Raw genomic sequence first — 113,375 nt, forward strand, 5'->3', positions numbered from 1 at the left:
GCGCATGCTCAAATCGGTCGATCCGATCTACGCGCTGCTCGTCATCATCGTGCTGGCGCTGCCCTACCTGATCTGGATGCTCCGCGCCGACGTCCTGGCGCTGCCGGCCTTGCCGGCACTCGCCGATCTCAAGGCGCACGCGCTGCGCTGGGGCGTGGTGCTCGGCGGGCTGATCGTGGCGACCGCCGCGATCGCGCTGCTGGCGATCCTCAATTCGCGCTGGTTCGCCGGCAAGACCGAGGATGCCCCGATCATCAACCGCCCGCCGGTCAGTCCGCTGGCGCGGCAATTCGTGTATTTCTTCGCGTTCGCGCCGGCGATCGCGAGCAGCTTCGTCTCCGGGCTGTTCAATCTCGATCGCGCCTTCGGCGGCGCCGGAGTGGCGCTGTTGATGTCCGGGCTTGCCGTCGTGGTCGCGACCGGCGACCTGATCCCGCTGAGGCGGCAGCGGCTGCTGCGTTCGGTCTGGGCCCTGGCGGTCGCGGCGCCTGCAGCGCTGGCGCTGGCGGCGGCGCTGTTCCTGCCCTGGACCAGCACCACCGAGGCGTCCACCTCGCTGCCGGCAGCCGCGATGGGCCGCTTCTTCGATGACAGCTATGAGCGCCGCACCAACCAGCGCCTGCGCGCGGTGGCCGGCGATCCCGAACTTGCCAGTCTGATTGCGATGAACCGCCGGCGCCCGCATCTCTTGCTCGACGCCACGCCGCAGCGGACGCCGTGGCTGTCGGTCGCAAAATTCAACGAGACCGGCGGCGTCGTGGTGTGGCGCGCACAGGACACCGCCGGCACGCCGCCGCCCGACATCGCGCAGCGCTTCCCCGGCCTCGTGCCGGAAGTGCCGCGTTCGTTCGACCGGCTGGTCAACGGACGGCAGCCGGTGCTGCGGATCGGCTGGGCGATCGTGCGGCCGAAAGGGACGTGATTTGACGTGACGTGGAGCCGTAGCCCGGATGAAGCGGAGCGAAATCCGGGGCCGCTCTTTTACGCCACCTGATCCACCCGGATTGCGCGGAGCCTGTCATCGGGCGCGCGTCCGCGCGACCCGTTGGCTCCATCCGGGCTACGAAGCTACGCGCTCGCCACCTGCAACACCTTCGCGATCGCGCGCAGATCCTGCCACGACAGCCGCTTGTACGACGGCGAGCGCAGCAGATAGGCGGGATGGAAGGTGGCGACGGCGCGGATCGTGCGGGTGCCGGTGTCGTAGTCGATCCATTTGCCGCGCGTGCGCATGATGCCCTCGCGCGTGCCGAGCAGCGCCTGCGTCGAGGGATTGCCGAGCGTCACCAGCACGTCGGGATTCACGAGTTCGATATGGCGCTGGATGAAGGGCAGGCACACCTGCGTCTCCTGCGGCGTCGGCGTGCGGTTGCCGGGCGGCCGCCACGGGATCACGTTGGCGATATAGGCTTTGCTGCGGTCGAGCCCGATCGCCGCGATCATGCGGTCGAGCAGCTTGCCGGAGCGGCCGACGAACGGCAGGCCCTCGATGTCCTCGTCGCGGCCCGGTGCCTCGCCGACGAACATCACGCGCGCCTGCGGGTTACCGTCGGCGAACACCAGCCTGGTCGCGGTGTGCTTCAACGCGCAGCCGTCGAAATTCTCCATCAGCGTGCGCAGGGCTGCAAGCGTCGGCGCAGTCCGCGCAGCCTCGCGCGCGGAAGCGATCGCGGCATCCGGCGCCACGGTGATTTCGCTGCGCGGAACTGACGGCATCGGCGGCGGACGCAGCGGATTGGGTGCAACTGATGGGCGCGGCGCGGCTGGGGCGGGAACTGGCTCCGGCTCCTCGAGCCGGTTGATCGGCGCATCGCCAAGCGCGCAATCGACCCCGGCCTCAAGGTAAAAGGCCAGCAATTGCTGCAGTGTAGGGGTGGGCTCGGGCGGCAGGGCCATCATGGGCGCAATCTAGAGCATCGACCAGAAAAGTGGAGGGCGGTTTTCGGAAAAGATTATTCTCTTGCGGTACCCGGGCCGTGCAAACCCATGGAAGCGCAATTCCATGGTTGTCCTTCCGCCAAAAATCGGAAACAACGACCCGTGAAAAGCTTAGAAGCGTTCTCAATGGGCTGAGATCAAAGATCATGAATGCTGAAGACCTTCCTCCGCGCGAGTCTATGGAATTCGACGTCGTCATCGTCGGCGCCGGCCCGTCGGGCCTGTCGGCCGCGATCCGGCTGAAGCAGCTCAATCCGGAGCTCTCGATCGTCGTGGTGGAGAAGGGCTCCGAGGTCGGCGCGCACATCCTCTCGGGTGCGGTGATCGATCCGGCCGGGCTCGACAAGCTCGTGCCCGATTGGCGCGACGACGCCGATTGTCCGCTGAAGACGCAGGTCAAGGACGACCGCTTCTACTGGACGACGTCGCAAGGCTGGTTCCGCCTGCCGAACTTCATCATGCCGCCGCTGATGAACAATCATCACTGCTACATCGGCTCGCTCGGCAATGTCTGCCGCTGGCTGGCACCGAAGGCGGAAGCGCTCGGCGTCGAGATCTATCCGGGCTTTGCCGCGGCCGAAGTGCTTTATGACGACAAGGGCGCGGTGCGCGGCATCGCCACCGGCGACATGGGCATTGCCAGGGACGGCAGCCACAAGGATTCCTACACCCGCGGCATGGAGCTGCTCGGCAAATATACGCTGTTCGCCGAAGGCGCACGCGGCTCGCTGTCCAAGCAGCTGATCGCGAAGTTCAATCTCGATGCCAACTCCGAGCCGCCGAAGTTCGGCATCGGCCTCAAGGAGGTCTGGCAGATCGACCCTGCGAAGCACAAGAAGGGTCGGGTGCAGCACACGCTCGGCTGGCCGCTGAACGACAGGACCGGCGGCGGCTCGTTCCTCTATCATTACGACGACAACCGCGTCGCGGTCGGCTTCGTCGTGCATCTGAACTACAACGATCCCTATCTGTCGCCGTTCGACGAATTCCAGCGCTTCAAGACCCATCCCGATGTCCGCGAGCTGTTCGAGGGCGGCAAGCGGCTCGCCTATGGCGCGCGCGCCATCACCGAGGGCGGCTACCAGTCGGTGCCCCGGCTCTCGTTCCCGGGCGGCGCGCTGATCGGCTGCGCGGCGGGCTTCGTCAACGTGCCGCGCATCAAGGGCGTCCACAATGCGATGGGCTCCGGCATGCTCGCCGCCGAGCATGTCGCGGCCGCGCTCGGCGCCGGCCGCGCCAATGACGAGCTCGTCGAATACGAGAACGCCTGGCGCTCGTCGGCGATCGGCAAGGACCTGTTCAAAGTCCGCAATGCCAAGCCCTTGCTGTCGAAGTTCGGCAACCTGCTCGGCATGGCGCTCTCCGGCTTCGACATGTGGTGCAACACGCTCGGCTTCTCGCTGTTCGGCACCCAGTCGCACGCCAAGCCGGACCGCAAGACGCTCGATCCGTCCAAGCAGCACCAGCCGATCGCCTATCCGAAGCCGGACGGCAAGATCTCGTTCGACAAGCTGTCGTCGGTGTTCCTGTCCAACACCAACCATGAGGAGGACCAGCCGGTCCATCTCAAGGTCGCCGACCTCAATCTGCAGAAGACCTCGGAACACGACGTGTTCGCCGGTCCGTCCAACCGCTATTGCCCGGCCGGCGTTTATGAATGGGTCGAGGAATCGACGGGTCCGCGCTTCCAGATCAACGCCCAGAACTGCGTCCACTGCAAAACCTGCGACGTGAAGGACCCCAACGGCAACATCACCTGGGTTCCGCCGGAGGGCGGCGGCGGTCCGAACTACGAGGCAATGTGAGGCCAGGGTGAGCTCGAGGCGGCCGACCACATTTGCGTGAGGCGGCTGCGCGAGTTGCCGCAACCTCCGCTTGGCCTCTCCGCGCGTGGAGCGGCCGGATTGCACCCCCGGTTACAACAGAAGGCGCGAAAAGGGGGGCCGTGGCACCCTTATCTCGCGCCTTTTTGCGTCCGCGCGCGAATATGCCCGGCCCGGTCACGATACCGCCATAGTGGAAGCGTCTTGCGGAGGCTAGCTGGATCGGCGGGCCTAAAGGCCTAATCTGCCAATTGATTCGTCATGGGTTGCCTTTGGGCGATCCTTGCGGATAAGCGCCAAAAGCGGCATTGTCCCCCGCCGTGATGCCGCCGCTTGGGTTCGCATTTTGAGACTGATCGCAAGATCTTGGCCGTAAAATCCATCTTGGCGTAAATCCCTGGAGCAAGGCGACCGTGATGCTGTCCACCCGATTCCACCGCCTGACGATTGCCGTTCTCGCTGCCGCAGCGCTTGCCGTGCCTGCGCAGCTTGCAGCGCAAACGCCGGACCATCCGACCGACAATGCCGCGCAATTCCCGTCCAAGAACGACCTGAAGTCGCTGACCACCGCCGGCAGCTATCTCGCCGCCCGCCACGCCAGCGTCGAGCGCGATGCGACCTCGGCCGCGACGTTCTACCGCTCGGCGCTGCGCACCGACCCGAAGAATTCCGAGCTGCTCGACCGCGCCTTCATCTCCTCGCTCGCCGACGGCGATATCGAGGAGGCGGTCAAGCTCGCCGACCGCATCCTCACCCAGGACAAGGCCAACCGCGTTGCGCGCCTCGTCGTCGGCGTGCGCGATCTCAAGCTGAAGAAATATGCCGCCGCGCAGTCCAACATCAACCAGTCGGTGCGCGGCCCGATCACCGATCTCGTCGCGACGCTGCTGTCGGCCTGGGCCGCCTATGGCGCCGGCGACAGCAAGGCCGCGGTCGCCTCGATCGACAAGCTGACCGGCCCCGAGTGGTATCCGATCTTCAAGGACCTGCATGCCGGCATGATCTACGAGCTGTCCGGCAAGGAGAAGGATGCCGGCGCCCGCTTCGAGCGCGTCTACAAGCTCGACGATTCGATGCTGCGCACGGTCGACGAATATGCGCGCTGGACCTCGCGCAACAAGGACGCGGCCGCCGCGACCGCGATGTACGAGGCCTTCGACAAGAAGCTGCCGCGTCACCCGCTGGTGCTGGAAGGCATCAAGGAGACCAAGGCCGGCAAGAAGCTGCCGCCGCTGGTCGAGTCACCGCAGGCCGGCGCGGCCGAGGCGCTGTACGGCATCGGCGCGACGCTGACCCGCCGCGGCGGCGAGGACCTCGCGCTGGTCTATCTGCAACTCGCGCTCTATCTGCAGCCCAACCATCCGCTGGCGCTGCTGTCGCTCGCCGATCTCTATGAATCGGTGAAGAAGCCGCAGATGGCGATCAAGGTCTATGAGCGGATGCCGGCGTCCTCGCCGCTGAAGCGCAACGCGCAGATCCAGCTCGCGACCAATCTCGATGCCGCCGACCGCAGCGACGAGGCGATCAAGATCCTCAAGGAAGTCACATCGGATCAGCCGAAGGACATCGAGGCGATCCTGGCGCTCGGCAATATCGAGCGCGGCCGCAAGAAGTTCGCCGACTGCGCCACCACCTATTCGCAGGCGATCGACGCACTGCCGGCCGGCGGCGACAAGAACGCCTGGGTCACCTATTACTATCGAGGCATCTGCGAGGAGCGCTCCAAGCAGTGGAACAAGGCCGAGGCCGACATGCGCAAGGCGCTCGAGCTGCAGCCCGAGCAGCCGCATGTGCTGAACTATCTCGGTTATTCCTGGATCGACCAGGGCATCAACCTCGACGAAGGCATGAAGATGATCAAGCGTGCCGTCGATCAGCGCCCCGACGACGGCTACATCGTGGACTCGCTCGGCTGGGCCTATTACCGGATCGGCAATTACGAGGAGGCGGTGAAGAACCTCGAGCGCGCGATCGATCTGAAGCCGGAAGATCCGACCATCAACGACCATCTCGGCGACGCTTACTGGCGCGTCGGCCGCACCCTGGAAGCCAAGTTCCAGTGGGCGCATGCCCGCGACCTCAAGCCCGAGCCGGAAGAGCTGCCGAAGATCCAGGCCAAGATCGACAACGGCCTGCCGGATGACACCTCCAACGCCGCCGCTGCCGAGAAGAAGAAGGACGACGACGGCAAGGGTGGCTGAGCGGCGGTCGTCGCGCTGCATCTTCATAAAATACCGTGATGCCCGGGCAAAAGCGCGAAGCGCATCTTCGCGCAAGATGTCCCGGGCATTGACGTTTGCCCGTCATGGCCGGGCTTGACCCGGCCATCCATCCCTTCGAGAAATTCGTTCTTGGTTGATAGATGCCCGGGTCATAGGCGAGCGGAAGCGACGCCGTCCTTCAGACGGCTATGCCCGGGCATGACGAGTCATGGCGGAATTTCCATCCAAACAAAGGGATAGGATCGTACGGCGATTTACGCTAATCGCATCACGATGTTTGTTTTTTAGGGGTTTATCGCCGTGCCGGCGCTGATTGAAGAAGGGCGTGCCAAGGTCAACCTGACGCTGAAGGTTGTCGGGCGGCGCGTCGACGGGTTTCACGACTTGGAGAGCGTCGTCGCGTTTGCCGATTGCGCCGATCGCCTGATGCTCGAGCCGGGACCCGAGCTGTCGCTTTCGATGGCGGGGCCGCTGGCCGATGCCTGCGGCGACACCTCTGACAATCTGGTGCTGAAGGCCGCGCGGCTGCTCGGCGAGCGCGTCGCGGACCTCGAGGTCGGCCACTTCACGCTGGAGAAGGTGCTGCCGGTTGCGGCCGGCATCGGCGGCGGCTCGGCGGACGCCGCGGCGGCGCTGCGGCTGTTGGCGCGGCTCAATGAGCTCTCGCTCGACGATAGCCGGATCATGGAGGTCGCGCTGCAGACCGGCGCCGACGTGCCGGTGTGCGTCGCCTCGCGGGCCTGCGACATGACCGGCGTCGGCGAAGGCCTGCTGCCGCTCGACCTGCCGAAAATGCCGTGCGTGCTGGTCAATCCGCGCGTGCCGGTTGCGACCAGGGACGTCTTCAATGCGCTCGGCCTGCGCAATGGCGAGCTCCTGATCGGCGCCACCGACGTCGTGATGCAGGCGCCGTCATGGCCGGAAGCCGGGCGCGCGATCGACGATTGGATCGCGGCGCTGGAGCGCGGCACCAACGATCTCGAAGCCCCCGCGGCGCGCATCCAGCCCGTCATCAGTGACGTGCTGTCCGCGCTGCGTGAGACCCGGGGCGTTCGTCTGGTGCGCATGTCGGGCTCGGGCGCGACCTGCTTTGCCGTGTTCGGAACCGACGCCGACGCCGAGGCGGCCGGCGAACAACTCCGCGCCGGTCACCCCGGCTGGTGGGTGCATGCGGGCACGCTGAGCTAGTGCGCGCCCATTCTCTCTCCGTCATTCCGAGGCTCGCGCCAGGAGGCGCGCCCTCAGGCGCGCAATTGCGCACTGGGGAATGACGACGGAGAGGGGTGCGACAAAACAACCCGACGGGCAACTCAGCAAAACCTGTCAATCCTCGCGCGCGAAAATATTTCGCTTTATCCGAATCGCGAAGCTCGGACAGTGTCGCGAGAACGCGGAAGTTTGACTCACTGACCGTGCCACCTATTCGGTGTCGTCCCTGCCTAGTGCGCAATTGCGCACTAGGCAGGGACGACAGGGGCATTTGCGGCGCGCCCATCCCGCCCCAACGCCGGGCAGCCTTGCGGGGCCATTGCTTGGCAAGCCAAACCCCGTTTGCCATAACAGGATGAAACAACAACGTTGCGCGTGCGGGACCGTTCGGAATCCGCCTGCAGCCAAAGAGCCGGGAGGATGCCATGGCCAATATCCGAGTTCTCGCCACCGATCTGGAGTTTCCCGAAGGTCCCGTCGTCATGCCCGACGGTTCGGTCGTGCTGGTCGAAATCCGCGGCCAGCGGCTGACGCGGGTCTATCCCGACGGGCGCAAGGAGATCGTCGCCAAGGTGCCGGGCGGCCCGAACGGCGCGGCGCTCGGTCCCGACGGCAAGATGTACATCTGCAACAATGGCGGCTTCTCCTGGATTCCGACCCGCAACATGATCATGCCGGGGCCGCAGCCCGAGGATTATCTCGGCGGCTCGATCCAGCGCGTCGATCTGCAATCCGGCAAGGTCGAGACCGTGGTGACGAAATGCGGCGAGCACGCGCTGCGCGGGCCGAATGACCTGGTGTTCGACAGGCAGGGTGGCCTGTGGTTCTCCGACCTCGGCAAGCGCCGCGCCCGCGACATGGATGTCGGCGCGTTCTATTATCTGAAGCCCGGCATGAACGAGATCGTCGAGGCCGTGCACGGCATCCTGCCAGCCAACGGCATCGGCCTGTCGCCGGACGAGAAGACCGTCTACATCGCGGAGACGCCGACCGCGCGGCTGTGGGCGTATGAAGTTTCCGAGCCCGGCACCGTCAAGCCGCGCGACGTGATCTATCGCGGCGAGCGCGGCAAGCCGATCGCCGGCCTCGGCGGCTACCAGATGTTCGACTCGCTCGCGGTCGAGGCATCGGGCAATGTCTGCGTCGCGACGCTGGTGTCGGGCTGCATCTCGGTGATCGCGCCCGACGGCACCGTGGTCGAGCAGGTGCCGACTGGCGACCGCGTCACCACCAACATCGCCTTCGGCGGCCCCGAGCTGAAGACCGCCTACATCACGCTGTCGGGCAAGGGCGAGCTGATCGCGATGGACTGGCCGCGGCCGGGATTGCCGCTGAATTTTCTGAATAGATGACGATTGCGGTTCGCGAAGCGCAATCGTCATTCCGGGATGGTGCGAAGCGCCAGACCCGGAATCTCGAGATTCCCCGATGCGCAATTGCGCATCTGAGGTTCGATGCTGCGCATCGAACCGGAATGACAAAGATGGAGAGATCTCGAATGCCCTGGCTTGAACCGGTCACCCTTCGCGGCGCGCATGCGCGGCTGGAGCCGTTGTCCCACGATCATCGCGACGGGCTGGTCGAGGCGGTGAAGGACGGCGAGCTGTCAAAGCTCTGGTACACCGCGATCCCGCAGCCGGAGAACATGGCCAAGGAGATCGACCGCCGGCTCGGCCTGCAAAAGGCCGGATCGATGCTGCCGTTCACGGTGTTCGACGCCGACGGCAAGATTTCCGGCATGACGACCTACATGAACGTCGACACGTCGAACCGTCGCGTTGAGATCGGCTCGACCTGGTACGCCAAGCGTGTGCAGCGCAGCGCGGTCAATACGCAGTGCAAACTGCTACTGCTGACCCATGCCTTCGAGAAGCTTGATTGCATCGCGGTCGAGTTCCGCACGCATTTCTTCAATCACCAGAGCCGGCGTGGCATCGAGCGGCTGGGTGCGAAGCAGGACGGCATTCTGCGCAGCCATCAGATCGCGCCCAACGGCACGTTGCGCGACACCGTGGTTTACAGCATCATCGCCAGCGAATGGCCGACGGTGAAGGCGCATCTGACCTATCAACTCAACGAAAAGCCGCGCTGACACGATAGTCGGCGCCAGAAACGAGACGATGGAAACGTTCGATTATGTGATCATCGGCGCAGGCTCCGCCGGGAGCGTGCTGACCAACCGCTTGAGTGAAGACGCAGGCACCAAGGTGTGCGTGCTCGAGGCGGGGCCGAGCGACTGGCATCCCTACATCCATCTGCCGGCCGGCTTCATCAAGACCTTCCATATGAAGAGCGTGAACTGGGCCTATCAGCAGGAGGTGGGTCCCTACACCGGCGGGCGCAGCATCTATGCGCCGCGCGGCAAGACGCTCGGCGGCTCGTCCTCGATCAACGGCCACATTTATAATCGCGGCCAGCGCCAGGATTTCGACACCTGGGCGCAGCTCGGCAATCGCGGCTGGGGCTATCCTGACGTGCTGCCCTATTTCCGGCGCATGGAGAGGCGGATCGGCGAGGGCGACGACACCTACCGCGGCCGCGACGGCAACCTCACCGTCACCACCATGGACTGGCAGGATCCACTCTGCGAGGCCTTCATGGCAGGCGCGGTCAGCCTCGGCATTCCGCGCAATCCTGATTACAACGGCCAGATACAGGAAGGCGTGTCGTACTGCCAGCGCACCATCCTAAACGGCCGCCGGGTCAGCGCCGCGACCGCGTTCCTGCATCCGGCGCGGCGGCGGCCCAATGTCGATGTGCGCACGCATGCGCATGTCACCGGCATCATCTTCGAGGGCAAGCGCGCGGTCGGCGTGCGCTACAACCGCGGCGGCAAGCACGGCGATCCCCTGGAGATCCGCGCCACCAAGGAGGTCATCCTCTCCGGCGGCGCCTACAACTCGCCGCAGCTGTTGCAGCTCTCCGGCGTCGGCGCGCCCGAGCTGTTGCAGGCGCACGGCATCGAGGTGCGCCACGCGCTGCCGGGCGTCGGCGAAGGTTTGCAGGATCATTACGCGCCGCGCTCGGTGGCGCGGGTCAAGAACATCAGGACCATCAACGAGCTTCGCCGCGGCTTCAGCCTGTGGGGCGAGGCGATCAAATGGGCGACGACGCGGCGCGGCCTGCTGTCGCTGTCGCCTACCATGGTCTACTGCTTCTGGCATTCCGGCGAGACCACCGAGAGCTCCGATCTGCAGCTCACCTTCACGCCGGCGAGCTACAAGGAAGGCGTGCAGGGCCAGCTCGAGGACGAGCCCGGCATGACGGTGGCGTCATGGCAGCAGCGGCCGGAGAGCCGCGGCTATGTCCGGATCCGCTCCGCCGATCCTTTCGCGCCGCCGATCATCCAGACCAACTACCTCGCCGAGGAGATCGACCGCCGCGTCGTCGTCGCCGGCATGAAGCTGGCGCGCCGGCTGCTCGCCTCCGAGCCGCTCAGTCCGTATTACGCCTATGAGGACTTTCCGGGCCCGAAGGTCACGAGCGACGACGAACTGCTCGCGGCCGCGACCGAGCGCGGCACCACCACCTTCCATCCCGGCTGCACCTGCCGGATGGGACCGGCGGACGCGCCGTGGGCGGTGGTCGACGACCAGCTTCGGGTCCATGGCATGGAGGGCCTGCGCGTGATCGACGCCTCGATCATGCCGCGGATGATCTCAGCCAATCTCAACGCCTCGACCTTGATGATCGCCGACAAGGCCTCCGACATGATCCGCGGCAAGGCACCCGAGGCGGCTGCGAAGCTGCCGGAGTATGCGTGACGGAATAGAGGCGTACGCGACGTTGCTTTTTGATCAGCGCGCTGTGTCTAACACCGTCATGCTGATGAGGCCGCGAAGCGGCCGTCTCGAAGCACGACGGCCCGAGTGGGGCCGTGCATCCTTCGAGACGCGCTACGCGCTCCTCAGGATGACGGGACTAATATCAGGAGCTCAGCCGTAGACGAACGCCTTGTCCTTGAGGTCGATCGCCGGGAATTCGTCCTTCTCGGCCCAGTAATCCTGGTTGTGCTGCCACTCCGGCTTGTCGCCGCGCTTCGGCAAGAGGTGCATGCCGCGCATCATGTAGCCGGGGTTGAAGTTCTCCGGATCGATCCACGGCAGCAGCGGCATGTTGTGGTCTTCGGGGCGCAGTTCCGGCGTCACCTTGTTCGCGCCGGTCGCCTTCATGTGCTGCAGCAGGCGGCAGACGAAGTCGCCGACCAGATCGACGCGCAAGGTCCAGCTGGCGCGGAAATAGCCGAACACCCAGACGAGGTTCGGCACGCCGGTGAACATCATGCCGCGATAGGTCACGGTATCGGCGAAGTCGAGCGGCTTGCCGTCGATCTCGAAGTCGATGCCGCCGTTGGCGGAGAGGTGGAAGCCGGTCGCGGTGATAATGATGTCGGCCTCGAGCTGCTTGCCGGACTTGAGCAGGATGCCCGTCTCGGTGAAGCGGTCGATCTCGTCGGTGACGACCGACGCCTTGCCGCCCTTGATGGCGTGGAACAGGTCGGCATCCGGCACGAAGGCGATGCGCTGCCGCCACGGCCGGTAGCTCGGCGTGAAGTGGGTGGCAATGTCGTAGTCCTTGCCGAGGACGGCTTCGACCGCCGCCAGCAGGTCCTTCTTGGCGCCCTCGGGCTCGGCGAAGGTCCGCCTGGTGAAGGCGTCCTGCTCGAACAGTATCTTGCGGCGGGTGATCTCGTGGATCCAGTGCTCGTCGACCTGCAGCCTGCGCAGCTCCTCGGCGATCTCGATGGCGTTGCGGCCGGTGCGGAAATAGGTCGGCGAACGCTGCAGCATGGTGACATGGCCGGCGTCCTTGGCCATCGCCGGGATCAGGGTCGCGGCGGTGGCGCCGGAGCCGATCACGACCACGCGCTTGCCCTTGTAGTCGAGGTCGTCGGGCCAGGTCTGCGGATGCACGACGGTGCCCTTGAACTTCGCCATGTCGGTCCATTCGGGCGTATAGCCCGCGTCGTGGCGATAATAGCCCTGGCACATCCAGAAGAAGTTGGTGGTGAAGCGCAGCCGCTCGCCGGTGTCGATGCGCGTCGCATCGATGGTCCAGAGATTGGTTTCGTTCGACCACTTCGCCGCGGTGATGGTGTGGCGATAGCGGATGTGACGGGCGATGTCGTTCTCCTCGATCACCTCGCCCATGTACTTCAGGATCTCGGCCGCGGTCGCGATCGGCGCGCTGGTCCACGGCTTGAAGCGATAGCCGAAGGTGTGCAGGTCGCTGTCGGAGCGGATGCCGGGATAGCGGTGGGTGGACCAGGTACCGCCAAAAGTCTTCTGCGTCTCCAGCACCACGAAGCTGGTGCCGGGGCATTGCGTGGTGAGGTGGTAGGCGGCGCCGACGCCGGAGATGCCGGCGCCTGCGATCAGGACGTCGAAGTGCTCTGTCGTGACGGGCTCGGCGGCCCGGATCTGGGTTTGGACGTTCATCTTCCCTGGTCTTCTTGCTTGTTGGCTTGTTTGTTGAGCTGCAGAAGCAAAACGCCGGAGCCATCGCCCCGGCGTTTGCCGATATCGGAACTAGACTTCGCGGCGGCTGAGGAAAGCGAGCCGCTCGAACAGATGCACATCCTGCTCGTTCTTGAGCAGCGCGCCATGCAGCGGCGGGATCAGCTTGCGCGGATCGCGCTCGCGCAGCATCTCGGGGGTGATGTCCTCGTTCAACAGCAGCTTGAGCCAGTCGAGCAGTTCCGAGGTCGAGGGCTTCTTCTTCAGGCCCGGCACCTCGCGGACTTCGAAGAAGATCCGCAGCGCCTCTTCCACCAGGCGCTTCTTGATACCGGGGAAATGCACGTCGACGATCTTGCCCATCGTCTCGTTGTCGGGGAACTTGATGTAGTGGAAGAAGCAGCGGCGCAGGAAGGCGTCCGGCAGTTCCTTCTCGTTGTTCGACGTGATCATCACGATCGGGCGCAGCTTCGCCTTGATGGTCTCGCCGGTCTCGTAGACGTGGAATTCCATGCGGTCGAGTTCGAGCAGCAGATCGTTGGGGAATTCGATGTCGGCCTTGTCGATCTCGTCGATCAGCAGCACCGGGCGCTTCTCGTTGGTGAAGGCCTCCCACAGCTTGCCGCGCTTGATGTAGTTCTTGATGTCGGACACGCGGGCGTCGCCGAGCTGGCTGTCGCGCAGTCGCGAGACGGCATCGTATTCGTAGAGGCCCTGCTGCGCCTTGGTGGTCGACTTGATGTGCCAGGTCAAAAGCGGCGCGTCGATCGCCTTGGCGACTTCCTCGGCCAGTACGGTCTTGCCGGTGCCGGGCTCGCCCTTCACCAGCAGCGGGCGCTCGAGCACGATGGCGGCATTGACGGCGACCTTGAGGTCATCGGTGGCGACGTAGTCCTTGGTACCCGTGAATTTCATCTATCTGTTTGCCTTGCTTCGTTCGTCGGCGGCCCGGGCCCCCACACGAAACGACCGCTCTCGCAGCGGTCGCATGTCCTCTCCGATATCTTGTCCGCTACAATTCTAATTGAAAAAGCCGGGCGGTCTAGCGCGGATTCCGCAGCGCAGCGGTACCGATGTGGGCTTCCGCATGGAATGTCATGCATCATCTTTCCGCTCTGCGGAATGATCGCCGGCGTGGCGCGACCTTGCCGCGATGGCGCGGGCGCCGCCACGGACCGACGGCGGCGGAGGTAACCCGGTGAAAGTGGATGGCTGATCTCGGGATGAAGCACGGCCGGGGGCCCTTGACGCCACCGGCCCAGCGGGCGATCTAGGTGGGTATGTTCCTGCAGTTTTTCACATCGCTGCGCGACGCCCAGGTCCCCGTGACGCTACGGGAATATCTGACCTTGATGGAAGCGCTTGACGCCGATCTCGCCGAGCAGACGGTCGAGAACTTCTACTATTTGTCGCGCGCCGCGCTGGTGAAGGACGAACGCAATCTCGACAAGTTCGACCGCGTGTTCGGCACCGTGTTCAAGGGGCTCGAGAGCCTGCTCGACGCCATGGGCAAGGCGGAGATCCCCGAGGAGTGGCTGAAGAAGCTCGCCGAGAAATATCTCACCGAGGAAGAGAAGAAGCAGATCGAGGCCATGGGCTGGGACAAGCTCATGGAGACCCTGAAGAAGCGGCTCGAGGAACAGAAGGGCCGCCACCAGGGCGGCAGCAAGTGGATCGGCACCGCCGGCACCTCGCCGTTCGGCGCCCATGGCTATAATCCCGAGGGCGTGCGGATCGGGCAGGAGAAGAACCGCAACAACCGCGCCGTGAAGGTGTGGGACAAGCGCGAGTTCAAGGATCTCGACGGCAATGTCGAGCTCGGCATCCGCAACATCAAGGTGGCGCTGCGGCGGCTGCGCAAGTTCGCGCGCACCGGCGCGCCAGACGAGCTCGACCTCGACACCACGATCAAGGAGACCGCCAACCACGGCTATCTCGACGTGCACATGCGCCCCGAGCGGCGCAACGCGGTCAAGGTGCTGGTGTTCTTCGATATCGGCGGCTCGATGGATTCGCATATCGAGCAGGTCGAGGAACTGTTCTCGGCCGCCAAGAGCGAATTCAAGCACATGGAGTATTTCTACTTCCACAACTGCCTCTATGAAGGCGTCTGGAAGCAGAACAAGCGGCGCTTCACCGATCGCACGCCGACCTGGGACGTGCTGCACAAATATCCGCACGACTACAAGGTGGTGTTCGTGGGCGACGCCTCGATGTCGCCTTACGAGATCATGGTTCCCGGCGGCTCGGTCGAGCATGTCAATGAAGAGGCCGGCTCGGTCTGGCTCGATCGAATCATCCGCACCTATCCGCACGCGGTGTGGCTCAATCCGGTGGCGCAGAAGCACTGGGACTATTCGGAATCGACCACCATCATCCGCCGCCTGTTCTCCGAACGCATGTATCCGATCACGATCGAAGGTCTGGAGAACGCGATGCGGGAGTTGGTGCGGTAACCAATCCCGTCATTCCGGACGGTCCATGGGATCGATCCGGAATCTCGAGTTGATGAAATTCGATCGTCATTCCGGGTTCGATGCTGCCGCATCGCCCCAGAATGACGATCAAGAAAAGCCAGGGAGAGCCCCATGCCCCAGAACATCCACCGCGGCATCAAGGTGATGATCGACGAGGCCAATGCCGAGATCGAGACCATCAGCGCGGCCGACGCGATCACGCTGATCGGCAAGAACGACGTCGTCATCGTCGACATCCGCGATCCCCGCGAGATCGAGCGCGACGGCAAGATCCCCGGCGCGTTCTCCTGCACCCGCGGCATGCTGGAGTTCTGGATCGATCCGAACAGCCCCTATGCCAAGCCGATCTTCCAAGAAGACAAGAAGTTCATCTTCCACTGCGCCGGCGGCCTGCGCTCGGCGCTCGCCGCCAAGACCGCAAAGGACATGGGCCTGAAGCCGGTCGCGCATATGGGCGGCGGCTTTGCCGCCTGGCGCGAGGCCGGCGGGCCGATCGAGGCGTGGGAGCCGAAGAAGAAGGGCTAGGCAGGATGTCACACGCGGGCTTGACCCGCGTGTCCATCGCTTCAAGGCAAGATGGATTGCCGGATCAAGTCCGGCAATGACGATGGAGAAACACGCAAGATGACGATGACCGACGATCCGCTCGTTTCGACCGAATGGCTGGCTGCGCATCTCGGCGATGCCAACGTCAAGGTGCTCGACGCGACCTTCAAGCTGCCCGGCGTGCTGCCATTGCCGAAGGACGATTATCTCGCCGCGCATCTGCCGGGTGCTGTGTTCTTCGATGTCGACGCGGTGTCCGACCATGCCAATCCGCTGCCGCACATGTTTCCGAGCGCCGAGCAGTTCGGCCGCGACATCGGTGCGCTTGGCATCGGCAATGCCGACACCGTGGTGATCTACGATTCCGGCGGCTGGGTCGCGGCACCGCGCGCCTGGTGGATGTTCCTGTCCTATGGCCATCGCAACGTGCGCATTCTCAACGGCGGTTTGAAGAAGTGGCGCGCCGAGGGCAGGGCGGTCGAGAGCGGCGAGGTGAAGCCGAAGCCTGCGACCTTCAAGGCGAGCTACGATCCGCAGCGCGTGCGCAGCATCGAGCAGATGATCGCCAATGTCGAAAGCCGTGCCGAGCAGGTGATCGATGCGCGCGCCGCCGACCGCTTCGAAGGCCGCGCGCCGGAGCCGCGTCCGGGCATCCGCGCCGGCCACATCCCAGGCGCCCGCAACGTGCCCTACAACCAATTGTTCGATGCCGCGACCGGCGAGATGAAGCCGCTCGATGACCTGCGCAAGTCGTTCGTGGGCGCCGGCGTGAAGCTCGATGCGCCCATCGTCACGAGCTGCGGGTCCGGCGTCTCGGCCGGCGTGCTGACGCTTGCGCTCTACCGGCTCGGCGTCACCGAGAGCGCGCTCTATGACGGCTCGTGGTCGGAATGGGGGCAGGCGAGCGGCCCGCCGATCGCAACGGGGCCGGCCTGACAGGTCGTTCCTGCTTGCTAGCGCCGGGTGAGCGGCACCAGGGTCGGCTGGCCGAACGGATCGAGCTGCTGCTGCTGAACGACCTGCCGAACCGGCGGCGCGCGGACAATCCGCCGCCGCTCCTTGCGATGTGCCGGCTTGCTGACCGCGCTGCGCTCCGGCTTCTTCGCCTCAGCGGCCTTCGGCGCTACCGGCACTTCGACAACAACTTCGGGCCCACCCAGCGTTGCGATCTTGGTCGCGGCCGCGATCGCCTCGGGTGATGGCGGCGGGGCGGGCTCCGGCGCTGCCATTGCGGGTGCCGGCGGCGGAAGCGCGGGCTCGCTGGGGGCAGGCGGATCGGCGACGGCGGCGACCTTGGCCTCCGTAGCTGCCGGTGCGGCTTCGGCGGCAGCGGGCGTCGGCTCCGATGCCGCCGAGGGATCTGCGGTCGGAGTCTGAGCCGCAGTGTCGGCGGATTGGGCCGGCGCCGGGGTCCCCGTGGCTTGGGCCTCCGGCTTCGGCGGAGCGGGTGGGACCGGATCATCCGCCGTCACGGCGGCGACCTTCTCCGGCTCGGCTGCAGGGGCGGCGATCTCAGCGGGAGCGGCCGGCTCGGACGGGGCTGCCGGCGTATCGGTCGTCACCTTGTCGGCGGCGGGCGGATCGACCCGCACCATGGCAAGCACCGGCGGGGTCTCGGGCTGCTGCGCGAATTGCGGCTCGGGCGGCGGCGCCCGGCGGGCCGGAATGCTGGCGAACTCTTCATGCGCCGCGCGGAACAGCGCGGCTGCCCCTAACCCGAACACCAGAAGCGAAGTCGCCAGCACGATCGCGGCGAACAGAAAACGAAGGCCGGGGAGCATGGGCGCGGGTTCCCCCTTCTGCGGGAGGGTCTTCGATGTCGAGGGAACGCGGTGACCACACAAGAAAGCCGGCGTCGCGAGCGCGAATCAGGCCGATTCGAAGATATCGCAACGTCCCGGGACTGTTTGTTACAAAATGCGGGTGATTGATGACTTTGGCCACGTGGACAAACATTCCCGACCCGTGAGACATCTTTGCCGCAGCGTTGACGCGAAATCACAAAAGGCCCGGAATAGCCCGGGTTTCGCGGATTTGTCTTGAATGCGCCGCTATCTTCCTGCATTGGGCCGTTAACAGTCCGGTGTGGCTTGGGGACTATAACAGAGCAATGATGATCAACCGCATTCTGACGATTTGCGCTGCCGCGGCTCTCGGCGTGGCAGGAACCTCGCTTGCGCATGCGCAGCAGGGTTATCCGGCGCCCCAAGGCACCGCCTATTCGACGGCGCCCCAGCCCTACCCCCAGGGCAGCATGCCGGATTTCGACGCACTCAATGACGATGACGGGCAGGATTCGGCTGCATTGCCGCCGCCCGGCCCGGTGCTGTCGCCGAACGACCCGCGCTATGGCCGTCCGGCGAATGCGCCCGCCTATTCCGATCGTGGCGCGCCGACCGGTCCGGTGATGTCGCCGGACGATCCGCGCTATGGCCGCCCGATGAATGCTCCTCCGGTCTATTCCGACCGTGGCGCGCCGACTGGGCCAGTGATGTCGCCCGATGATCCCCGCTATGGCCGTCCGATGGGGCCGCCGCCGGTGATCTACGGCGATCGTGTGGGTGCGCAACAAGCCAATCGCGACAATGGCGTTCCGGCCGCCGGTGTTTCCTACGGCGACGACCGCGGCGGCATGCGTCCGCCCGAGGGCGTTACCGGAGCCGTGCCGCAGCAGCAGGCGCCGGTTGATGCCAACGGCAAGCCGGTGCAGATCGCGGCGCTGCCGCCGGACGAGCAGCCAGAAGACGCCCCGGCGCAACTGCCGCCGAAACTGCGTCGCCAGGAAGTGTCGTTCGCGACCAAGGAGCCGGCAGGCACGATCGTTGTCGATACGTCGAACACCTACCTCTATTACATCCTGGGCAACGGCCGGGCGATCCGTTACGGCGTCCGTGTCGGCCGCGACGGCTTCACCTGGACCGGCGTGCAGAAGATCACCCGTAAGGCCGAGTGGCCGGATTGGCATCCGCCGACCGAGATGATCGAGCGTCAGCCCTATCTGCCGCGCTTCATGGCCGGCGGACCCGGCAACCCGCTCGGCGCCCGCGCGATGTATCTCGGCTCGACCGTGTACCGTATTCACGGCACCAACCAGCCGTCGACCATCGGCAAGTTCGTCTCGTCGGGCTGCATCGGCATGCTGAACGAGGACGTCTCCGACCTGTTCGAGCGTGCCAAGGTCGGCACCCGCGTGGTTGTGCTGCCCGGTGGTCCGCCGCCGGGAACGGCGACGGCTTCTGCCGCGCCCGCGAACCCGATGGCTCCCTCTGCGGCCCAGGCTCAGGCGGCCGCGCCGCTGCCCGGCACGCAGCCGACCACGGTGCAGCCGCTGCCCGCACCGGTGACGGTGCGCTAGGCCAACCGGCAAGTTCATCATTGAAAAAGGCGCGCGAACAGCGCGCCTTTTTTTGTTGCAACAAGCCGCGCATTTCGACGTTGCAGCTTGGGAAGCAATGCGATGCAGGACGTCTGCGAGACCTATCCGCCGCTGAATGCGCCAAAGCCTGTCGCCGATGACGTATGGATGATCGATGGTCCGATCATCCGGTTCGGTCCGCGCTGGTTCAAGATGCCGTTTCCAACGCGCGCGACGATCGTTCGTCTGCCGGGTGGGCGGCTGTTCATTCACTCGCCGACACCATTGCTGGCCGAGCTCAAGGCCGCAATCGTTGAGCTGGGCGTACCGCGCTGGATCATCGGTCCGAACCGTCTGCATTACTGGTGGATTCCGCAATGGAATGCTGCCTATCCCGACGCGCGCATCTTCCTTGCGCCCGGGATCAAGCAACAGGCGGACAATCGGCTGACCTTCGAAGGCGAGCCAATGGAACGATCATCCGGCTATCCCTGGGATGAGTGGATCGCGACGCTGTTGGTGGCAGGCAGCTACATGACGGAGGTCGTGTTCTTCCATCTGCCGTCGCGGACATTGCTGCTGACGGACCTGATCGAGAATTTTGAGGCCGGACGAGTCCGCTCGCCGTTGATGCGGTTCCTGATCTGGCTCGGCGGCGTGCGCGATCCCGACGGCAGCACGCCAACCGATCTGCGCTCGACCTTCCTGCAGGACAGGGACGCGATGAAGGCCGCCGTCGACCGCATGATCGAATGGGATCCGGAGCGGATCATTCTCGCCCACGGGCGCTGGTACGACCGGGACGGCCGCGCCGAGCTCGAACGCGCGTTCCGCTGGCTCGGCTAGCCGCAGTGAATGCCGCTGTCAGGCCAGGCGCCGTGGCGGCTCGTTGCCCTTGGTGAAAGCATCGATGCACTCGACCATCTGCTGATAATGCGCCTGCAGGCTCTCGCGCGTCGCGTAGCCGAGATGCGGCGTGATCACGACGTTGTCGAGCTTGCGCAGCGGGTGATCCGACGGCAGCGGCTCGACCGAGAACACGTCGATGCCGGCGCCGGCGATCGTCTTGTCACGCAGCGCCGCGAACAGGGCGTCCTCATCGACGATCGGCCCGCGCGCGGTGTTGACGAGATAGGCCGACGGCTTCATGCGGGCGAGATCGGCGGCGCCGACCAGTCCGCGCGAGCGCGGGCTCAGCACGACATGGATGGTGATGATGTCTGATGTCGCGAACAGCTCGTCCTTGCTGGCATAGGCGACGCCGGCCTCCTTGCACTTCTCCGGCGTCAGATTGGGACTCCAGGCGATGACGTTCATGCCGAACACCTTGGCCATGCCGGCGACCTTGCTGCCGAGCTTGCCGAGGCCGATGATGCCGAGCGTCTTGCCCTCGATCTCGGTACCGGCAAAGGTCTGCCAGGCCTCGCCGGCGTGCATGCGCGCATTCTCGCGGCCGATGCCGCGCGTCAGTTCCAGGATCAGGCCCATGGTCAGCGGCGCGGTGGGATCGCGGCTATATTGGGTGCCGCACAACACCACCTTGCGGTTCTTGGCGGCCTCCATGTCGATCGCCGCGTTGCGCATGCCTGACGTGATCAGGAGCTGCAGCCTGGGCAGCGCGTCGAGCAGGCTCTTCGGGAACGGGGTGCGCTCGCGCATCGCGCAGATGATCTCGAAATCCTTCAGCTTCGTCGCCGCTTCCGCCTCGCTCGCGAACGGCTTGTCGAACACGGTGACGTCGACCCGGTCCTTGACCTTCGGCCAGTCGGCCACCGAAAGCGCGATGTCAAAATAGTCGTCGAGGATTGCACAGCGGAGCCGCGTCATCGGGGAGGTCCATTCAGGGTGAGGACGACGGCGGGAGATCAACCGTCGGGATACCCGTCATGGTCGCGCGCAATCGGCAGGCGCGCAAGCGGCCGCGGCTTCAAAAAGCGGCGATTGTCACACGCGCGGCGACGGCTTCTTCGTGGCGCGGATATCGGCGAGCATCGAGCGGACCGCCGGCGACAGCGCCATCTGCTTGGCACGGCAGGCCGGACCCGGGCCGCGCATATAGTGCAGTTCCGGCCGGTAGGGATTGAAAGCCTTGGCGACGAAGGCGCGCCAAAAGGCGCGGAATTCGGCGAACAGCGTCGCCTCGCCTTTGGTCGTCGGGCGCGGAAGGGGTGCTGAAATGATGGTAGCCATGACGTGGCCTCAACTGTTTTGGCCGCGGTTCTGCCGCGAAAATCGCCGTTTTTCGACGTTGAGAACGAGTTTTGGCCTGATTTATTAAAAGATGGTTTCAATTGTCGTGATTCGGCGCACACATGACGTCGAGCCCGTAATCATCCGTGGTGAAGCCGCGAAACGTGGTGAACGGACGGAAAACAGAGGTCCCGCGGTTGCGCTTTCGGGGGCCGGCCGTTACATCGGCGGCAGCAAAATTTCCACAAATCGGATCAATTCCAGGGACAGCGGATGGCTCGCCAGTTCATCTATTTCATGCAGGGTCTGACCAAGGCGTACCCGACCCGCAAGGTGCTCGATAACATCCATCTGAGCTTCTACCCGGACGCCAAGATCGGCGTGCTCGGCGTCAACGGCTCGGGCAAGTCGACGCTGCTCAAGATCATGGCCGGCCTCGACAAGGAGTATAACGGCGAGGCCTGGGTCGCCGAGGGCGCCCGCGTCGGCTATCTCGAGCAGGAGCCGCACCTCGATCCGGCACTCAACGTTCGTGAGAACGTCATGCAGGGCGTCGCCAAGCAGAAGGCGATCCTCGACCGCTACAACGAGCTTGCGGTCAACTATTCGGACGAGACCGCCGACGAGATGACCAAGCTGCAGGACGAGATCGAGGCCCAGGGCCTGTGGGATCTCGACAGCAAGGTCGACCAGGCGATGGACGCGCTGCGCTGCCCGCCCGACGATGCCGATGTCACAAAACTGTCCGGCGGTGAACGCCGCCGCGTGGCGCTGTGCCGCCTGCTGCTCGACCAGCCGGAATTGCTGCTGCTGGACGAGCCGACCAACCATCTCGACGCCGAATCGGTGTCGTGGCTGGAAGGCCATCTGCGCAACTATCCCGGCGCGATCCTGATCGTGACCCACGACCGCTACTTCCTCGACAACGTCACGGGCTGGATCCTCGAACTCGACCGCGGCCGCGGCATCCCGTACGAGGGCAATTACTCGTCCTGGCTGGTGCAGAAGCAGAAGCGACTCGAGCAGGAAGGCCGCGAGGACGCCGCGCACCAGAAGACGCTGGCCCGCGAGCAGGAATGGGTGGCGTCCTCGCCGAAGGCGCGCCAGGCCAAGTCGAAGGCGCGCTACCAGCGCTATGAGGATCTGCTCAAGAAGGCGAGCGAGAAGCAGACCCAGACCGCGCAGATCATCATTCCGGTCGCCGAGCGGCTCGGCGCCAACGTCGTCGACTTCGAAGGTCTCAGCAAGGGATTTGGCGATCGCCTGCTGATCGACGATCTCACCTTCAAGCTGCCGCCCGGCGGCATCGTCGGCGTGATCGGTGCCAACGGCGCCGGCAAGACCACGCTGTTCAAGATGATCACCGAGCAGGAGACGCCGGACAAGGGCACCATCACGGTCGGCGAGACCGTGCATCTCGGCTATGTCGACCAGTCGCGCGACGCGCTCGAGGGCAACAAGACGGTGTGGGAGGAGATCTCCGGGGGCAACGAGCTGATCCTGCTCGGAAAGAAGGAAGTCAATTCGCGCGGCTACTGCTCGGCGTTCAACTTCAAGGGCGCTGACCAGCAGAAGAAGGTCGGCGCGTTGTCAGGCGGTGAGCGCAATCGCGTGCATCTCGCCAAGATGCTGAAGTCGGGCGCCAACGTGCTGCTGCTCGACGAACCGACCAACGACCTCGACGTCGACACGCTGCGCGCGCTGGAAGAGGCGCTCGAGGATTTCGCCGGTTGCGCCGTCATCATCAGCCATGACCGCTGGTTCCTCGACCGCATCGCGACCCACATCCTGGCCTTCGAGGGCGACAGCCATGTCGAATGGTTCGAGGGCAACTTCCAGGATTACGAAAAGGACAAAATGCGCCGGCTCGGCCAGGACAGCATCATTCCGCATCGCGTGAAGTACAAGAAGCTGACGCGCTGACCAGTATGAACGGTCGAACGCGGCATCTCGCCGCGCTCGACCGTTCTTCGTTGGCAGGATCGTGACGGCATCGCGGCGCAATGTGCGGCCAGTTGTCGCTTTTCAAGCGCGCGGGATTGCGTAGATAGAGCGCTCCGCAATTTTCAATCCTGCGAGCACTCCACCATGTCCGCACTTTCTGAGGCGCGCGCCCCCGCGAAGGGCCGGTCGCTGCGTCCCGTTCCCATGCTGATCTTCGGATCGCGCTGGCTGCAATTGCCACTCTATGTCGGCCTGATCATCGCCCAGGGCGTCTATGTCGTGCTGTTCCTCAAGGAACTATGGCACCTGTTCGCCCATGCCTTCGATTTCAGCGAGCAGCAGATCATGCTGGCCGTTCTCGGCCTGATCGACGTCGTCATGATCTCGAACCTGTTGGTGATGGTGATCGTTGGCGGCTACGAGACCTTCGTCTCGCGCCTCAATCTGCAGGGCCATCCGGACGAGCCGGAATGGCTGAGCCACGTCAATGCCAGCGTGCTGAAGATCAAGCTGGCGATGGCCATCATCGGCATATCCTCGATCCATTTGCTGCGCACCTTCATCGAGGCCGGCGCGCTGTCGTCAGGCAAGGGCAACTACACCGAGACCGGCGTGATGTGGCAGACCATCATCCACTGCGTCTTCATCCTGTCGGCGATCGGCATCGCCATCGTCGACAAGCTGTCGAACGACTCGATCGAAGGCGCCAAGCAGGCCGCGCATTGAGCGCGGCCGCCAAGGTTCACAGCAATCCGGTGTCGTGGTAAGGCTCACGACACTGATATCGCGGGCGTTGGCCTGATGCCGCGCCCATTGGACCGCTGCGTGAACAGGTTGTTGGATTTGACATTCCTCCGCGCGCTTGCCCTCGGGCTCCTGCTCGCATCCGTCGTCTCACCCGCGCGCGCCGCCGATGCTGCGTTCACCCAGTTCATCGCCTCGCTGTGGCCGGAGGCCAAGGCCGCCGGCGTGTCGCGCGAGACCTTCGATCGCGAGACGCGCTCGCTCGAGCCCGACTACAAGCTGCCCGACCTGATCCTGCCCGGACGTCCGAAGACCGGCGCACCGGCGCAGGCCGAGTTCGTGCAGGTGCCGGCCGATTACATCAGGGAAGCCTCGATCGCGCGGCTCGCCGCTGAGGGGCAGCGGCTGTTGCAGAAGTATCGCTCCTCGCTTGATGCGATCGAGAAGCGGTTCGGCGTCCCGGCCACCGTCGTGCTGGCGATCTGGGGCCGCGAGACCGATTACGGGCGCTATTCGCTGCCCTACGACACGCTGCGCGTGGTGGCGACGCAGGCCTATGTCGGCCGTCGCAAGGATCAGTACCGCACCGAGTTCATCCTGGCGCTGAAGATCCTCGGCGAGGGCGCGGTGACGCGCAAGGAGATGCGCTCATCGTGGGCGGGAGCGACCGGCTACACCCAGTTTCTGCCGTCGGAATATTACAAGCACGGCGTCGATCTCGACGGCGACGGCCGCGTCGACATCTGGCATTCGGTGCCGGACGCGCTCGCCTCCGCCGCGCAGCAGCTGGTCAACAAGGGTTGGCAGCCCGGCGTGCGCTGGGCCTATGAGGTGCAGGCGCCGGCCAATGCCGACTGCACGATGGGCGTGCCTGAAGTGACGAAGCCGATCAGCCAGTGGCTGCGCGCCGGCTTCGTGCCGGTGCGCGGGCAGAAGCTCAGCGCCGCCGAGCAGGCGCAATCGGCCTCGCTGCTGCAGCCGGAAGGCAGCTACGGTCCGGCCTTCCTGACCACGCCGAACTACTTCGTGATCAAGGAATACAATTTCTCCGATCTCTACGTGCTGTTCGTCGGCCACCTCGCCGACCGCATGACGAGCCCGCAGCCATTCGCGACGCCATGGTCGGCGTCGAAGCAGCTGCGCTCCGCCGATGTCGAGGCGATGCAGCAGCAGCTGACGAAGATCGGTCTCTACAAGGACAAGCTCGACGGCAAGGCCGGGATGCAGACCCGCGCGGCGCTCGGCGCCTATCAGAAGCAGGCCGGGCTGAAGGTCGATTGCTGGCCGAGCGAGGCGGTGCTGCGCGCGATGAACGGGCAGCGCTGATCGGGGCCGGCTCGCAGGGCCGCCTGTGGTGAAAAGCAAAAACCCGGCCGAGAGGCCGGGTTTTCGAATGTGATGCTGAAAACGTGTCGGTCGATCAGTCGCAAACCTGGATGCGACGGAAGCGCCAGCCGTAGCCGTCCCAGAAGCGCTCACGAACCATGCGGCACGGGGCCTCTTCGACGTAAACCGGCGCCGGTGCGACATAGACCGGGGCGGGGCGAGCGCCTGCGATAGCGCCGCCCAGCAGGGCGCCGCCGATCAGGCCGCCGGCAACGCCGGCCGCGACGGCGCCGCCGTCACCAGCCTTGGCAGCCGGAGCAACGGCCAGCGAACCGGCAATCGTGGTGACGGCGACAAGGGCAGCTAAAGTCTTCTTCATGTCTTTGGCTCTCCTGGAAGGTGGTGGCGTCGTGGTTCGGCGCCGGGTTGAGGTGACTCACACGCTGATCTCGAACTGCTGTCTTGCTAAACAGCGCAGAACAGTCAACCGAAAGTAAACGTCCGCAGGCTGATCGCGCAGAAAAGCGGTTTTTTCTGGCCATCTGCAGCAGATGTCCCGGAGAAACAGTCGGTTTTTCCGGGACATTTGGTTCGATTTAATCGAGATGAACGGCGATCAATCGCAAACGCGGACGCTGCGAACGCGCCAGGTGTAGCCGTCCCAGAACCGCTGGCGCTGCCAGAAGCAATCGGGACCATAGCCGGGCTCGGCGACATAGGCCGGACCGGGCGCATAGTAGCCGTATCCGGGACCGTAATAGCGGTTCTGCGATGCGATCGCGCCACCGACAATGGCGCCACCGATCAATCCCGCAGCGACGCCGGCGGCGACACCGCGTTGTGCCTGGGCGGGGGCGGGCACCGCCACAGTCGAAGCCGCCACAGCGGCAACGGCGCAAAGCGCCAGCAATGTCTTCTTCATGGCCTCACCTTTCTCGCGGCAGCAGGGACAGCGTGCATTGGCGATCTGTCTCGCCGGAGGGTTCCATATTCAGCTTGAATGATCAATGAACGACGCTGCCGCATTCGCGACCAAATGCTTGCAGTTTTTGCAATATCTTGCAACGCACAAGCCCGATAGCGCCGCGGCGAGGCGCCTACTCATGGGGGCCGGTGGCGAAGGCAGCGGTTATTGGCCCGTCAGTCACCCGGCGGGTGTCGGATTCCTGACCTCCGACCGATTTAAACTCATTCCAATATGAATCCCGCATCAGTTTGGAATTGCTACAAAAACCGCTTTTTCCTTTTGCATCCCGCGGGAGCCGACAATATCCATATTGCCAAGCATCACCGTTGGACCCCGCCTTTCTCCGATGATTGTCTGTTCCTGTAACGTCCTTAGCGACCACGATGTCCGCAATGCCGTCAATGGCGGTGGGTCCGTGACTCGAAATGCCAAGCAGGTGTACGGCTGCCTCGGCTGCAGTGCCGAATGCGGCCGCTGCGCGCGCACCATCAAGGCGATCATCGACGAGGCGCTCGGTCCCTGCGCCAAGGCCTGCTGCTCCGGCTGCCCCCACAGCGGCCACCCGCACGCCGCCAACGAGGACGCCGAGCCGGCCGAATTCGCGCTCGCGGCCTGCTAACGCTTCCCGTTTCGACGCGCTTCCTGACGGCGAACCGGCTTCCGTTTCGCTGGAAGACGCTGCGCTAATCCTTCGAATCCGGTTATCCACGCGCTGCTTCTGCGAAGAGTTGCTCTTGCCGATAATCTGATTTAGAAGCGTTCTAAGTTTAGCGCCGGCCAAGGTTGGCCGCGACAGGTGGAGTGGATCATGCAAGGCGACCCGAAGGTCATCGATTATCTGAACAAGGGGCTGCGCAGCGAACTGACCGCCATCAATCAGTACTGGCTGCACTACCGGATGCTCAACAATTGGGGCCTCCTGGAGATGGCCAAGGTCTGGCGCAAGGAGTCCATCGAGGAGATGGAGCACGCCGACAAATTCGTCGATCGCATCCTGTTCCTCGACGGCTTCCCGAACCTGCAGGTGCTCGATCCCCTGAAGATCGGCCAGGACGTCAAGGAGATCATCGAGTGTGACCTCGCCGCCGAGATCGGCGCGCGCACGCTCTACCAGGAGGCGGCGACCTACTGCCATGGCGTCAAGGACTATGTCAGCCGCGACCTGTTCGAGCAACTGATGAAGGACGAGGAAGAGCACATCGACTTCCTCGAGACCCAGCTCGACCTGATCAAGCGCATCGGCCTTGAGCTCTACACCCAGAAGCACGTCGGTCATCTGAAGGGCGAGGATTCCTGACCGGCTGTCAGCCGCGCGCCGAGCGTCTGCCAAAATACGAGAGGCCGGCCTTGCGGGCGGCCTCTTTTGCTATTGTGAACGAGCTATTCGTCAGTAGCACCGCGTGATGTTGATGGTGCGGTCGCCGCCGCGGCCGGGCACCGTGACGCTCTCGGTGGGGCAGCTCGACACATAGGGCCGATCCGACGGCACCACGGCCGGCGGATAGCGGTGCGCCCAATCCCACGGCACGTCCTGGGTGTAGGTGTAGCGGACGTCGCTCGAGACCGGCGCCGGGACCTCGGCGGCGAAAGGAACGCTCGCCGCGCCATCATAATATCCGCCCGCGTCCGGCAACACGATGCCGGGCACCCGCACATGATGGCGGAAAGCTGGATGATGCGAGGAGAACGTGCCGCGCGCTGCGGATCCGGATCTCGCATAGGTCTCGGTCGGGGAAGCAAGCAGCAGTGCTGCAATGCCAAGGGACGCCATCAGCGCCCCAGTTGTTCGATACGCCATTCTTCGAAGAGCCATGGCACGCACCAACTCGCGGTTACGGAGCATTTCTGCAGACGCTAGGCCGCGCCTCATGGCGCCCGCAAACTCATCCTTAATTATTGGTTAAAAAGTAAGGTTAACAGGGAGTAACTGTTTCAAATTGACGCGACCTCGCGCGCAGGCTTCCCGCGCAGGCGGCGGGCGCCGCTCAGACCGCATCCGCCGGAACGAAGCAGCTGATGATGATGCTGCCGCGGTGGTGCACGTACCACACCACGGCCTCGCCGACCGGGTTGCCGCGATCGCGGATCACGGCGCGCTCCGGCACCATCATCCACTCGCCCTCGATCGGCACCCAATAGGCGCCGCCCCGAACGTCGTAGCTGGTGCGATGGCCGTCGGAGATGTCGCAGCACGGCACGCCATTCGGCGCGATCACGCTCTTGAACCAGGCGCGGATATCGGGCGGCACGTTGTCGTATTGGCCGTTGTCGAACGCCAGTGCAGCGCCCACCATCATGGCGAGCCACGCAAGCACCGCGACATGCGTGAGCCTTCGCATTACCTTCCTCCGGCGAAAACTTCTACGTGACCCGCGCGTAGCGTCACGCGAATCCGGGGTTTGCGCGATTAGGCACGAACCGCGCGCGGGATGCATGCTCAAAGAATCGGCGAAACCGCGCAGTCGTGATGCAGTGCGGGATGGTTGCGCTCAGGTTGGTTGCTTCGTGCGCGCCTTCTTCGCGGCTTTCACCGCGATATTGTCCCGCGCCATTTCGAGCACGCTGCGCAGCGTGATCTGATCCGCTTTCGCGAGGCGGACATTGGTGCTGCCGCTCTTGCCCCAGCCGCCCGGCACCGGCCGGAAGATCTCGGGCTCGGCCTCGATCACCATCGCCTGCTGCTCAGGTGTCAGCTTCACCATGCCCCAATCCTGGTCGGGATAGCCGAGGGTTGCGAAGATGCGCTTGCCGACGCGGAAGTCGGCGGTGCCGTGATGCGCGCCTTCAACGACCTCGGGCAGGCTCAGCGCAATGCGGCGGAAGCGATCAGCGGACATCGTCCTGGCCTCGATCGCTACATCGTGCGTTGCGGCGCCGTCTGCAACAGTTCCTGCAATTGCCTGGCATAGAACCGCGCGTCGCCGGTGGTGAGATGGCCGCGTGTCTCGCTGCTTGCCGGGATCAGATCAATCCTGCCGTTCTTGATCCGCTTCACTGCAGCTTCGGTGACGCCGGTCTCCGGCGGATTGCGCTCATCGTCGGCCGCATTGATCGCAAGCAGGGTGGCCTCGATCTTCTCCAGTCCCGCCGACGGATCGTAATCGTGCGAGGCCTCCCATTGATAGATGTAGTCGTTGGCATCTGATGTGACCGGCAGGGCCAGCTGGTCGTCGACGAGCTTGTCGGCCTGCGTCGCGGTCGGCGCCAGCATCTGGTAGGCGAGCGTGCCGCCGGCGCTGGCGAAGCGATAGGCGGCGATGGCGTATTTCATCATCCGCGGCTGGCTGGTGTAGTTGCCGCCATTGTAGTCGGGATCGTTGCGGATCGTTTCCAGCATCGTCCGCCGCAGCATCCAGTTGCGTGCCGCCATAGCGGTCGGCTGCGAGGCCATCGGCACCAGCACGTCCATCATCCGCGGATAGCGCACGCCCCAGATCCAGGTGTGCATGCCGCCCATCGAGTTACCGATCACGAGCCGCAGATGCCTGATACCGAGCCCTTCGGTGACCAGCCTATACTGCGCGTCGACCATGTCGTTGTAGTCGTATTTCGGAAAGCTCGTCCGCATCGCGTCCGACGGCTTCGACGATTTGCCGTGCCCGATGCCGTCGGGGATGATGATGTAGTATTTCGCCGCATCGAGCGGCTGGCCGGGGCCGAACAGCTGGCCGGCAAAGCTCGGCGTCAGCATGCTGGCCGCCGAGCCGCCGGAGCCGTGCAGCACCAGCACCGGCTGTCCGGTGGGCGCGCCGACCGTGGTGTAGTGCAGCCGCAGTTCCGGCATCACCTCGCCGCTGTGAAACTTGAAGTCCTTTGCGATCCATTCGCCATCCTGCGGCGTGGGATAGTCTGCAGCCATGGCCGGTACCGACATCGAGACAACAACAGCGGCCACAAAGGCCGCGCACCAACGGATCATTATGCTTCTTCCCACGCGCGGCGCATTTGTCCAGCCGCTTGCGTGCAAGCCTAGCATGACGGAAGGCGTCGTCCGATAGCGGCGCCGCGCCCCTGACGCAGAAGTGTCCGGTTAACTCGCCTTCAGCACGTTCAGCGCATACCATCCCCAATAGACGCGGTGACGCTGGATCAGGCCGTCATCGATCTCCATGACCTCGACCAGATCCATCTGATCGCCGTCCGGAGACTGCCGTGGATACTCCCAGGTGAGAAGGCGGCCGTCGCTGAAGAAGCCCTGCTTGAAGCGCCGCCGTTGCGGCGGGTTGGTGCGGAACACGCGCGTGATGAACTCGCACAGCGCGTCGCGGCCGCGGACGATCCCGTCTTTGGTCTGCATCAAATGCTGGACCAGCGGGCTCTCGATCGAGGCGTCGGCTGCGTAGAGCGTGAGCGCCGCCTCGAGGTCCTTGTTACCGAGCGCATCATCCCAGAGCCTGTAGATACGTTCCGCGTCGTTGCTGCCAGCTGTCATGATCGTTCCCTTGTGTTTGGTCGACTGCCGCCCATTTGAACGGAACAGGCCGCCGCAACATTTCAGGAAAATCTGAAATGAGCTGCGTGGCACGGCGCATGCGGGTAGGACGTTTCGGCGCGATCTGGAGGACGATGCGGTGGGATCATCCCAGGGCTTGCAGACAGGATTTTCGCGGATCGCCGAGGCCTTGGGCGATCCGGTCCGCGAGGCCATGGTCAGTGCGCTGGCCGACGGCAAGGCGCTGCCGGCGGGCGAGCTTGCTGCGGTCGCCGGCATTTCGCCGCAAGGCGCCAGCGCGCATTTGCAGAAGCTGGTCGACGCCCGCGTGCTGTCGGTGTGGGCACAGGGCAGGTTCAGATATTGCCGGATCAGGGACGACGACGTCGCGGCGCTGATCGAGAACCTCGTCGATCTTGCGGCCAAGGCCACCGTCGGGCGGCGGCGTGCGATGCCGGCCGAGCAGCTCAGGCGATCGCGGACCTGCTACCACCACCTTGCGGGTCAGCTCGGCGTGCTGTTGTCGAATGCGCTGATCCGCCGCCGCCTCGTCGTGATCGACGGCCGCGATGGTCGCGTGACCGAGCAGGGGTTAGCCTGGTGCCGGGCCGAGGCAATCGATTTCGATTCGGCGCGGCAGCCGCATCTGCGGCTCTGCAACGACTGGACCGAGCGCGTGCCGCATCTCGCCGGTCCGTTTGCCAATGCCGTTCTGGCGCGGCTGGTCGAGATGCGCGGCGTTGCGCCGCATCGGATTCCGCGCGCATTGCGGATCACCGATCGGGGGCGGGCGTTCTTCGACCGGCTTGGCGTCCAGGTTCCGTTCTGAAAGCGACGAGGTGAACTAGCGGCCGTCCTCGACCTCGGTCTCCGGGCGGTCGTTGCCGGAGGCGGTTTCGGTCAGCCATTTGCCGTCCGACGTCTCGTACTGGATCGCCTCGGTGCGGCCGGGGACGCGCTGCTCGTTGGCGGCGCGTCGGGCAGCGGCGAGTGCCGCGGCGTGGGTAGGAAATGGTTCCGAGAACACCCCGTTGACGGTATAGGCCCAGCCGCCGTCGTGCTGGACTACCTTGTAGATCACGTGGCTCATCCGGAACCTCGCTCCACCGTGGACGATGACACTGCCAGAATAGACCACGATGTCGTATTTTGCAGCAGCCGATCGTCCTTGAGAGAGCCGCCCCGTTGCCGCGGGCGAGGGAGACCGACATGTGCCGCAATATCAAGACGCTGTTCAACTTCGAGCCGCCCGCTACCGAGGACGAGATCCACGCCTCGGCGCTGCAGTTCGTGCGCAAACTGTCCGGCTTCAACAAGCCGTCGCAGTCCAATGAGGCCGCCTTCAACCTGGCCGTGACCGAGGTCTCGAATGCCGCGCGCAGGCTCCTGATCTCGTTGCAGACCACGGCACCGGCGCGCGATCGCGAGGTGGAGGCGGAGAAGGCGAGGGAGCGTTCGCGCCTGCGGTTTGGCTGAGGGCGGGGCGCACCGTGATGCAGATCACGGTACGGCGCCACGCGTCCGGGCATCGGTGCAGTTCACCCGATCCCGGAGCAACGCCATGAAGCCTGCCCTGCTCACGTCCTGTTCGATTGCGTTCGCCGTGCTCTGGACCTGCGGCATGCTGTGGTCGAGCGGGACGATCGACCTTGCCAACGTCATCATCCTGTCGGCTTGCGGGGCGCTCGCGGGCGTTGCCTGGTATTACGCCATGCGCTGGGTCTTCCAACTCATGCACCTCGCTCGACCCTCCGATCCTCCGGCCAATCCGGGCGCGGAGCGGTAGGCATAGGGCGCGGCACGGACAAAGCTGGCCGCGTCGCCGCGCCAGGACAAGAAGGACTACTTCTTGTCCTTCTTGCGGTGCTTCTTCTTTTTCTTGTGATCGTCGTCCTCGTCGTCATCTTCCGCGAAGTCGATGGCGTCGACGTCAAGCGCGATCGCCTCCGCTGCCGCGCGCTCGGCGGCATCGCGCTCGGCGAACTCGGCGGCTTCACGCTCCTTGGTGCGCTTGTAGTCTTCCCAGGCGTCGAAGATCATGTGCAGCCACGGCATCACCTGATCGATCGACGGCAATTGTCCGGGCGGGCCGGCTTCACCGCGCGGGCCGGCCGGTCCCTGCGGTCCCTGTGGGCCAGCCTCGCCGCGCGGACCCTGCACGCCCGCCTTGCCTTGCGCTCCCGGCTTGCCCTGGGGCCCCGCCTTCCCGACCAGTCCGGGCTTGCCCTGCGGACCCGGCTTGCCGCGCGCACCTTCCGGCCCCGGCCGCCCCGGATGTCCTTGCGGACCGGGCCGACCCGGCTCGCCCTGACGGCCCTGCGGCCCCTGCGCCCCTCGTGACCCCTGGCGGGAGATTGTCTCGTCAGCCACTGATATGCTCCGTCGCGATTTCAAGCCGCTTGTAACAGAGGTTGGATGACGGCTTCAATTCTGCCGGGCGCGGCTGATGCAAGCGATCAACAATCATAATTCGATGCGAAGATCGTGACGGGAGGACGCGTTGCGGATTCTGAACGACAGGCGCGGGGCAGTTGCAGGCGACGCAACAGGGACGCTGACGTTCGACATCGTGGTGACGCGGCACGATCTGCGCGACGAAGCGGCGTTTCGCAACACTGGCGTCCTCGATCTGTATGCCGAGCTGTTTCCTCCGAACGAGCGCGACGCCCCCGACGACATTGTGCGTTGGGTGTTGTCAGATGATGTCGGCGAGCGACGAGAGTTCAGCGTCGGTGATCAGCAGCTGTCATATTGCCTCGACTCGCGCTGCTTCATCCTGCGCGCGGAAGGGCGCGCGATCGGCCTCGGCTTCTTCACCTACGATCACGCAAGCGAGCTGATCTACTGCAACTATGTCGGCGTCGCGAAGGCGTGGCGCGGCGGCGGCCTGGCGGGCCGGTTCTATCGCGAGATGATCGAGATGCTCGACGCCTTGTTTCCGCGCAATATCGGCGTGGTGCTCGAGGTCGAGCCGTATGATCGCGATCGCCTGGCGGCGATCATCGGCGATCTCGAACTGACGGGCATGAGGCGGCTCGCAGCGGATCAACAGACCGAGATTCGCAGATTGCTGCGCGTCAACTGGTACGACAAGCTTGGCTATTGCTTCTTCTGCGACGCGCGCGGCATGCAGCCGCTTGAGTGTCGCTCGCCATGCCTCGATCCATCGCTATTGCCATCCGCTTGGGGCGGCGCGGAGGAAAATTATTGGTTGGCCTGTCAGTCGCGGACCGGCGCGTCCTTGGCGGAGGGCGAGCGCGCGGGTGAGCTCTGGCAAAGAGCCGTCGCTGCGATCTATGTCGAGATCCTCGCAAAATCGCTGGTCGACGACGATCCGAAGGGGCGGCGCGACTATTGGGACTATGCGACGGCGCTGGTCGCGCAGACGCTGCAACAGGCCGCGACGACCGAGGTGCGTCTCGCTCGCTGCCTTGATGCCGGCGGCAGCGAGCTGTTGTCGCGCTGGCGGCGGCTTTCGATCGACCTGCCGATCTAGCGTCGACGTGCCGCTCATGCGTGATGCGATCCGGTTGAATCGTCATCACGCTTAGCTCGTTGTCCAAGCACGATCTTCCCGGAAAGCCGCTTCGCGCGTTTCCGGATCTTGCTCTAGGCTGCGGCGTGCTCGCTCAGCGGCACGTCGATGCCGTCGGCCGAATATTCGCGGATCTTGTTCCGCAACGTCCGAACCGACAGCCCGAGCACGCGCGCGGCGCGGGTGCGGTTGCCGTCGCAGCGCGCAAGCGTTTGCAGCACGAGCTCGCGCTCGACTTCATCGACGGTCGCGCCGATCAGCAGTGGGACGATTTCATTTGGAGCCAGCGACGGCAGCAGAGCTTCCGGCGACGGTACGGTGGACGCGTAAGACATGAACTCCTCCCGATCAACGCCCGCTTCGTCGGTGAAGCGAAGACATCGAGAACCAACTACCCCGTAGATCAACGGTGTGCCGATTTGGTTAACAAGCCCTTAACGCGCCCCTAACTCCCTGCTCTGTAAGCAAAATACCCAGAAATCGCCACGATTGCGGTTCCTTCCGTCACAATGTGCGGTAGCCGCCATCGACCATCACGATCGATCCCGAGACATAGGCCGATAGGTCCGAGGCGAGGAAGATGGCGGGGCCGACGATGTCCTCCGGCTTGCCGGCGCGGCCGAGCGGGGTGTGGTCCATGAAGACCTTGACCAGGTCGGGATTGGTGGCGCGCACCTTCTCGTTCAACGGCGTCTCGATGAAGCCCGGCCCGATTGCATTGACGCGCACACCATCCTTGCCGAGTTCGGCGGCCAGCGCCTTGGTGAAGCCGAGCACGCCGTGCTTGGAGGCGGTATAGGCCGGAGAACTCGGCGTGCGCAGATGCACGAAGGACTGGATCGAGCCGATGTTGACGATGCGTCCCTTGTTCTTGCGCAGTGGCGCGAGGAACGAATGCGTCACGTTGAACACGCCGGTGAGATTGATCGAGATGATGTCTTCCCAATCCTTGATCACGGCCTCGTCGGTGCCGAGCATGCCGTTGCGGCGCGCGATGCCGGCATTGTTGACCAGGATCGAGACCGGCCCGGCCTTGTCGGCCACTTGCTTTGCCATCGCGACGCAGGCGTCGCGATTGGTCACGTCGAGCGCAAAGCTCTCCGCCTTGCCGCCGGCATTGCGGATCTCCCTGGCCGCTTCCGCCGCCGCATCGCCGTTCATGTCGAGCAGCACCACGCGCGCGCCCTCGCGGCCGTAGCCCAGTGCGATGGCGCGCCCGATGCCCGAGCCCGCACCGGTGATGACGGCGATGTGATTGTCGAGAAGGGCCATGGCGTTTCCTCGTTCTGATTTGTGAGCGTTGTCGACAACACTATTCAAAACTGCGCCAACCGAAACGCCAAGCCGCGTTTGCGCGTTGCTGTTATCCGGATTCGGATGACAGTTACGGACCGCGGACATGGACCCGCATATCAGACACTGGAAAGTTGCGATCGAGCGCTTTTGCGCGGCGCCGGATCCCGACTACCGCGAGATGGCCAAAATGGTCGCGGAGATCGCCGCGACCGACATCGACGAGACGCTGCGGCGTGCGGCCGCACAGGTGCTGCCGATCCTGCGCCAGGCGGCGATGAAATCGGCCGACCGCCGCACCAAAGCGATGGCGCTGCGCCGTCTCGGCATCGTCAACGACGCACTGCACATGCTGTCGGCACCGCGGTTTGGCCGGCGCGGCCTGGCGCCGAAAGCGCTGACGCAGGAGGAGCAGTACCGGCAATTGCTCGGCCTGCCGTTGGGCCGCCGCCTCGCTGCGGCCGAAGTCCAGCAGGCTTTCAAGCGCGCGGCCAAGACGGTGCATCCCGACGGCGGCGGCAACGGCGCGGCATTCCTCGAACTCGCCGCCGCGCGCGACGCCCTGATCAAGCATCACTGACGCTGGATCGCGTCATATCTGACAGCACAAGGACGGACGCCGCGCTGTTGCCGCGCGTCCGCCCTGTGCGTGATCGAATGGCGTTCGCTCAGAACGCGCAGGTGCCGTTGTTCAGGAGGCCGGTCTTGTAGCTGAACGCAGCGTCGAAGGTCGGCAGCTCCTCGCTGACGATGGAGAAGTTCGCCGGCCACGGCGTGGTCGGGATGCTCTGGTCCCAGATCTGGCAGAAGCCGGTGTCCTGCCAGCGGATCAGATGATAGGGCGTGGCGCTTGCCGGGCTTGCCGCGGCAAGCACGGACACGGTGGCGGCAATGGCGGCACAGGCAATCGCAAGACGACGCATGGGAAATCTCCGGTTTGAAAAATGAATGCTCCACGGGGCAATCCTGGAGCTCAGGGGCCGATCGCCCCGGACATGCAGTGAGTATTGCAACCCCGGGAACAGGTTCAACACCGGTCGTGCGAAAGCACCCGTCAACAAATCGGCCATCGCTGTGCCAAATTGCGCCTGTTTACGCGCTTGCTACAGTCGGAGCATCGCGATTCGCAGCCGTGTCACGACGCGAGCAAATCGACGAGAGCAAATCGACGTGAGTAAATCCTGGGGAGACCACACATGAAACCTTCATCCACCCTGCGTGCTGCGCTTGTCGCGCTGCTGGCGTTCACCGGCCTTGCGTTCTCTTCCGCGGCCCGCGCCGACAGCGGCTTCGTGACGCTCACGATCTACAAGGCCGGATGGATCATCGGCGGCTCCGGCGGCAGCGGCGTGTTGACCTTCCGCGGCCGCTCCTACCGGCTCTCCACCGGCGGCCTCGACTACGGACTGGTGTTCGGCGGCTCCAAGACCGTGCTGCGCGGCCGGGTCAGCAACATCAACCGTCCGTCCGACGTTGCCGGCGTCTACGGTGCGGCCGGCGCGGGGCTTGCCGTCGGCCGCGGGGCGCGCGCGATCGTGCTGACCAATCAGAAGGGCGCGGTGTTGGAGTTGACCGGCCACCAGGTCGGCCTGATGGCCAACGCCGATCTGAGCGGGCTTGCGATCACGATGCGGTAGAGCATTTCGTTCGGTTTATCCCCGTCATCCTGAGGAGCGCGTCTTCGCGCGTCTCGAAGGATGCACGGCCCGGCTGGTGGCCGATTCATCCTTCGAGGCTCGCCGAAGTGGCTCGCACCTCCAGCGACAATGGCATAGCCATTGCGCGGGGAGGACGGGGACAGCTAGTCTAAAGCGTTGAGTGCGCGAAGCCGCGTTCACCTGAACAGATGCAGCGCGGCGTATTGCAGCAGCATGATGGTCTTGGCGTCGACGATGCGGCCGTCGCTGATCATGGCGAGCGCGTCGTCGATCGCAAGCTCGAGCACCTCGATGTCCTCGCCCTCGTCGGCGAGCCCGCCGCCGTCACCGATGCGCATCGCGGCGTCGTATTCGGCGACGAAGCAATGCAGCTTCTCGGTCACGGCGCCCGGAGACGTGAAAGCCTCGAACACCTTGCGCACATGCGCGAGCCGGTAGCCGATCTCTTCCTCCGCTTCGGCGCGGATGCGTGCTTCCGGCTCGGCATCGTCGAGCATGCCGGCGGCAACCTCGATCAGCAGATCGTCATAACCGTTGGCGAAAGCGGGGAAGCGGAACTGGCGCACCAGCACGACGCAGCGGGTCGTCAGATTGTAGGGCAACAGCGCCGCGCCGTTGCCGCGATCGTAGACCTCGCGCACCTGGGTCTGCCATTCGCCGTTGGCGCGCCGGTAGTCGAACGTCGCGCTCTTCAGCTCGTAGCGGCGCTTCGAAAGCAGCTCGACGTGCTTGACGCGAACGCGGTCGGCGATGCTCATGCGTCGGTCCTCAGCCCTCTCACGGCGTCGCTTCGCGCCCGTCGAGCCATTTGGCCAGCATCACCGAGGTCGACTCGTCATAGCCGAGCGATTGGTAGAACGCGCCGGCCTTGGCGTTCTCCCGCCGCACCAGCAGTTGCAGCTTCGGCACGCCGGCGGCGCGCAGCCAGTCCTCGGCCGCCGCCATGATGGTGCGGCCAAGCCCCTTGCCCTGGCGGTTGGGATCGACCGCGACGTAATAGACCCAGCCGCGATGACCGTCGTGGCCGACCATCGCGGTCGCCACGATCGCATTGGCGTCGCGGCCGACCAGCACGGCTGAATTCGGTCCGCGCCGCGCCAGCGCGATGTCGGCGGCAGGATCGTTCCATGGCCGCGTCAGGCCGCAGGCCTGCCACAGCGCGACGACATCGGCGATGTCGTTATCGGTGATCTCTGCAATGGCGAGGGAGGCAGAGGAGGAGGGCATCGTCGCCTGCGCGGTCACAGCACCTTGCCCGGGTTCATGATGCCGAGCGGATCGAGCATCGCCTTGACCTGCCGCATCAGCTCGATCGCGACCTTATCCTTGACGTCAGGCAATTCGTCGCGCTTGAGCACGCCGATGCCGTGCTCGGCCGAGATCGAGCCGCCCATCCGCAGCACGATCTCGAACACGACGGCATTCACGTCGTGCCAGCGCGCCAGGAAGTCGGCCGCATTGGCGCCGACCGGCTGGCTGACATTGTAGTGGATGTTGCCGTCGCCGAGATGGCCGAACGGCACCGGCCGCGAACCGGGGATCAGCTTCACCACGGCAGCATTGGCTTCCTCGATGAAGGCGGGCACGGCTGCGACGGGCACCGAGATGTCGTGCTTGATCGAGCCGCCTTCCGGCTTTTGCGCCGCCGACATCTCGTCGCGCAGCTTCCAGAACGCCTGGCGCTGGCTCAGATTGGCGGCGATGACAGCGTCATCCACGATGCCGTCCTCCATGCCCTGGGCCAGGATAGCCTCCAGCGTGTCGCGTGCATCGCCGCGCGACGACGACAATTCCATCAGCACGTACCAGGGGTGCTTGCTCTCAAGCGGATCGCGGATATCGATGCCGTGGCGGATCGAGAAGTCGACCGCGACGTCGGCGAGCAGCTCGAAGCTCGTCAGCGCTCCGGCCGCTTGATCGCGCGAGATCGACAGCAGCTTGAGTGCGGCCGCCGGCGAAGCCAAGCCGACATAGGCGGTCTCGACCGCACGCGGCCGCGGAAACAGCTTGAGCGTCGCCGCGGTGATGATGCCGAGCGTGCCTTCGGCGCCGATGAAGAGATTGCGCAAATCGTAGCCGGTGTTGTCCTTTTTCAGCTTCGACAGCGCGTTCAGCACCCGGCCGTCAGCCAGCACGACTTCGACCCCGAGCGCCATTTCGCGCGCCACGCCATAGGCAAGGGCTCCGGTGCCGCCGGCATTGGTCGAGAGGTTGCCGCCGATCGTGCAGCTGCCTTCTGCGCCGAGCGACAGCGGAAACAGCCGGTCGACCTCGGCTGCCTTTTGCTGCGCGATCTGCAGCACCACGCCGGCCTCGCAGGTCATGGTGTTGGATTCGACATCGATATCGCGGATCTTGTCGAGACGCCGCAGCGAGACCACGACCTCGCCATTGTGCGGCGTCTGGCCGCCGACCAGGCCGGTATTGCCGCCCTGCGGCACCAGCGCGATCCTGTGCTCGGTCGCGAGCTTGCAGATCGCAGCGACTTCGGCGGTCGAACCGGGGCGCAGCACCAGCGGCGAGCGGCCGTGGAACAGGTCACGCTCCTCGGTGACATAGGGCTCGATGTCGGCAGCGTCGGTCATCGCATATTTCGCGCCGACGATGGCGCGGAATTTTTCAAGCAATTCGGGCGGAAGCGGCGGCACCGCTGATTGGACGATGTTCATTTTTTCTTGGTCTTTCACTCAGTCGGGGATCTTTGCCTAAGCATGCCCTTCGCGCAAACGCTTCGCGTTTGTCGCGAGGGAAAACCGGTTCCCGCTTGGCGCCAACGCGGCCGTTCCGGTCTGGGTCATGCTTGTTATCGCCCAACGGCTGCGCGGCGCAGCCGGTCATTGATGGCTTCGCCCAATCCGTCCTCGGGAATCGGCGTCACCGCGATCGCATCCGCGTTTCTCTTGTCGAGGGTGCGAAGGTAGCCGAACAGATTGGCGGCGGCCTCGGCAAGATCGCCGCGCTCGGACAGGTTCATCTCCACGGAGGCGCATTCGCGCCGCGCGACCTTCGCCGGCCCGAACGACAGCAAGGCTTCGCCGACATGGACGTCGCTGGCATTGAACCGGACCGGTGTCCGCGGTGCGTAGTGCGAGGCGAGCATGCCCGGGGCAACCGGCTGGGCGTCGCTTTCCGCGTCTTGCGGCGGCGACTGCAAGGGCTGGCCGAGCACGCGCTCGATCTCTGCGCGCGTCAGCCCGCCCGGTCGCAGCAGCACCGGATCGGAGAAGCAGCCGACGATGGTGGATTCGACGCCGACCTCGACCGGCCCGCCGTCGACGATCAGGTCGATGCGGCCCGCCAGATCGCCGTTCACATGCTCGGCGGTGGTCGGCGAGACGTGGCCGGAGAGATTGGCCGACGGCGCTACCAAGGCACCGCCGAAAGCCTTGATGATGTCGCGCGCCACCTTGTGGGCCGGGATGCGTATGGCGACCGTGTCGAGCCCGGCGGTCGCGAGTTCCGCAACCGGGCAGGACAGCGCCTTCGGCAGCACCAGGGTCAGGGGACCCGGCCAGAACGCGTCCGCCAATCGCAGGGCCTGCCCATTGAATAGGGCAATCCGGCGGGCGGCGCCCAGATCGGCGACATGGGCAATCAGGGGATTGAAGGCCGGCCGGCCCTTGGCCTCGTAAAGCCGGGCGATCGCTGAGGCGTTGCCGGCATCGGCGCCGAGGCCGTAAACCGTCTCGGTCGGAAACGCCACCAGGCCACCCTCGGCCAGGACCCCGGCGGCGGTCGCCGTCGCGGCGGCGCCGGCGGACAAAACGTGCGTTTTCAGACCTGTATCCACTGTGACTAGATTCCTCAATTGGGTGCCTTGTGGTCCCTTGCGGTCCCCGAAACCCGACGCTATAAGCCGGCCCTCAGTCGGAGTGTGGCTCAGCCCGGTAGAGCACTGCGTTCGGGACGCAGGGGTCGCAGGTTCGAATCCTGCCACTCCGACCAGATTTCCTTAGGTTTTTTCTTCTCATCGGTGGCTGTTCCCGAGTCAACCACCGATTTGACCACCGAAACATACCGCGCTTTTTGGCCAATGGCTGCCGCCGCCCCGTGCAAATAGTCGGGATGGTGATGGCCATAGGTATCCTGCAGGACCTCCGGCGACATGCCGAGGAACCCGGCCGCCTCCCAAATCGGCACGCCGCGCTGCATCAACCAGGTCGCCGCCGTGTGGCGCAACGTGTGCGGAGTGACTTTCCCGGGCAGCTTGGCCAGATCCACGGCAGATTTGAAGCCCTTCTTCACGGAAGCGACCGGCTTGCCATTGAACTCGACGAAGCAAGTGTTGATCAGCTTCCGGTCTTTCCAACGACGCAAATGAGCCAATAGCCGGGGTGGGAGCGGAGCCGGCGTCTGACGCTTCTTGGTGGCTCGCTTCCCGATCGGCCTGCGGTAGAAGATACCACGCTCGAGATCGACGTACGAGTGCCCAAGCTCGGGGTAAGGCGATGCCGCCGCGATCGCGCCCGCCCGCGTGCCGGTGTAGAGGCCGATCAGGATAAATCTGGCCACATGTCGCAGCGGTCGGCGGTCTGTCCATACCGGGTCGCCCTTTGAGCTGCCTGCGTGGATGGTCTGCTTTTCGCGATAGCGCCAACATTGCCAGACCAGAGCTGCGGCCTCGCTGCGTGTCAGCCACCGATCACGTGCCTCGCCTTTCGGCGGGAGCGATACGCGAACCGTGCCCCGGTGAAAGCCCTCTTTTGCATGATGGTTGATCGCAGCACGGAATGTCTCGAGGTCACGACGCGCGCCACCGCGGCTGCCGCGATGTTTGATGTAGCCGGCACAGGTTTGCGCGTTGACTGCCGCCAGCCTCTTGCCACCCCAGAAATCGTTGAGCCGGTCAATCCTCGCTTCAATTTCAAACTGATCACCTGGCTCGCCGATATCGGTCAGATAGATCGACAGCACATCGGCGCAATCGATATCGTCGATGTCGCGCCGATTGCGCTCAGGTTGGTATTTTCGCGCGATGTACTCTGCTAGCGCTTGCTCTGCTTCTCGAGGCGGGTTTGTTTCAGACGGGCTCGCAAGGCAGCCTGTGGCGATATGGCGCTCGCCGTCTTTGATGATCCAGACGGCTCGGGCGACGAGCTTTCCGCCGCGATATCGTGCCCTTCGCTTATAGAGACGGGCTCCCTTACTTTGACGCGGCACAGTTCCCTCATCTTCTCGATGTTTTCGAGCGTAGTATAATCTCTGCCGGCAATTCTTTCTATTTCGAGCCGGCCGCGGCGTGCTTCTCGTCGCAGGCCAGAAGCAGTCATCGATCCGTCCGGAAAAGCCAACGATGCGGCAGCAGACAGGCGGATAGGCATATCACGCGAAACCAGACTTGGGGAGAGATGCGTTCTGGCCATGCTAAGACCAAGCCATCTAGATCCGAGTGGCATGCATATGTCGATGGTCCAAGTCCATGCGGGCCTTCCGATGGTCTGAAGGCAGCCAATTTTTCTGGTGACGTTACGACCTCGAAATTCGAACAGTCGAAGCTTTGCGCGGCGATGGCAACGTTACTAACCTTGGAGGAGTATACGGACCTTTGTAAGAATCGCTTCCTCCACCCAGCGAGGTTCGAACTCTTCCCTTACGCGATCAATGCGTCGCGTCGAGTGTTTTCCGCGCTGCTATTAGTATAAGCGAAGGCTTCTACTGTGAAAGCGGAGCGTGCTCGCTCGTGGGACAATCGGCGGCTTCCGAGTGCAAATCGGAACACTGAGACGAGTTTTGAAATGGTCCAAATCGAGAATGCCCTCATCGCATATTACCTCGTAGCCCTTGGCCTGTGTGTGCATTGTCACATGCAAGCCTGATGCAGTCCTGACGTTAATGCCCGAGTCATGTCGACCGCGCGGGAGAGCGTCGCCAACCAATCGTGACAATAGTCCGCGCGGCGGTGCTGTCAGACTAGAGATTAACGGTTCCGGCCGTTGTCAGGCGACAAATCGTGCCTCGGTGAGGTACGCGGGCTCGCTTGGGTGGCGCTAATCTTCCAGATATGGCTTCGCTGGATCCGTTCAAACCGACTGATAAGCAGATGAAGTCTCGCTGACTGATAAGAAAATCGCTGAAAGTTTATCACTTAGGTCGCGCATTGCACGCCAATGCTAGGACAGAACGTTCCTCAATTTGCGGGCGTGCTCCATGTTTGGGGAGGAGCCGATTGCTTTGGTAGGAGTGACAATGGCGCCGGCTTTGCGGTCGGTCGCCGCTTCGGGGAGGGCGGCATCAAAGGTGGAGCAGCGCTGGTCGCGATTTCGCGCACATCCGATTTGCGAAGCCGAATCTCAATGCGGCGTCGTTCCTTTATGTTTGCAGGTATTCCCTGAATGGCAAGTGTCTCATCCGTATTCACAAGTTGGGCTCCGGAGAGAGGGATGAGCTTGTATTTTATTAGCGGACTTTGTCTCAGTACGCTAACGACTGAGACCGCACGAGCCAATCCCAACCCGGCATTATCTGCTGGAACCAGACTGCCGACATTTGCTGTATTTTTAAGGACGGAAGCCAAATTCCAATCGAGATTGGACGGGCGCGCGCCGAGCGGCTGCTCGTCGGTGTGACCGACCACCTCGACGACGTCCACATCGTACTGATCGATCAATTTTTGAACGTCCGGTACTTTGTTGAGAAGTTTATCTCGGAACTCTGGCGTGAGCTCGGCGCTGCCACTCTTGAAGAAATAGCCCTCGGCCTCGCTTAAACTGATCATCGGTGGCCATTGATGGCCTGAAGAATTGCTTCCTGGAGCACTGCGAGCAAGCGCATCAAGAATAACTTGAGTGGATGCAGGCGGCTCACCCGATTTAACCATAGCGCGTTTGATGGCAGCCATCGCGTTCGCATCCTTGATCGCCTTATCGACGTCGATGCCATTTGCACGCAGCGCCTTGATTTCAGCAATCCGGTCACGCACCTCCTTCAGCGACAACCCGGATTTTTGCAACTCATCTGCGGTCGCACGGCTGTCTATGAGCTCGCGCCAGTACTTATCGATGGCCTCCGGATCGCCAGTCCCCGTGAGAGTTCTCAACTTTTCAACCAGAGTCTCATTGTTTCGGAGGGCTTCCAAAAGATCCTGGTTTCGCTGATTGTCTACCGACAGTTGCTCGACTTTCTTGTTCGCCTCTTCTCGCTTCACCTGCTCTTTGCGCAAGAAAGCGGCCATGGCGATGAGTAGGCAGAACACCAGAAGCAGCATGATCTCCGCCATCGTGAGCCCAAGCACCAACCCTTGGCGATACGAAGATCCCTGTCGGGTGATTTGACCATCCGTGACTGACACGACTGTCGCCTACGTGTTGTCGCCGCGGCCCCAAGGGCCGGTGGCATATCGTTCTGCATTCTCGGTGCGGAGTTCGCTCGTAAGTTCATTCAGCGCCGTCGCAAGGGCCTGTGTCTGCCGGAGATTTTCGTCAATTGCCTTGGCCTGCGTCTCGCTGCTCTTGCTGAAAGAGTTAACCGCCCGCGTCAGGCCCTGGATCATCGGCGCGAGCTTGATCTCGATGACCTGTTCCGGGGTTTGGAGGGATGCCAATTTACCGACCACGGCATCGATGGCCTTGACCATGCCCCCCGTACTCCTCGTCAACCGGTCTCCCTGTTCGGTCAGCTGCTTCGAAACGGCCTCAAGGGTCCGCACAACGTGATTGTTCATCATGTTGAGTGCCTCGGCCGAGCGTTTCGACGCATCCTCGAGCGGCTGGCGGGCGACAACCGCGAAGCCCTCCATTTCGCTGGTTAGCCCTTTGCGTGTTTCTCCGAGAGCTTCCTTAACCTCGTCGAGCGCGTCGCTGATTGACTGCTGGGCCATTCTCCGGAAGTAGCCGAATTCAAGAACGGTGCTTTCCAGCTCCCGCTTCACGTTCCGGGAGGCCTGGGCCAGTTCCATCCGCGCTGTTGCCTCAACCTCGACTGGATCGCGACGCATCTGGTTGAAGAAAATGCGCAATGCGATGCCTGCGATGGTAGATGCAATGGCGATACCGAAATTCTTGACAATCTGCTCAGCGGCCCCGTCGGAGGAAAACTGGTAAAGAGAGACAGCAAGGCTGGTCAATGTGAACAGAAAGCCCATGTAGTAAAGATTATCGCCAGACTGATCGTCCCGTAGGCGAAACAAGCGCGCCATACCTAGTATGAGCGCGTAGCCGATCATGATCAGGACCGGGACGGCCGTCACTTGCACGGCGCCGAAATCATGTAGCTTTGAGAAAATGATGTAACCGCTGCCGGCGAGCACAACCGCAAAAAACAGCATGCCGCTCAGGACGCCTGGGGGCAGGCCCTTGTTGGTACCTTTGGGAGCCATCTCCTTATGCTCCCTGCAGCCGTTTGATGAAGCCGACCTTGCCGCGGTTATCAGAGATCCATTCCTGCCAGAACTTCATGAGCTGAAGGTCGTCAACCACAGGCTTTCCGTTGAGCTGGCGCGTGACCAGCTCAACAAACACTGTCGCGCCGTGAAGGTCGGTTTGATACTTCAAGTAGCCAGCGGATTGCTTGTAGCGCAGGTACGACAGATCTCCGGCGCGAGGGTACTGACTGTAATCCCTTGTGGACTCAATCATGTCTGAGATCACGTAAAGAGTTTTCTTAACGTCTTGCCTCGCATTTCCGGCGAACTCGTCAATCGCAATGTGTTGGATCGCACCCATGATGGGCGAGGCGTTAGCTCTTGCGGGGCTAACACTGTTCTTTATCGCTTCGCTCACAGGTTTGCGGAAGCTGTCATTCCAGCGTTTCCTGGCCAGTTCCCGATTGTTGGTCCATTCACTCAAACCTGCCCCATCGCCGGGATTACACTTGGAGAATATCGATCGGCTGCTAAGTCCCGCGATATCGAGGACGCGAACATCGAGCCTATGGAAGGGAGGCAGCGTGGTTGCGATTTCATCGAGCAAGCCCAGCACTTCGCGACGCGTGGTCTCGGGTAGCTCGTCGGAAGTATCGACGAGCACGACCGTCACGCCCTGCGGGCCACTCACCGGGCAGAGGCTCTGCACATCCAGGACCGGCGGCCTCTCCGCGAAAAGGTAGATGTAGGCCATCGCACCGCCGCAGGAGAGCGCCAGAAGGAGAAGCATAATTCCGGTCACACCCGCCCAGCCAATACCGGGCGCGCTGCGCTTCCGGGGACGAGTTCTAGCCATTCTTGTCCTCCGGGAAGAATTGATCAATCTCGCGGTATGAGCGCATGGCTCGTTCGAATGCTTCGTTAACGGCCTTAACCTGCTCCTTCAGAAGCCCCTGGGTCTCCTCGATCATCTGGCGCAGCCGCTCCCTTGCAGTAGAATCCGGTTCGCCGGCAGCGTAAGTGATCCGTTCTAGTGTAAACGGCTTGTCGAAATAGGCTGGAGCTGGTGTGGATCGCGACTTGCGGTTGGCCTCGCGGTAGATCCCGAGCAACGCGCGCGCAGCCTGCTCGACCTGGTTCTGGTGCTGGTTGAAGCGCTGACTGAGGCGACTCCGGCCTAAAAGAATGGAGTCATAGTCGGCGCGACGTTTGGATAAGTCGCTCGACGCGGCGTTCATCACGTCGGTTGAATCCTGGCGAATGTCCCGAAGCCGCTCAATCAGGTCACTCTTTAAGTTGGTGAACTGCTGGCTGGCCTCGACCCAGCGGCGCTCCAAACCAGCATAGCCGATGTAGGGATCAAAGAACGTCAGTCCGTCGGCCATCGCCACTAGTGAAAACACCAGCCCGATGCTGATGAAGACCCAGGAATTGACATCGGTAAGGTCGAGCGGGGACGTTAGCAGACGGTGCAGGACAACTTGGCCGACGTCACCTTCCAGCTCGGGGCGCATCTCTCGGAGATGCCCGAGCGTCAGGTTCAGCGCAGCTGCAAACGCCAAGTAAGCAAGAAAGAACACCACCCCGACCAATTTGAGCAGGACGTTTCGATGGAAGACCGGACGGATCAGCACCAGCCCCCAAAGGAAGCTCGCGAGAATGTTCAGCGCAGCAAAGGTTGCGGCCTGGATAGCAGCGCCGATGTAGCCGCCGGTGTTGGACTTCGCGAGGAAGCCGGCGTTGACCACAACCTCGATCGCAAACAGGATCGCAAGCAGACCGACTTTCAGAATGAGCGTGCCGGAACTTAGCAACCTAGCCGGTCGCTCGAGGTGATGCCGCTTCCGGAATGCATCCCGTTCCAGCTCGGATTCGTTGAGGCGGCGACGGTGCGTGAACAACTCATCCCGGCCCATGGTCGCTTCGGCCTCGAAATCGCCAACGGCTTCGGGCGCAGCCTGCTGGATAACGGCAAAACGCTCTTCAAAACTGAGGGCGGTGATCCGTTCATCATAGGTATGCAGGTGGTCCAGATAGATAGTATGGGAATCCTGCTTATGCGCCTCGATCCTTTCGACAATCAGATGTTCGACGTCGTCCAAGGTCTGGGCATCAGAAGCCGGCCGGTTCTGCGAACCGCGCTCCTTGCCGAGGCTGGTCAGATTCATTTCGTCGGCAATCCGGTCCACGTTGAGATCCAGAAAGACCGTCGTCGCGGGCCGATAGTCATGCGTCGGCTGGTTAAGAAGCGCCCGCAGCCGCGCAATCGGGGAAAATCGGATTTCAGAATGATTCATTACTGGCCCGCAACTAGAGCTTTGACTTGCGGCACCCGGCCGCTTGGGCCTCGGCCTCGCTACAGAACCATCGGCGTGAGGAAGTCGGCTGCATGCTGAGCCGATCGTAAAAGCGTCCGCCTGGAAGGTGGTAGATGCACTGGGGCGTGCTGGCCAGATTCCCTTTGATCACACAGTTGGACGGATGGGGTGCCTCGTCTGTTGGCGCATGAGCGATCAACCCGCGCTCTGCATTGCTAGGAACCGTGAGAGCGCCCAGGACAATGGTTGAAGGGTTGCGGTGGCGCCAATCCCATGGAGCGATGAAGGCACCGCTCCAAAGGCCGCGCTGGTGTTCGCGTGCAAAGTCCTCATCAGCGACCAAATCCGTGGAGTACCTACGAAAGTCCAACGCCCAGCCGTTTCGGACCAGCCACCGGGAAACATTCTCGCCGTTTATCGTGCAGACGCCCAGCGAGCGCCTGTAAACGTCCTGGCCAGACAATTGACAGACCCATTCACGGTTGTTGCTGAACGCCTGAAGCCGCTCTTTTGCTTCTAACCCGCAGTTCCAGTTCTTACCTGCAGAATCGAGGCAGATTTGCTCGGTTTCGGGCGCATCAACCTCGCTAAACCAAATCTTGGTTTGCCCGATATAGACGGTGTCGGCGTTGACAATTTGCGGTGGTCCTCGAACCTCCGCCGCCAAGGCAGGGTTGAGTCCAAACAAGACGGTGAGCGCGATAGCCACCCGGCGCATCAACAGGGACCTTTTTCAGCAATCCTTGATAGTTAACACTCTATTACACCTCCTGCGCGAATGGCGAGAGACGTTCCGTCCCTTGTCCCTATGGTTATCCGCCAAGATTTGCGGCATAGCATTGCGGCTCGGATGCTCGCTCTGGACCACATAGATGCTCCCGGTTGATGGTCCACACCACTCAGTCGGTAGGGGCGGGTGAATAGGCTCGCAGCACGTGCCGGCGTGGGCAAACGCTGCTCCATCGCACGCAAATCGTCTGCCACCTCCTCGCGTGCTTTCTTGCCTTCGGCAGCGACGACTTGCTTGCGTTCGGCTTCAACTCGCTGCTTGATCTGCAGCTCTGCGAGCGAATTCAGCCTCTCTCGCAACGAACTTCTGCTGAAATTCGCGACGCTCGGCTTCTAGCAGAGGAGCCGCGAGCGACTCGGTCAGCGGGATCTGATGGCTGCATTTCGGGCAGACAACGTGGGGTTCATGAGGGTGCCCAGTCATCTCAAAAATCCTGTTCACTTTTCGTTCTATCTTGGCCGGAAGCTTCCCAACGGTCAATAGCAACGCGAAATGATCCCCAAGGAATGGGCCCCACATCGGGAGGACTGCTCGGGCGATTGCGCAACACCGACTGGCGTCGAGATTGGACTAAAGGCGAAAGGGAAGTCCGAAGAGCCCGTAGTGGCACGAGTAGGCCTACTAAACTCTTGCGCGAGCCGCCAAATACCGGAATCCTAGCCGCTTTCAGACAGATCTTTGCGGGTAGGGCTATGGGAATTTCAGCGAAGGTTTCCTCGCGTATATCGACCCAACTCAAGAAATACCAAAAAGTACTCGCGGCAGCGAGGCAGCGAGATATCGGTGAAGCCGATACGGTCACCATTATTACCGATTTTCTCTCGGATGCCTTGGGCTACGACAAATACAAGGAAGTCTCGAGCGAACATGCGATCCGCGGTACGTACGTTGACCGAGTTGTAACGGTCGACAACAAGAAGCGCTTCTTGATCGAGGCGAAAGCGATTGGTGTTGAGCTTAAAGACGCTCACGTCAAGCAAGCCATAGACTACGCGGCGAATGAGGGTGTCTCTTGGGTGGTGCTCTCAAACGGAGCGACGTGGCGCCTATACAATTTGAGATTCGCGAAGCCGATCGAGAAGACGCTGGTATTCGAGATCGACGTGCTAGCTTGCGACTGCAAGAATGATGACGTCATTGGCTGCTTCGGAAGCCTTAGTTCTGAAGGTTATTCGAAGGATACATTGTCGGAGCTGCTGAACGAGAAGCAGACCAGCAGCAAGTACACAGTCGCAGCCGTACTGCGAACCGATAAAATAGTCGAAGCCATTCGTAAAGAGGTTCGGCGATTGTCCGGCATTAGGCTGGATTTGGAATACTTATCCTCCCTCTTGGAGAATGAAATCGTAAAGCGCGAGCTTATCGACAGCGAGGAGGGGGCAGCCGCGGTGGCGTACGTGAAGAAGCTTCAGAAAACGGCGGCGCGAGAGAAGGTCGACGTTGTGACTCAGGTGGCCGATGCAACTCCAACACCTCCTGTCACGGGAGCGCCGCCTGCCGCTTGAGCGCGAGAAAAGGCAGAGGATGAACTCGGTTCCCCACATCGACCATATCTATCCGCAAAGCATGCTGCGAGCGCAGTTGAGATTTTTGAGCGCGGATACGCGATGATCTCGTGCCGCGGGTGCGATACGATCTCGATGGGAATTCAAACTCGATATCTGTCCGACGGCAGTGTCACCAATCAGTTCTATCCGTCTCCCGTGTCCCGTCACCAGCCGCGCTGGCTGCAATACATGCGTCTGGGCCTGGATGCTGTCGAGGAAACGATTGGTGACCTGATTTGATCTACGAGGTCTATCGCGCCGTAGGCGCCAAGCAGTACCGGCTTGCTGCAATGGGCATTCGGTCCGCGCTAGAGCAGATCATGATATTCAAGATCGGGGATAAGGGGTCGTTTAACAAGAACCTGGACGCATTTCAGCAAGGCGGGTTCATATCAGCGCTTCAACGCGAGGCGATGAGGGCCACGCTCGATGTGGGCGACGCTGCGATGCATCGGGATATACGCCGAAGGAGCAAGATCTGCGCATTGCCCTAGACGTTTTGGGTGGCGTCTGCTCTCCCATTTTCGGCCACGGTGACGAAGCGAAGAACATGGGCAAGCGGGTGCCGCCGCGCAAATAGCTAGAAGGGAATATCGTCGTCCATTTCGGACGGCTGCTTGCGCTCCTCCACCCTCGGCTTTGCGGCTCGATCTTTTTTTGTTTTGGAGCCGGGAGCTGCTTCTGCTTCTCGGTCTGCGAGCCCCAAAAGACGCGACCGATAGCATCAAGGATGTCGATAATCTTCATCCGTTCGACTGCGTCGCCGACCACGCCGGAAACTTCCATGGTCAATGCCGCGAACCGGTCGAAGCGCGTCCGGCGCTGATTGACCTCGCTTTGCAGCTCGTTGAGCCGCGATATCAGCTTTTCTCGCTTGGGGTCATCGATGTCGAGCTTTTGGAAGATCTCCAGCACCTGGTCGAGGTGGTGGTGGACTTTCCGCCGCGCCGTCTCGTCAAATTGGACTGAGTATCCCTGATCGCGTTGGCTCCGCCGGATGCGGAGCATCGTGCGGTAGTGCATCACGTCCTTGTTGAAGTTGAGGTATGTGTTGAAGTTCACATCCTCAATTGAGGGGGCCTCGCTCTTGAACTCACCTTGCAGTTCAAGCGCGTTGATGGCTCCCAAGACTTGCGCTATATAGTCGACATAGATCACATCGGTGCGGTCGTCTTGCGTCGCGGCCTTCAGTCGCCGATCACATTCGGCGTGAAAGTGGGCCTCCAGCTTAAGGAAGGCCTCTTCCGGATCATCCGGCAAATCCTCGTATGGATCGAGGTCCAAAAAATCATTCATGTGCACCTACTAACGCACCGTCGGGGGAGGGTTTGCATATTGGGCTAATACCTGTGAAAGCCCTTCGCGCACATCTAGTGGCAACAAGTGCCCGTGCGATTGCATGAGTGGCGGCAGGTAGTCACGGGCGCATAGGCTGGCGTGGCACACTTGCCCGTTCTGGGCTGAGACCGTCAGTAAGCGAATGACCTGCTGGTCGCTCGCGCCGCGGAGATAAGGGCGAACGGCTTCGAAATGATATTCGGCTTGCCTGAAGCTGCGCGCATCAGCCACAAGCCTGATTCCAGCGTCAATAGCAAAACGGATGTCCCGAGAAGCTACGCCGCGCATAAGCTGATGGTACGTGGCCTGGCCGCCCTGAAGGAGCGATGACTGGACGTGACTGATAAAGCCTTGGGGGATTGAGCCGTCCAAGGAGAGCGGGATCAACGTCATACGCCTAAAGGCTGCGATCCCGGACTCCTGTTTGCACCAAATCGACGCGTAGTACCGCTGGCTCAAGATCGGCACGAAAAGATCGGCCAAGCCGAGCTGACGGAGGATCTCGTCGCGCCACTCGACGGAGACTTCGATATGCTCGTGGGCCATAAAAGACTGAACGCCGAGAGTGCCGAGAAGTTGAGCGACGCCCGCGGCGATTTCGCGGTCGGCAGTCTGGTAACTCATAAACGCTAACATTCCAGTTCAGTCCTCATTCCAGTTTGCAACGGTCAAGATCGTCGGCAGCTCGCCAAAGGTCCGCCAGAACGTCGGCGGGATCTCGATGCGCAGCTCGTGCTGCTCGTCGGTCCCGATGTAGAAGCTGCTCTCGTCTCCGGAGATGAAAAGCCGGATCGGGCAACCGGCATGCTTCGTCCAACCTTTGAGGTTGGCGATGCTCATCGGCCCGAACCCGCTCCGGATGGCATTCGCTTCCTTGAAGATATCGGCCGCCGCCGAAATCCCCTTGGAAAGGATGCGGGCCGCTTTTGCTTGCTCCTCGGTAGTCATGCCACGGACCCGCTCTTGCACCTCGTCGCCGAAGTCGATGAGGCTGAGCCGCTTTGCGCAACCGTCCGCCCGGGAGGCAAGCCTTGACGTTTTCGGGCTGAACATGTGAGAGCCCGGGAACGCAGTGAATTCCCGAACGTCCATGAAGGTCTCGACCTCCTGTGCGCCACCGCGGACGCGCTTCATGCGTCGCCCTTCGACGTTGACGCTGAGGCTGCCGCGGCCGACGTGCCGCCAAAGGTCGAGCCGCAGCACGTCATTGATGCGACGTTGCAAGGTCGTGTGCACCTGGTCGATCGCTTCCAGGGCCGGGAGGGCGCGCCGGATAACGTCGCGGGCGTGGACGTTGAGATGCAGGTTCGTCACCAAATATGCAATGGTGCGCCGCTCGGCTTCCTCGCGGTTGAAGACCTCCACGGCTTCCCAGTGGCCTTCGGGGTTGAGCGTCTGGAAGCACTCAGGCCCGATCATGCGGATGATATGCTCGTCGGGAAACCAGGCGATCTTGCCTTTGCGGGAGAACTTGGGCGCCCGGGGCGAGCAGCACGGGCAGGGCGCGTGGCGGTCGGGCGCTTGATGGCTGGCGGGCAGGTCGAACTCGCCGATGTAGACGATGCGGGAACCTGTCACCGGCTTCGAATGCGTGTGGTGGCGCCACAGGTGCGGCTCACCGGTAGTCTTAATGTGCTCCTTGATTTCGCGGAGGACGGCTTGGGCTGAATCTCGGGTCCGGTAGAAGGGCTTCGGATCAAACAACTCGTCGGGGATATCCAACTGCAACGACATTGCGAATCGCTCCGGCATCCGTTCAGTTCACGTGGTCGCGGTACCCTCTATGCGGGGTTCCTGTTTTGTTTTCGCGCGTCCAATATGGCCGATTCCTCGTGATTCCGCCTAATGGAATCACGTTCCCGGACGGTAAAACCCCAGATTCGGGGGTTTTCATCGTGGATAACCGTTGGCCTCCTGAGGGCCCGTTTTAGGCCTCAACCTCCTCCGGATCGAAGAGAGACGCAGCGTTTTCGAATCGCTGGATGATGAAGGTGTAGATCGCTCTGGCGATGGTGAGGATGCGGAGCTCCTCCTTACCTTGAGACGATGCAAGCGTAGGCGCTCCGCCGATACGATGAAAAGCGCAACGTAACTGATAAGGAATCTAACAAAAGCTAGCTAATTCTCACAGCAAGAGATCAAAGATGCTGGATCGGGGTTCGAGCCCCTTTGTCCGCCCGCGGGCAATTCCACGTGTCCCGTATTCCTGTTATTCACAATGCGTCCGCATCACCCATGCGCCGGCAAGCAGCGGGACTCTCGAGCAGGGGTAAGGACTTCGCCCCTTCCAAGTGCGCTCCAGCCGGAAGTTGTTAATAAACAGCGGGTTACTCCAAGTGGTGGTGACTAACTATGCGCCACCAGCGATTGTCGCTAGAATTAAGCCTTTGTTTCCGAGATTCGAATGGCTCAGACCACACGCCGATCACGACCGCTGGTCACCAACGGCTTCATAGTTGAGACCCCTGACCTAATTGATTTCGTGGTCCGCGACATGCCAAGCCCAGCCGAGGTGAAGGCCGAGCGCGAACGGCTGCGGGGATTCTGGTTTGTACACTGGGCCGGCGGCAAGCTGTACCATCTGCGACTCAGTGCTGGTGGCCCGAACGTCGACGGGCAGCAACTTTCCGCTCGGACGTCGCAATACGGTTGGTTCCTACGCGCGCGGATCGACGATGTCATCGGGTTGGCATTGCCGAAGTATCAGGCGATCCGGCAGCGGCCCTTCACATTTCTCGCGCAACGAACGGAACTGATTGGACCCGCCGCTAACGCTGCCCGCATCGATCATCCGCTCATTGACCAATTTACTGTCATCCCGCGTTTTGTGCTCAGCGCCAAGACATTCGAACCCACGGAAGGCCAATCCAAGCTCGGCATCTTCATTAACGTAGAGATGCAGTTCGATATTTCGGCACCTTTGAATGAGCTTCAAAAGGCCAATGTCGACCTCATAGGGTTGCATGTCGTCCGCCGGCAGCTCGAGCCGGGAAAGCGCCGCTTGGTCGGGCGCATCGCGCGCGTAGAAGGAAGCGTCACTCATCTCTCCGAAGGCACCGACGGGACATCGATCGAGACGGACCACGTCAAGGTCGAAGGCTCGAAAGAAAGCATTGCGCGGTGCCTTGCAACCATCCTGGGGCCGAGCCGGTATCGTTCTTTGATGCTGGCGCTCGATGATGAACAGGCAGGGTATCTACTAGGTCCGGACTTTGATGAGGTAGTAGAAAAGCTCGGGACGCTTTTGACAAAGACTAAACTTCCAATTGCGCTTGGGCAGGACGCGCGGATCGGCGAACGCATCGTTCTGGCTAATAACGACACATCAGAGACGGTCTATATTGCTCCTCCCGTCGACTATGTGTTCGACCGTACCGGCGCGCAAAGCAACGCGTTTGCCTGGCCAGGACTTACGCAATTTGGGCCGTTTGACCGGACCACTTTCGCCAACAAGTCGCCGAGGCTTTTGGTCGTGTTCCCCGCCTCGACACAGGGAAAGGTCGAGACGTTCTTGCGCGCCTTTCGCGATGGCCTTGGGTCCAATTACCGCGGCTTCGCCAAGGGCTTCAGGGACCTTTTTGGCCTCGTGAATCTCGAATTCGTAATGTGTCCAGTCCATGTCCAGATTTCGGACCGGTCCGGTTCGGAGGCGGCCTATCGGAACGCTATTGAAAGTCGCTTGTCGGCGGTCGATGACGTGCAAGGCGCGATCGTTGTGCTCTTTGAAGAGCACGCTCACCTGAAGGGCCTGCAAAATCCGTACTTGCGTACCAAAGCCCTGTTGTTAACGCTGGGCATATCGGCACAGGAAATTCGCATGCCCACTGTCACGCAGATGGCGGGCAGCCTGCAATACACGCTTCAGAACTTCGCAGTCTCGGTCTATGCGAAGTTAAACGGAACACCTTGGACGGTGAATCAAGACAAGGCGATTAGCGATGAGCTGGTTGTCGGCATGGGGGTTGCGGAGTTCTCGGGTAGCCGCTTCGAAGATCGGCAGCGCTTTGTAGGTATAACGACCGTTTTCAGCGGTGACGGTACCTATCTCCTCGGCAACGTATCGAAAGAGTGCAATTACACTGACTACCCGAAGATGGTCCGAGACTCCATGTTGTCGGTGCTCCGCGAATTGAAGGCGCGAAATAACTGGCGGCCAGGAGATACCGTACGCGTCATTTTCCATGCGCATCGGCCACTCAAGCGCGTCGATGTAGGCAACATTGTTTTCGCGTGCGTTCGCGAGATCGGTGCGGAGCAAATTCTCCAAATGGCCTTTGTCACCGTCTCCCACGATCATCCGTTCATTATTATGGATCGTTCAGAGAAGGGCGAACCTATCAAACGCGACAGCGATGTGATGAAAGGCGAATTCGCTCCTATGCGCGGCACGATTGCGCGCATAGGAAAGTCGACGCGTCTGCTTGCAACGAACTCGCACAAGCTCATCAAGCGGGCCAATTCGCCGCTGCCTGCGCCGCTGCTTATCAGCCTCCACCCGGACTCTACCTTTAAGGACGTGGACTACATTGCAGAGCAAACGCTGAAGTTCACGAGTTTGTCGTGGCGTTCGACCTTGCCAGCACGTACCCCGGTGACGATCTTTTACTCCGAGCGCATCGCAGAATTGCTCGGCCGGCTTAAGGACGTGCCAGATTTCTCGACCACGGCGCTATCAGTGAAGCTAAAATGGAGCCGCTGGTTCCTATGAATGGCGTTGTTCTCAGCATTACCGCGGCGGTTCGAGAAGAGGCCAACCGAATTCTACGAGCATCCGACTCATGGCCGACCGCCGCGTCGGGCTTAGCTTTCAAGATACTACAGCGCGACGCAACGCTTTCCGGCAGCCCGTTACAGCGGCCAGTCGGTAATTCCACCGCGACGCTGCTGCGACGCACGCCGGTGTTGGCGGCGTATGGGTATGTCCTTGATCTCGCGCCTGAGGATACGGTGGCGTTGTGGGTGGATGAGATCGAGCATCTACGTGGTCGGGAGATATATCCCGTCGACCGCAATTCGTTCATCTTCCACCCCGTAGAAATTCTCGGTGTTAGCCTCGGCCTTTGCTCAGAGAAGGTGCCGCGCGAGCATCGGGACTGGCTTGCGGGAACGATCTTGCGTGGATTCACGCAGGGCCAGTTTACGACGAACGTGTCTCGGTTTGCTGCGTTGGCGGCATTTAACCTCTTGGACAAGGATAAGGCTCAGTCCGTAAATGTCGCGGCCGTGGCCGTTGGTGGCTTGCCTACGCACGAAGCCGTCGTCGCCGCCTGCGTCGACTTTGCAGTTGGTCTTCCTGCAGGAGTTGTTGCCGGCGACCTAGAGCAAGATCTCTTGCAACGGCTGCTTTCGGGCGCTGTAAGGATCAACGACGAGGCTGAAGCCGCGGCGCTTCTGATTTTGGTGAACCGGGTGTCCGACCGCATTAGCCTTAGCTCACCTGATAACGCTGTAGATCAGATTGTCGCATTGTGCCGCCGCTTTCCACTGTTCGCCGAGCGCTTACGCATCCGCCAGAGGCAACGAGCGCCGGTAGTCATCAAGGACGAGTACGACGTTCAGGACTTGCTGCACGCTATCCTGAAGCTTCATTTCGATGACGTGCGGCCCGAGGAAGTCACACCAAGCTATGCGGGTTCATCATCACGGGTTGACTTCCACCTGCCCAGAGAGCGGATCGTCGTTGAAGCCAAAATGACGCGACCAAACCTTGGGCAAAAGGAAGTGGCCGACGAGCTTATCATTGATGCTAGTCGGTATCGGACCGTGCCGGGCGTGGAGACGCTCATTTGCCTTGTCTACGACCCTGAGAAGCGATGCCAGAATCCGACCGCGCTAGAGCGCGACGTGGAGGTAAGCGGAGTCCAGCTTCGCGTGAAAGCCGTTGTGTGTCCGCAGGGGCTATAATTGATAACGAAAGCTTCTCGCTTTCCTTGAGTCTTTGCACCATGAAAATGTTCAACATTTTTTCAACCGGATCGTATAAGCCACGGTTTTGCGGGGCTTTGGGAAGTCAAATGCCGCTAAGGTGGAATAATGGATATCGGAATGAAACTGGCCTCTACACCGTGTAATAGAGTACCTGTTCGGTCCGCTTTCTGACGTGTAGACAAGATGGCTGCGCCCGCACACCTGAATTGGCTCGTGAATACGGGCAAGACCCTCAAGACAGCAGACGGGCACACAGTCGAGCTGTGGGAGCTGCAGCACGCTGACGAGCCGAAGGTGCTTTCGGCATGGGCAAAGCACTTTAGAGAGCACTATTGCGACGACGAAATGCTCAAGAAGCTCGTTGCCGGGACAGGCCTCAGCAACTCTCAATATCTGACTACTACCAAGTTCCCTGACGTGAAGGACAAGCCGGGACCCAGCATCCGTGCCGGCGACTTTGCTGAAATTATTGTGGCCGACTACATCGAGTACAAGCTTGGCTACTGGTGTCCCAGGAGATTTCGATACGACAGCAAGTTTAATCGCAATGAATCCTCGAAGGGCTGCGATGTGATCGGGTTCAAGTTCGTCCAAGATGGGGCCGAAAATCCGAAGGACGAGCTGTTCGTATTTGAGGCGAAGGCTGCAGCCTCCGGGAAGCCCAAGAGCCGGTTACAGGACGCGATTGACGATTCACACAAGGACAAGTTCCGCGAGGCTACGTCGCTAAATGCGTTAAAGCAGCGCTTCTTTGAACGCGGCGAGGACGGGGAGGCTGCTAAAGTCGCACGGTTTCAAAATGAACCTGACAAGCCGTTCAAACGCATAAGCGGTGCTGCGGCCGTGCACGATACCACCACATTTGATCCACAAATGACAAGCGCTGTTAAAACGGCGACGCATTTCAACGCGCCAAATCTGAAACTGATCGTCGTGACAGGAGCGGGACTGATGGCGCTCGTTCACGCTCTCTATAACCGAGCTGCCAATGAGGCCTGAACGCACCTCACGCTACATTCTCGCCATTACGCGCTCCAAGGCGAAGATGTACGAATATGATGTTCCGCTTGAGCATCATATCCAACTCACGCATCCGCCGGACATATTGTTTTCTCTGGCTGTTGGCTTACTCGGCGACGCGGCGGCAGCGATCGCCGATATGTCGACGGATGCAAGGCGGGAGGAAACGCCTCCGGAGGCAATCGCGTTCGCCGGAACGTATTTTGATGCCTATCTTCAAAGCCGCCTTGAAAACTTCACCGAGGGCGAATTTCCGATCCTTGCATCGGCTTGCTTTTACCTCGCGGATAATCCGGGCAGCTCGAAGGTCCTCGCTAACCAGGCCACCGAACCGCCACCACATCTCGGATCGGGCCTGGCGCTGCTGGTGTACAAGCTACTTCGCGGCGACTACTCAGACATGCCGGACTGCCCCTACGCCGATGCAGCCAATAATGTTCTCGCACAGCTATCCGGCTATTTTGCTGGGACCGGAGCATCGGAGGGAGTCATTGAGGCCGCCAGCGCTATCCGCGCTGAAGCCTACGAAACGGGGGACGGCCGTGAACTTCTATACGCGGACATTTCGGCAGCGATACTCCGCCGGAAGATCGCAGCCGCAGCCGCGACGATATTGCCCGGGGCATCCGGTCTACCGCCCGGGAGCTGGTTGCCCTTTTTGAGCAGACCAAATTTTCCTCGTGAACTGTGGCCCTCGCAGCGACGCATCTGCGGGGCAGGTGTTTTGAGCGGCACGTCCGCGCTTATCCAAATGCCGACAAGCGCGGGTAAAACACGCGCCACTGAACTGATACTGCGCAGCGGCTTTCTCGGCGATAGGTTCTCGCTAGCCGTAATCGTCTGTCCATTCAGATCTCTCTGCCATGACATTCGTGGCGACATGGCTCAAGCATTCGCGGCCGACAATGTTGCCATAAATGAAGCCACGGACAGCTTCCAGGCAGACCTTTCAATCGAAGAACTATGGGCCAGAAAGACGATCTTGATCGTAACGCCGGAGAAGCTTCTTTATCTTTTGCGCCGAACGCCTGAACTCGCCGCGACAATTGGTCTTGTAGTTTACGATGAAGGCCATCAATTCGACAGTGGCGCGCGTGGGGTGACGTACGAGTTGCTTCTCACCTCGCTGAAATTGATGCTCGCCCCGAACACTCAAATTGTTCTGATTTCCGCAGTCATTGCCAACGCGGCCCGCATCTCCGAATGGCTTCTGGGCAATCCGGAGTTGGTAGTCGACAGCACCGGGCTGTTGCCAACTTCGCGCAGCATCGCGTTTACAACGTGGCGCAACCCGCTTGGCGCCCTTGAATACGTAAATCCACTCGATCCTGAAGACAGGGAATTCTTCGTTCCGCGTGTTATCGAGGCGATTACGCTGCCGGCCTTGCCTCGTGAAAGAACGCCACGGGTCTTCCCAAAGGCAGAAGACGGTCCCTCGGTCGGCCTGTACCTTGGTCTCAAGCTTGTCTCAAAAGGAAGCGTCGCGCTCTTCTGCGGGCGCAAGGACACGGCCGCCAAGATTTGTGAGGATGCGGCAACGATGAGCGGACGAGGCATGGACCTCACCGGCCCCGCCGCTGTCTCGGACGGCAACGAGGTTGCCAAGATCGCCGCCCTCTTCGGCCGTCAAATGGGTGCGGCAGCAGCTGTCACACGATCGGCTGCGCTCGGGATTTTTCCACACCACGCCAGCGTGCCTCACGGCCTTCGTCTCTCCATCGAGTTCGCGATGAAGGCGAGCTTGATCAAGTTTGTCGTCTGTACCTCAACCTTGGCGCAGGGGGTCAACCTCCCAATCAAATATCTGATCGTGACTAGCGTGAACCAAGGGAAAGATAGAATTCTCGTACGCGATTTCCACAATCTCATCGGAAGAGCCGGACGGGCGGGAATGCACACTGAAGGCAGCGTAATCTTTGCAGACAACGCGGTCTTTGATAAAAAGGGGCAACGGAGGGAGCGCTGGCGCTGGCTTGGCGCAAAGGAGCTGCTGGATGCAGCAAATTCCGAGCCATCAGCCAGCAGCATCTCAGAAATCTTCCAGCCTTTCGTGTACGGCCGTTTGCCTGGACAATCCGTATCCGTCGACGTGGGGCAGTTGCACCACTTGCTGTTTTCCGATGACGAGCAAACCTTGAACGCGCTAGCGCAGGCAGCGCGCACCGCCGATCCAAACGTAAAGGCTCGCGATTTCATACGGTTTCTGCAAGAACGTGCTCGTATTGTGCATGGCATCGCATCGTTTCTTCTCGCGCATCTCGACTTCGAAACCCCGGGCTTGCCCGAACGGTCCGTCGAGCTAGCAAAGAACACGCTCGCACATTTTCTCGCGGACGAGGCTAAGCAGCTTCAAATCGAAGACTTGTTCAGAGCCGTCGCCGATAATTTACTCGCCGGCGCTCAGACGGTCGATGTTCGCGCGGCACTCCGGCGGTCACCGCTTGCTCCTCGATCGGTTCAGGCTTTGAGAGCATGGCTCACTGCAAATCTGACAGTATTGTTGCAGGCGACCCAAGCCAGCCAGCTACTCGAAGTCGTAACACCCGTCATGCTGCAACACAATGTGCATGGCACGATTGCCGCGCTTTCCGATCCGACCATCGTACCCGATCTCGTTCAGGCTTGGGTTCGGGGTGATTCTTTCATAACGATCCTTGGAATGCTGGCTGTACGAAATGTCCGAATTGGAGGAAACAGTCGCATTCCGAAAATAGAAGATGCGGTGGCGCTTTGTGAGGGCGGATTCGGGTATGAAGGGGCAATGATCATTGCGACGCTTGCCGATCTTGCTGATGGTCTAAACGACGTGCTCCGTGATGCGTTCAAATTTCTGCAGCGGCAGATGAAGGTCGGTCTCGCGTCAGCAGCTGCTCTTGGGATGTACGAGGTGGGATTCGCCGACCGCGAAATCGCAAAGGACCTCGGCGTTCGCTTTGTAAACGTGGTTGACTATGGAACGGCGATAGCCTGGATAAGAGCGAACGGGCAATATACGCGCGAGGCAATCGCAACATATCCCGCATATTTCGAGAATGTCTTAGATGAATTGTTGCGGTAAGTTCTGCGTATATGCAATCTCTACAATATTGCTATCAGCCAGCCGCGATTGTCGAACTAACCCGCGAGCTTGGTGATTCAAGCGGCAATCTGCAGCCTGCGCTCAGTGTCTTTTCCAGAACGGTAGGGCCTAGGAAGGGTGCTCCGAATTGAGCATGATCCGGGCGTGACCAATGCCCGCAACGCCAGCAGCAGCCACCGCGAATGGTGACTCGGTATGAACCGCTGCGCGGCTTCATTCACGTCCTTTCAGCGAGTTCACAACGCGGACGGCCGCGACATCTGGTTTGCCTATGGGCAAAGGCGGCATTCGCCGTCATCGAAACCCGCTGGATTGGATCGGCGGGTGAGCTTGGTGGCGAGGCGATAGCACACCCACTTCCAGCTGCGAAGGTCGTCAAGGAGTTATTTCGCCAACTGATAAGTATTGGTCGCAGACCTTATCAATGCGGCTGGATCGCTATTCACCACCATCGGCTTCGTTGGCAACCGTTTTGATGTTTTGATGTGGAGGAGCGGCGGACTGGAGCCAGCGTCGTCGCCGGTCATCTTTGCCGGGCAAGAAGAGAAAGGCCATCCATGCAACGATCGGGCCTATCATTTGCACGCGATCTCTAGGTCATCTAGCTCACGAGGCACCTCGCTCCTTTCGCTGGCACCAGCGCCGATAAATTTCATGCTGATTTTGGGCGGCACAGCGAAGTCAACATCGAGGTAAGCCGTTCCCATCTTCATTGTGTTTTGAATGCGCTTTGCCATCGCGGCGCTACTGATCAGAGTGGTTACCAAGAGGCCGCCGCCGCTCGCTTTAGTGGTGATGGAATTTACCTTCTGAACATCCGCGCTTCCGCTCGACTTCAAGCGTAGCCGAGCTTTTGGCGGTAGGCCCCACGTCACCCGAAACGTCGTGACCTCGTAACCCATCTGCTCGAGGACGGGCAGCGCCTCACCAAGTTGCTGCGTAAAGACATTGAATTCACCGGTGAGCTTTCCGGTCGCATCCGAAAAATCGGGCAGCGATAGATTGGGCAATGATGGCAGCGAGACGGCCGGCATCGATGGCATCAAGTCGCGAGCGGACTTTGTGATGCTGTCGATCGGGCTGGGAGGCGCTTTGTCCTCAGCGTGAGCGAGGCCGATGCCAGACGAGAACACCGCGACAAGCAGCGCAAACCTGTACATCCAATACTCCCTGCGTCCCCAATGATGAGTTACTTTAGCCTTAACGTGACGCTTGCCGCTGCCGATATGAATCGATCATCGCGGTGGTCACGTCGCTCACGTAGCAGAGTGGTGCAGCCCCGCCAGGGCGCGAGTGCGCGCTCCTCGTGCCACATGCTCGGCCGTTTCGCATCACGTCGTCAGGACACGCGCAGGGCTTGCCCGTTGCGTGATACTGGTCACGGCTCTCCTTGATCAGGATCGCGACGATGGCGGCGGCGGTCAGAGCGGCCTCGACCTTGTGCTTGGGCTCGGGTGCCGGCGGGACGTTGTCAGGTGGATTGCTTCCGTTGGCCGGTGCGGAGCTGGGGATGGATGATGGTGGCGCAGCGTTTGTCGCCTTGGGTGGCGCAGCAACGACCGGTGAAGCGGCAAAGGCGAGAGGCGTCGCTATGGCGGTCGATTGTCGCGCAACAGGCGGCGTGGGCGCGCTCGTGGGTGCACCGTGACGACCAATCGAATAGGCTCCGAGGGCCGTAACGCCCAAGAGCAAAATAACAACCCCGCCTCGCATAATCCAAAAACTAGAGCGCAACCAGGGGGCGAGATCAATAGAGCGTGGCACGTCGTCGCACTAGACGTTAGTGTTATATTCGCGAAAGATTTTCAGCTTGTGATTGAGTGACGCTTCTTGGATTTAGAGGCCTCGTCTCGATTTTGGGGCGTTCAAGGAGAACTGCATTGAAGAAAATAGTGATTGTCGCAGTCGCGCTGCTTTGCTCAACGGCGTTTGCACAGGCCAGAGGCGGCGGACACGGCGGAGGCCGCGTCTCCTACGGTGGGGGTCATCACACCTCTAGCCACGGCGGTTCCTACTTTGGTGGATCAGGATCGTCTCATAGGGGCGGCTCGTATCGGAATTTCAGCACTGGCAACCGGTACGGCACCCACAGATAACTCACTCTTCATACCCCGGCATCGGAACTCTCGGCGTCGGGGTATGGCCAGGGAGGGCGACTTTTGACTCTCGACGAAAATGCATCAGATCTGGTCTTCTTGTTGCTTACGTCGGGACAAACCCTGAAAGTGCAGGGGATCGAGCTATATCCGGCCGACGAATTGGGGCACATCGCGGCGACCCGGGCGGAAGCGGCCCGAAATCTCGGTACCGTGTCGACCGGGATTGGCTTTGTTGGCTCTCCGGCATGGGCTATCGGTGCGAGCGCAGCGCTCGGCTTCATCTAGTCGGCCATTGCTGAGGCAAACAAGAAAACGGGGCTTCGCTTGCTTGCCAAGGCCGAGGAGACGTGGACGGCGACGAGCCGGCGTGGCCTCCTATTTCGTGTTCTCGATATCGACCGGATCGACCGACCGGTTCCAAGTGCCTGGGTTGGGAACGTGCCAGCCTCGGAGCATTTCTACATCGGTGCAATGGGGCGAAAGGAGAAGCGCCAGTTTCTCGAATTGCATGGCAAGACCGATGCCGATGTGGTGAACGACCACGTCGAGCGCCGTATTTCGAGGTCGTATGTCCACCATGGCGACGACTTCGTCATGGTTGATACCGAATTCGGTTCGATGAATGTCAGATGGTCGGGTGTGGTAGGCTATGTGGCCCCGAGCTGAGCAGCCAGTCATCCGCCGCCAATGCCGACAATTTAGCCGAAACTGGTAAGGGGATTGGTCCAAAAATGGAGTCAGTTGGCTGACTGATGAGGTTTTGCAAAAGCTTATCAGTTGGGGCAGGTCAGACATGGACGAGATGGCGGCTCCGACCCAAACAGCAGACTGGAGCCGCAGTTGGCGGGAGGTCAGCCAAGGGTCTTGGTCGTGTAAAAGCGGCCTTAGGGATGTCGGTCTTGGCAGCCGGGAGCCGGGGGGTCTCAGAGAGGCCATCAGTGGCTTAATGCCGACAATGTTCATGACCCGTGTCAGGTTGTAGGCCAGAAGCGAGAGAGCCATCTCGGCGGCTACTTTCGGGAACGACCGTCTCCGGCGTTGACGTATGGTTTCTGGGTTTGCGTCAAGACGCTGCTGCACAGCCTCGAGCAGATGCTCGTGCGCGAACAATTTTGACAGGCTGCGGTCCAGTAGCGCCGCAGCATATTGCCGTCTTCTTCGTTTGTATTTGTATAGCGATATGGCAGCCGCTCCCCAGCAGGACAGCGATAGGCGTCTTCCTCCGGCAAATACGCAAAGTCTTGCTTACCGACACGCCCGTCCGCCTTGGCGCGCCGGCCGTCAGTGGTTTTGGCAAAGTCACGGTGATGCCGGCCTCGTGGCAGGCGAGGATTAACGCCACAAAAGAACGCGCAGGATGCCGGCTGCAAACAGCGGTCTACGCCGACCATGCAACTGATCATGCGGCCGGTCCGGCTCGAAAGATTGTAAAAACGGATCTTCGGGGGAAAGGTCCCCGACCTACCCCGAAAGATTGGGGCCTACCGATCGTTCGTTCCGTCGCGGGCAGATTTTGGAGCAAACACCATCGGAACATAGGAGACAGCTTGCCGGAAGGGGATTGATCTTCCTGTATTCAAGCTGACTGTCCAATCCGCGGCTCTATCGGAAGACCGCCTGCTCGAGTTTCGCTCCCATATTTGAAGTTCACCCATTCGACAGTCATGGAAAAGTAAGCTGGGATCTTACGATTCTCATTCTCCAGTTTGGGCGGTCATTTTGAAACGCCTTGAAAAACAATGAGGCGTGTCTTACCCAAACAATTCCGTAAAGCATTGAATTCGCTATCTTGTTTCAGTTCCCTAGGGAGCGCCAAATGTTCGCTATTCCACGACATTTTACGATACGGCTCCATTCGCCGGGAGCTTTCCTGCTCGACGACTGATTGATCACGCGGTCCGCCTGAGCAGTTGCCGCCTTGTGCTCATTTGCGTCCCGGTGACGCAGCTTCGAGCCCTCATCGCGCCTTGGCGGGCAATCCCCACCACGAAACAAGCGGCGGGCGTCCCTCGTTTCCGCTATGATGAAGTCATGACGATCGGGATTACCGGACCCGGCCGGAAAGGACCACGGCAAAGTGGCGTGGTCAGGCTGATCGTTGCGGCCATCGTCATCACGATTTGCCTGATCCTGCTCTCGTTCGCGAGCGACTTCCTGGTCGATTGGCTGTGGTTTTCATCGATCGGCTACCTACAGGTTTTCCTGACGGCGATCGGCGCCAAGGCAATCGTCTTTCTCTCCGTCTTCGCGGTGACCACCGTCGTCCTCTCGCTGAACGGAGTCCTGGCGGTGCTGTTTGCCATGCAGCAGCCGCTACAGAACCGAGTCGCCCCGGGGAAGGTCGCCGGTTTTACGGCGCCGCCCGATCCGTTCGTAGAACTGCGCGACCAATTAGCCCGGCCGCGGTTTGTCGCGCTCGGTGCGGGTGTGCTCGCCGTGCTGGTTGCCGCAGGCGAAGTCGGCAATTGGAACATCTTCCTGCAGTTTCTCTACCACGTGCCCTACGGTGCGCAGGATCCGCTCTACAACAAGGACATCGGGTTCTATCTCTTTTCGCTACCCGCCTATATCACGATCAAGAACTGGATGCTGCTGACAATTATCCTGGGCGCGCTGTTTGCCGGAGCGATCTACTGGGTGCGCGGCGACATCGAATACGATGTTCACAACCGTTCAATTTCGCCGACCGTGATCGCGCATGGCTCGGCGCTGATTGGCCTTCTGTTCGCGGTGAAAGCCTGGTCCTATGGGCTCGACCGCTATCTGCTGCTCTACGGCGACAATGGTGTCGTGGTCGGGGCGAGCTACACCGATGTCCATCTGGGGCTGCCGGCTCTGTGGTTGATGATCGGGCTTTCGATCATCGCGGCGCTCATCGCATGGGCCAATTTGCGGGCGTGCACCTACCGGCTTCTTGCCGCCGCGTTCATCCTCGTCGGCGTCGGCTCTGTCATGCTGTCGAGCCTCGTCCCTTCGCTTTTCCGGCACTTCGTCGTCAAGCCGACGGAGTTGGAGCTGGAGAAGCCCTACATCGAACGCAACATTGCGCTCACCAGGCAGGCCTACAATCTCGACCGGATCGCAACCAAGCCGTTTGCCGCTGAACAGAGGCTGACCTTCAAGACGCTGGAAGCGAACAAGGCGACCATCGACAACATCCGGCTGTGGGACTGGCTGCCGCTGTCGAATACCTACGCGCAGCTGCAGGAGATCCGTACCTATTACAAATTCCACGATCTTGACGTCGATCGCTATTGGCTCGACGGCTCCTACCAGAGCGTGATGCTCTCGGCCCGCGAACTCCGGGCCTCCCTGCTGCCGGCGAACGCCCAGACCTGGGTCAACCGCCACGTGCTGTTTACGCACGGCAACGGCGCAGTGATGAGCCCGGTCACCCGCAAGAGCACGGAAGGACTGCCGTTCTTCTATTTGCGCGATATTCCGCCCGTTGCCGACGGTGGCCCCAGGATCGACGAACCGCGCATCTATTTCGGCGAAGAGAGCGACGACTACGTCATCGTCAAGGCCAGCATCCCGGAGTTCGATTATCCGAAGGGGAAGGACAACGTCTATGCGGCCTATGACGGCAGCGGCGGTGTGCCGATCGGAGCATTGGGATGGAGAACGCTGTTCGCCTACTACTTCAACGACGCGAATCTGGTCCTCTCAAGCTATATCACGGCCGACAGCCGGATCATGATCCGGCGCAACATTACGGAACGGGTGCGCACGATCGCCCCATTCCTCAGGCTCGATCATGATCCCTATCTGGTCGTCAGCAACGGTCGGCTGTTCTGGATGCAGGATGCCTACACCACGAGCTCCTATTTCCCCTCAGCGCAGCCCGTGCCGGAGCTCGATCTCAACTACATCAGGAATTCGGTGAAAATTGTCGTCGATGCCTATAACGGGACGGTCGATTTTTACCTGATCGACCCAAGCGACCCCATTGCAGCGACCTACCAGCGCATCTTCCCGGACCTGTTCAAGCCGTTCATAGCCATGCCGGCGGATTTGCAGAAGCATATCCGCTATCCGGAGAATCTGTTCCTGATCCAGGCGCGGCTGTATCAGACCTACCACATGGAGCAGGCCGAAATATTCTACAACCGCGAGGACTTCTGGCAGTTTCCGCGACAGCCGGGCGGCGACGGCACTTCGGTGATGACCCCCTATTACATCATCATGCGGCTGCCCGGCGAGCCGCAGGCCGAGTTCTTCCTGATGCTTCCCATGGTACCGAGCCGTCGCGACAATATGATCGCGTGGCTCGCGGCGCGTTGCGACGCCCCCGACTACGGCAAGCTGATTGTCTACGAGTTCCCCAAGGACAAGCTTGTCTACGGGCCGTTTCAGATCGAGGCACGGATCAATCAGAATACCGAGATCTCGCAACAACTCACGCTGTGGAATCAGATGGGCTCGCGGGTGATACGCGGTGCGAACCTGCTGGTGATCCCGATCGAGAACTCGATCCTTTATGTCTCGCCGCTCTATTTGCGCGCCGAGCTTGGACACCTGCCGGAGCTGAAACGCGTGATCGCGGCCTACGGTGAGCACGTCGTGATGAAGGAGACGCTCGCTGACGCCCTGGCCGCGTTGTTCGCGGAGCCCGGTGCGGTGCCGGCGGTTTCAAACGCAACCGAAACGGTGTCCCCTGCGGGCGGGACGGCGAGCCCGGCGCAGCAGGCGCTCGCTCACTACAATCAGGCGATGGAGCGATTGAAGGCGGGAGACTGGAAAGGTTTCGGTACCCAGTTCGATGCCCTGCGCGAGCCCCTTGAGGAAATGAACCGACGCTCCGCCGGTCACTAGAGCATGATCCGGAAAAGCGTGTAGCGGTTGTCCGAAAAGATCGTGTCAAATCAAAGGGCCAGAGCGGGATGACGATTCGAAGAAAAGTCATCGCGCTCCAATGGGCTCAGGGAATTGTGAGTGCGGACGCACGCCTCAATCGGGTATTGTTAAAGGTCGCATTGCAGTTTCAATCACATAAGAGTTCGCAGTTTCGTTCCGATTGGCGCGCCATTGAGCCCTCATCCGCAAACCCGGAACTGACCCGCTTCGGCACGCAAAAGCGGCCATTTCGCGCGCATGGCTGCGGCTCCCGATTCAGATTGCGGTGCCGTTGGCCGCGATCACATTCGTGAACGATTGCGCAGGTCTTTCGGAACGGGCTCGCGCGAGAGCGTGCCCTGGTCGTTCGCCCATCGCGAACTGATCGGCGCAGCATCAGACGCGATACCTAGACTCCGCTGCAAATCCGCTGCTATACTTTCAGTTGCTCGACCGGCGTAAGGCACGCGCCGACATTTCGTTTGATTGCGATATCGCGAAAAGGAGCTCAACGATGGCGATCACGCTGACGGTCTTGGCGAGCCTGCTGCAACTGCACGGGCCGGGTGCGACAATCGAAAGCGATCATCAGGGTATCGACGCATTGCTGAGTGGTGTGCGCGAGCAGAGCCTTCAGGAACAGGGCGCTCAGGAACAGAGCCCTCAAGAACAGAGCTTGCAAGAACAGAGCCCTCAAGACGTACAGGGCTTCCAGCTGGGGGTGGTTTCCGACCAGCCACAGGCAACTCAAGTTTATTTCAGGCGCGGGGCCTTTGCCAGGGGGCCCTATGCGGGCGGCTTTCGCAGGGGCGGCGGCTACTATCCGGGAGCCGGCGCATTTCGCAGGGCCGGCGGATATTATCCCGGAGCAGGCGCGTTCCGACGAGGTGGCTTCGTCAGGGGCTACTAGAGCATGATCCGGAAAAGTGGAAACCGGTTTTCCAAAATGATCATGCTCAAACAAACAGACGAGATCATGATGCGGTTCCGTGGAAACGCATCATGATCTAGGCCGATCGCAGCTTGCCGGTAATCCGCATGTCGGTTGACGCTTCAAATTCCGTCGCGTTCCAGGAGCAGCCGATCACGCAGTTGCTGGTCAAGGTTGCGGCGAGGTGCAACATCGATTGCTCCTATTGCTACTGGTTTCGCGATGCGGCCGTCTATGACAAGCCCAAGCTGATGAGTGCCGAGGTGCTGCAACAGCTGTTGCTGCGCCTCGAACAGCACGTCGCCAGATACTCCCTCGTCGACTTTCCCGTGATCCTGCACGGCGGCGAGCCGCTGCTTTGGGGTGTCGATAATTTTCACCGTTTTGCGGAGGGCTGCGAGGGCATTTCATCCCGGACCGGCTGCGAGATCCCGATCGCGGTGACGACCAACGGCATCCTGATTGACGATGAATGGCTCGACTGCTTCGAGGCCCGCAATATTTCGGTGGCGATCAGCATCGATGGGCCGGCACATATTCACGACGCTCACCGCAAGACGTTTCAAGGGACCGGCACCCATGCCGCCGTGGAACGCGCCGCCCGCATGCTGGTATCGCGCGACATCGGCGTGATCGCCCTCGCGGTCTGCAACCCGGCCTATGCGCCGCAGGAGTATGCGGATTTTTTCGCGGCGTGCGGCATCGCCAACTACGACATCATGATTCCCGACGCGACGGTGGACGAGAAGCCGTCGCCCATTGCCCCGTTCTATAACGGCCTTTTCGATTTGTGGCTGGAAGCCAATCGCACGACGCCGACATCGAATGTCCGCATCATTTCCGACATGGTCGCGGCCCTGATCGGCAACAACGCGCCGACCGAAGGTGTCGGCCACAAGCCGGTCGAGCTTTGCACGGTCATGACCGACGGCACGGTGGAGGCCCACGACGTGTTGCGCATTGCGGGTGACGGTTTCACCAACACGCGGTTCAACATCTTCGATCACGCGATCGACGACGTCAGGACCGAGCCGCGCTGGAAAGCCGCACGCGATGCTTCAGTCAATCTTTGCGAGAAGTGCCGGCAATGCAAGTTCATGAACGCCTGCGGCGGAGGCTATCTTCCGCACCGCTTCTCCACCAAGAACGGTTTCGACAATCCGTCGGTTTATTGCGACGATCTCTATTCGATGTTCGAGAACATGCAATCCGTGCTGGAACGTCATCTCTACGTCCGCAAGCAGGACGGGGAACGGATTGACGTGCGCAACGCAGCGGCGGGCGGTTAGGCAATTCGAGAGATTTTCCCGTTCCGGTGGAATCGGAACGGGGCTTTAGATTCTTGTTTTGACGCGACCGCCTCAAGACCACCGTCGAAACACCAGGCTGGCGTTGACGCCGCCAAATCCAAAACCGTTCGAGATCGCGTGTTCGATGGCCATCCGCCGCGCAACGTTCGCGACGAGGTCAATGCCCTGAGCTGCGGAATCGGCGTTCTCCAGATTGAGCGTGGGCGGCGCGACCTGATCGCGCAGCGCCAGGATGGTGAAGATCGCCTCGATGCCGCCGGCGGCGCCGAGCAGATGTCCGGTCGCCGACTTGGTGGCGCTGACGGCAATTCCTCCCGCGCGCCCGAACACGCGCTTGATCGCTTCCAACTCGGAGAGATCGCCGACCGGCGTCGATGTCGAGTGCGCGTTGAGATGCTGGACCTCGCCGGGCCGCAGCCCGGCCTGCTGCAGCGCCGCCTCCATCGCGCGCCGGGCGCCGTCGCCGTCTTCGGGACCAGCGGTGATGTGATAGGCGTCCGCCGTCGTGCCGTAGCCGATGAGCTCGGCGATCGGTTTCGCGCCGCGCCGAAGCGCGTGTTCGAGCTCCTCGATGACGAGGACGCCCGCGCCTTCGCCCATCACGAAGCCGTCCCGGTCGCGGTCGAACGGCCGCGACGCCCGCGCCGGCGTGTCGTTGAACGACGTCGAGAGCGCCCGCGCCGCTGCAAAGCCGCCGAGGCTCACCGGATCGATGCAGGCCTCCGCGCCGCCGCAGATCGCAATGTCGGCTTCGCCTGATCTGATCAGGCGCGCGCCGTCACCGATCGCCTGAACGCTGGCGGCGCAGGCGGTCACCGGCGCGCCGATCGGCCCCTTGTAGCCGTAGCGGATGTTGATGTGCCCGGCCGCGAGATTGGCCAGGAAGGATGGAATGGTGAACGGCGACAGCCGGCGCAGGCCGCTCTTCTCCGCCGTGCGCACGGCGTCCGCGATCGCGGGAAACCCGCCGATCCCGGATGCGATCACGGTGGCGGTGCGCTGCTGCGCCTGCGCGTCGGCCGGCATCCAGCCGGCTTGCGCCACGGCTTCAGCCGCTGCCAGCAGCGCGAACAGGATGAACCGGTCCATCTTCTTCTGGTCCTTGCGCGGGGCCGCCAGGTCAGGATCGAAGCCGCCCTCGGCATCCCCGGCCTTGTCAGGAACCTGTCCTGCGACGCGCGCCGGCAGCGCCGCCGCCCATTCCGGCAATGCCGTTAGCCCGGAATGCCCCGCCAGCAGCCTCGACCACACCAGTTCGGTGCCACAGCCCAGCGGCGACACCGTCCCCAGGCCCGTCACAACAATTCGACGCATGGCTCTCCTGTCGCGCCCTGGTGCGAACCGGCATGGCCGGGATTCGAACCTGCCCGGGCGTCGGGTCGTTATATGATGTTTGTCATCTATTGTCTCGACCGGCCGGACGTCAAGGGATTGACTTCGCTCTCAGCGCTCCGCTGACGAGCAACTGCCGTCAGGCAGCAACGATCACGCCGGGACGACGATATGGTCCGGCGCAATGCCCGCCCGGTGACGCGCATACATCGTGGTGTAGGCGGCCTCGATATGCCGGGTGAAACGTTTGGTATCGAACAACGGCGCCGTCAGCCGGTTGGCCGCCAGCCTGGTTCTGAGCGCCGCGAGCCTCGAAGGATGGGTCGCAAGATCGACCGCCATGCGCTCATAAGCCTCCGGAGATTCCGCAATGAGCTCGGGCAGGCCGACCGCATGGAGCAAGCTCGCCGCGACCCGGCTGGCAAACGTGTCGCCGAGAATGGTCAGCACCGGCAGGCCGGCCCATAGCGCATCGCTGGCGGTGGTGTGGGCGTTGTAGGGCGTGCTGTCGAGGAACAGGCCGGCGAGGCGATGGCGTGCGAGATGGTCGGGTGACGACATACGCGGTGCGAACACGAGGCGCTCCGCAGCGACGCCACGCGCGACCGCCTCCTTTCGCAAATTTGCGGCAGAGTCGGCGTTGGCTTCGAGGAGCCACAACATGCTGCCCTCGACGCGGCCGAGAATCCTCATCCACCGATCGAACATGTCAGGCGTGATCTTGTAGTTGTTGTTGAAGCAGCAGAACACGAAGCCGGTCGGCGCCAGCCCGACGTCGCCGCGCGTGAACACGCGATCGGCAATGACGCGTTTGTCGTCGTTGGCCTGATAGCTGTCGGGCAAAGCGACCACCTTTTCGCTGTAGAATTCGCGATGGCGGTCCGGGATCACGGTACGGTCGGCGATGATGTAGTCGATGAACGGGGCACCGAGTGTTCCCGGATAGCCCAGATAATTGACCTGGATGGGGGCGGGCCGGCGGCCAAGGACTCTGGTGCGGGATCCCCCGGTAAAGCCTTTCAGATCAACCAGGATGTCGATCTCCAATCGTCTGATCAGGTCGGCGACCTCATCGTCGTTGATGTCCCGGACCTCGACAAATCGATCGAACGACGCCTCCAGCCGCCGACGCATCTCCGAGGGCTCGTTGGGCGACCATGAGATTGCCACCGTCTCGAATTTCGACCGGTCGTGGCACTCGAACATCCCTGCCATCAAGAGCGATGTCGCGTGGTTGCAGAAATCCGACGAGAAATAGCCGACGCGAATTCGATCGTGATGGTAGCGCTCGCCCCGCCAGCGCTGGCTTGCGGACGGCGGATGATTCTTCGCGGTCCACCGCGTGGCGCATAGCAGTTGGTCGGCGGTCGATGAAGGAACGCTACAAAACAGAAATGGCGGCGTCGTCGCGTTCCGGGTCCTGATCAACTCGACAAGTCGGTCGCACTCGGCGTCAAAGCCGGCCCAGTCGCAAATGTGGGATTTGGCGTGCAGACGATAGCCTTCGATGTCGGCCTGGTCCGGTTTGAGCGCGACGGCCTTGTCATAGGCGGCGAGTGCCTCGGGGTAGCGCGCCAGAACGGATAGAACCTTGCCGCGGTTGGCGTAAGCAGCCGCATCGTCGCCCTTGTGCCGGATCGACTTGTCGATGCTGGCGAGCGCCGCCTCGTGATGCCTGAGCCTGAACAGCGCCGAGCCGCGGTTGTTGTAGGCCTCGGCATAGTCGGGCTGCAGCGCGATCGCCTTGTCGTAACTCGCGACTGCCTCTTCGAGACGATCCAGTTCGACCAGCACGTTGCCGCGATTGTAGCACGCGCCGGCGATTCCCGGGGCCCGGTCGTAGCTCGCGAGCGCATCATCGAACCGTTTGAGGTCGTTGAGCACGTTGCCTCGATCGTTGTGTGCACCGGCGTCGTTGGGCTTGAGCGCAATCGCCCTGTCCAGGCTCGCCAGCGCCTCATCTAGCCGCTGCAGCTTTCTCAGCGCGGCGCCCCTGTTTCGATGGGCATCCGCATGGTCAGGCACGAGCGCGATCACGCGAGCGTAGCTTGCAAGCGCCTCCTCGTGGCGCCCGAGGTCGGCGAGCGTAAGTCCGCGATTGTAGAGCGCTGGCGCAAGGTTTTGCTTGAGCGCGACCGCCACATCGAAGCTCGCGAGCGCTTCGTCGAAGCGACGCAACGCGCGCAGCGCGTTGCCGAGGTTGCTGTGCGCGTCCGCGACGTTGCCGTTGAGCCTGATCGCGCGCCGGATCAGGTCGACGCCGCGCTCGCTGCGGCCGGTCTGCGCGGAAATCAGGCCCAGCAGATGCAGCGAATCGAAGTTGTCCGGCTGCTGTCGGAGCATGTCTTCATAGATCTTCTCTGCTGCCGCGAGCTGCCCTCGCTGATGCAGCGCGACGGCCTGCGCGAAAGCGCGCTGCAAGGCGGCCGAACTGGATTCTTGAAATTCACCTGTTTCGGGCATCAGACGTCTTCACGCGCTCCGTGTCCGGATCCTGGCCTCACGCTGGCAGACCTGTCGCATCCTGTGCCCGCGATAGGGATCGCCCGTTGATTAAAGGTTGAAAACTGGCAGATCGTCCTCGATTGCGCAACGGCCTCCAGGAACTCAGCTCCACGAATAGTCGGGCTGAAGCGGATGGTTCTCGGTCGGCCGAGCGGCTGCCTCGTCGGCCGCAGCCGAACCGTGGACGGTCACGACTGAAGCGGGACATCGTCCGGAGCATTAAGGCCGGCGTTCACGATGCGCCTGCCATTCTAGCTCGAACACGCGTCGTTGCTGAGCAGCGGCGTCGGGTTCTCGGTCGAATTTTCCCCGCCGCGATACCATGGCTTGAAGCGAAACCCGGTTCTCGCATACGACCATGGCGCGGTCAGGGATCGGGCGCTGCCCTCCGTCGTATATTCTGAAGCGACGCCAGGGTCTGGATTGTAGAGCGAGAAGACGCCGCGCCAGCTGCCGTCCGGCTGCTCCTGGGCGTAGGACAGCTCCACCTTGTTTCGCGAGACCGAAACCAGGCGATCCGAAACGTGATCGAACACGAATGGCCGCTCGAACCAGATCGTCGTCTCGTCCTGCTTGATTGCGACGTTGGCCTCCTGTCGTGCCGTGCCGCCGCCGACCAGCAGCGGAATCCCCAACGGCACCGCGACATCAGCGGTGGCGGTGGCATTGAGACGGTGGGCGGAAAGCGTCGACGCAAAACCATCCGGCCGCGCAATGACGGTCTTCTTCGTGAACGGGCCGTGCGGGCTATCTGCCGTGGCAACCAGCGCGACGGCGTTCTGCGTGTTGTTGTAGTAGCCGTGATAGAAGATGACATATTCGCCGTTCGCGCGCCGGCAGGCATAGCTGATCGACAGCCCGGACACTTCCTCGGGCAGTGAGGGGGTGATCACGGCGCCATGGCGCGTGAATGTGATGCCGTCGACGCTGGTCGCCAGCTTGATCTGCTTCGCCGCGCGGTCGAGGTAATAGATCATGTACGGCTCGGCTGCTCCGGGCTCATACACCACCTGCGCCGGGCCGATCCCGCCGGGCTCGGACGCGTCCGACTGAAAGGCGATTCCCTGCGGAATCCAGGCTCCTTCGTTCGTCGACGTCCAGAGCCGCAGCTGAAACCAGCCCGTCGTATAGGCTGACGCATAAAGACGCCTTGTATGCGCATCCGGCGCGATCGCGGATGGCCACGCCAAATGAAGAACGCCATCGGGCGGCGACAGCGCCGGCGTCAGGCTCGACACCAGGCCGTCGTCGCCGAACTCCCAGATGTGATAAATGCCGCTGCTCCCGACGCCATTGAGAAACCAGCTTCTGGCAATTGCGCCTGCCGGGAAAAGCGTGAGGATGACGAAAACAAGTCCCCGCATAATCATGAAATTTATCCTGGGTCGTGCCGTCTATCGAGCAAACAATTCCGTTGTGATGACACACTCGGGCGCTCGTTTCGCCCGGAGATTTGTTTCTGAAAATGACGCGGGCCTCGGATTGAAACGCGCAGGATGCGTCGGCGGATCAGTTACCGGCGGTGCTCGCAGTCGAGGTTGCGGCCGCTGCAGAGTCTTCTTGAAATCGCTGCCACGGCGGAGATCAGATCGTATTGCACAACGATCGACTCGCTGCCGCGGACTGCAACCAGTACAACGACTGACCGGCCTGATTTCTGTCCTCAGGACCGGTTCCGCGCGACCATATCTTGGGAATTTGCAACGACAGGAGAATCCGGCTTTTGTGACCAGCATGGGCTCTAAATCTCGGGAGTACTTGTTCGGAGCGACGGTCAGGCATCTGGCCGAGCGCGCCAAGGAGGCTCGGCTCGAGGCGGATGGTGCGGCCTGCCGGGCATGGAACGCCCGCATGCTCGCTTTTCAGGGGCCCGCCCAGCCGTCGCCCGCGCTCGGCGATGCACTCAACGCCGGTTTCCGCTACCTCGAAGTGAAATGCCTCGGCTGCGAGACGCATCAGACGGTCGCGCTCGATATCGTGAGGCGGCCGAAGTGGACGCCGATCCACGAGCTGGAGCGCTATATGCGCTGCAAGCTGTGCTCGCGACGCTCCGGCTACCCGTTCAAGCGCAGCCATCTTGTGGTACTGCGGACGACTAAGATCTCCGCCATGAACCCGCCCTCAACCTGGTGGCCGGGAGAGCGCTGACACCGTCGCAGAGCATGCTGCGCCCAAAGTCCCACCTCACTATTGGAACATTCCAGGCCTTACCCGCTTGTTCCGAAATCCAGAACGAGTTCACTAACGTGACTGACGAATTTGAATATCTAGCGCACCGATTGGTGATTATCGAGCAACCCGGCGGTGGGTTCTTGGTCGAAGTCACGCCGATCGCCGGCGGCCAAACCATCAGAACAATGACCTACCAACGTACTCAAGAAGCGATCGCTGCAGCGAAGCGGACAATCGACAAGCATCCCGAAGGCAGGCGACCTGCCAATCTGGCCCGGTCTTAAAGTGGCTGACCACCCGCTGCGAAATTCAAGCTGAGACCTGTTCGCTCAAAAAGCACCGGCGCGTCAGTTCCTAACGGATGAAAAAATTTCGAGCGCCTAGATTATCCCAGGACAATGCGAGCCCGTGCGGCTGGTGTTCTGACGGTCGCTAGTTGGAATGTCAGGCGAACTGTCATGGTAAAGAAACGGCGCAAACGGACGATACAAACGTTGTCGCTCACCGCTCGGCTTGACCGGCTTGCTCAGGAATCGAGGGCGAAAGCGGCAGGTCTTCCCCCCGGAGTAGAGCGCGAGCATTTGCTGAAAAAAGCGCGCGAAGCCCGGCGGGCCATTGAGATCGAGGACCTGCTCAAGCTGCGAGGTATCGAGCTGCCGGTTTGATTTTCGGCGGCGGGATAGCACCGTTAGGCTGGCGCCCCAAAGAATGGCCCCAGCGAGGGGGTACACGCTGAGGCCAAGACGGTTGGATCATCCATGAGATGGCAGGCTCATCACATAAACAGGGCGCCGACGCCTACGATGAGCGCTACGAACGATATCGCCGCCAACGCCATGAGGCTGTACTCGACGCCATCGTCGTGACTGAACCTGAACATATGGAGAGCTTGCGCCGCGGCCTTGGTGTTCGCATTTACTTAGGCGTGTCAGGAGCCGTGTCCCATCTAGGTTCCGGCCTTATCTTAAGTGAAGATTCTTCGCGGGAAGAAGCTGTTGAGCGAGCCTAGCTCCCCGCCGCGAGACGCTTCCTCATTATCGTCAGTCGGGCGCTGACTGCGGCCTCTGTGCGGCCGAGTTTCTGGGCGATCTCGCGCTGGGTTAGCTCGGTCTCGCGGATCATCTGTAGCAGGCGCTGCTCTTCCTCTTCGGCCCAAGCTGGCAAGATGTTCTCCGAATTGTTTCGTCCTGAAATGCCAGTACCAATTGCACATCCTGGTCATCTCGTCTTCCCGGGATTTGCCGGTCCTTCTCGTTTGTTCGGTCGAGTGTCCTAATTAGGACAGTATCTCCCTTAGCACGGGATGCCCGGCCCAAAGCTCGCCGTCGGTCGTCCCGAAAGGGATGACCGGCGCGGGTGGACAGTAAATCAACTTGCCAGGCTTGCTGCACTGGCTCATTGTCCCGCGATCACCGGCGAAGGCTTTGTCCGTAGGCGTCGGTGGCTGAAGACCGAGCGCGCTCCCGCCTGCAAGGAGGAGCTGCGCCATGAGCCAGCCATTCAGCGAAGAGACGATAGCGTTATTGGATCGCGCTCAGCGAGCCATTGATATGCGATCCTGGTGCGTGAACAGAGGCGACGCCATCTCGCCGAGGCCGGCCTTCGGTCGTTCCGGTTAGAGCTAGCGCTTTTCGAGGCAAACAAAGGCCTTTGGCTGGAACAGCATGCTCCAAGGTGTTCCATGCCTTTTTAGGATTCGCGGCGCAACCCAGGAACAACTGTTCACTTTGTAACTTAAGGAGTCCACTAAGAGCGCATCGAGAACTGAAGTGAACCAGCCCACTCTAGATCAGCGAACGACGCCGCACAAAGCCATGAACTGGCAGCAGTGCCCCAGATGCTCTGACATCTCCGAACTCGTCCGTGCCTTCCTCGATCCTGTCGGCGGGAAAACCGTGCGGCTCATGGAATGCAAATGCGGCGAACGCATCTGGAGCGACCAAATGACGGAATGACCCAATTTGGGCTACGGCCGCCTCCGTTGGCGGCCTCTTTCATTTTCGCATCCGCCCAAGAGAAAGCCGACCACGCTCGCGCCGGGCTTTTTTCTTGGCCCAAGAAAATGCCCTCAGCGAGGGCGATGGCCCGCGCTTGGCTGACGGCGCTCGGCCCGTCTGGCTCTGTTGGCGATCACCACGAGCCGGTTATTAGCCCCAGCCTCGGTCCGCGCATCTGGACCGCTATGAGCCGGTGATCCATCTCATGTAGGATAGCACCCGTCGCCGCCGTGAGACGGCTCCGGCGCTTTGCGGGGCTAGCGTGCGCGCCAGAGCCGTCCCCACGCGCGCTCATGTCCGAGAGCGCACTGCATATTACCGGGGAATGCGACAAACGCCGACGGCACCTTGGATTACCCCTTAATTGTAAAAACGGCCCCAGCACCTCTGGGGGCCGGGAGGCCGGTGCTGGAGCCGCTACCTGATTCCGGTCTGTGTTGTTGGAGGCAGGTTCACCGGATCATGCTGGCGACGAAAGTTCCGGCACTTGCATGTGTTAATCTCTTGAAGCCCTTAGCTAGCCGAAGTTCGTGTCAGCTCGTCTGGCGAGATGGCGACTTCCTAGCAATTCGATGGCGCCCCCTTTAGGTAATCGCAAAAAGGCCCCAGCACGCCGAAACGCCGTTGCTGAGGCCCAGTCGTCCGATATTGCCGGGGCGCGACCCGACGGAGCTATTGCTAGCACGCTCCTGTGCGACCGCCAGTTTCTCCCAAAATATGCGCAGTAGGCAAGGAACCATCGAGAGGACAAGAGCGTCTAATTGGCGCTTCTGGTCAGCCAAGGTGCCCCCCGACTGCCTGGAAGAAAACCCGTATCGCTCGGGTTGGCGGCCCCCTCGTTGGGGCCGTTTTCAGTTCGCCGCGGAAAGCGCGAGCGGTGCTTGTCCAAAGTTGATCGCAACGATTCACATAGTTCAATGCGGAGCACACCATCCTGCAAGCTAATCGGTGAACTTGCGTTTCACAGGTGGATGGTTGCAATGGAATTTATTGGACGCCCGATGCGAGGCCGTTTCCTCGTTCGGCAAGGAAGCATTGGCTGGATGGTCTACGACAGCGAACTCAAAGGACCGGCACAGATAAAGAAAAATGGCCCCTTTGCCGAGAAGCTGACCAAGGAAAAAGCCGAGATCATAGCGCAGGCGCTGACGAACCAGATTCGTGCGAGATCGGATGATCCTGCGCAATCGCGGTGCGTCAAGGCCGCTATAAACGCGCGGTGAAAATGATCGTCCGGAGGGGGGACCATTGTTCATCATCGAACTCTTGAACCCTGACGCGTTCTCGGGAACGGGCAGCATCATCCTGCTCGAACTGACGGACGAGGATTCCGCGATGCGAGCCGCCCGAAAGATCGCTGCCGAGACGGGACGCCGCGTAACCGTGCGGAAAGAAGACATGCAAATCATTGGGACTATATCCGCGCCCACGACCCATTAGATCCGAGCCGAGCGGCGAGGCCGGTCATCTAAGCCCTTGCTCCGAGAAATATTCAGGCCTACGCTCAATCCTGTACGAGCAGTCCAGTTATTCGGAGCCGGCAATGCTTGTTTACCGCCCAACGAATTTGCAGATTGAACTCGAACGGCTGCGCAGGTCAGCGGACGATCTCCTCGCCCGAGCCAACGCTGCGCTGGGGTTGCCCAAGCCCGACACGTTTCTGGGACGAAGTCACCATGAGCCGATTCCGCTTCCGAACGAGCGCGCTTTCGGGATCGAATGAGCACCGGTTGATTGCTGCCGACCAGGCCCTAACTCCGACCGGCACCGCAACTCGGCCAACGATCGACGCGCTTGCGGCTGACGGCCACCGAGACAAAGGAGCGGGCTGTTTACTCTCGCGAAACGGCCTCTGGACTCCTGCTTGTTCCCCGAAGCGAAACGGCCCCAGCGAGAGGACATGCCGAGGCCGATTCGGTGCCCCAGCGAGGTGCCAGCCGGGGCCGCTCAAACTGATCGAGAATGTGCCCCGGTCTTCGGGGGCAAGAGCCGGGGCACTTTCATCCATGATGCCGCTCTGCCGCGAGCAGCACATTGCTAACGTCGCTTCGAAGGTGCCGTTCCTAACGACCTTTTCATCGCCGACCCGAGCCGACGCTCAACTCGCTTGCGGCTGGTGCCGACCTTCTTGACGGCCTTCTTCACCGATGCGGCCGACTTGCCGGTCTTCTTCGCCTCATAGCGCACTTCGTAATCCTGCCCGCCGGCGACGCGCGCTCGGTCCTGCTTGCGACCGCGCGCGGTCTGCTTCTTCGCGTTCTTTGCCATTCCGGCCTCCCTGTCGATGAGGGCCAACTCGGTTTATGATCGACCGTTCCATTTGCGGACCCGCGTCGGAACGATTGCGATTGCGCCAGTTTGAATCAGCTTATTGTTTGTGGAGTTGCGTTGTGGCGTTTCAGCGTAGGAAGCCCGAGGCGATCGGGACCAAGGCGCTCTTTCCCGGCTTCATCGCGCCGGCCCTGGCATCGCCGATCGAGAAGGTGCCGAGCGGCACACGCTGGATTCACGAGATCAAGTTCGACGGCTACCGGGTTCAGACTCACATCGCTAATGAAGACGTGAAGATCTACACCCGGCGCGGCAACGACTGGACCAGGCGCTTCAAGAAGGTGGTCCAAGACGCCTGGCACATTTCCGCATCATCAGCCATCATCGACGGCGAGATCGTCGTTCCCTCACCAGACGGCACGACCGACTTCTCCGTGCTGCAGAACGAGCTGCGCGGTAAGTCGACCAGGATCGTGATGGTGGCCTTCGACCTGCTCTATCTCAATGGCCGCGATCTCCGGAAGCTGCCGCTGAAGGAGCGCAAAGCGCTGCTGAAGAAGCTCGTCGCTGGCACCGAGGTCCAGTTCAGCGAAAGCTTCGAGGTGGACGGCCCCAAGATGTTCGCGCATGCCTGTAGGCTCGGCTATGAAGGCGTGGTGTCGAAGGTGGCGGATAGCGCCTATCCGACCGGCACCCGCAGCCGCGACTGGGTCAAGAAAACCTGCGCCCAGCGCGAGACGTTGACCATCGCCGGCTTTGCACTGGACGACAACGAATGGGACGGAATTTACGTCGGCCGGCGCAAGGGCAATGAGCTGATCTACGCCGGCAAGGTCGACCACGGCTTCGATAAGGCCTCGGCCGCCGATCTCCGCAAACGCCTGACGCCGCTGATCCGCAAGACGCAGCCCTACACCAAGCGCATCAAGCACAAGGGCGTATGGGTTGAGCCGAAGGTACTGGCCGAGATCGAGTATCGCGCCAAATCTGCCGAGGGCAAGGTGCGGCATCCGTTCTTTCGTGGGGTGCGAGAAGATCTATGAGCAAGCCTCGCTGTATTTTTTGCGACGACACAAGATGGGTGTGTGAGAACCATCAGGACCAGCCCTGGACCGGTCCGCACGCCTGCGCTTGCGGAGGCGCCGGTGCGCCCTGTCCGGCCTGCAATCGGCCGAATGATGACGGTCCCCCTCGAATGCCGGAGGGCTTCCAACCAGACGAATAAGCGAGGCTTGGCTGTGACGTTGCCGACGATGGCGTTGCCGCCGTCCTCCACCTTAACCTTCTGGACGGTGATAAGCCCGACAGGCCGGCAATTGGAAAGAGAGGGTTACTTCCTCAGTCGGATGCAAGGAGCCCACAGGGTTGGCGCCGGCAGCTTGCACGGGCTAGCCCGGATGGACGGTCCCGTAGATTTACCATGACCCGGAATTCCAGCTGCCCGGGGCCGGAGCGGGCGCTAAGTTGATCGTGCGGGGGCGGCGCCTTGAGGGCAGGAGGCCGCAATGGAGCGTCTGTATTTGGGCATCACCGTCACCAGCACTTACGCGCTGGTCACCTTTGCGCTGATGCTGGCTTTCGTGCACTGACCGCCGGGAATCCGGATCTTTGCTCGCGGGGCCGCTACGGGGTGCGTTGTCTTCGCGGAACGCGCAATGTCCGGCAACCGGCAAGCTTTTACTGCGTCAGCGGGTTTAAACGTATGCCGAGGCCTGTAGCGATAACCCTGATGAGTTTGGCCGTTGCAACGCTCACGGCGTTCGGCATCGCCGCAGCCCTCATGATCCATTAAAGCGCGATGAGATTAGGTTGAATCGTCATCGCGCTTTAGCTCTTTGTTTGAGCATGATCTCCGCGCAAACGCGTCCCGCGTTTGTCGCGAGGGAAAACCGCTTCGCACTTTTCCGGATCATGCTTTAGCGCGAATGGGCCGGCGGGATTTCACGCCCGGCGGCCCATTGGTCATTTCTGCGCGCGGCCATTTGCGAAACGCAATCACTTCATCCCCTCCAGCATCCTCCGCACCTCCCCCAACAACACCCGGATCTGCCTTCGCTCGGCGATCGCGTCCCCCGTGAACCGGCCGTGCTTGCGCGCATTCCGGTTCGCCCGTGGCGCGCCGGATCCCTTTGCGCCGCCGTGCATGCGGCAGCGCGCCTTGCCGTGCACCGCCGGCGCGCGGCACGAACCGCCGCAGCGGGTCCTGGCGCCGCAACGCCGGCTGGCCAGCATCGGGCCGGTCGTTTGGATGTGGCCGCTCATGCCTGTGCGTCCCGCGCCGCATCGGTGGAATTCCGCCGTCGCCTCCCGCCCGCGGGCCTCAGTGCCCGCGCCGCGGATGCCGGGCTGTTCTCGGACACGATCACGCTCGCATGCTGCGTGACGGTGCCGACGATGGCGTTGCCGCCGTCCTCGACCTTGACGTTCTGCACGGTGATGGCAGGCTCGCCATGGCTGCGGTGGCGGTTCAGCGCCTCGATCTGGGCGGGAAAGGTGCGGGCGAGCCGGCCCAATGCGCGCGCGGCGCTGTCGTGCTGGGCGAGGTCCTTGGCATGCGCGAGGTGATGGGCGCATCGCATTGCCATCACATGAACCGACACCATCTGCGCCACCAGCATGGCCTCGACGGAATCCCGCGGACCGATGCTTCTCACCATCGAGATCATGAAGGCGAGGTTGACCTCGCAGGGCTTGCCGCCGCTCACGCTGGCCTTGACCAATTGCCGCAGGATGCCGTCCATCGCGTCGCGGTCGGCGACCCCCAGCGCGTTCGCCATCAGCCGTGCGCCGAGCTCGGGATCAGGATGGTCGATGCAGAAGCCGTGCGAGGAGAACTTGATCCGCGGGGCTGCGGCAGCCTGGGTCGGGCCGGGTGCGGCGGGCATCGTCGGCACGGTGATGTCGGGTGCAGTATCCATGTCGGGTAGTCCCTGGAATGCGCGTGGCAAGCGCGCAGACGATCGCTCGCTGCGGCAGCCGGTGCGATGTCGATTGTGGGGAGGGGTTTCGGTCTCACGTGCATCCGTCGCGCCCGCTGTTGCGGGCGACGGGGCACTTGCACGATTTCGGAATATTGGAAATGTATCCCTGATTTGCCCGACGCGTCAAGTGGCGTTGTCGGGCGCCGGCGGCCGCCCGGCGCCCTTTGCATGGGGTTGTTTTCGATATTTTGGCGGCACGGCCCCAGTGGGAAGTTCCGCCGCCGTCGCCCGCAGTCATGCCGGCAAGGCACGGTGCGATCCGTGTTAGCGGGTACCGTGCGCCGATTGGATCATTATACTGGCGGGGACGTTGCGACGGCGCGGCGAGGTGCCGGCCTCGGATGAACCGGCCTGGGATGAAGGAGCATCGATGAGCGAGACCATTGGCCACCCCGATCCCGGCCTCGATTTGTCCGACGGTTTCAAGCCGCACACCTCGCATTGGGGCGTGTTCTCGGCGCGGCTCGGCAAGGCGGGTCTCGAAGTCAGGCCCTATGCCGCCGATCCCGATCCGAACCGCATCATCAACAATTTCCCCGGCGCGCTGCGCCACCAGGCGCGCATCGCGCAGCCTGCGATCCGCCGCGGCTGGCTCGAGCGCGGGCCGGGCCCAGACGATCGGCGCGGCCGCGATGACTTCGTCTCGGTGAGCTGGGAGCAGGCGCTCGATCTGCTCGGCGGCGAGCTGACGCGGATCCGCGACACGATCGGCCCCAGCGCGGTATTCGGTGGCTCCTACGGCTGGTCGAGCGCGGGCCGTTTCCATCACGCGCAGAGCCAGGTGCACCGCTTCCTCAACATCGCGATGGGCGGCTATGTGCGTTCGGTGAACACCTATTCCTCGGGCGCGTCATCGGTGCTGCTGCCGCAGATTCTGACCGGCTACGAGGACATCACCAAGCGCAACGTCACCTGGGAGCAGATCGCGGCCGAAACCGACGTCGTGCTGGCGTTCGGCGGCATGGCGCTGAAGAACTCGATGGTGGCCGGCGGCTCGATCAGCAAGCATGTCGAGCGCGGCGCGATGGAGGCCGCTCAGCGGCGCGGCTGCCAGTTCGTCCTGGTCAGCCCGCTGCGCGACGATCTCCCCGTCGAGGCCGGCGCCGAATGGCTGACGGCCACGCCCGGCACCGACACCGCGCTGATGCTCGGCATCGTCCATACGCTCGTCAGCGAGGGCCTGCACGATCAGGCCTTCCTCGATCGCTACACCGAGGGCTGGCCAGTGTTTTTGCGCTATCTGACCGGCGAGAGCGACGGTGTGCCGAAGAGCGCCGGATGGGCGGCGGCGATCTGCGGCATCGACGCCGGCACCATCAAGTCGCTCGCGCGCCGGCTTGCCGGCCGCAGAGCGCTGATCACCGTGTCGCATTCGTTGCAGCGCGCCGAGCATGGCGAGCAGCCGGTGTGGATGGGCATGGTGCTGGCGGCGGCGCTCGGCCAGATCGGCCTGCCCGGCGGCGGCTACGCCTATTCGCTCGGCGCGATCGGCTATTACGGCCGCCGCGTCAACGCGGTGCCCGGGCCGACGCTCGGGCAGGGCCGCAACGGCGTCGCCGACTTCATTCCGGTGGCGCGCATCGCCGACATGCTGCTCAATCCCGGCACCAGCTATCGCTACAATGGCGAGACGCGGACCTATCCGGATATCCGCCTCGTCTATTGGGCCGGCGGCAATCCGTTCCACCATCACCAGGACCTCAACCGCCTGCGCAAGGCGTTTGCGCGGCTCGATACGCTGGTGGTGCACGAGCTCGCCTGGACCGCGACGGCGCGCCACGCCGACATCGTGCTGCCCTCGACCATGACGCTGGAGCGCGAGGACATCGGCTATTCCAGCAACGATCCCTTGATGGTCGCGATGCACCGGATCGCCGAACCGTTCGGCCTTGCGCGCGACGACTACGAGATCTTCGCCGACCTCGCCGAGCGGTTAGGGGCCCGCGAGCCCTTCACCGAGGAACGCACCTCGCGGCAATGGCTGGAACATCTCTATGAGCCGACCCGCAAGGCGCTCGCCGCGCGCGGGCTCGAAGCGCCGAGCTTCGAGGAGTTCTGGGCGCGCGGCAGCCTGGTGGTGCCGCAGCATCTCGACGACGGCGGCTCGCTGCGCCGTTTTCGCGAGGACCCCCTCGCGCGCCCGCTGCCGACGCCGAGCGGCCGCATCGAGATCTTCTCGCAGAAGATCGCTAGCCACGGCGATGCGGACTGTCCGGGCCATCCGGTCTGGCTCGAGAAATCAGACTCGCCGACGCCGGGCGCGCCGTTCTTCCTCGTCGCCAACCAGCCGGTGACGCGCCTGCACAGCCAGCTCGATTTCGGCGGCCACTCGCTCGACGCCAAGCATCGCGGCCGCGAGGTCGCGCGCATGAATCCGCACGACGCGACGGCGCGCGGCATCGCCGACGGCGACATCATCCGCATCTTCAACGCGCGCGGCGCCTGCCTCGCCGCGGTGCATGTCACCGACGGCATCGCGCCCGGCGTGGTTCAACTGCCGACCGGCGCCTGGTACGATCCGATGGACCCCGAGGAGGATGCGCCGCTCTGCGTGCACGGCAATCCGAACGTGCTCACACGCGACATCGGCACGTCATCCTTCGCGCAGGGCTGCACCGGCCAGCTCACCAGCGTCGAGGTCGAGCGGTTCAACGGCAATCTGCCGCCGATCCGCGCGTTCGATCCGGCGTAATTTCGCGCGGAGATCACGAACAAATCATCGCTGGGCGCTGGATGGCGCCCACGCGTTCGGCTACGGCATCACGAGATCGCCCCTGAGTTCTGGATTTGCCGAGATGCACCTGAAAACCCTGTTTCACATCGCCGTCGCCGCGACCGTCGCGCTCAGTTCGTCCAGCGCATTGGCGCAATCGGCCGCCGAGCCGGCCTATGGACCAGAGCTGCAGGGCTTCGACTATCCCTATCCGGTGGAGCATTATCGCTTCAGCTCGCAGGGGCAGGAACTCGACATGGCCTATCTCGACGTCAAGCCGGCGACGCCGAACGGCCAGACCGCGGTGCTGCTGCACGGCAAGAATTTCTGTGCCGCGACCTGGGACGGCACCATCAAGGCGCTCGGCGGCGCCGGCTATCGCGTGATCGCGATGGACCAGATCGGATTCTGCAAGTCCAGCAAGCCAGAGCGCTATCAGTTCACCTTTCAGCAACTGGCCGGCAACAGCCGCGCGCTGCTCGCCTCGCTCGGGATCGCGCATTCGATCATGGTCGGCCACTCGACCGGCGGCATGCTGGCGATGCGCTATGCCCTGATGTATCCGGAGGCCACCGACCACCTGGTTCTCGTCGATCCGATCGGGCTGGAGGACTGGAAGGCCAAGGGCGTGCCGTGGCTCAGCCTCGACGGCTGGATGCAGCGCGAGACGCGTGTCACTGCAGACAGCATCCGCGCCTATGAGCGCGCCACCTATTACGCCGACACGTGGGATGCGTCCTACGAGACGTGGGTGCAGATGCTGGCCGGCATGTATCGCGGAGAGGGCCGCGCCGCCGTGGCGTCGAGCTCGGCGCGGCTCTACGACATGATCGCGACCCAGCCGGTGTTCTACGAGTTCGAGCAGATCAAGCCGCCGACGCTGCTCTTTGTCGGCGACAAGGACACCACCGCGATCGGCAAGGACACCGCGCCGCCGGAGATCCGCAAGACGCTCGGCAATTATCCGGTGCTCGGCAAGGAGGCCGTGAAGCGGATCCCGCATGCGCAGCTGATCGAATTCCCCGATCTCGGCCATTCGCCGCAAATCCAGGCGCCGGCGCGCTTCCACGAGGCGCTGCTCGGCTGGCTGCAGCATCCGGAGACCGGCGCGACGCTGGTCAAGTAGGGACGGCGAGACAGGCGAGCGACATCATGGCGACAGCGGAACTGGTCAGCGTGTTCACGGTGGATGGGCAGGGCGGCAATCCCTGTCCGATCGTGGTGGATGCAAGCGGCATGAGCGCGTCCGAGATGCAGGACGTCGCCCGCCGCCATGGTCACGAATCCGGCTTCGTGTTGCCGGCGCAGAGTGACGATTTCGACGCCACGTTCCGCTTCTTCGTTCCGAATCACGAGATGGAAATGTGCGGCCACGCGACCATCGGTGCGCTCTGGTTGCTTGCGCGCCATGGAAAGTTGCCGGGCGACACGATGCGGATCTCGACGCGCAGCGGTCCGGTCACCGGCTTCATCAGCCGTGATCGTCATGGCGAGCCGCGTGTCGAGATCACCCAGCCGGCCGGGAAGACCGTTCCGCTCACCACGGCGCAACGCGACGACGTGCTGCGGGCGCTCGCGGTCGGGCCCGACGCGATGGGCGCGGGAATGGCCTGCAATGCCGTCACATCGCGGATCAAGACACTCGTTCCGATGCGTTCTCCCGACGCGCTGAATGCGCTCGATCCCGCGGCCGAGCAAGTCGAGGCGGTCTGCGGCCGGATCGGATCGACCGGGCTCTATCCATTCGCCGTGATCGACCGAAAGGCTCGCCTGTTCGAGGCGCGGCAATTCCCGCGCTCCTCAGGTTATCGGGAGGATGCCGCGACCGGCATTGCGGCCGCGGCGCTGGCGTTCGGCCTGCTCGACTACGGCCTGGTCGCTCCTGATGACGGCGAGATTCGAATCCTGCAGGGCAGGGCGATGGGGCGGCTGTCCGAGATTCGGGTCCGCATCGGCTTCGCTGGCGGCCGTGCCGTCGGCTGCCTGCTTGGCGGCAATGTTGCGCTGATGCTGCGCCGTCACACTGAGCAGCCGCCAGCGCAAGGCGAGCCGGCTTCGTAAACAGTACATCCTGGTCTAATCAGCGGCACGCTTGGCCCGCTCCTGCGCCTTGGCGTGCACCGGTGATGATTTCCGCGCACCGGGGCCGGGATGCACGTGGACCGCCTTCGCGCTAAGCGGTTCTCCGCATTCCGAACAGACCATGACGGGATCGAACATCTTCTTGCAGGTCTTGTGTTCGTGCAGCATCGGCCGGCCGCGCGAATCGACCATGTGGACGTTGCCCCAGTGCACGATCGACATGATGATCGGATAGAGGTCGAGCCCCTTCTGCGTCAGGATGTATTCGTAGCGCTTCGGCGCCTCCTGATAGGGGATCTTGCGCAGCACGCCGAACCGCACCAGCTTCTTCAGCCGGTCGGCGAGCAGATGCCGCGTGATCCCGAGCGAGGCCTGGAAGTCATCGAACCTGCGGATGCGCAGGAAACATTCGCGCAGGACCAGCAGGCTCCAGCGGTCGCCGATGACAGCCACCGTGCGGGCCACCGAGCACGGCTCCTCCTCGAGGGCATCCCATTTCATCAGCATCTCCTGCGGTCTGCGTCGACATCGCCTTTTAAATTCTAAAACAGAACTAACGCAATTTCAATAGGATGCCTCGCCTGCAGCCGTGACTTAGTCATTGGATGACAAATATCATATTGACAGTTCTAAAATAGAACTTAAGGTCCCGGCTCGATCAACGCGGCGGCTGAGGGCTGCTGGCACTCAAAGGGAAGGGCGTTCCATGGTTGCTCCGCTCAAGGTCGAATTCCATTTCGATTTTGGAAGTCCGAACGCCTATCTGGCGGAGCAGGCGCTGCCCGAAATCGAGAAGCGTACCGGCGTGAAGTTCGACTACATCCCGGTGCTGCTCGGCGGCGTCTACAAGGCGACCGGCAACATGTCGCCCGGCGAGTCGCTGCGCGGCATCAAGAACAAGCCGGAATACAACGCGCTCGAGACCGAGCGCTTCCTGCGCCGCTACAACATCACGACGTTCAAGACCAACCCGTTCTTTCCGGTCAACACGCTGATGCTGATGCGCGGCGTCGTCGCTGCCGATTTCGAAGGGCTGTTCGAACCGTACTTTCGCGCCGCCTATCACCACATGTGGTCCGAGCCCAAGAAGATGGACGATCCGCAGGTGTTCCGCGAAGCGTTCCTGTCCTCCGGCCTCGATATCGACCGCATCATCGCCCGCGCCCAGCAGGACGAGGTGAAGAAGAAGCTGATCGACAACACCAGCAACGCGGTGGCGCGCGGCTCGTTCGGCTCACCGACCTTCTTCGTCGGCGACGAGATCTTCTTCGGCAAGGACAAGCTGCGCGAGGTCGAGGACGAGATCGTCGCGCAGCTGGCCGCGGGGCGGCGCAAGACCGCCTGAGCGGGAAAATTCCTCAAGACAACAAATCAGGCCCAAAGGGCTGTCACAGGGAGGTTTCAGTGCAGGCGTCGACCCAGTTTGAAGGAAGTGTGGAAGGCTTGCCGAACCGCATCCACGAGGTGATCGATCACCACGTCGGGGCGACGCCGGATCATCCGGCGCTGATCGACGACAAGATGCGGCTGACCTACCGCGAGCTCGATCGGGCGGTCAGTCGCGTCGCCGAGGCGCTGCGGGCGCTCGGCATCCGCGCCGGCGACCGCATGATGATCGTGAGCGAGAATTCGATCCCGCTCGCCTGCCTGCTGCTGGCGGCGAGCCGGCTCGATGCTTGGTCCATCGTGGTCAATCCCCGGCTGTCGCCGCGTGAGCTCGACCAGATCAGGGATCACAGCGGCGCCCGCCGCGTGCTGCTGACCGCCGAGGTCTCGCAGGAGGCGGCTACGCATGCCGCGCGTTACGAGGCCGCCGTGCAGGATGTCGGTCCGCTCCGCGGCATCGCCGTCACCGGTTTGAACCTGGCAACCGTGGCTGAGCCGGTCGAGGCCGACGGCGCCAACCAGGTCGCGGTTCTCATCTACACCTCCGGCACCACGGGCACGCCAAAGGGCGTGATGCTGACCCATCGCAATCTCTTGTTCAGCGCCCGGGCGACGGCAAGCTTCCGAAAGATGGCGGCCGATGACGTGCAGTATTGCGTGCTGCCGATCTCGCATATCGTCGGCATCTCGTTGCTGACCATGACCCTGATGATCGGCGCCACCGTGCGTCTGGTGGCGAAATACGATCCGGCCGCGCTGGTCAAGGCGATGACTGAAGAGGGCATCACGATCCTGAACGGCGTGCCCGCGACCTATCAGCGTCTGCTCGAATACCGGCGCAATGCCGGCCTGCCGAAGCTCGATCGCGGCCGGTTGCGGGTGATCTCGGTGGCCGGCGCGCCGCTCGACCTCGATCTCAAATCACGGGTCGAGCAGGAGCTCGGGCTGCCGCTGCTCAACGGTTACGGCATCACCGAATGCTCGCCGGGCATCTCCGGCGTCCGGCCCGACAATCCGCGGGCTGACCATGCGGTCGGCACCGTCATGCCCGGCCTCGAGGCCAAGCTGGTCGGCCGCGACCTCAAGCCGGTTGCGTCAGGCGAAGTCGGCGAGCTGCATGTTCGCGGCCCCAACGTGATGCGCGGCTATTACCGCGCGCCCGACCTGACGGCGAGGGCGATCGACCCCGACGGCTGGTTCAACACCGGCGATCTGGCCCGCTTCGAGAATGATGCGCTCTATATCGTCGGGCGGACCAAGGAGATGATCATCCGCTCCGGGTTCAACGTCTATCCGGCCGAGATCGAGGCGGTGCTGAGCACGCACGACGCCGTGGTGCAATGCGCCGTGGTCGGCCGGCCGGTCGAGGGCAACGAAGAGGTGGTTGCCTTTGTGCAACTGATCAAGGGTTCGACCGCCACGGTACAGGACCTGATGGCCCATATTGCCCCGCAACTCACCTCGTACAAGCGGCCGTCGGAGATTATCCTGATGGACGCGCTGCCCGCGACATCGACGGGCAAGCTGCTGAAGCACAAGCTCGCGGAGTCGCTGCGCGGCTGAGGCTGAGCCATCGCCGCGAGCCAGTTCACTCAAACAAGACCGGAGTACACCATGCAGAAGAGAAACAGGACGGTGGCCGTCATTGGTGCCGGTGATTTCATCGGCGGCGAGATCGCCAAGAAGTTCGCCTCCGAAGGCTTTACGATTTTCGCTGGCCGCCGCAACGGCGACAAGCTGGCGCCGCTGGTCAAGGAGATCGAGGCCGCCGGCGGCGAGATCCATGCGCGCTCGCTCGATGCGCGCAAGGAAGAGGAGATCACGGCCTTCCTCAACGACGCCGACAAGCATGCGCCGCTGGAGGTCTGCATCTTCAATATCGGGGCCAACGTCAATTTCCCGATTCTCGAGACCACCGAGCGCGTGTTCCGCAAGGTCTGGGAGATGGCCTGCTACTCCGGCTTCCTGGCCGGGCGCGAGGCGGCGCGGCTGATGATGCCGCGCGGCGAGGGCAACATTTTCTTCACCGGCGCCACCGCGTCACTCCGCGGCGGCAGCGGCTATGCCGCCTTTGCCAGCGCCAAGTTCGGCTTGCGCGCCGTGGCGCAGGCGATGGCGCGCGAGCTGGGACCGAAGAACATCCATGTCGCGCATCTGATCATCGATTCCGGCGTCGATACTGAATGGGTGCGGCAGCGCCGCATCGAGGCGCTCGGCCCGAACGCGCTCGACGATCCCGATCTCTTGATGCCGCCGGCATCGGTCGCGGGCGCCTATTGGCAGCTCTATCAGCAGCCGAAGAGCGCCTGGACCTTCGAGTTGGAAATCCGGCCCTTCGGCGAGAAGTGGTAGGGAGCCGGTCAGATGGAGCTCGCGCTATCCCCTGAAGATGCGGCGTTCCGCGATGAGGTTCGCGCCTTCATCAAGGACAACTACCCGGCGGAGATGCGCGTCGCCAATCCGGAGACCGATCTCTCCAAGGAGCAGATGCTGCTGTGGCATCGCATCCTGCACAAGAAGGGCTGGATCGCGCCGCTCTGGCCGAAGGAATATGGCGGGCCCGGCTGGTCGATCACCCGCCGCTTCATCTTCGAGCAGGAGACGACGCGCGCTGGCACGATGCCGCCGCTGGCGTTCAGCGTCACCATGGTCGGGCCCGTCATCTACACCTTCGGCAACGATGTGCAGAAGAAGAAATTCCTGCCGCGCATCTTGTCCGGCGAGGATTGGTGGTGCCAGGGCTATTCGGAGCCGGGCTCCGGCTCCGACCTCGCGACCGTCCGCACCAAGGCGGTGCGTGACGGCGACCACTACATCGTCAACGGCCACAAGACCTGGACCACGCTGGCGCAGCACGCCGACTGGATCTTCTGCCTGGTGCGCACCGATCCCACGGCCAAGCCGCAGTCCGGCATCTCGTTCCTCTTGATCGACATGAAGTCGCCCGGCGTCACCGTGCGCCCGATCATCACCATCGACGGCTCGCACGAGGTCAACGACGTCTTCCTGGAGAACGTGCGCGTTCCCGCCGAGAACTTGATCGGCGAGGAAAACAAGGGCTGGACCTACGCCAAATTCCTGCTCGGCAATGAGCGTACCAGCATGGCCGGCATCGGCCGCTCGACGCGCTACATCGCGCGGCTGAAGAAGATCGTGAAGGCGGAGATCCCCGAAGACGATCCGGCGCATCTGGAATTCATCCGGGACATCGCCCGCGTCGAGCTCGACGTGCTGGCGCTGGAGGCGACCGAGCTTCGCGTCGTCGCCCAGATGGCGCGCGGCATCGACCCGGGACCGGCCGCCTCGTTGTTCAAGATCCGCGGCACCGAAATCTTCCAGAACATCACTGAGCTGACGCATCGGGCGATCGGCAATTACGGGCTTGCGATCCGCGAGCATCCGGTCAGCGCCAATCACTTCATGCCGGGCCCCGACTACGGCCACACCGCGTCGGAGAAATATCTGAACTCGCGCAAGCTCTCGATCTACGGCGGGTCGAACGAGATCCAGCGCAACATCATCGCCAAGGCGGTGCTTGGACTCTAGCCACAAGCAACGAGGATCGGATGGATATCCAGTTCACGGAAGAGCAGGAATTGTTGCGGTCCAGCGTCCAGCGGCTGCTGCGCGATCAGTATGATTTCGACGCCCGCCGCAAGATCGTCGCGAGCGAAGAGGGGTTTGGCCGCAAGCAATGGGCTGAATTCGCCGAACTCGGCCTGCTCGCCGCGCCGTTCTCGGAAGCGGTTGGAGGGCTCGGCGGCGGGCCGCTGTCGACCATGATCATCATGCAGGAGTTCGGCCGCCATCTCGTGGTCGAGCCATTCGTCGAGACGGTCGTCGTGGCGGGCGGCTTGATCGAGCAGGCAGGTTCCGACGCGCAGAGGCAGGCGTTCATCGCCGACATCATCGCTGGCACGAAACTTTGGGCGCTGGCCTGGACCGAGAAGGGCTCGCGCTTCGATCTCGCCACCGTCACCACCACGGCGCGCCGCGACGGCAACGATTACGTGCTCACTGGCGAGAAGACGGCGGTGCTGGCCGCGCCGTGGGCGGATTACCTCATCGTCTCCGCGCGCACCTCGGGTCATCGTCACGATCGCGGCGGCGTCAGCCTGTTCGTGGTCGATCGCCGCGCCGCCAATCTCGACCTGCAAAGCTTCAGGACGATCGATGGCCGCAGGGCGGCCGAGATCAGCCTGCGTGGCGTGCGCGCGGAATTGCTGGGCAGCGAAGGCGAGGGCGTCGCTGCGCTGGAAGCCTGTCGCACCCGCGCGATCGGCGCGCTCTGCGCCGAGGCGGTCGGCGCGATCGGCGAACTGAACGCCGCGACGCTGGACTATTCCAAGACGCGAAAGCAGTTCGGCGTCACGATCGGCAGCTTCCAGGTGCTGCAGCACCGGATGGTCGACATGTTCATCGCGCATCAGGAGGCGTTGTCGCTGATGCAGCATCTGAGCCTCAGTCTCAGCGACGATGAGGCCGGCGTGTCTCGGCTCGCCTCCGGCGCCAAGTCGAAGATCGGATATGCCGGCAAGTTCGTCGCCGATCAGGCGGTGCAGCTGCATGGCGGCATGGGCATGACCGACGAGCTCAATGTCGGCCATTACTTCAAGCGGATTTCCTCCATCAACATCCAGTTCGGCGATCCCGCCTATCACGTGCTGCGTTATGCGCAGCTCGACGCGGCCGCCTGATTCAGAGAGGCAAGCATGTCACAAGATGCAGTCATCGTCTCCACCGCGCGCACCGGCGTCGGCAAGGCCTATCGCGGCGCGCTTAACAACACCGACGGCCCGACTTTGGCCGGCCATGTGATGGCCGAGGCGGTGAAGCGCGCCGGCATCGCGCCCGGCGAGGTCGAGGACGTGGTGATGGGCTGCGCCATGCAGCAGGGCACCATGGTGATGAACGTCGCGCGCAAGGGCGCCATCCGCGCTGGACTTCCCGTCACGGTCGCCGGGACCACCATCGACCGGCAATGCGCCTCCGGCCTGCAGGCGATCGCGGTCGCCGCCCGCTCTGTCATGCTCGACGGCGTCGAGATCGCGATCGGCGGCGGCATCGAGTCGATCAGCCTGGTGCAGAACGAGCACATGAACAGGTTCCACGCCGTCGACGACGAGCTGATGGCAATGAAGCCCGAGATGTACATGTCGATGCTGGAGACCGCCGAGGTCGTCGCCGAGCGCTACGGGATCGGCCGCGACAAGCAGGACGAGTACAGCCTCGAGTGCCAGCGCCGCGTCGGCGCCGCGTTGCAGGGCGGCCGCTTCAACGACGAGATCGTGCCGATCACGACCAAAATGGCCGTGGCCAACAAGGACACCAAGGAGGTCAGCTATCAGCAGGTGACGCTGGCCAAGGATGAGGGGCCGCGGCCGGATACCACGGCGGATGGGCTCGCCAAGATCAAGCCGGTGTTCGAGGGCAGGACCATCAGCGCCGGCAATGCCAGCCAGCTCTCGGACGGCGCCTCGGCCTGCGTGATCATGAGCGACAAGGTTGCCGCGCAGAAGGGCCTGAAGCCGCTCGGCATCTTCCGCGGCTTCGTCGCCGCCGGCGTCGAGCCGGACGAGATGGGCGTCGGCCCGGTTGCCGCGATCCCGCGGCTCCTCAAGCGGCACAACCTCAAGATCGACGACATCGATCTCTGGGAGCTCAACGAGGCCTATGCGGTGCAGGTGATCTATTGCCGCGACAAGCTCGGCATCGATCCGGACAAGCTGAACGTCAATGGCGGCTCGATCGCGATCGGCCATCCCTACGGCATGACCGGGGCGCGGCTCACCGGTCACCTCTTGATCGAGGGCCGGCGGCGCAAGGCGAAATACGGCGTGGTGACCATGTGCATCGGCGGCGGCATGGGCGCGGCGGGCCTGTTCGAAATCGTCCACTGAGCGGAAACGCGGGAGAGACTTGTGAAGACAGCAATCACTGAACTGTTCGGCATCCAGCATCCGATCATCCAGGGCGGCATGCATTTTGTCGGCTTCGCCGAGATGGCGGCCGCGGTGTCCAATGCCGGCGGTCTCGGCATCATCACCGGCCTGACCCAGAAGACACCGGAGCTGCTGGCGAAGGAGATCGCGCGCTGCCGCGACATGACGGACAAGCCGATCGGCGTGAACCTCACCTTCCTGCCGAGCTTCACCGCGCCGCCCTATCCCGAATACATCGCGGCGATCCGCGAGGGCGGCGTCAAGGCGGTGGAAACCGCGGGCCGCAGCCCGGAGCAGTACATGCCGGCGCTGAAGGCGGCCGGCATCAAGGTCATTCACAAATGCACCTCGGTGCGGCATTCGCTGAAGGCCGAGAAGATCGGCTGCGACGCGGTCAGCGTCGACGGCTTCGAGTGCGGCGGTCACCCCGGCGAGGACGACATCCCGAACATGATCCTGCTGCCGCGCGCGGCGGACGAGTTGAAGATCCCGTTCGTCGCTTCGGGCGGCATGGCGGATGCGCGCAGCCTCGTCGCGGCGCTGTCGATGGGCGCGGCCGGCATGAACATGGGCACGCGGTTCATCGCGACCAAGGAAGCGCCGGTTCATCCCAATGTGAAGCAGGCGCTGCTCGACGCCGACGAGCTCGACACCCGCCTCGTGATGCGCGCGCTGCGCAACACCGAGCGGGTGCTGAAGAACAAGGGCGTCGATGAGCTGCTCGAGATCGAGCGCGAGAAGGGCGCCAGGCTGAAGATCGAGGACATCCACGAGCAGGTGGCCGGCGTCTATCCGAAGGTGATGATCGACGGCGAGATGGATGCCGGCGCCTGGAGCTGCGGCATGGTGGTCGGCCTGATCCACGACATTCCGACCGTCAAGGAGCTGATCGACCGCATCATGGCCGAGGCCGAAGCGATCATCCGGCAGCGGCTGACCGGCTTCCTCGACGGCAAGTTCGAAACCACGGCGGCCCGCGCGGTCGCCTGACGGGAGAGTGCCATGACCGAGCATGTCAAGGTTGAGATCGCCGCCGGCGTCATCACGCTGACCTTGCAGCGACCCGAGAAGAAGAACGCGCTGACCGGCGCCATGTATGACGCCATGTCGCAGGCGCTGAAGCAGGCCGAGACCGATCCGGCCGTCCGCGTCATCCTGTTCCAGGGCGACGGCGACAGCTTCACCGCGGGCAACGACCTCGCCGACTTCGCGAGCCAGGCACGCGGCGAAAGCGCAGTCGATAGCCCCGCGCATCGCTTCATCGAGACCATCAGCAAGGTCGGCAAGCCGCTGGTCGCCGCCGTGCAGGGCAATGCGGTCGGCGTCGGCACCACCATGCTGCTGCATTGCGACCTGGTCTATCTTGCCGAGAATGCGCGGCTGATCACGCCGTTCGTCAACCTCGCTCTGGTTCCGGAAGCGGCGTCGAGCTGGCTGCTCCCCTTGAGGATCGGACACGCGCGGGCCTATGCGATGTTCGCGCTCGGCGAGCCGATGGATGCGCAGGGTGCGCTGGCATCTGGTCTCGCCAACGCCGTGGTGCCGCAGGCCGATCTGCGCAAGAGGGCGCATGACGCGGCTGTCGCACTGACCAGGCGGCCGGCGGGGTCGCTCAGCATGACCAAGAAGCTGATGCGCGAGCAGCAGAAGATCGCGGCGCAGATCGCCGAGGAAGGCGTGCTGTTCAAGGAGCGGCTGACGACGCCCGAGGCGCGCGAAGCCTTTGCCGCCTTCGCCGAACGGCGTCAGCCTGATTTCACCAAGCTGTCGGCCTGACCGACAGCGGAACTCACGGACACATCGAGGGAGTGAAAGCATGCGTGTCACCGGCAGCCATCAATACCCGACCATGGAATCCGTGATCTACGGCAAGCCGGCGGCCGAAGCGCTGCGCGAGGAGGCCGAGCGGCTGGATGCCAGGCGCGTCTATCTGATCGCCAGCCGGACGTTGAACACCACGACCGACGAGATCGGGAAAATCCGTCAAGCCCTCGGCGACCGCCACGCCGCGACCTTCGACGGCGTGCCGCAGCACACGACGCGGGACGTGGTGACGCAGATCGCGCGGCAAGCCGGCGAGGCCAAGGCGGACCTCGTCGTCGCGATCGGCGGCGGCTCGGTGGTCGATGCGGCGAAGATCGTGCTGATGTGCATGGAGCACGAGATCTTCGAGCCTGATGGCCTCGACGGCTTCGAGACCACGCCGGACCGCCGCTTCGGGCCGTTCCGCACGCCGAAAGTGCGCATGATCGCGATCCCCAGCACGCTCTCCGGCGGCGAATACAATTCCGGCGCGCTGGTTACCGATACCAGCCGCAAGCTGAAGCAGATATTCAACCACCCGATGATGATGCCGCGCAGCATCATCCTCGATCCCGCGATCACGAAATATACACCGGAGAAGCTCTGGCTCGGTTCCGGGACGCGGGCGATGGATCACGGCATCGAGGCGATCTGCTCCAGCCGCCCCAACGTGCTGGTCGATGCGGTGTGCCAGCAGGGGCTGCGCTATCTGCACGACGGTCTGCTGCGCACCAAGGCCCACCCCGACGACGCGGCGGCGCGGCTGAGCTGCCAGCTCGGCTCCTGGCTGTCGGCGTTCGGATTGCAGTCGCGGGTGCCGATGGGCGCCAGTCATGCCATCGGCCATGTGCTCGGCGGCACCTGCGATGTGCCGCATTATTTCTGCACGGCGGTGATGATGCCGAGCGTGCTGCGCTACAACCGCCCGGCAACGGAGGCAGCCCAGCAATCGATCGCCGCCGCGCTCGGCGCGCCGGGGCGCGACGCCGGCGAGGCGTTTGCGGCGTTCATCGCGGAGCTCGGCCTGCCGCGCCGGCTTGCCGATGTCGGCGTCGGCGAGGATCGGTTTGAGCTGATCGGCCGGAACGCCATGCTGTCGATCTTCACGCGGGCCAACCCGCAGCCGATCCGCGAGCCCGCCGACGTCGTCAAGATCCTGAAGCTCGCCGCCTGAGGCAACCGCACCCGGAGCAGCCGCCATGGCCGCCTTGCGCATCTTCTCCTATCTGCCGAACCCACGGGTCTGGAAGGCGACCATCGCGGCGCGGTTCTGCGGCGTCGAAATCGAGGTCAGGGGCGCCTCCGGCAAGGAGTTGCGCGACTGGTTGTGGGATTATGATGCCCGCCCGCTGGCGGAGCACGAGCGCGCCTCGCTGTCGTCGCTGGCGCGGACCGGGCGGGTCGGACTGACCGGCGCGCAGCTCTTCAAGACCGACGCGTTCATGGCGGCGCAGCCCTTCGGCAATGTGCCGGCGGCATTTGGCGCCGACGGCAAGGTCGGGATCTTCGAATCGAACAGCATCATGCGCACGGTGGCGCGGCTCGGCGTGGCCACGTTCCCGCTCTACGGACGCGACGCCTATGAGGCGTCGCGGATCGACAGTTTTCTCGATGTCAGCCTGGTGTTCGCGCGGGACTCGCAAATCTATCTGCTGGCGCTCTCGGGCGGCACCGTCGATGCGGCCATTCATGCGCGGGCCAAGGATGCGTTCGCGATCTATGCGTCCGGCATCGAGCAGGCGCTGTCGCCGCGGCGGGAGGCGCTGGTCGGGAACGGTATCTCGATTGCCGACATCTGCTTTGCCGCCGAACTCGCGCTGTTCATGAATGAACATGCGCGGACCGAGCAGCTGAAAAAGCAAGGATTGGCGAAAATCCTGCATTCGGGCGTGCAGGATGAGTATCCGCTGATGTTCGCTCACTTTGATCGCCTGATCACGCATGAGCACGTCGGGCTGGATCTCAAGCCTTATGTCGAGAAGCTGCTGTCGAAGGCGGCCGCCTGACCATGAAGGCCATGGGCTGCAACGCGGAGGGTTGATCGCATGACCGCACCTGTCTGTCTGATATCCGGCGTTGGGCCCGGCACCGGTTCGGCGCTCGCCAGGAGATTCACTGAGGGCGGCTATCGCGTCGCGCTTCTCGCCAGGAACGAGGCGCGCCTCGCCGCGCTCGAAAAGCAGCTGCCGGGCGCAAAGGCCTATCGGTGCGACGTGTCCGATCCCGCGCAGGTCGAGGCGGTGGCCTCCGCCGTGGAGCGCGATCTCGGCAATCCCGCCGTGGTCATTCATAACGCCGTCGGCGGGGCGTTCGGCACCTTCCGCGAGATCGATCCGGAGATTCTCAATCGCAACTTCCAGGTCAACACGATGGGATTGCTGTACCTGGCACGGCGATTTGCCCCGGCGATGATCGCTGCCGGCAAGGGCGCCATCGTCGCGACCGGCAATACGTCGGCGTTGCGCGGCAAGGCTGGCTTCGCGGGGTTCGCGCCGACCAAGGCGGCACAGCGGATTCTCGCCGAGGCGATGGCGCGCGATCTGGGGCCGCAAGGTGTTCACGTCGCCTATCTCGTGATCGATGCCGTGATCGATCTGGAGTGGACGCGCAAGCGCTGGCCGGATCGGCCGGACGACTTCTTCATCAAGCCGAAAGCGATCGCCGACGAGGTCTGGCACGTCGCCCATCAGGATCGCAGCGCGTGGTCGTTCAATGTCGAGATCAGGCCGTTCGGTGAAGCCTGGTAGCGCCGCGCGCCGATCGCAAGAGTTGGTCAATTCATAAAAGCTCAGGAGGAATTTCATGTTGTTGAAGACGCTTGCCGTGTCCGTTGCGATGCTCGCGGCGCTTGCCGCGGCTCCAGTCCGCGCCGAAACGCCGGGGGTATCGGAATCAGAGATCAAGGTCGGGGCGACGTTCCCGTTCAGCGGCCCGGCGTCTCCGCTCAGCAACACCGGCAAGGGCCTGATCGCCTACGTCCATTCCGTCAATGACCGCGGCGGCATCAACGGCCGCAAGATCAACCTCATCACCTATGACGATGCCTACACGCCGCCCAAGGCCGTGGAGCAGACCCGCAAGCTGATCGAGAGCGACGAGGTGGCGTTTCTGTTCAGCCCGCTCGGCACGCCCGGCATCGGCGCGACCATCAAATACGTCACCGCGAAGAAGGTGCCGCATCTGTTCGTCGTCAGCGGCGCGACCAAGTTTACGAATTTCGCGGAATTTCCGCTGACCACCACGGGACTGCCGAGCTACAACACCGAAGGCAAGATCTACGCAAAATACATTACGCAGACGGCGCCCGATGCGAAGATCGCGATCCTCTACCAGAACGACGATCTCGGCCGCGATTTCGTCGCCGCGTTCAAGGAGGTGTTGAAGGCCGATTTCGACAAGAAGGTGGTGACGTCTCCCTATGAGGTCACCGAGCCGACCATCGAATCCCGCGTGGTGACGTTGAAGGCGTCGGGTGCGCAGGCGTTCCTGATCGCCGGCACACCGAAATTCGTGGCCCAGGCGATCAAGAAGGCGAACGAGATCGGCTGGTCGCCGCTGACCATCGTCAACTATGTGTCGAGCTCGGTGTCCGCGACCATCGTGCCGGCCGGCGCGGACAAGGCGGTGGGCGTTGTCGTGGCGACCATCACCAAGGATCCGAACGACAAGAAGTGGGCCGACGATCCCGGCATGAAATGGTATCGCGTCCATTTCGAGAAGTATCTTCCCGGCGCCGATATCGGCGACAACAATTATCTGTTCGGTACCCAGCAGGGCCAGATCCTGGAGCAGGTGCTGAAGCAGTGCGGCGACGACCTGTCGCGCGAGAACATCGTGAAGCAGGCGCGCAACATCAGAGGGCTCGTGCTGCCGACGCTGATGCCGGGCATCGCCATCAACACAGGCCCCGACAACAGCATGGCCTATACGCAGCTTCAGCTGCAACGCTGGACCGGAAGCTCATGGGAGCAGTTCGGCGGCGTGCTGAGTGCCGACCTGAACTGAACCGGGTCGACCGAGGCTAGTGGAGCCGTCGCGCGATCGGCTTCGCCAGCGTGCCTTGCCACTCCCGCCGGGCTGGTCGGTCGCTTGACCGCAGGCTATTCAGCAAGGCGGTGGTCTTCGGCTGGACCCGCGAGCCGTCGATCACCTCGAGCCGGCCGCAGCGGTTGAGCGTGTGCAGCTTGCGTCCGGTCCACAGCGGCCCGGGTTTGAGCAGATGGCGCACGGCCTGCCGGTAGGTCGTCGGCGACAGTTCGAGCACCTCCGCAAGTCCGAGCGCCGCGCCGTATCCGTTGCTGCAGTCCTGCACCGGCCGCCACAGCTTGCCGTTGATGGTCACGAAATTGCCGGCGGGTCGGGTCGTCGCGCGATCCATCAGGATCGGATTGCTTGCATGCGGCCGCCAGGGGCCGAACAATTGCTCGGCGTAATAGATCGCCAGCGTGTCGGAATATCCGCCGGTGCCGTCGCGCCAGGCTCCGAACATGTAGTAGAGGCCGTCATGCTGCGTGATGGTCGCGTCGGCGAGTTCGAGCCCGGACAGCAGCGTGCCCTGCCGTTCCCACTTGTCGGGAAAGCGAACGCATTTGTAGATCGGGACATCGCGATGCGCGGTGCTTTCCGGGATCATCCACAGTTCGCCGTTGTTCTCGATCAGGAACGGGTAGGACAGGTGCCACGGCTCTTCGAGCACCGGCAGCACGGTGCCGACCGGACCCTTGCCGTCGAATTCGATCGCGGAGATGATGCCCTTGCCGGTGCGGTGGTCGAGGTCCTCGAAGAACACGAAGGTCCTGCCCTGCCACTTCACCGGGACGGGATCGGCATAGAAGTGATTGCCGGGATCGCCGAGCACGTTCCAGGCAGGCCCCGACAGGTCACCGGTCCGCCAGACATCCGCGTCGTCGGCGTAGCGCCAACCGACATGCCAATGCGGCGCATAGCAGCAGAGACGGTAGATTTCCTTCGCGATCGAGGTCGCGACGCCGCGCAGGACAAAGGGCGCGGGATTTCGCGGTGCGCTGCCGGCCGCCGGCACAGCCAGTTGCGGCACCAGCCGCGGAGCCGCCGACAGGATCGGCGGCAGCATGGACAGGGTGCGCGCCATCACCGTTTCGAGCCCGCCGCTCAGGCCGGTGGCGATTTCCGCCGAGGGATGGCCGCGGTCCATGACCGTGCCGTCGAGCTCGTTGACGATTTCAATCACCGGCAGGTCGCCGGCGAGAATGGCGGCCAGTGCGGCGGCTTCGCCCGCCTGTCCGTTGAAGTGTGGACGGAGGTAGAGCCTGGCGGAGCAGTTCGGGTCCCGCTCGGCAGTGGTGAAGTCGACCACCACATCGGGGTTGCCCATGCGCGGCCGTTCCGCAATCGTCTTCAGCCTGTCGACATCACCCGCCTTGCCCTTGCGCAGCACGATGCGTTCGAGCTCGAACAGCATGTCGAGGCCGGCGGGCCCCGGCCCCGGCGTCGTCGTCCAGGCGATCTGAACGGGAATATCCTGATCGCTGACGCGCAGCGTCTCGCGACGCATCCAGAGTCGCGCCTGCGCGCGATCGCAGCGAAACTCGATAATCATGTCCAGCCCAATTTCCTAGTGCGCGTCCACTCCCACGGCATTGCCGAGAATGCGGACGTATTCCTCTATCATGGCATCCAACGAATAACGCGACTTCAGGCCCACGGCACTTTGCCGCAGCTGATCGCTCAACAAACGATCGGTCAGGACTTTCGACACGGCGGCCGAAAACTCGGCCTCGTTAGCCGCGTCAACGAAGACCGCCGCGGGCTGTCCCTGGTAGGACAGCACCTCGCGCAGCACGGGAAGATCGTTGACGACGCAGGGAATGCCGGCGCTCGCGGCTTCAACGGCGGCAAGGCCGAAGGTTTCGGCCTGCGTCGGAAATACAAAGACGTCGAGGCACGCCAGGAATTCGGCCATCTGGCGCGGTGGGATCTCGCCGATGAAGTGCAGTCGATCCGCGACTTTCAGCTCGCTCGCCAGGGCTCGCAGCCGTTCCTCGTCCGCTCCTTGTCCGGCAAGGGCAAGATGCCAGGATTGGTCGGCGGCCAGCAGGCGAATTGCCGCATCGAGCCGCTTGTGCGGATGCAGCCTTGCCGCGCAGCCAAGCAGCGTGCGATCCGGCGGCAGCCTGAACTGCTGCCGCGCGACGTTCTTCGGCAGGCTGTGCGACTTGTCGTCGAAGCCGTGCGGGACGTGCGTCATGCGCGCGCGATAGGTCGCGGGGTAGCGGGCGTATTCACGCTCCATGTCCCGCGAGTTCAGCGTGATGCACTGGAAGAAGCCGGTCGAGCCCATGAAGATGTCGGCGGCGCGCACCGGCATGCTCATCGACATCGCCGAGGATACCTGATTGGCGATGACCGGAGCGCGGCAGACGAGCCGCGACACGCCTCCGCCGATCACATTGCCGAAGTGCTGGAAGGTCAGCACGACATCTGGCCTGATGGTCCTGAGATGACCGGCGAGCGTCCACAGCATCCGCAGCAGGGCCAGGGGATTTCCCGGGCGGGTCTGCGCGCAATAGAAAGTATTGGGCGGCTCGTCGAAGGAATCCGATTTGCGGAAGAAGAACAGGTTGGCGACGTCATAGCCGCGCGCGGAGAGGCCCGCGCCGAGCAGCCGCGATATCTCCTGCGCGCCGGCGTTCTCGGCCTGGGTCTGTACCAGGACGACACGCAGCTTTGGCTTGCTCTCGTTCGGTCGATCGCGTGATGCGGTCGATGCCTCGCGCAATTCTGTGCTTGGCCTGTAATGAAGCACGGCTTCCTCACCCGTCGAAGGAGTGAAATCGTCTCCCTCGCTATTGCGCGCGTACTTATCACGCGAAGCGCGCTCGTAGATCGAGTAGCGCGTGTTGAGGTTACTGCTCATTTAGTGCGTTCAGACATTGCCAGCAATCGAGAGCCATTGTTTCACACATAGGGTACAGCTGGCTCGTTAACTAATTGGTTACGTCCGCATGAGGAGGGGGTAACCGTGGATTAACCATAGATATTTACGTTGGAGCAGTACTGTCAGTTGAATTCGAGTAACCGCCCCATGAAGTTCGGTAGCCGCGTAGGCCCGAGACGTTCCGAAGCCACGGAACCCGCCGCGTCGTGGGAAGCTGCCGGCGTGCCGACCAGCCGATCCTCTGCGGAAACCACCCAGGGCGTGCTTAGCATTCCCGGCGTGGTGGCTTTTTTCCGCGAGAACGGTCAACGCATTCTGATGCTCGCCGCGGTGATCTTCGCGGTCGGCGTCATTCTGCTGATGTTGATTCCGGCGCGCTATGCCGCGACCGCGCTCGTCGTGGTCGACCCGCGCGAGCAGCGCGTGACCACCGATCAGGACGTCCTGCCGGGGATCGGTCAGGATGCCGCAGCACTGCAGAGCTATGTCGAGATCGCCAAATCCGACGGATTTCTCGGGCCGCTGATCGAGCAACTCAAGGTCGCCGAGGACAGCGACATCTCCGGCGGCAGAACCGACCCGACGCGCCTGCTCGACCGGTTTCGCAACCGGCTCGACATCTCCCGGCGCGGATTGACCTATGTCATCGCCATCAAGTTCACGTCCAACAACCCGCAGCGTGCGGCCTACTACGCCAATGCGGTGGCTGAGGCGTTCGTCGCCAGCCAGCGTGGCACGCGCAGCCTGGCGACCGACGAAGCCGCCGACTGGCTGAAGAGCCGGCTCAAGACATTGGACGACCGCTTGCGGTCTTCGGAAGATGCCGTTGCGAAGTTCAAGCTCGAGCACCGGATCGTCAACGCCGGCAAGGAATCGACGACGCAACAATTGCGCGTCACCGATCTGACCCAGCAGGTCGCCGCCGCGCGCGCCCGCACCGAGGAGGCCAAGGTCCGCTATGAGCAACTGCAGCGCGACCTGAAGGCCAATGTCGACGGCCCCGTCAAGCAGGACCTGCTGAGTGCGCTGCGCGCCCAGCGCTCCGCGCTCAACGACCAGATCGCACAGAAGCGCGGGGTGCTGGGCGACCGTCATCCAGACCTCGTGATGGCCCTCAGCCAGCTCAGCGATCTCAACCGACAGATCGAGATCGAGCGGAAGAAGAACATCGACACCGCGAAGTCGGAATATGAGGCGCAGCGCGATCAGCAGAAAGCGCTCGAGGATCAGCAGAAGGCGGTCGAACAACAAATCCTGGTCGACGGTCAGGCGCTCGTCAAGCTGCAGGGATTGCAGCGCGACGCCGATGCCAACAAGAATATCTACGAGCAATTCCTCTCGCGCTACAAGACCACCGACGAGCAGCGGCTGCTGCAGAGCTCGCAGACCAAGGTCGCATCGCCTGCGACGCCGCCGGTGCGCTCGACGCTGCCGCCGCTTCCGCTGTTGCTGGTCGCGCTCGCGATCGTCTCGCTGTTGACGTCGACGGCGATCGTCGCCGTTCCCGGCCTGAATCTGAAGCAGCTCCCGATCAAGGCCATTCCGCCGCTGCGTCGGGCCGAGGCGCCTGCACTTGCGCCGGACGCGCCGCAGTCTGCGCTGCCGCCGGGATTGCCGGTGCTGGCCCGCATTCCCAGTATCGCGTCGCCCGACGCCGTCAGGAGCGTCTGGCAGACCCCGATCTCGTCGACGGCCGAGCCTGATCTCAGTCCGCATCTTCAGCTGCTGATCGAGAACATCGAGCAGCTTCCGGGAGACCATGGCAAGGTGGCGCTGCTGCTGTCGGTCGAGGCCGGTGCGGGCGGCAGTACCGTTGCACGGTCGCTGAACCGATCCGCGGTCAAGAACGGAATGCTCAGCGTCCTGATCGAGATGGAATCCAGGCGCGCCGAGGCCGCGCCGCCGCAAGGCTCGGGGATCATCAAGGCCGATCTGCCGTCCGTCGTCGAACTGCTGGGCGCCAGCAGCAAGGCGCCGCCCTATCCGCCGGACGATATTCGCGCCGATTTCGGCCTGATCATCGTCGACGCATCGTCGTTTGCGCTGCAGCCTGCCGCGGTGGTGCTGGCTGCCCATGCCGACCTCGTGATCCTCGTGGTTCGCGAAGGGGCTGCCAACTCGGCTGCGATCGGCAAGGCGCGGGCCGATCTATCCGGGTATGGTTCGGTCCCGACCGCGCTGGTCGTCAATCGCGTGGCGGTCAATGCCGCCGTTCGCGATCCTGAGGGAGAGGCGCTGGGCCTGGCGAGCTGAAGGCGGTTCAGCTGACGTCTAGTCGTTGCTGTCTGCAACGCGGACCGCGTAGGCGTCACCTTTCGACGGCCATAGATGCGATAGCACCAGAATGGATGGGTCGACGCCGGTCCGCCGCCGGCATAGCACGTTGAGCGCGATGGTGGCGACGACCAGCGAAACCGTCGCCGAGATCGCGGCGCCGAGCACGCCGAGCCAGGGGATCAGCACGACAAATCCCAGCAGCCGCAACGCCACATTGGCTGCAACGACGGGAACATAATCACGCTCATGGCCTGTCAGCTGCAGAACAGCGGCAGAGGGCCCGCCCGCCGCCTGGAAGGCCGTTCCGATCGCGAGCACGATCAACACCCACTGCTGCGCCGCAAAGTGCGGCCCGAACAGGCCGAGCAGATGGGAGGCGCCCACCCAGACGATGACGAGCCCGCTGAGCACGCAGAGCGCGGTCACCTCGGCCATCAGCTTCAACGTATGTTCAAGCTCGCCGTGGTTCTTGCTGAAATACAGCGAGGGGAGCCGGCGCGCGCCGAACGTGTAGAGCGCAGCCGACAGCATCGCGAAGATGTTCGCCAGCCGCGAGGCGGCGAAATAGACGCCGGCGGTTGCCGGATCCAGCATCCAGTAGACCAGGATGACGTCGAAATACTGGTTTGCCGCTTCGAGAATGGAGGCGAGCCAGAACCGGAATGCGCTCTTGTTCCAGCGCGAGGCCTCGAAGCGCGCCGTGACCGACCGCAGGTTCGGCAGCGCCCGCATGATCGATACGATCTGCACGACGAGCCCGAGCGCCATCGCGGCCGACATCGCGCTGAACAGCTCGGCGGGGGTGAGCTGCCATTGGCCGAACAGCACCGCGATCAGGAACAGGACGACGGCGACGCGCCAGAAGAACTCCCGATTGCCTTCGCCCATCAGGATGCTGACCAGCGATCGCGCGATCTGGCTGCCGAGCATCAGCCCTGCATTGATCGCGGTGAACGCCGAGACCGACAGGATCAACAGCCACCACTCGCCGCGAATGCTTGCCACCGCGGCGATCGCGGCGATCGAAATCAGCATCCCGATCGCGGAGTTCTTCAGGCTCGACAGCAGCACACCCTTGGTGAACTCGGCCTGGCCGCGCACCTCATACTCGTTGAGAAATCGAACCAGGAGCAGCTCCTGGCCGACCAGGCCCACCACCGAGGCGATCTGGGCGACGGAGAGCAGGGTTGCGAAGTTTCCAAACGCGTCCGGCGTCATCGCCCGCGCGGCGAGCGAGAACAACGCGAATGCGAGCCCGCCGCTACCAACCTTGAGCAGGATGGTCCCGGCAACGCCGCGCGTAACGTCGCGCCGTAACAGTTGGAGCACGGAGGCAATCACCAGAGACGTCTCAATATCCAGTCGGGCTGTTGACCGCAGCAATCGGTGAAGCCTGGAGTGTTAATGTTCTCTTGCTAAGATTCCGTTCCTTTCGAACGGCTGCCGGGCCCAACGCAGTTGTGAACAGGGCCAGGTCGCGTTGCTCCATTCTGGAACGGCGCCGTCTGCCCTGTCTCCAAACGGAGCAGGTTGGATTTGCCTCCAGCGTCCGGTCCAGTGGCGCGGACCTTGCCGGAACAGACCGCGCTTGCGCGTCAACGCCATTTGTCGCTGCTCGATGGCCTGGCAATTGCCTCGCCATCCCGCTGCGGAGCCTGCAAAGGTTCAGTTTCATGGCCGACCGTCGTGCAAGCCATGTGCCGAGAGACCGCAGATCGTGGTCCGGACGTTGTCATTAACATCGATTCTGGAACTCGTCGTGCTCGATCGGCAAGGCGACACCGCAGGCAAGGAAATTGCAGTTCCGCGGCCAACCAGAGCTTTTCCGTTCCGATGGAATCGGAACGGGACTCTAGATTCTTGTTTTGACGCGTTTTCTTCACGCGAACCGGTATCCACTTCGCTCGAAAACGCTCTAGCCGTCGGAGCGGACGAACATGATTGCCGAGAAAAGTGCGACCAAGCCAATCGTGGCCTGCGAGACCGAGGTCATCGAAGCGGACGTCGCAATTGTCGGAGCCGGTCTGGCAGGCTCGCTCACAAGGGCTGTGCTCGCCCGAGCCGGATACCGCGTCGTCCTGATCGACAAGCGATCGATCCCGCCGGACGAATTCCGGGTTGAAAAAATCGCCGGACGGCAGATCGATATCCTGCGCCGCCTCGGCTTCATCGACGACGTCGAGGCCATTGCCGCGCCCTATGACCGGGTGCTCAACATCAGGAGCGGCAAGCTGGTCGATATCGGCGTCGGCCGGTCCTACGGGATTTCCTATGCCAACCTCGTCAACATGGCACGCGGCCTGACGCCCGATGCGTCGAGCTTGCTGCTCGACCAGGTGACCAATGTCAGCTGCAGCGAGGAACGTCAGCAGTTGACGTTGGCCTCCGGAAAGCGCGTCGTCTCGCGTCTGGTCGTTCTGGCGACCGGCATGGCGAACGTGCTCGGCCACAGTCTCGGAATGCGCCGGCAGATGCTTGCTGCGCGCCACTCTGTCTCGTTCGGCTTCACGATTGCACGGCCGGACAACGCGCCATTCGATTTCGATGCGCTGACCTGCTATGGCGAGCAGGCGGCTGACGGCGTCGACTATCTCAGCCTGTTTCCGATGTCGGGCGGCATGCGGGCGAACCTGTTCATGTTCCGCGATCCGACCGATCCGATCATGCGTGAGCTGCGCCGCGACACCAGACGAACGCTGCTTCGTCTGATGCCGGGATTGCAGCCCTATCTCGGCGATTTCGAGGTGGTCGGCCAGGTGCAGAACTGGGTCATGGATCTGACCGTGACCGAGGGCCATCTGCAGCCCGGCGTCGTGTTGATCGGCGATGCGTTTCAGACCAATTGTCCCGCAGCCGGAACCGGCGTTGGCCGACTGCTGGTGGACGTCGAACGTCTTTGCACGGACTATGTGCCGCGCTGGCTGAAGACCGCCGGTATGGGCGCGGACAAGATTGCGCAGTTCTATTCCGATCAGGACAAGCTCGCCGCGGATCAGCACTCGCTGCACCTGGCGAGCTTCCGCCAGGCCTTGACGTTGAACACCGGTGTGCGCTGGAACTTGCGGCGGAAGCTGCACTTCCTGCGCCGCATGATCACACACCGGGTGGACCGGATTCATCCGGGATGGGTGATGCGCGTCCGCAGCGCGCTCCGCTGATCGGGCTGCCAGCGCCGGGCGGCGCTAGCGCGTGCCGGTCGAGGTGCGGACCGGCCTGAAATCGGTCACACGCTTGGCGGCCTGCTTGATCCAGGGCGCCTGCTTCAAGGCAAACAGCGCGAGCGAGCCGGCCGCGCTCCCGGCCTGCGTCACGGCCGACATCGGGGTCGGCTGACCGCCGAAGTACGTTTTGTAGGGTTCGTCACCGATGGTGAAGTCCAGCACCCGACCGCCGCGCTCGATGCAATCCTTGGCGACGCTCTCGAATGTCAGCGCGCCGATCGATTGGCTCTTGTACCCCTCGACATCGAACGCCGTCATGACGACAAGGAGGCTGTCACGGTGAACCAGCCCAAGGGCCGCCGCGATGACTTTGCCGTCCATCTTCATGGCGTAGAGCCGGGCAAACGAGCCCATGCCGCGAAGCGCCACGCTCGAGTAGAAATCGAAATACTCCGGTCGCTGCAACAGGTCGCCATCACCCTGTTCGTGAAACCGCGGACCGCGAAACTTTCTCATCGTCTCCATGGCTTCGCCGACGGAAGCGCTATCGTCGCAGCATGAGAAGGTGAGCGTGCCCTTCTTGTGGATCTGACGCCATTTCTTTGCCAGCTCCTTCTGGTACGACTTTCCCATTGCATTGATCTGCCACTGCTCGAACGGCGCAACCAGGACCGTCGCGTAGGCATTGGTATCCATCAGGCTGCGATGGGGCGCTCCGAGCAGATTCTCGATCGGCATCCTCGCATCGAGCAGCTTGGGTATGCGCAGCAGGTCGAACGGCCTCAGCAGCTGTCGAAGCCGTTCGCAGGCACGCTGGTCTTGCAGCAGGTCGGTGAATGTCGCGATGCTGCACACCGGCGACAAATAGTCGGACACGCGGAGATCGGCGAATTCGATGGTGCGCATCGGGCCGCGCCGCACGCGCAGCATCGGCAGCACGGCCGCAAGCGACTTGTTCGCACGATGGCGGACGGCGACGACCAGCGGCTTGGCCGACGCAGCGGGAGCGAGCTTGCGATAAAGGCTGTCCAGCCATAGCGGATGCTGGAAGGCGGTCGCGTCCGAGCCTTCAAATAACTTCACGTACTCTTCAGACAGGAAGTCGAATGCGTCGTCGATGCAGACATCGAACGCGTCATCATTCTTGTTCATGTGAGACCAAACAAAACGACAGTTTCAAAGCGCCGATTGAATCCGGCACGCCGCCCTTATAGCAAAGGTCGATCGGCTCGGGCAGCGGCAGAACACGATTTGTATTAATGTAATGCCTCGACCTTTGCACATTGTTGCTGGGGCGAGCCATTGCCTTCATCGCATCGACTGCGATCGGCTGTCATCTCAGTTGGCCGCGTCCGGGGATCAGCATCGTTAACAATCCCTTAAGGATGCGTTCAATCGCGCCGTGGTGAGATATCGCACCCGGTCTGGACCGGATATTGCAGTTAAGGGCTCGCAAGTCCTGGAGTCCCGCCGAAATGCTGAGTCACAGCCAAAAAACCCGCGCTTCCTACGCAATTTCGTTCCCGCAGGCCGACCGCAAGCCGCCTCGGCGTCTCAATTCGGACATCGCTGCTCCGCCTGTCCGGATTTGCGACACGTCGCGGGCCGAGCAGATGTCCCTGGCGTCGGCGCAGATCGGATCATTGCCACACGGTGCGCCGGAGCGGCGTATCAATCCTGTCGGCAGGGCTGCGACTGCCGGTGTTCCCCGGGCGACCATCGGTGGACTGCGGCTCGCCGTGCTCGATCGCGAGCAGACCGCCGAGTTCATGGTCGAGGCGGTGCATCCGAACCGGCGTGTCAATCGTCCGCTGTATCTGACCTCCGCCAACGGCGAGGTGCTGTCGCGCTGCTCGACCGAGCCGATGACGGATCGGCTGTTCCGTACCGCCGACCTGATCAACGCCGACGGGCAACCGCTGGTCATGGTGTCCAAGCTTCGGTCGCCGAATCCGCTTCCCGAGCGCGTCGCGACCACGGACCTGTTTCACGACGTCGCGCGCAAGGCGGAAGAACTCGGGCTGACTTTCTATCTGTTCGGCGCCAACGAGGCCGAGAACAAGGCTGCCATCGCCAATGTCCGCCGGGCCTATCCGGCGCTCAAGATCGTCGGCCATTCGCACGGCTATCTGCGCGGCGACGCGCTGCGGGCCAAGGTCGACGAGATCAACGCCCTGGCGCCGGATTTTCTCTGGGTCGCGCTCGGCGTGCCCTATGAGCAGGCTTTCGTCGACGAATTCATGCCTCGACTCGGCAATGTCGGCGTCATCAAGACCTCGGGCGGGCTGTTCAACTTCCTGTCCGGCTCGCGGCCGCGTGCGCCGAGATGGATGCAGATCGTCGGCCTCGAATGGGCCTGGCGCCTGTGGCTCGAGCCGCGGCGGCTGTTCTGGCGTTACCTGACGACCAACCCGCACGCGCTCTATCTGCTGTTCAACCGGACCCGATCTTCGTCAACGAAAGACTGACGCCTCTCACGAGTGCAATGTGCTGCTCCGATCCACCGGAGCAGCAAGCTCATTCCATGAGCGGAGTACAACCGAATGGACGGACGTGCGATCGACAGTTCGGTCTGGCAGGCACCCGGCGTCGGGGCGGAAAATTTCGCCAGGACCGTCATCGGTTGGTCGATCACCATCAATGTGATCATGTCGATGGGGACCTTCCACGCCGCGCTGCTTCCGACCGAGTTGACCCTGGTGCAGCAAGCCGTCGCCCTGTTGATGTGGGGCGTCCTGATCTACGCAAGCCTGTTCATCCGTCCCTGCCTGCGGCTGGCCCTCAATCTCGACGCGCTCGTGATCGTCGCGTTCTATGCGTTCGCCACTGTTTCCGTGCTGTGGACCAACCTCGGCGTGGCGGCCCTGATGAAGGCCGCGGCGCTCGCAATCACGACGCTTGGCGCGTTCTGCATGATCACTCGCGTCGATATCGACGACATCGTGACATCGGCCACCCGCGGCCTGTTGGTGCTGATCGCGGCCTCTGCGCTCTGTGCTGTGATCCTGCCGGACATCGGGATCGATCAGACCTGGATGCACAAGGGGCAGTGGCAGGGTGTCTTCGAGTCGAAGCAAACCCTCGGCTTCGCCGGCGCCTATCTCATGTTCTTCGCCTGCTATCGAAAGATAGCGGGACAAGGATGGCTGCCGTTCCTCGTGACGTTCGTGCTGGCCTCGACCTGCGTCATGCTTTCGGAGTCGCGCGGCGCCGGCGCCCTGTCGTTG

The 113,375-nt window shown here is 62.6% G+C and carries 104 protein-coding genes, 1 tRNA gene and 2 pseudogenes (2 of these 107 only partly in view); 63 read left to right on the top strand and 44 right to left on the bottom strand.

All coding sequences use genetic code 11. The features are described 5' to 3' along the window. Window positions 1-922, top strand: the 3' portion of a protein-coding gene (locus J2R76_RS35980; protein WP_253625582.1) for a glycosyltransferase family 39 protein. Its footprint begins 587 nt before the window's first position; 922 of the gene's 1,509 nt are visible here — the last part of the coding sequence; its start codon lies off the left edge, out of view; the stop codon is at window positions 920-922. Window positions 923-1,068: 146 nt separating this feature from the next. Here the strand turns inward: J2R76_RS35980 and J2R76_RS35985 are convergent, their stop codons facing one another. Next, window positions 1,069-1,899: a uracil-DNA glycosylase family protein gene (locus J2R76_RS35985; protein ID WP_375166550.1), complete on the bottom strand. Its 831-nt coding sequence runs from the start codon at window positions 1,897-1,899 to the stop codon at window positions 1,069-1,071. A gap of 185 nt (window positions 1,900-2,084) precedes the next feature. On the opposite strand from J2R76_RS35985, the gene J2R76_RS35990 reads away from it, so the two are divergent. From J2R76_RS35990 to J2R76_RS36015, 6 genes are all read left to right on the top strand, one after another. Continuing rightward, window positions 2,085-3,743 (top strand): electron transfer flavoprotein-ubiquinone oxidoreductase, encoded by a 1,659-nt coding sequence (locus J2R76_RS35990; protein ID WP_253625583.1) that lies wholly within the window; start codon window positions 2,085-2,087, stop codon window positions 3,741-3,743. Between the two features lie 434 nt (window positions 3,744-4,177). After that, window positions 4,178-5,962, top strand: coding sequence for a tetratricopeptide repeat protein (locus tag J2R76_RS35995; RefSeq protein WP_076830325.1), 1,785 nt, complete (start codon window positions 4,178-4,180; stop codon window positions 5,960-5,962). Window positions 5,963-6,283: 321 nt separating this feature from the next. Further along, the gene (locus tag J2R76_RS36000; RefSeq protein WP_057019120.1) at window positions 6,284-7,171 is read left to right on the top strand and encodes a 4-(cytidine 5'-diphospho)-2-C-methyl-D-erythritol kinase; all 888 of its coding nucleotides are present in this window, start codon (window positions 6,284-6,286) and stop codon (window positions 7,169-7,171) included. A gap of 446 nt (window positions 7,172-7,617) precedes the next feature. Then, window positions 7,618-8,544: an SMP-30/gluconolactonase/LRE family protein gene (locus J2R76_RS36005; protein ID WP_057019121.1), complete on the top strand. Its 927-nt coding sequence runs from the start codon at window positions 7,618-7,620 to the stop codon at window positions 8,542-8,544. 146 nt (window positions 8,545-8,690) lie between these two features. Continuing rightward, on the top strand, window positions 8,691-9,284 hold the full coding sequence (locus J2R76_RS36010; protein ID WP_253625584.1) for a GNAT family N-acetyltransferase: 594 nt from the start codon (window positions 8,691-8,693) through the stop codon (window positions 9,282-9,284). 28 nt (window positions 9,285-9,312) lie between these two features. Further along, the gene (locus J2R76_RS36015) at window positions 9,313-10,956 is read left to right on the top strand and encodes a GMC family oxidoreductase (protein ID WP_253625585.1); all 1,644 of its coding nucleotides are present in this window, start codon (window positions 9,313-9,315) and stop codon (window positions 10,954-10,956) included. A gap of 171 nt (window positions 10,957-11,127) precedes the next feature. Here the strand turns inward: J2R76_RS36015 and J2R76_RS36020 are convergent, their stop codons facing one another. Together J2R76_RS36020 and J2R76_RS36025 are read right to left on the bottom strand one after the other, a co-directional pair. Next, window positions 11,128-12,630 carry an NAD(P)/FAD-dependent oxidoreductase gene (locus tag J2R76_RS36020; RefSeq protein ID WP_057019124.1) on the bottom strand — a complete coding sequence of 501 codons (1,503 nt, stop codon included), beginning with the start codon at window positions 12,628-12,630 and terminating at the stop codon, window positions 11,128-11,130. Between the two features lie 90 nt (window positions 12,631-12,720). Then, window positions 12,721-13,563, bottom strand: a complete 843-nt coding sequence (locus J2R76_RS36025) for a MoxR family ATPase (protein ID WP_016847781.1) — start codon at window positions 13,561-13,563, stop codon at window positions 12,721-12,723. A gap of 365 nt (window positions 13,564-13,928) precedes the next feature. Here J2R76_RS36025 and J2R76_RS36030 point away from each other — a divergent pair, with 365 nt between their 5' ends. The 3 genes from J2R76_RS36030 (at window position 13,929) to sseA (ending at window position 16,607) form a co-directional block, all read left to right on the top strand. Next, window positions 13,929-15,104, top strand: a complete 1,176-nt coding sequence (locus J2R76_RS36030) for a VWA domain-containing protein (protein WP_016847779.1) — start codon at window positions 13,929-13,931, stop codon at window positions 15,102-15,104. Window positions 15,105-15,236: 132 nt separating this feature from the next. Beyond that, the gene (locus tag J2R76_RS36035; RefSeq protein WP_016847778.1) at window positions 15,237-15,650 is read left to right on the top strand and encodes a rhodanese-like domain-containing protein; all 414 of its coding nucleotides are present in this window, start codon (window positions 15,237-15,239) and stop codon (window positions 15,648-15,650) included. Window positions 15,651-15,749: 99 nt separating this feature from the next. Beyond that, the gene (sseA, locus tag J2R76_RS36040) at window positions 15,750-16,607 is read left to right on the top strand and encodes a 3-mercaptopyruvate sulfurtransferase (RefSeq protein ID WP_253625586.1); all 858 of its coding nucleotides are present in this window, start codon (window positions 15,750-15,752) and stop codon (window positions 16,605-16,607) included. Between the two features lie 17 nt (window positions 16,608-16,624). Here sseA and J2R76_RS36045 read toward each other — a convergent pair whose 3' ends face one another. Further along, on the bottom strand, window positions 16,625-17,452 hold the full coding sequence (locus tag J2R76_RS36045) for a hypothetical protein (RefSeq protein WP_253625587.1): 828 nt from the start codon (window positions 17,450-17,452) through the stop codon (window positions 16,625-16,627). Window positions 17,453-17,781: 329 nt separating this feature from the next. Here J2R76_RS36045 and J2R76_RS36050 point away from each other — a divergent pair, with 329 nt between their 5' ends. Together J2R76_RS36050 and J2R76_RS36055 are read left to right on the top strand one after the other, a co-directional pair. Further along, window positions 17,782-19,026 (top strand): L,D-transpeptidase, encoded by a 1,245-nt coding sequence (locus J2R76_RS36050; RefSeq protein WP_253625588.1) that lies wholly within the window; start codon window positions 17,782-17,784, stop codon window positions 19,024-19,026. Between the two features lie 102 nt (window positions 19,027-19,128). After that, complete coding sequence (locus J2R76_RS36055; RefSeq protein ID WP_253625589.1) at window positions 19,129-19,872, top strand: DUF4336 domain-containing protein; 744 nt, start codon at window positions 19,129-19,131, stop codon at window positions 19,870-19,872. An 18-nt stretch (window positions 19,873-19,890) separates the two neighbouring features. Here the strand turns inward: J2R76_RS36055 and J2R76_RS36060 are convergent, their stop codons facing one another. Then, window positions 19,891-20,853 (bottom strand): D-2-hydroxyacid dehydrogenase family protein, encoded by a 963-nt coding sequence (locus tag J2R76_RS36060; protein WP_253625590.1) that lies wholly within the window; start codon window positions 20,851-20,853, stop codon window positions 19,891-19,893. A 117-nt stretch (window positions 20,854-20,970) separates the two neighbouring features. Further along, window positions 20,971-21,216, bottom strand: a complete 246-nt coding sequence (locus J2R76_RS36065) for a hypothetical protein (protein WP_057019128.1) — start codon at window positions 21,214-21,216, stop codon at window positions 20,971-20,973. 273 nt (window positions 21,217-21,489) lie between these two features. Here J2R76_RS36065 and ettA point away from each other — a divergent pair, with 273 nt between their 5' ends. The 3 genes from ettA (at window position 21,490) to J2R76_RS36080 (ending at window position 25,230) form a co-directional block, all read left to right on the top strand. After that, on the top strand, window positions 21,490-23,139 hold the full coding sequence (gene ettA / locus J2R76_RS36070; RefSeq protein WP_057019129.1) for an energy-dependent translational throttle protein EttA: 1,650 nt from the start codon (window positions 21,490-21,492) through the stop codon (window positions 23,137-23,139). A gap of 165 nt (window positions 23,140-23,304) precedes the next feature. Further along, entirely contained in the window at window positions 23,305-23,886 is a 582-nt protein-coding gene (locus tag J2R76_RS36075; RefSeq protein WP_057019130.1) for a TIGR00645 family protein, read from the top strand. Window positions 23,887-23,985: 99 nt separating this feature from the next. Next, window positions 23,986-25,230, top strand: a complete 1,245-nt coding sequence (locus tag J2R76_RS36080; RefSeq protein ID WP_371852160.1) for a lytic murein transglycosylase — start codon at window positions 23,986-23,988, stop codon at window positions 25,228-25,230. 94 nt (window positions 25,231-25,324) lie between these two features. Here J2R76_RS36080 and J2R76_RS36085 read toward each other — a convergent pair whose 3' ends face one another. Further along, a complete protein-coding gene (locus J2R76_RS36085; RefSeq protein ID WP_016843728.1) occupies window positions 25,325-25,609 on the bottom strand; it encodes a hypothetical protein in 285 nt (94 codons plus the stop codon). A 237-nt stretch (window positions 25,610-25,846) separates the two neighbouring features. Further along, window positions 25,847-26,152, bottom strand: a complete 306-nt coding sequence (locus J2R76_RS36090) for a hypothetical protein (RefSeq protein ID WP_016843729.1) — start codon at window positions 26,150-26,152, stop codon at window positions 25,847-25,849. Window positions 26,153-26,543: 391 nt separating this feature from the next. On the opposite strand from J2R76_RS36090, the gene J2R76_RS36095 reads away from it, so the two are divergent. Continuing rightward, on the top strand, window positions 26,544-26,816 hold the full coding sequence (locus J2R76_RS36095; RefSeq protein WP_016843730.1) for a bacterioferritin-associated ferredoxin: 273 nt from the start codon (window positions 26,544-26,546) through the stop codon (window positions 26,814-26,816). 189 nt (window positions 26,817-27,005) lie between these two features. Further along, window positions 27,006-27,494 (top strand): bacterioferritin, encoded by a 489-nt coding sequence (bfr, locus tag J2R76_RS36100; RefSeq protein ID WP_076830360.1) that lies wholly within the window; start codon window positions 27,006-27,008, stop codon window positions 27,492-27,494. Window positions 27,495-27,584: 90 nt separating this feature from the next. On the opposite strand, the gene J2R76_RS36105 is transcribed toward bfr, so the two are convergent. The 5 genes from J2R76_RS36105 to J2R76_RS36125 form a co-directional block, all read right to left on the bottom strand. Further along, complete coding sequence (locus tag J2R76_RS36105) at window positions 27,585-27,995, bottom strand: hypothetical protein (protein WP_076830363.1); 411 nt, start codon at window positions 27,993-27,995, stop codon at window positions 27,585-27,587. A gap of 187 nt (window positions 27,996-28,182) precedes the next feature. Next, on the bottom strand, window positions 28,183-28,536 hold the full coding sequence (locus tag J2R76_RS36110) for a hypothetical protein (RefSeq protein WP_229193198.1): 354 nt from the start codon (window positions 28,534-28,536) through the stop codon (window positions 28,183-28,185). A gap of 150 nt (window positions 28,537-28,686) precedes the next feature. Next, window positions 28,687-29,034 carry an MmcQ/YjbR family DNA-binding protein gene (locus J2R76_RS36115; RefSeq protein ID WP_141342582.1) on the bottom strand — a complete coding sequence of 116 codons (348 nt, stop codon included), beginning with the start codon at window positions 29,032-29,034 and terminating at the stop codon, window positions 28,687-28,689. Window positions 29,035-29,051: 17 nt separating this feature from the next. Beyond that, a complete protein-coding gene (locus tag J2R76_RS36120; protein ID WP_076830371.1) occupies window positions 29,052-30,116 on the bottom strand; it encodes an alpha/beta fold hydrolase in 1,065 nt (354 codons plus the stop codon). Window positions 30,117-30,227: 111 nt separating this feature from the next. Next, the gene (locus tag J2R76_RS36125) at window positions 30,228-30,629 is read right to left on the bottom strand and encodes a nuclear transport factor 2 family protein (RefSeq protein WP_229193200.1); all 402 of its coding nucleotides are present in this window, start codon (window positions 30,627-30,629) and stop codon (window positions 30,228-30,230) included. Between the two features lie 139 nt (window positions 30,630-30,768). Between J2R76_RS36125 and J2R76_RS36130 the strand changes: the two genes are divergently transcribed. Continuing rightward, window positions 30,769-31,458, top strand: coding sequence for a helix-turn-helix transcriptional regulator (locus tag J2R76_RS36130; protein WP_229193201.1), 690 nt, complete (start codon window positions 30,769-30,771; stop codon window positions 31,456-31,458). A gap of 15 nt (window positions 31,459-31,473) precedes the next feature. Here the strand turns inward: J2R76_RS36130 and J2R76_RS36135 are convergent, their stop codons facing one another. Beyond that, window positions 31,474-31,719 carry a DUF2188 domain-containing protein gene (locus tag J2R76_RS36135; RefSeq protein WP_016840968.1) on the bottom strand — a complete coding sequence of 82 codons (246 nt, stop codon included), beginning with the start codon at window positions 31,717-31,719 and terminating at the stop codon, window positions 31,474-31,476. Between the two features lie 119 nt (window positions 31,720-31,838). On the opposite strand from J2R76_RS36135, the gene J2R76_RS36140 reads away from it, so the two are divergent. Continuing rightward, a complete protein-coding gene (locus J2R76_RS36140) occupies window positions 31,839-32,105 on the top strand; it encodes a DUF2277 domain-containing protein (protein WP_057019313.1) in 267 nt (88 codons plus the stop codon). Window positions 32,106-32,190: 85 nt separating this feature from the next. Continuing rightward, a complete protein-coding gene (locus tag J2R76_RS36145) occupies window positions 32,191-32,415 on the top strand; it encodes a hypothetical protein (protein WP_076830377.1) in 225 nt (74 codons plus the stop codon). 56 nt (window positions 32,416-32,471) lie between these two features. Here the strand turns inward: J2R76_RS36145 and J2R76_RS36150 are convergent, their stop codons facing one another. Continuing rightward, window positions 32,472-32,999 carry a collagen-like protein gene (locus tag J2R76_RS36150; protein WP_253625591.1) on the bottom strand — a complete coding sequence of 176 codons (528 nt, stop codon included), beginning with the start codon at window positions 32,997-32,999 and terminating at the stop codon, window positions 32,472-32,474. 130 nt (window positions 33,000-33,129) lie between these two features. Here J2R76_RS36150 and J2R76_RS36155 point away from each other — a divergent pair, with 130 nt between their 5' ends. After that, window positions 33,130-34,125: a hypothetical protein gene (locus J2R76_RS36155; protein WP_229193055.1), complete on the top strand. Its 996-nt coding sequence runs from the start codon at window positions 33,130-33,132 to the stop codon at window positions 34,123-34,125. A gap of 113 nt (window positions 34,126-34,238) precedes the next feature. Here J2R76_RS36155 and J2R76_RS36160 read toward each other — a convergent pair whose 3' ends face one another. Continuing rightward, entirely contained in the window at window positions 34,239-34,499 is a 261-nt protein-coding gene (locus tag J2R76_RS36160; RefSeq protein WP_016840962.1) for a helix-turn-helix domain-containing protein, read from the bottom strand. A gap of 169 nt (window positions 34,500-34,668) precedes the next feature. Further along, window positions 34,669-35,436 carry an SDR family NAD(P)-dependent oxidoreductase gene (locus tag J2R76_RS36165; protein ID WP_057019141.1) on the bottom strand — a complete coding sequence of 256 codons (768 nt, stop codon included), beginning with the start codon at window positions 35,434-35,436 and terminating at the stop codon, window positions 34,669-34,671. A gap of 127 nt (window positions 35,437-35,563) precedes the next feature. On the opposite strand from J2R76_RS36165, the gene J2R76_RS36170 reads away from it, so the two are divergent. Then, entirely contained in the window at window positions 35,564-36,037 is a 474-nt protein-coding gene (locus J2R76_RS36170; RefSeq protein WP_253625592.1) for a hypothetical protein, read from the top strand. Window positions 36,038-36,125: 88 nt separating this feature from the next. On the opposite strand, the gene J2R76_RS36175 is transcribed toward J2R76_RS36170, so the two are convergent. Then, window positions 36,126-36,380 (bottom strand): hypothetical protein, encoded by a 255-nt coding sequence (locus J2R76_RS36175; RefSeq protein ID WP_225160034.1) that lies wholly within the window; start codon window positions 36,378-36,380, stop codon window positions 36,126-36,128. A gap of 273 nt (window positions 36,381-36,653) precedes the next feature. Between J2R76_RS36175 and J2R76_RS36180 the strand changes: the two genes are divergently transcribed. Then, complete coding sequence (locus J2R76_RS36180; protein WP_092087297.1) at window positions 36,654-37,094, top strand: hypothetical protein; 441 nt, start codon at window positions 36,654-36,656, stop codon at window positions 37,092-37,094. Between the two features lie 197 nt (window positions 37,095-37,291). On the opposite strand, the gene J2R76_RS36185 is transcribed toward J2R76_RS36180, so the two are convergent. The 4 genes from J2R76_RS36185 to J2R76_RS36200 form a co-directional block, all read right to left on the bottom strand. Next, on the bottom strand, window positions 37,292-37,873 hold the full coding sequence (locus J2R76_RS36185) for a GDP-mannose pyrophosphatase (protein ID WP_057019145.1): 582 nt from the start codon (window positions 37,871-37,873) through the stop codon (window positions 37,292-37,294). A 19-nt stretch (window positions 37,874-37,892) separates the two neighbouring features. Beyond that, complete coding sequence (locus tag J2R76_RS36190) at window positions 37,893-38,342, bottom strand: GNAT family acetyltransferase (RefSeq protein ID WP_035632483.1); 450 nt, start codon at window positions 38,340-38,342, stop codon at window positions 37,893-37,895. 14 nt (window positions 38,343-38,356) lie between these two features. Further along, window positions 38,357-39,784, bottom strand: a complete 1,428-nt coding sequence (locus tag J2R76_RS36195) for an FAD-binding oxidoreductase (RefSeq protein ID WP_253625594.1) — start codon at window positions 39,782-39,784, stop codon at window positions 38,357-38,359. 134 nt (window positions 39,785-39,918) lie between these two features. Beyond that, window positions 39,919-40,905 (bottom strand): L-threonylcarbamoyladenylate synthase, encoded by a 987-nt coding sequence (locus J2R76_RS36200; protein ID WP_253625595.1) that lies wholly within the window; start codon window positions 40,903-40,905, stop codon window positions 39,919-39,921. A gap of 78 nt (window positions 40,906-40,983) precedes the next feature. Between J2R76_RS36200 and J2R76_RS36205 the strand changes: the two genes are divergently transcribed. Further along, a tRNA-Pro gene (locus J2R76_RS36205) sits at window positions 40,984-41,060 on the top strand. 171 nt (window positions 41,061-41,231) lie between these two features. Here the strand turns inward: J2R76_RS36205 and J2R76_RS40880 are convergent. After that, a pseudogene (locus tag J2R76_RS40880) lies at window positions 41,232-41,627 on the bottom strand (tyrosine-type recombinase/integrase); the annotation flags it as partial. Between the two features lie 195 nt (window positions 41,628-41,822). Between J2R76_RS40880 and J2R76_RS40885 the strand changes: the two are divergent. Continuing rightward, complete coding sequence (locus J2R76_RS40885; protein WP_309143561.1) at window positions 41,823-42,104, top strand: hypothetical protein; 282 nt, start codon at window positions 41,823-41,825, stop codon at window positions 42,102-42,104. 1,138 nt (window positions 42,105-43,242) lie between these two features. On the opposite strand, the gene J2R76_RS36215 is transcribed toward J2R76_RS40885, so the two are convergent. The 5 genes from J2R76_RS36215 to J2R76_RS36235 are packed head-to-tail and all read right to left on the bottom strand — an operon-like array spanning window position 43,243 to window position 48,450. After that, window positions 43,243-44,403, bottom strand: a complete 1,161-nt coding sequence (locus J2R76_RS36215) for a hypothetical protein (RefSeq protein ID WP_253625596.1) — start codon at window positions 44,401-44,403, stop codon at window positions 43,243-43,245. A 9-nt stretch (window positions 44,404-44,412) separates the two neighbouring features. Further along, window positions 44,413-45,429, bottom strand: coding sequence for a hypothetical protein (locus J2R76_RS36220; RefSeq protein ID WP_253625597.1), 1,017 nt, complete (start codon window positions 45,427-45,429; stop codon window positions 44,413-44,415). A gap of 4 nt (window positions 45,430-45,433) precedes the next feature. After that, complete coding sequence (locus tag J2R76_RS36225; protein ID WP_253625599.1) at window positions 45,434-46,270, bottom strand: hypothetical protein; 837 nt, start codon at window positions 46,268-46,270, stop codon at window positions 45,434-45,436. After that, a complete protein-coding gene (locus J2R76_RS36230; protein WP_253625600.1) occupies window positions 46,263-47,711 on the bottom strand; it encodes a hypothetical protein in 1,449 nt (482 codons plus the stop codon). Before J2R76_RS36230 ends, J2R76_RS36225 begins: the two co-directional genes overlap by 8 nt. A gap of 13 nt (window positions 47,712-47,724) precedes the next feature. Beyond that, the gene (locus tag J2R76_RS36235; protein ID WP_253625601.1) at window positions 47,725-48,450 is read right to left on the bottom strand and encodes a thermonuclease family protein; all 726 of its coding nucleotides are present in this window, start codon (window positions 48,448-48,450) and stop codon (window positions 47,725-47,727) included. Window positions 48,451-49,214: 764 nt separating this feature from the next. Here J2R76_RS36235 and J2R76_RS36240 point away from each other — a divergent pair. The 3 genes from J2R76_RS36240 to J2R76_RS41140 all read left to right on the top strand — a co-directional run bounded on the left by J2R76_RS36240 (window position 49,215) and on the right by J2R76_RS41140 (window position 50,563). After that, window positions 49,215-50,027, top strand: coding sequence for a type I restriction enzyme HsdR N-terminal domain-containing protein (locus J2R76_RS36240; RefSeq protein WP_253625602.1), 813 nt, complete (start codon window positions 49,215-49,217; stop codon window positions 50,025-50,027). A gap of 135 nt (window positions 50,028-50,162) precedes the next feature. Next, entirely contained in the window at window positions 50,163-50,309 is a 147-nt protein-coding gene (locus J2R76_RS36245; RefSeq protein ID WP_253625603.1) for a hypothetical protein, read from the top strand. A 50-nt stretch (window positions 50,310-50,359) separates the two neighbouring features. Continuing rightward, window positions 50,360-50,563: a DUF4145 domain-containing protein gene (locus tag J2R76_RS41140; protein WP_375166584.1), complete on the top strand. Its 204-nt coding sequence runs from the start codon at window positions 50,360-50,362 to the stop codon at window positions 50,561-50,563. 811 nt (window positions 50,564-51,374) lie between these two features. On the opposite strand, the gene J2R76_RS36255 is transcribed toward J2R76_RS41140, so the two are convergent. After that, window positions 51,375-52,043 carry a toll/interleukin-1 receptor domain-containing protein gene (locus tag J2R76_RS36255; RefSeq protein ID WP_253625605.1) on the bottom strand — a complete coding sequence of 223 codons (669 nt, stop codon included), beginning with the start codon at window positions 52,041-52,043 and terminating at the stop codon, window positions 51,375-51,377. Window positions 52,044-52,049: 6 nt separating this feature from the next. Continuing rightward, complete coding sequence (locus tag J2R76_RS36260; protein WP_253625606.1) at window positions 52,050-53,141, bottom strand: hypothetical protein; 1,092 nt, start codon at window positions 53,139-53,141, stop codon at window positions 52,050-52,052. A 670-nt stretch (window positions 53,142-53,811) separates the two neighbouring features. Between J2R76_RS36260 and J2R76_RS36265 the strand changes: the two genes are divergently transcribed. The 4 genes from J2R76_RS36265 (at window position 53,812) to J2R76_RS36280 (ending at window position 61,413) form a co-directional block, all read left to right on the top strand. Then, window positions 53,812-56,115 (top strand): Piwi domain-containing protein, encoded by a 2,304-nt coding sequence (locus J2R76_RS36265; RefSeq protein WP_253625607.1) that lies wholly within the window; start codon window positions 53,812-53,814, stop codon window positions 56,113-56,115. Then, on the top strand, window positions 56,094-57,311 hold the full coding sequence (locus tag J2R76_RS36270; RefSeq protein WP_253625608.1) for a hypothetical protein: 1,218 nt from the start codon (window positions 56,094-56,096) through the stop codon (window positions 57,309-57,311). The genes J2R76_RS36265 and J2R76_RS36270 overlap by 22 nt, the downstream gene beginning before the upstream one ends. 237 nt (window positions 57,312-57,548) lie before the next feature. Continuing rightward, entirely contained in the window at window positions 57,549-58,334 is a 786-nt protein-coding gene (locus J2R76_RS36275) for a Hachiman antiphage defense system protein HamA (protein WP_253625609.1), read from the top strand. Then, window positions 58,324-61,413: a DEAD/DEAH box helicase gene (locus J2R76_RS36280; RefSeq protein ID WP_253625610.1), complete on the top strand. Its 3,090-nt coding sequence runs from the start codon at window positions 58,324-58,326 to the stop codon at window positions 61,411-61,413. Before J2R76_RS36275 ends, J2R76_RS36280 begins: the two co-directional genes overlap by 11 nt. Before the next feature lie 596 nt (window positions 61,414-62,009). Here the strand turns inward: J2R76_RS36280 and J2R76_RS36285 are convergent. Continuing rightward, the gene (locus J2R76_RS36285; protein ID WP_253625611.1) at window positions 62,010-62,594 is read right to left on the bottom strand and encodes a hypothetical protein; all 585 of its coding nucleotides are present in this window, start codon (window positions 62,592-62,594) and stop codon (window positions 62,010-62,012) included. Window positions 62,595-63,593: 999 nt separating this feature from the next. Here J2R76_RS36285 and J2R76_RS36290 point away from each other — a divergent pair. Next, complete coding sequence (locus tag J2R76_RS36290) at window positions 63,594-63,818, top strand: hypothetical protein (protein ID WP_253625612.1); 225 nt, start codon at window positions 63,594-63,596, stop codon at window positions 63,816-63,818. A 39-nt stretch (window positions 63,819-63,857) separates the two neighbouring features. After that, window positions 63,858-64,199 (top strand): hypothetical protein, encoded by a 342-nt coding sequence (locus tag J2R76_RS36295; protein ID WP_253626146.1) that lies wholly within the window; start codon window positions 63,858-63,860, stop codon window positions 64,197-64,199. Window positions 64,200-64,454: 255 nt separating this feature from the next. Here the strand turns inward: J2R76_RS36295 and J2R76_RS36300 are convergent. Continuing rightward, a pseudogene (locus tag J2R76_RS36300) lies at window positions 64,455-64,866 on the bottom strand (IS5/IS1182 family transposase); the annotation flags it as partial. Window positions 64,867-65,564: 698 nt separating this feature from the next. Between J2R76_RS36300 and J2R76_RS36305 the strand changes: the two are divergent. The 3 genes from J2R76_RS36305 to J2R76_RS36315 all read left to right on the top strand — a co-directional run bounded on the left by J2R76_RS36305 (window position 65,565) and on the right by J2R76_RS36315 (window position 70,589). Then, on the top strand, window positions 65,565-68,348 hold the full coding sequence (locus tag J2R76_RS36305) for a UPF0182 family protein (RefSeq protein WP_253625613.1): 2,784 nt from the start codon (window positions 65,565-65,567) through the stop codon (window positions 68,346-68,348). A gap of 535 nt (window positions 68,349-68,883) precedes the next feature. Then, window positions 68,884-69,279: a hypothetical protein gene (locus J2R76_RS36310; protein ID WP_229189152.1), complete on the top strand. Its 396-nt coding sequence runs from the start codon at window positions 68,884-68,886 to the stop codon at window positions 69,277-69,279. A gap of 128 nt (window positions 69,280-69,407) precedes the next feature. Beyond that, entirely contained in the window at window positions 69,408-70,589 is a 1,182-nt protein-coding gene (locus J2R76_RS36315; RefSeq protein WP_253625614.1) for a radical SAM protein, read from the top strand. A 72-nt stretch (window positions 70,590-70,661) separates the two neighbouring features. On the opposite strand, the gene fabF is transcribed toward J2R76_RS36315, so the two are convergent. From fabF to J2R76_RS36330, 3 genes are all read right to left on the bottom strand, one after another. Then, on the bottom strand, window positions 70,662-71,924 hold the full coding sequence (gene fabF / locus J2R76_RS36320) for a beta-ketoacyl-ACP synthase II (RefSeq protein ID WP_253625615.1): 1,263 nt from the start codon (window positions 71,922-71,924) through the stop codon (window positions 70,662-70,664). A gap of 171 nt (window positions 71,925-72,095) precedes the next feature. Next, entirely contained in the window at window positions 72,096-74,405 is a 2,310-nt protein-coding gene (locus J2R76_RS36325; RefSeq protein ID WP_253625616.1) for a glycosyltransferase family 41 protein, read from the bottom strand. Between the two features lie 293 nt (window positions 74,406-74,698). Then, on the bottom strand, window positions 74,699-75,817 hold the full coding sequence (locus J2R76_RS36330; protein ID WP_253625617.1) for a hypothetical protein: 1,119 nt from the start codon (window positions 75,815-75,817) through the stop codon (window positions 74,699-74,701). Between the two features lie 364 nt (window positions 75,818-76,181). Here J2R76_RS36330 and J2R76_RS36335 point away from each other — a divergent pair, with 364 nt between their 5' ends. The 3 genes from J2R76_RS36335 (at window position 76,182) to J2R76_RS36345 (ending at window position 77,284) form a co-directional block, all read left to right on the top strand. Further along, the gene (locus J2R76_RS36335; RefSeq protein WP_076830452.1) at window positions 76,182-76,595 is read left to right on the top strand and encodes a hypothetical protein; all 414 of its coding nucleotides are present in this window, start codon (window positions 76,182-76,184) and stop codon (window positions 76,593-76,595) included. A 98-nt stretch (window positions 76,596-76,693) separates the two neighbouring features. Further along, window positions 76,694-76,903, top strand: a complete 210-nt coding sequence (locus J2R76_RS36340) for a hypothetical protein (RefSeq protein ID WP_141340037.1) — start codon at window positions 76,694-76,696, stop codon at window positions 76,901-76,903. 174 nt (window positions 76,904-77,077) lie between these two features. After that, complete coding sequence (locus J2R76_RS36345; protein WP_253625618.1) at window positions 77,078-77,284, top strand: hypothetical protein; 207 nt, start codon at window positions 77,078-77,080, stop codon at window positions 77,282-77,284. 340 nt (window positions 77,285-77,624) lie between these two features. On the opposite strand, the gene J2R76_RS41145 is transcribed toward J2R76_RS36345, so the two are convergent. After that, window positions 77,625-77,783, bottom strand: coding sequence for a sigma factor-like helix-turn-helix DNA-binding protein (locus tag J2R76_RS41145; protein ID WP_200844582.1), 159 nt, complete (start codon window positions 77,781-77,783; stop codon window positions 77,625-77,627). Between the two features lie 1,813 nt (window positions 77,784-79,596). On the opposite strand from J2R76_RS41145, the gene J2R76_RS36350 reads away from it, so the two are divergent. The 3 genes from J2R76_RS36350 to J2R76_RS36360 all read left to right on the top strand — a co-directional run bounded on the left by J2R76_RS36350 (window position 79,597) and on the right by J2R76_RS36360 (window position 80,339). Then, the gene (locus J2R76_RS36350; RefSeq protein WP_168855819.1) at window positions 79,597-79,839 is read left to right on the top strand and encodes a hypothetical protein; all 243 of its coding nucleotides are present in this window, start codon (window positions 79,597-79,599) and stop codon (window positions 79,837-79,839) included. Window positions 79,840-79,864: 25 nt separating this feature from the next. Beyond that, entirely contained in the window at window positions 79,865-80,056 is a 192-nt protein-coding gene (locus J2R76_RS36355) for a hypothetical protein (protein WP_057019190.1), read from the top strand. A 103-nt stretch (window positions 80,057-80,159) separates the two neighbouring features. After that, on the top strand, window positions 80,160-80,339 hold the full coding sequence (locus J2R76_RS36360) for a hypothetical protein (RefSeq protein WP_141340039.1): 180 nt from the start codon (window positions 80,160-80,162) through the stop codon (window positions 80,337-80,339). A gap of 314 nt (window positions 80,340-80,653) precedes the next feature. Here J2R76_RS36360 and J2R76_RS36365 read toward each other — a convergent pair whose 3' ends face one another. Further along, the gene (locus tag J2R76_RS36365) at window positions 80,654-80,884 is read right to left on the bottom strand and encodes a DUF3606 domain-containing protein (protein WP_057019191.1); all 231 of its coding nucleotides are present in this window, start codon (window positions 80,882-80,884) and stop codon (window positions 80,654-80,656) included. A gap of 122 nt (window positions 80,885-81,006) precedes the next feature. Between J2R76_RS36365 and ligD the strand changes: the two genes are divergently transcribed. Beyond that, entirely contained in the window at window positions 81,007-81,930 is a 924-nt protein-coding gene (gene ligD / locus J2R76_RS36370; RefSeq protein ID WP_076830458.1) for a non-homologous end-joining DNA ligase, read from the top strand. Window positions 81,931-82,882: 952 nt separating this feature from the next. Here ligD and J2R76_RS36375 read toward each other — a convergent pair. Together J2R76_RS36375 and J2R76_RS36380 are read right to left on the bottom strand one after the other, a co-directional pair. Further along, complete coding sequence (locus tag J2R76_RS36375) at window positions 82,883-83,149, bottom strand: HGGxSTG domain-containing protein (protein ID WP_253625619.1); 267 nt, start codon at window positions 83,147-83,149, stop codon at window positions 82,883-82,885. Further along, on the bottom strand, window positions 83,146-83,805 hold the full coding sequence (locus J2R76_RS36380; protein ID WP_253625620.1) for a hypothetical protein: 660 nt from the start codon (window positions 83,803-83,805) through the stop codon (window positions 83,146-83,148). Before J2R76_RS36380 ends, J2R76_RS36375 begins: the two co-directional genes overlap by 4 nt. A gap of 433 nt (window positions 83,806-84,238) precedes the next feature. On the opposite strand from J2R76_RS36380, the gene J2R76_RS36385 reads away from it, so the two are divergent. The 3 genes from J2R76_RS36385 (at window position 84,239) to J2R76_RS36395 (ending at window position 88,642) form a co-directional block, all read left to right on the top strand. Continuing rightward, window positions 84,239-86,560 (top strand): molybdopterin guanine dinucleotide-containing S/N-oxide reductase, encoded by a 2,322-nt coding sequence (locus J2R76_RS36385; RefSeq protein WP_253625621.1) that lies wholly within the window; start codon window positions 84,239-84,241, stop codon window positions 86,558-86,560. Between the two features lie 103 nt (window positions 86,561-86,663). Continuing rightward, window positions 86,664-87,707, top strand: a complete 1,044-nt coding sequence (locus J2R76_RS36390; RefSeq protein ID WP_253625622.1) for an alpha/beta fold hydrolase — start codon at window positions 86,664-86,666, stop codon at window positions 87,705-87,707. Window positions 87,708-87,733: 26 nt separating this feature from the next. Beyond that, a complete protein-coding gene (locus J2R76_RS36395) occupies window positions 87,734-88,642 on the top strand; it encodes a PhzF family phenazine biosynthesis protein (protein ID WP_253625623.1) in 909 nt (302 codons plus the stop codon). Window positions 88,643-88,657: 15 nt separating this feature from the next. On the opposite strand, the gene J2R76_RS36400 is transcribed toward J2R76_RS36395, so the two are convergent. Continuing rightward, window positions 88,658-89,164 (bottom strand): helix-turn-helix domain-containing protein, encoded by a 507-nt coding sequence (locus J2R76_RS36400; RefSeq protein ID WP_028334861.1) that lies wholly within the window; start codon window positions 89,162-89,164, stop codon window positions 88,658-88,660. Window positions 89,165-89,369: 205 nt separating this feature from the next. Between J2R76_RS36400 and J2R76_RS36405 the strand changes: the two genes are divergently transcribed. Genes J2R76_RS36405 through J2R76_RS36460 form a run of 12 tightly spaced genes read left to right on the top strand, consistent with a single transcriptional unit; the run spans window position 89,370 to window position 101,799 of the window. Continuing rightward, entirely contained in the window at window positions 89,370-90,008 is a 639-nt protein-coding gene (locus J2R76_RS36405) for a 2-hydroxychromene-2-carboxylate isomerase (RefSeq protein WP_076830551.1), read from the top strand. A gap of 59 nt (window positions 90,009-90,067) precedes the next feature. Continuing rightward, window positions 90,068-91,612, top strand: coding sequence for a class I adenylate-forming enzyme family protein (locus J2R76_RS36410; protein WP_245311664.1), 1,545 nt, complete (start codon window positions 90,068-90,070; stop codon window positions 91,610-91,612). A 51-nt stretch (window positions 91,613-91,663) separates the two neighbouring features. Continuing rightward, window positions 91,664-92,401 carry an SDR family oxidoreductase gene (locus J2R76_RS36415; RefSeq protein WP_076830559.1) on the top strand — a complete coding sequence of 246 codons (738 nt, stop codon included), beginning with the start codon at window positions 91,664-91,666 and terminating at the stop codon, window positions 92,399-92,401. Window positions 92,402-92,413: 12 nt separating this feature from the next. Further along, window positions 92,414-93,595, top strand: a complete 1,182-nt coding sequence (locus J2R76_RS36420) for an acyl-CoA dehydrogenase family protein (RefSeq protein WP_253625624.1) — start codon at window positions 92,414-92,416, stop codon at window positions 93,593-93,595. A gap of 20 nt (window positions 93,596-93,615) precedes the next feature. Next, window positions 93,616-94,746 carry an acyl-CoA dehydrogenase family protein gene (locus tag J2R76_RS36425; RefSeq protein WP_253625625.1) on the top strand — a complete coding sequence of 377 codons (1,131 nt, stop codon included), beginning with the start codon at window positions 93,616-93,618 and terminating at the stop codon, window positions 94,744-94,746. 15 nt (window positions 94,747-94,761) lie between these two features. Next, window positions 94,762-95,949, top strand: coding sequence for an acetyl-CoA C-acyltransferase (locus J2R76_RS36430; RefSeq protein ID WP_076830568.1), 1,188 nt, complete (start codon window positions 94,762-94,764; stop codon window positions 95,947-95,949). A gap of 21 nt (window positions 95,950-95,970) precedes the next feature. Continuing rightward, entirely contained in the window at window positions 95,971-96,981 is a 1,011-nt protein-coding gene (locus J2R76_RS36435; RefSeq protein WP_253625626.1) for a nitronate monooxygenase family protein, read from the top strand. A 12-nt stretch (window positions 96,982-96,993) separates the two neighbouring features. Beyond that, window positions 96,994-97,767, top strand: coding sequence for an enoyl-CoA hydratase-related protein (locus J2R76_RS36440; protein ID WP_253625627.1), 774 nt, complete (start codon window positions 96,994-96,996; stop codon window positions 97,765-97,767). A gap of 40 nt (window positions 97,768-97,807) precedes the next feature. Continuing rightward, window positions 97,808-98,968 (top strand): iron-containing alcohol dehydrogenase, encoded by a 1,161-nt coding sequence (locus tag J2R76_RS36445; protein WP_253625628.1) that lies wholly within the window; start codon window positions 97,808-97,810, stop codon window positions 98,966-98,968. A gap of 25 nt (window positions 98,969-98,993) precedes the next feature. Further along, complete coding sequence (locus J2R76_RS36450) at window positions 98,994-99,800, top strand: glutathione S-transferase (protein ID WP_253625629.1); 807 nt, start codon at window positions 98,994-98,996, stop codon at window positions 99,798-99,800. A gap of 39 nt (window positions 99,801-99,839) precedes the next feature. Continuing rightward, a complete protein-coding gene (locus J2R76_RS36455) occupies window positions 99,840-100,541 on the top strand; it encodes an SDR family NAD(P)-dependent oxidoreductase (RefSeq protein ID WP_253625630.1) in 702 nt (233 codons plus the stop codon). A gap of 55 nt (window positions 100,542-100,596) precedes the next feature. Then, window positions 100,597-101,799 carry an ABC transporter substrate-binding protein gene (locus tag J2R76_RS36460; protein WP_253625631.1) on the top strand — a complete coding sequence of 401 codons (1,203 nt, stop codon included), beginning with the start codon at window positions 100,597-100,599 and terminating at the stop codon, window positions 101,797-101,799. A 16-nt stretch (window positions 101,800-101,815) separates the two neighbouring features. On the opposite strand, the gene J2R76_RS36465 is transcribed toward J2R76_RS36460, so the two are convergent. Together J2R76_RS36465 and J2R76_RS36470 are read right to left on the bottom strand one after the other, a co-directional pair. Beyond that, a complete protein-coding gene (locus J2R76_RS36465) occupies window positions 101,816-103,372 on the bottom strand; it encodes a hypothetical protein (protein ID WP_253625632.1) in 1,557 nt (518 codons plus the stop codon). 15 nt (window positions 103,373-103,387) lie between these two features. Continuing rightward, window positions 103,388-104,578 (bottom strand): glycosyltransferase family 4 protein, encoded by a 1,191-nt coding sequence (locus J2R76_RS36470; RefSeq protein WP_076830674.1) that lies wholly within the window; start codon window positions 104,576-104,578, stop codon window positions 103,388-103,390. Between the two features lie 279 nt (window positions 104,579-104,857). Between J2R76_RS36470 and J2R76_RS36475 the strand changes: the two genes are divergently transcribed. After that, window positions 104,858-106,963: a GumC family protein gene (locus tag J2R76_RS36475; RefSeq protein ID WP_375166551.1), complete on the top strand. Its 2,106-nt coding sequence runs from the start codon at window positions 104,858-104,860 to the stop codon at window positions 106,961-106,963. Between the two features lie 18 nt (window positions 106,964-106,981). On the opposite strand, the gene J2R76_RS36480 is transcribed toward J2R76_RS36475, so the two are convergent. Then, entirely contained in the window at window positions 106,982-108,307 is a 1,326-nt protein-coding gene (locus J2R76_RS36480) for a polysaccharide biosynthesis C-terminal domain-containing protein (protein ID WP_256522207.1), read from the bottom strand. Between the two features lie 617 nt (window positions 108,308-108,924). On the opposite strand from J2R76_RS36480, the gene J2R76_RS36485 reads away from it, so the two are divergent. After that, window positions 108,925-110,145 (top strand): NAD(P)/FAD-dependent oxidoreductase, encoded by a 1,221-nt coding sequence (locus J2R76_RS36485; protein WP_253625634.1) that lies wholly within the window; start codon window positions 108,925-108,927, stop codon window positions 110,143-110,145. A 24-nt stretch (window positions 110,146-110,169) separates the two neighbouring features. Here the strand turns inward: J2R76_RS36485 and J2R76_RS36490 are convergent, their stop codons facing one another. After that, complete coding sequence (locus tag J2R76_RS36490; RefSeq protein ID WP_253625635.1) at window positions 110,170-111,300, bottom strand: GNAT family N-acetyltransferase; 1,131 nt, start codon at window positions 111,298-111,300, stop codon at window positions 110,170-110,172. Between the two features lie 461 nt (window positions 111,301-111,761). Between J2R76_RS36490 and J2R76_RS36495 the strand changes: the two genes are divergently transcribed. Further along, entirely contained in the window at window positions 111,762-112,616 is an 855-nt protein-coding gene (locus tag J2R76_RS36495) for a WecB/TagA/CpsF family glycosyltransferase (RefSeq protein ID WP_057019213.1), read from the top strand. Between the two features lie 75 nt (window positions 112,617-112,691). Continuing rightward, window positions 112,692-113,375, top strand: the 5' portion of a protein-coding gene (locus J2R76_RS36500; protein WP_253625636.1) for an O-antigen ligase. The gene runs 606 nt beyond the window's last position; 684 of the gene's 1,290 nt are visible here — the first part of the coding sequence; its start codon is at window positions 112,692-112,694; its stop codon lies off the right edge, out of view.

Origin of the sequence: Bradyrhizobium sp. USDA 4532 (assembly GCF_024171315.1) — a bacterium.
GTDB classification, from domain to species: domain Bacteria; phylum Pseudomonadota; class Alphaproteobacteria; order Rhizobiales; family Xanthobacteraceae; genus Bradyrhizobium; species Bradyrhizobium australafricanum.

Bases quoted from the DNA above. Each gene is read 5' to 3' on its own strand.
- J2R76_RS35985 (WP_375166550.1), bottom strand. From the start codon at position 1,899: ATGATGGCCCTGCCGCCCGAGCCCACCCCTACACTGCAGCAATTGCTG.
- J2R76_RS35990 (WP_253625583.1), top strand. From the start codon at position 2,085: ATGAATGCTGAAGACCTTCCTCCGCGCGAGTCTATGGAATTCGACGTC.
- J2R76_RS35995 (WP_076830325.1), top strand. From the start codon at position 4,178: ATGCTGTCCACCCGATTCCACCGCCTGACGATTGCCGTTCTCGCTGCC.
- J2R76_RS36005 (WP_057019121.1), top strand. From the start codon at position 7,618: ATGGCCAATATCCGAGTTCTCGCCACCGATCTGGAGTTTCCCGAAGGT.
- J2R76_RS36010 (WP_253625584.1), top strand. From the start codon at position 8,691: ATGCCCTGGCTTGAACCGGTCACCCTTCGCGGCGCGCATGCGCGGCTG.
- J2R76_RS36015 (WP_253625585.1), top strand. From the start codon at position 9,313: ATGGAAACGTTCGATTATGTGATCATCGGCGCAGGCTCCGCCGGGAGC.
- J2R76_RS36020 (WP_057019124.1), bottom strand. From the start codon at position 12,630: ATGAACGTCCAAACCCAGATCCGGGCCGCCGAGCCCGTCACGACAGAG.
- J2R76_RS36025 (WP_016847781.1), bottom strand. From the start codon at position 13,563: ATGAAATTCACGGGTACCAAGGACTACGTCGCCACCGATGACCTCAAG.
- J2R76_RS36030 (WP_016847779.1), top strand. From the start codon at position 13,929: ATGTTCCTGCAGTTTTTCACATCGCTGCGCGACGCCCAGGTCCCCGTG.
- J2R76_RS36035 (WP_016847778.1), top strand. From the start codon at position 15,237: ATGCCCCAGAACATCCACCGCGGCATCAAGGTGATGATCGACGAGGCC.
- sseA (WP_253625586.1), top strand. From the start codon at position 15,750: ATGACGATGACCGACGATCCGCTCGTTTCGACCGAATGGCTGGCTGCG.
- J2R76_RS36045 (WP_253625587.1), bottom strand. From the start codon at position 17,452: ATGCTCCCCGGCCTTCGTTTTCTGTTCGCCGCGATCGTGCTGGCGACT.
- J2R76_RS36050 (WP_253625588.1), top strand. From the start codon at position 17,782: ATGATGATCAACCGCATTCTGACGATTTGCGCTGCCGCGGCTCTCGGC.
- J2R76_RS36055 (WP_253625589.1), top strand. From the start codon at position 19,129: ATGCAGGACGTCTGCGAGACCTATCCGCCGCTGAATGCGCCAAAGCCT.
- J2R76_RS36060 (WP_253625590.1), bottom strand. From the start codon at position 20,853: ATGACGCGGCTCCGCTGTGCAATCCTCGACGACTATTTTGACATCGCG.
- J2R76_RS36065 (WP_057019128.1), bottom strand. From the start codon at position 21,216: ATGGCTACCATCATTTCAGCACCCCTTCCGCGCCCGACGACCAAAGGC.
- ettA (WP_057019129.1), top strand. From the start codon at position 21,490: ATGGCTCGCCAGTTCATCTATTTCATGCAGGGTCTGACCAAGGCGTAC.
- J2R76_RS36075 (WP_057019130.1), top strand. From the start codon at position 23,305: ATGTCCGCACTTTCTGAGGCGCGCGCCCCCGCGAAGGGCCGGTCGCTG.
- J2R76_RS36085 (WP_016843728.1), bottom strand. From the start codon at position 25,609: ATGAAGAAGACTTTAGCTGCCCTTGTCGCCGTCACCACGATTGCCGGT.
- J2R76_RS36090 (WP_016843729.1), bottom strand. From the start codon at position 26,152: ATGAAGAAGACATTGCTGGCGCTTTGCGCCGTTGCCGCTGTGGCGGCT.
- J2R76_RS36095 (WP_016843730.1), top strand. From the start codon at position 26,544: ATGATTGTCTGTTCCTGTAACGTCCTTAGCGACCACGATGTCCGCAAT.
- bfr (WP_076830360.1), top strand. From the start codon at position 27,006: ATGCAAGGCGACCCGAAGGTCATCGATTATCTGAACAAGGGGCTGCGC.
- J2R76_RS36105 (WP_076830363.1), bottom strand. From the start codon at position 27,995: ATGGCGTATCGAACAACTGGGGCGCTGATGGCGTCCCTTGGCATTGCA.
- J2R76_RS36110 (WP_229193198.1), bottom strand. From the start codon at position 28,536: ATGCGAAGGCTCACGCATGTCGCGGTGCTTGCGTGGCTCGCCATGATG.
- J2R76_RS36115 (WP_141342582.1), bottom strand. From the start codon at position 29,034: ATGTCCGCTGATCGCTTCCGCCGCATTGCGCTGAGCCTGCCCGAGGTC.
- J2R76_RS36120 (WP_076830371.1), bottom strand. From the start codon at position 30,116: ATGATCCGTTGGTGCGCGGCCTTTGTGGCCGCTGTTGTTGTCTCGATG.
- J2R76_RS36125 (WP_229193200.1), bottom strand. From the start codon at position 30,629: ATGACAGCTGGCAGCAACGACGCGGAACGTATCTACAGGCTCTGGGAT.
- J2R76_RS36135 (WP_016840968.1), bottom strand. From the start codon at position 31,719: ATGAGCCACGTGATCTACAAGGTAGTCCAGCACGACGGCGGCTGGGCC.
- J2R76_RS36140 (WP_057019313.1), top strand. From the start codon at position 31,839: ATGTGCCGCAATATCAAGACGCTGTTCAACTTCGAGCCGCCCGCTACC.
- J2R76_RS36145 (WP_076830377.1), top strand. From the start codon at position 32,191: ATGAAGCCTGCCCTGCTCACGTCCTGTTCGATTGCGTTCGCCGTGCTC.
- J2R76_RS36160 (WP_016840962.1), bottom strand. From the start codon at position 34,499: ATGTCTTACGCGTCCACCGTACCGTCGCCGGAAGCTCTGCTGCCGTCG.
- J2R76_RS36165 (WP_057019141.1), bottom strand. From the start codon at position 35,436: ATGGCCCTTCTCGACAATCACATCGCCGTCATCACCGGTGCGGGCTCG.
- J2R76_RS36170 (WP_253625592.1), top strand. From the start codon at position 35,564: ATGGACCCGCATATCAGACACTGGAAAGTTGCGATCGAGCGCTTTTGC.
- J2R76_RS36175 (WP_225160034.1), bottom strand. From the start codon at position 36,380: ATGCGTCGTCTTGCGATTGCCTGTGCCGCCATTGCCGCCACCGTGTCC.
- J2R76_RS36180 (WP_092087297.1), top strand. From the start codon at position 36,654: ATGAAACCTTCATCCACCCTGCGTGCTGCGCTTGTCGCGCTGCTGGCG.
- J2R76_RS36185 (WP_057019145.1), bottom strand. From the start codon at position 37,873: ATGAGCATCGCCGACCGCGTTCGCGTCAAGCACGTCGAGCTGCTTTCG.
- J2R76_RS36190 (WP_035632483.1), bottom strand. From the start codon at position 38,342: ATGCCCTCCTCCTCTGCCTCCCTCGCCATTGCAGAGATCACCGATAAC.
- J2R76_RS36195 (WP_253625594.1), bottom strand. From the start codon at position 39,784: ATGAACATCGTCCAATCAGCGGTGCCGCCGCTTCCGCCCGAATTGCTT.
- J2R76_RS40885 (WP_309143561.1), top strand. From the start codon at position 41,823: ATGATGGTTGATCGCAGCACGGAATGTCTCGAGGTCACGACGCGCGCC.
- J2R76_RS36220 (WP_253625597.1), bottom strand. From the start codon at position 45,429: ATGGCTCCCAAAGGTACCAACAAGGGCCTGCCCCCAGGCGTCCTGAGC.
- J2R76_RS36225 (WP_253625599.1), bottom strand. From the start codon at position 46,270: ATGGCTAGAACTCGTCCCCGGAAGCGCAGCGCGCCCGGTATTGGCTGG.
- J2R76_RS36230 (WP_253625600.1), bottom strand. From the start codon at position 47,711: ATGAATCATTCTGAAATCCGATTTTCCCCGATTGCGCGGCTGCGGGCG.
- J2R76_RS36235 (WP_253625601.1), bottom strand. From the start codon at position 48,450: ATGCGCCGGGTGGCTATCGCGCTCACCGTCTTGTTTGGACTCAACCCT.
- J2R76_RS36240 (WP_253625602.1), top strand. From the start codon at position 49,215: ATGGGAATTTCAGCGAAGGTTTCCTCGCGTATATCGACCCAACTCAAG.
- J2R76_RS36245 (WP_253625603.1), top strand. From the start codon at position 50,163: ATGGGAATTCAAACTCGATATCTGTCCGACGGCAGTGTCACCAATCAG.
- J2R76_RS41140 (WP_375166584.1), top strand. From the start codon at position 50,360: ATGGGCATTCGGTCCGCGCTAGAGCAGATCATGATATTCAAGATCGGG.
- J2R76_RS36255 (WP_253625605.1), bottom strand. From the start codon at position 52,043: ATGTTAGCGTTTATGAGTTACCAGACTGCCGACCGCGAAATCGCCGCG.
- J2R76_RS36260 (WP_253625606.1), bottom strand. From the start codon at position 53,141: ATGTCGTTGCAGTTGGATATCCCCGACGAGTTGTTTGATCCGAAGCCC.
- J2R76_RS36265 (WP_253625607.1), top strand. From the start codon at position 53,812: ATGGCTCAGACCACACGCCGATCACGACCGCTGGTCACCAACGGCTTC.
- J2R76_RS36270 (WP_253625608.1), top strand. From the start codon at position 56,094: ATGGAGCCGCTGGTTCCTATGAATGGCGTTGTTCTCAGCATTACCGCG.
- J2R76_RS36280 (WP_253625610.1), top strand. From the start codon at position 58,324: ATGAGGCCTGAACGCACCTCACGCTACATTCTCGCCATTACGCGCTCC.
- J2R76_RS36285 (WP_253625611.1), bottom strand. From the start codon at position 62,594: ATGTACAGGTTTGCGCTGCTTGTCGCGGTGTTCTCGTCTGGCATCGGC.
- J2R76_RS36305 (WP_253625613.1), top strand. From the start codon at position 65,565: ATGACGATCGGGATTACCGGACCCGGCCGGAAAGGACCACGGCAAAGT.
- J2R76_RS36310 (WP_229189152.1), top strand. From the start codon at position 68,884: ATGGCGATCACGCTGACGGTCTTGGCGAGCCTGCTGCAACTGCACGGG.
- J2R76_RS36315 (WP_253625614.1), top strand. From the start codon at position 69,408: ATGTCGGTTGACGCTTCAAATTCCGTCGCGTTCCAGGAGCAGCCGATC.
- fabF (WP_253625615.1), bottom strand. From the start codon at position 71,924: ATGCGTCGAATTGTTGTGACGGGCCTGGGGACGGTGTCGCCGCTGGGC.
- J2R76_RS36325 (WP_253625616.1), bottom strand. From the start codon at position 74,405: ATGCCCGAAACAGGTGAATTTCAAGAATCCAGTTCGGCCGCCTTGCAG.
- J2R76_RS36330 (WP_253625617.1), bottom strand. From the start codon at position 75,817: ATGATTATGCGGGGACTTGTTTTCGTCATCCTCACGCTTTTCCCGGCA.
- J2R76_RS36335 (WP_076830452.1), top strand. From the start codon at position 76,182: ATGGGCTCTAAATCTCGGGAGTACTTGTTCGGAGCGACGGTCAGGCAT.
- J2R76_RS36345 (WP_253625618.1), top strand. From the start codon at position 77,078: ATGGTAAAGAAACGGCGCAAACGGACGATACAAACGTTGTCGCTCACC.
- J2R76_RS36350 (WP_168855819.1), top strand. From the start codon at position 79,597: ATGGAATTTATTGGACGCCCGATGCGAGGCCGTTTCCTCGTTCGGCAA.
- J2R76_RS36360 (WP_141340039.1), top strand. From the start codon at position 80,160: ATGCTTGTTTACCGCCCAACGAATTTGCAGATTGAACTCGAACGGCTG.
- J2R76_RS36365 (WP_057019191.1), bottom strand. From the start codon at position 80,884: ATGGCAAAGAACGCGAAGAAGCAGACCGCGCGCGGTCGCAAGCAGGAC.
- J2R76_RS36375 (WP_253625619.1), bottom strand. From the start codon at position 83,149: ATGAGCGGCCACATCCAAACGACCGGCCCGATGCTGGCCAGCCGGCGT.
- J2R76_RS36380 (WP_253625620.1), bottom strand. From the start codon at position 83,805: ATGGATACTGCACCCGACATCACCGTGCCGACGATGCCCGCCGCACCC.
- J2R76_RS36385 (WP_253625621.1), top strand. From the start codon at position 84,239: ATGAGCGAGACCATTGGCCACCCCGATCCCGGCCTCGATTTGTCCGAC.
- J2R76_RS36390 (WP_253625622.1), top strand. From the start codon at position 86,664: ATGCACCTGAAAACCCTGTTTCACATCGCCGTCGCCGCGACCGTCGCG.
- J2R76_RS36395 (WP_253625623.1), top strand. From the start codon at position 87,734: ATGGCGACAGCGGAACTGGTCAGCGTGTTCACGGTGGATGGGCAGGGC.
- J2R76_RS36400 (WP_028334861.1), bottom strand. From the start codon at position 89,164: ATGAAATGGGATGCCCTCGAGGAGGAGCCGTGCTCGGTGGCCCGCACG.
- J2R76_RS36405 (WP_076830551.1), top strand. From the start codon at position 89,370: ATGGTTGCTCCGCTCAAGGTCGAATTCCATTTCGATTTTGGAAGTCCG.
- J2R76_RS36415 (WP_076830559.1), top strand. From the start codon at position 91,664: ATGCAGAAGAGAAACAGGACGGTGGCCGTCATTGGTGCCGGTGATTTC.
- J2R76_RS36420 (WP_253625624.1), top strand. From the start codon at position 92,414: ATGGAGCTCGCGCTATCCCCTGAAGATGCGGCGTTCCGCGATGAGGTT.
- J2R76_RS36425 (WP_253625625.1), top strand. From the start codon at position 93,616: ATGGATATCCAGTTCACGGAAGAGCAGGAATTGTTGCGGTCCAGCGTC.
- J2R76_RS36430 (WP_076830568.1), top strand. From the start codon at position 94,762: ATGTCACAAGATGCAGTCATCGTCTCCACCGCGCGCACCGGCGTCGGC.
- J2R76_RS36440 (WP_253625627.1), top strand. From the start codon at position 96,994: ATGACCGAGCATGTCAAGGTTGAGATCGCCGCCGGCGTCATCACGCTG.
- J2R76_RS36445 (WP_253625628.1), top strand. From the start codon at position 97,808: ATGCGTGTCACCGGCAGCCATCAATACCCGACCATGGAATCCGTGATC.
- J2R76_RS36450 (WP_253625629.1), top strand. From the start codon at position 98,994: ATGGCCGCCTTGCGCATCTTCTCCTATCTGCCGAACCCACGGGTCTGG.
- J2R76_RS36455 (WP_253625630.1), top strand. From the start codon at position 99,840: ATGACCGCACCTGTCTGTCTGATATCCGGCGTTGGGCCCGGCACCGGT.
- J2R76_RS36460 (WP_253625631.1), top strand. From the start codon at position 100,597: ATGTTGTTGAAGACGCTTGCCGTGTCCGTTGCGATGCTCGCGGCGCTT.
- J2R76_RS36465 (WP_253625632.1), bottom strand. From the start codon at position 103,372: ATGATTATCGAGTTTCGCTGCGATCGCGCGCAGGCGCGACTCTGGATG.
- J2R76_RS36475 (WP_375166551.1), top strand. From the start codon at position 104,858: ATGAAGTTCGGTAGCCGCGTAGGCCCGAGACGTTCCGAAGCCACGGAA.
- J2R76_RS36485 (WP_253625634.1), top strand. From the start codon at position 108,925: ATGATTGCCGAGAAAAGTGCGACCAAGCCAATCGTGGCCTGCGAGACC.
- J2R76_RS36490 (WP_253625635.1), bottom strand. From the start codon at position 111,300: ATGAACAAGAATGATGACGCGTTCGATGTCTGCATCGACGACGCATTC.
- J2R76_RS36495 (WP_057019213.1), top strand. From the start codon at position 111,762: ATGTCCCTGGCGTCGGCGCAGATCGGATCATTGCCACACGGTGCGCCG.